The 115343-nt window shown below is 62.7% G+C and carries 100 protein-coding genes (1 of these 100 only partly in view); 70 read left to right on the top strand and 30 right to left on the bottom strand.

Translation table 11 applies throughout. The annotated features are described in order from the left end of the window. Both JQ573_RS12735 and JQ573_RS12730 read right to left on the bottom strand, forming a co-directional pair. Window positions 1-1576 carry the 5' portion of an FAD-binding and (Fe-S)-binding domain-containing protein gene (locus JQ573_RS12735; protein ID WP_212310211.1) on the bottom strand. Its footprint begins 1403 nt before the window's first position, so the window shows 1576 of its 2979 coding nt (coding positions 1-1576); the start codon lies at window positions 1574-1576; its stop codon lies beyond the left edge, outside the window. Between the two features lie 95 nt (window positions 1577-1671). After that, window positions 1672-2424 carry a GntR family transcriptional regulator gene (locus tag JQ573_RS12730; RefSeq protein ID WP_212310210.1) on the bottom strand — a complete coding sequence of 251 codons (753 nt, stop codon included), beginning with the start codon at window positions 2422-2424 and terminating at the stop codon, window positions 1672-1674. Window positions 2425-2556: 132 nt separating this feature from the next. Here JQ573_RS12730 and JQ573_RS12725 point away from each other — a divergent pair, with 132 nt between their 5' ends. From JQ573_RS12725 to JQ573_RS12680, 10 genes are all read left to right on the top strand, one after another. Beyond that, window positions 2557-3756, top strand: a complete 1200-nt coding sequence (locus JQ573_RS12725) for an alanine--glyoxylate aminotransferase family protein (RefSeq protein WP_212310209.1) — start codon at window positions 2557-2559, stop codon at window positions 3754-3756. 67 nt (window positions 3757-3823) lie between these two features. Further along, entirely contained in the window at window positions 3824-5107 is a 1284-nt protein-coding gene (locus JQ573_RS12720; RefSeq protein WP_212310208.1) for an MFS transporter, read from the top strand. Window positions 5108-5235: 128 nt separating this feature from the next. Continuing rightward, window positions 5236-5631, top strand: coding sequence for a GFA family protein (locus JQ573_RS12715; protein WP_212310207.1), 396 nt, complete (start codon window positions 5236-5238; stop codon window positions 5629-5631). A 173-nt stretch (window positions 5632-5804) separates the two neighbouring features. Continuing rightward, window positions 5805-7001, top strand: a complete 1197-nt coding sequence (locus tag JQ573_RS12710) for an alanine--glyoxylate aminotransferase family protein (protein WP_212310206.1) — start codon at window positions 5805-5807, stop codon at window positions 6999-7001. Between the two features lie 46 nt (window positions 7002-7047). Next, a complete protein-coding gene (locus tag JQ573_RS12705) occupies window positions 7048-7845 on the top strand; it encodes an enoyl-CoA hydratase/isomerase family protein (protein WP_212310205.1) in 798 nt (265 codons plus the stop codon). 330 nt (window positions 7846-8175) lie between these two features. Continuing rightward, the gene (locus tag JQ573_RS12700) at window positions 8176-9153 is read left to right on the top strand and encodes a Bug family tripartite tricarboxylate transporter substrate binding protein (protein WP_409334671.1); all 978 of its coding nucleotides are present in this window, start codon (window positions 8176-8178) and stop codon (window positions 9151-9153) included. A 250-nt stretch (window positions 9154-9403) separates the two neighbouring features. Then, on the top strand, window positions 9404-10279 hold the full coding sequence (locus JQ573_RS12695) for an S-methyl-5'-thioadenosine phosphorylase (RefSeq protein ID WP_212310204.1): 876 nt from the start codon (window positions 9404-9406) through the stop codon (window positions 10277-10279). Then, window positions 10276-11379: an S-methyl-5-thioribose-1-phosphate isomerase gene (gene mtnA / locus JQ573_RS12690; protein WP_212310203.1), complete on the top strand. Its 1104-nt coding sequence runs from the start codon at window positions 10276-10278 to the stop codon at window positions 11377-11379. Before JQ573_RS12695 ends, mtnA begins: the two co-directional genes overlap by 4 nt. A 72-nt stretch (window positions 11380-11451) precedes the next feature. Next, entirely contained in the window at window positions 11452-11994 is a 543-nt protein-coding gene (locus tag JQ573_RS12685; RefSeq protein ID WP_212310202.1) for a tripartite tricarboxylate transporter TctB family protein, read from the top strand. A gap of 23 nt (window positions 11995-12017) precedes the next feature. Then, window positions 12018-13529 carry a tripartite tricarboxylate transporter permease gene (locus JQ573_RS12680; protein ID WP_212310201.1) on the top strand — a complete coding sequence of 504 codons (1512 nt, stop codon included), beginning with the start codon at window positions 12018-12020 and terminating at the stop codon, window positions 13527-13529. 69 nt (window positions 13530-13598) lie between these two features. Here JQ573_RS12680 and JQ573_RS12675 read toward each other — a convergent pair whose 3' ends face one another. Beyond that, window positions 13599-14792, bottom strand: coding sequence for a CaiB/BaiF CoA-transferase family protein (locus JQ573_RS12675; RefSeq protein ID WP_212310200.1), 1194 nt, complete (start codon window positions 14790-14792; stop codon window positions 13599-13601). Window positions 14793-15098: 306 nt separating this feature from the next. On the opposite strand from JQ573_RS12675, the gene JQ573_RS12670 reads away from it, so the two are divergent. The 7 genes from JQ573_RS12670 to JQ573_RS12640 all read left to right on the top strand — a co-directional run bounded on the left by JQ573_RS12670 (window position 15099) and on the right by JQ573_RS12640 (window position 22928). Then, a complete protein-coding gene (locus JQ573_RS12670) occupies window positions 15099-16652 on the top strand; it encodes a lipopolysaccharide biosynthesis protein (protein ID WP_212310199.1) in 1554 nt (517 codons plus the stop codon). Window positions 16653-16654: 2 nt separating this feature from the next. Continuing rightward, window positions 16655-18493, top strand: coding sequence for an asparagine synthase (glutamine-hydrolyzing) (gene asnB, locus JQ573_RS12665; protein WP_212310198.1), 1839 nt, complete (start codon window positions 16655-16657; stop codon window positions 18491-18493). A gap of 3 nt (window positions 18494-18496) precedes the next feature. Next, window positions 18497-19594 carry a glycosyltransferase gene (locus JQ573_RS12660; RefSeq protein ID WP_212310197.1) on the top strand — a complete coding sequence of 366 codons (1098 nt, stop codon included), beginning with the start codon at window positions 18497-18499 and terminating at the stop codon, window positions 19592-19594. A 145-nt stretch (window positions 19595-19739) separates the two neighbouring features. Next, window positions 19740-20582 (top strand): methyltransferase domain-containing protein, encoded by an 843-nt coding sequence (locus JQ573_RS12655; protein ID WP_212408709.1) that lies wholly within the window; start codon window positions 19740-19742, stop codon window positions 20580-20582. Continuing rightward, window positions 20579-21148, top strand: a complete 570-nt coding sequence (locus JQ573_RS12650) for a DapH/DapD/GlmU-related protein (RefSeq protein WP_212310195.1) — start codon at window positions 20579-20581, stop codon at window positions 21146-21148. The genes JQ573_RS12655 and JQ573_RS12650 overlap by 4 nt, the downstream gene beginning before the upstream one ends. After that, window positions 21138-21989: a class I SAM-dependent methyltransferase gene (locus JQ573_RS12645; RefSeq protein WP_212310194.1), complete on the top strand. Its 852-nt coding sequence runs from the start codon at window positions 21138-21140 to the stop codon at window positions 21987-21989. The genes JQ573_RS12650 and JQ573_RS12645 overlap by 11 nt, the downstream gene beginning before the upstream one ends. A gap of 3 nt (window positions 21990-21992) precedes the next feature. Next, entirely contained in the window at window positions 21993-22928 is a 936-nt protein-coding gene (locus JQ573_RS12640; RefSeq protein WP_212310193.1) for an NAD(P)-dependent oxidoreductase, read from the top strand. Here the strand turns inward: JQ573_RS12640 and JQ573_RS40150 are convergent. Continuing rightward, window positions 22895-23305 (bottom strand): hypothetical protein, encoded by a 411-nt coding sequence (locus tag JQ573_RS40150; protein ID WP_249131646.1) that lies wholly within the window; start codon window positions 23303-23305, stop codon window positions 22895-22897. The genes JQ573_RS12640 and JQ573_RS40150 overlap by 34 nt on opposite strands. Before the next feature lie 84 nt (window positions 23306-23389). On the opposite strand from JQ573_RS40150, the gene JQ573_RS40145 reads away from it, so the two are divergent. Beyond that, complete coding sequence (locus tag JQ573_RS40145; RefSeq protein ID WP_249131645.1) at window positions 23390-24121, top strand: glycosyltransferase; 732 nt, start codon at window positions 23390-23392, stop codon at window positions 24119-24121. A gap of 186 nt (window positions 24122-24307) precedes the next feature. On the opposite strand, the gene JQ573_RS12630 is transcribed toward JQ573_RS40145, so the two are convergent. From JQ573_RS12630 to JQ573_RS12610, 5 genes are all read right to left on the bottom strand, one after another. Beyond that, window positions 24308-26242, bottom strand: coding sequence for a hypothetical protein (locus JQ573_RS12630; protein ID WP_212310191.1), 1935 nt, complete (start codon window positions 26240-26242; stop codon window positions 24308-24310). Between the two features lie 368 nt (window positions 26243-26610). Next, window positions 26611-27546, bottom strand: a complete 936-nt coding sequence (locus JQ573_RS12625; RefSeq protein WP_212310190.1) for a lysylphosphatidylglycerol synthase transmembrane domain-containing protein — start codon at window positions 27544-27546, stop codon at window positions 26611-26613. Between the two features lie 103 nt (window positions 27547-27649). Then, complete coding sequence (locus JQ573_RS12620; RefSeq protein WP_212310189.1) at window positions 27650-28849, bottom strand: hypothetical protein; 1200 nt, start codon at window positions 28847-28849, stop codon at window positions 27650-27652. A 69-nt stretch (window positions 28850-28918) separates the two neighbouring features. Continuing rightward, entirely contained in the window at window positions 28919-29896 is a 978-nt protein-coding gene (locus JQ573_RS12615) for a polysaccharide deacetylase family protein (protein ID WP_212310188.1), read from the bottom strand. A gap of 29 nt (window positions 29897-29925) precedes the next feature. Further along, window positions 29926-30723: a class I SAM-dependent methyltransferase gene (locus tag JQ573_RS12610; protein ID WP_212310187.1), complete on the bottom strand. Its 798-nt coding sequence runs from the start codon at window positions 30721-30723 to the stop codon at window positions 29926-29928. A 335-nt stretch (window positions 30724-31058) separates the two neighbouring features. On the opposite strand from JQ573_RS12610, the gene JQ573_RS12605 reads away from it, so the two are divergent. The 27 genes from JQ573_RS12605 to wecB all read left to right on the top strand — a co-directional run bounded on the left by JQ573_RS12605 (window position 31059) and on the right by wecB (window position 65062). Then, on the top strand, window positions 31059-32009 hold the full coding sequence (locus JQ573_RS12605; RefSeq protein ID WP_212310186.1) for a glycosyltransferase family 2 protein: 951 nt from the start codon (window positions 31059-31061) through the stop codon (window positions 32007-32009). Between the two features lie 21 nt (window positions 32010-32030). Then, window positions 32031-34061, top strand: coding sequence for a hypothetical protein (locus JQ573_RS12600; protein ID WP_212310185.1), 2031 nt, complete (start codon window positions 32031-32033; stop codon window positions 34059-34061). Further along, window positions 34045-35085 carry a DUF354 domain-containing protein gene (locus tag JQ573_RS12595; RefSeq protein ID WP_212310184.1) on the top strand — a complete coding sequence of 347 codons (1041 nt, stop codon included), beginning with the start codon at window positions 34045-34047 and terminating at the stop codon, window positions 35083-35085. Before JQ573_RS12600 ends, JQ573_RS12595 begins: the two co-directional genes overlap by 17 nt. A gap of 233 nt (window positions 35086-35318) precedes the next feature. Further along, the gene (asnB, locus tag JQ573_RS12590) at window positions 35319-37130 is read left to right on the top strand and encodes an asparagine synthase (glutamine-hydrolyzing) (RefSeq protein ID WP_212310183.1); all 1812 of its coding nucleotides are present in this window, start codon (window positions 35319-35321) and stop codon (window positions 37128-37130) included. Between the two features lie 8 nt (window positions 37131-37138). Further along, the gene (locus JQ573_RS12585) at window positions 37139-38230 is read left to right on the top strand and encodes a glycosyltransferase family 4 protein (RefSeq protein ID WP_212310182.1); all 1092 of its coding nucleotides are present in this window, start codon (window positions 37139-37141) and stop codon (window positions 38228-38230) included. Beyond that, window positions 38227-39444: a glycosyltransferase family 4 protein gene (locus tag JQ573_RS12580; RefSeq protein ID WP_212310181.1), complete on the top strand. Its 1218-nt coding sequence runs from the start codon at window positions 38227-38229 to the stop codon at window positions 39442-39444. Before JQ573_RS12585 ends, JQ573_RS12580 begins: the two co-directional genes overlap by 4 nt. Window positions 39445-39583: 139 nt before the next feature. Beyond that, window positions 39584-40225: a winged helix-turn-helix transcriptional regulator gene (locus tag JQ573_RS12575; RefSeq protein WP_212310180.1), complete on the top strand. Its 642-nt coding sequence runs from the start codon at window positions 39584-39586 to the stop codon at window positions 40223-40225. Continuing rightward, on the top strand, window positions 40222-40746 hold the full coding sequence (locus tag JQ573_RS12570; RefSeq protein WP_249131644.1) for a transcription termination/antitermination protein NusG: 525 nt from the start codon (window positions 40222-40224) through the stop codon (window positions 40744-40746). Before JQ573_RS12575 ends, JQ573_RS12570 begins: the two co-directional genes overlap by 4 nt. Before the next feature lie 118 nt (window positions 40747-40864). Beyond that, complete coding sequence (locus JQ573_RS12565; protein ID WP_212310179.1) at window positions 40865-41809, top strand: Gfo/Idh/MocA family protein; 945 nt, start codon at window positions 40865-40867, stop codon at window positions 41807-41809. Further along, a complete protein-coding gene (locus tag JQ573_RS12560) occupies window positions 41802-42398 on the top strand; it encodes an acyltransferase (protein ID WP_212310178.1) in 597 nt (198 codons plus the stop codon). Before JQ573_RS12565 ends, JQ573_RS12560 begins: the two co-directional genes overlap by 8 nt. A 167-nt stretch (window positions 42399-42565) precedes the next feature. Then, complete coding sequence (locus JQ573_RS12555) at window positions 42566-43291, top strand: ABC transporter permease (protein ID WP_212310177.1); 726 nt, start codon at window positions 42566-42568, stop codon at window positions 43289-43291. After that, entirely contained in the window at window positions 43278-44795 is a 1518-nt protein-coding gene (locus tag JQ573_RS12550) for an ABC transporter ATP-binding protein (protein ID WP_212310176.1), read from the top strand. Before JQ573_RS12555 ends, JQ573_RS12550 begins: the two co-directional genes overlap by 14 nt. Further along, a complete protein-coding gene (locus tag JQ573_RS12545; protein WP_212310175.1) occupies window positions 44792-46246 on the top strand; it encodes a hypothetical protein in 1455 nt (484 codons plus the stop codon). Before JQ573_RS12550 ends, JQ573_RS12545 begins: the two co-directional genes overlap by 4 nt. Before the next feature lie 251 nt (window positions 46247-46497). Further along, window positions 46498-47379 (top strand): class I SAM-dependent methyltransferase, encoded by an 882-nt coding sequence (locus tag JQ573_RS12540; RefSeq protein ID WP_212310174.1) that lies wholly within the window; start codon window positions 46498-46500, stop codon window positions 47377-47379. Window positions 47380-47469: 90 nt separating this feature from the next. Next, window positions 47470-49413, top strand: coding sequence for an asparagine synthase (glutamine-hydrolyzing) (asnB, locus tag JQ573_RS12535; RefSeq protein WP_212310173.1), 1944 nt, complete (start codon window positions 47470-47472; stop codon window positions 49411-49413). A gap of 70 nt (window positions 49414-49483) precedes the next feature. Next, window positions 49484-51091, top strand: coding sequence for a glycosyltransferase (locus tag JQ573_RS12530; RefSeq protein WP_212310172.1), 1608 nt, complete (start codon window positions 49484-49486; stop codon window positions 51089-51091). Window positions 51092-51121: 30 nt separating this feature from the next. Next, the gene (locus tag JQ573_RS12525; protein ID WP_212310171.1) at window positions 51122-52309 is read left to right on the top strand and encodes a glycosyltransferase; all 1188 of its coding nucleotides are present in this window, start codon (window positions 51122-51124) and stop codon (window positions 52307-52309) included. A 21-nt stretch (window positions 52310-52330) separates the two neighbouring features. Further along, window positions 52331-54241: an asparagine synthase (glutamine-hydrolyzing) gene (gene asnB, locus JQ573_RS12520; RefSeq protein WP_212310170.1), complete on the top strand. Its 1911-nt coding sequence runs from the start codon at window positions 52331-52333 to the stop codon at window positions 54239-54241. A gap of 13 nt (window positions 54242-54254) precedes the next feature. Continuing rightward, a complete protein-coding gene (locus tag JQ573_RS12515; RefSeq protein ID WP_212310169.1) occupies window positions 54255-55490 on the top strand; it encodes a glycosyltransferase family 4 protein in 1236 nt (411 codons plus the stop codon). Between the two features lie 63 nt (window positions 55491-55553). Continuing rightward, complete coding sequence (locus tag JQ573_RS12510; RefSeq protein WP_212310168.1) at window positions 55554-56549, top strand: bifunctional 2-polyprenyl-6-hydroxyphenol methylase/3-demethylubiquinol 3-O-methyltransferase UbiG; 996 nt, start codon at window positions 55554-55556, stop codon at window positions 56547-56549. Window positions 56550-56669: 120 nt separating this feature from the next. Next, a complete protein-coding gene (gene asnB / locus JQ573_RS12505; RefSeq protein ID WP_212310167.1) occupies window positions 56670-58583 on the top strand; it encodes an asparagine synthase (glutamine-hydrolyzing) in 1914 nt (637 codons plus the stop codon). 123 nt (window positions 58584-58706) lie between these two features. Continuing rightward, a complete protein-coding gene (locus JQ573_RS12500) occupies window positions 58707-59990 on the top strand; it encodes a nucleotide sugar dehydrogenase (RefSeq protein WP_212310166.1) in 1284 nt (427 codons plus the stop codon). An 8-nt stretch (window positions 59991-59998) separates the two neighbouring features. After that, complete coding sequence (locus JQ573_RS12495; protein WP_212310165.1) at window positions 59999-61015, top strand: NAD-dependent epimerase; 1017 nt, start codon at window positions 59999-60001, stop codon at window positions 61013-61015. Between the two features lie 41 nt (window positions 61016-61056). Continuing rightward, entirely contained in the window at window positions 61057-62004 is a 948-nt protein-coding gene (locus tag JQ573_RS12490; protein WP_212310164.1) for an NAD-dependent epimerase/dehydratase family protein, read from the top strand. 14 nt (window positions 62005-62018) lie between these two features. After that, window positions 62019-62951, top strand: a complete 933-nt coding sequence (locus tag JQ573_RS12485) for an NAD-dependent epimerase/dehydratase family protein (RefSeq protein ID WP_212310163.1) — start codon at window positions 62019-62021, stop codon at window positions 62949-62951. 2 nt (window positions 62952-62953) lie between these two features. Further along, complete coding sequence (locus tag JQ573_RS12480) at window positions 62954-64012, top strand: NAD-dependent epimerase/dehydratase family protein (RefSeq protein WP_212310162.1); 1059 nt, start codon at window positions 62954-62956, stop codon at window positions 64010-64012. Then, window positions 64013-65062 carry a non-hydrolyzing UDP-N-acetylglucosamine 2-epimerase gene (gene wecB / locus JQ573_RS12475; RefSeq protein ID WP_212310161.1) on the top strand — a complete coding sequence of 350 codons (1050 nt, stop codon included), beginning with the start codon at window positions 64013-64015 and terminating at the stop codon, window positions 65060-65062. An 81-nt stretch (window positions 65063-65143) separates the two neighbouring features. Here the strand turns inward: wecB and JQ573_RS12470 are convergent, their stop codons facing one another. Further along, window positions 65144-66505, bottom strand: a complete 1362-nt coding sequence (locus tag JQ573_RS12470; protein WP_212310160.1) for a hypothetical protein — start codon at window positions 66503-66505, stop codon at window positions 65144-65146. Between the two features lie 336 nt (window positions 66506-66841). Between JQ573_RS12470 and JQ573_RS12465 the strand changes: the two genes are divergently transcribed. The 3 genes from JQ573_RS12465 to JQ573_RS12455 are packed head-to-tail and all read left to right on the top strand — an operon-like array spanning window position 66842 to window position 69475. Further along, entirely contained in the window at window positions 66842-67903 is a 1062-nt protein-coding gene (locus JQ573_RS12465) for a Gfo/Idh/MocA family protein (RefSeq protein WP_173637672.1), read from the top strand. Then, window positions 67900-68367, top strand: coding sequence for an acyltransferase (locus JQ573_RS12460; RefSeq protein ID WP_212310159.1), 468 nt, complete (start codon window positions 67900-67902; stop codon window positions 68365-68367). The genes JQ573_RS12465 and JQ573_RS12460 overlap by 4 nt, the downstream gene beginning before the upstream one ends. Window positions 68368-68377: 10 nt before the next feature. After that, window positions 68378-69475 (top strand): DegT/DnrJ/EryC1/StrS aminotransferase family protein, encoded by a 1098-nt coding sequence (locus tag JQ573_RS12455; protein WP_212310158.1) that lies wholly within the window; start codon window positions 68378-68380, stop codon window positions 69473-69475. Between the two features lie 32 nt (window positions 69476-69507). On the opposite strand, the gene JQ573_RS12450 is transcribed toward JQ573_RS12455, so the two are convergent. Then, window positions 69508-70038 carry an HAD family hydrolase gene (locus tag JQ573_RS12450; protein WP_212310157.1) on the bottom strand — a complete coding sequence of 177 codons (531 nt, stop codon included), beginning with the start codon at window positions 70036-70038 and terminating at the stop codon, window positions 69508-69510. Between the two features lie 99 nt (window positions 70039-70137). Next, window positions 70138-71361: a phenylacetate--CoA ligase family protein gene (locus tag JQ573_RS12445; protein WP_212310156.1), complete on the bottom strand. Its 1224-nt coding sequence runs from the start codon at window positions 71359-71361 to the stop codon at window positions 70138-70140. Window positions 71362-71456: 95 nt separating this feature from the next. On the opposite strand from JQ573_RS12445, the gene JQ573_RS12440 reads away from it, so the two are divergent. Then, window positions 71457-72605 (top strand): AGE family epimerase/isomerase, encoded by a 1149-nt coding sequence (locus JQ573_RS12440; protein ID WP_212310155.1) that lies wholly within the window; start codon window positions 71457-71459, stop codon window positions 72603-72605. A 64-nt stretch (window positions 72606-72669) separates the two neighbouring features. Here the strand turns inward: JQ573_RS12440 and JQ573_RS12435 are convergent, their stop codons facing one another. The 6 genes from JQ573_RS12435 to JQ573_RS12410 all read right to left on the bottom strand — a co-directional run bounded on the left by JQ573_RS12435 (window position 72670) and on the right by JQ573_RS12410 (window position 79855). Further along, a complete protein-coding gene (locus tag JQ573_RS12435; protein WP_212310154.1) occupies window positions 72670-73509 on the bottom strand; it encodes an ABC transporter ATP-binding protein in 840 nt (279 codons plus the stop codon). 158 nt (window positions 73510-73667) lie between these two features. Next, window positions 73668-74951: an ABC transporter substrate-binding protein gene (locus JQ573_RS12430; RefSeq protein WP_212310153.1), complete on the bottom strand. Its 1284-nt coding sequence runs from the start codon at window positions 74949-74951 to the stop codon at window positions 73668-73670. A 50-nt stretch (window positions 74952-75001) separates the two neighbouring features. Next, entirely contained in the window at window positions 75002-76075 is a 1074-nt protein-coding gene (locus JQ573_RS12425; RefSeq protein WP_212310152.1) for a branched-chain amino acid ABC transporter permease, read from the bottom strand. 3 nt (window positions 76076-76078) lie between these two features. Continuing rightward, entirely contained in the window at window positions 76079-76972 is an 894-nt protein-coding gene (locus tag JQ573_RS12420; protein ID WP_092115511.1) for a branched-chain amino acid ABC transporter permease, read from the bottom strand. A gap of 136 nt (window positions 76973-77108) precedes the next feature. Then, window positions 77109-79037 carry a long-chain fatty acid--CoA ligase gene (locus tag JQ573_RS12415; RefSeq protein ID WP_212310151.1) on the bottom strand — a complete coding sequence of 643 codons (1929 nt, stop codon included), beginning with the start codon at window positions 79035-79037 and terminating at the stop codon, window positions 77109-77111. After that, a complete protein-coding gene (locus tag JQ573_RS12410; protein ID WP_106328397.1) occupies window positions 79034-79855 on the bottom strand; it encodes an ABC transporter ATP-binding protein in 822 nt (273 codons plus the stop codon). Before JQ573_RS12410 ends, JQ573_RS12415 begins: the two co-directional genes overlap by 4 nt. 414 nt (window positions 79856-80269) lie before the next feature. On the opposite strand from JQ573_RS12410, the gene JQ573_RS12405 reads away from it, so the two are divergent. From JQ573_RS12405 to JQ573_RS12395, 3 genes are all read left to right on the top strand, one after another. Further along, window positions 80270-80944: a Crp/Fnr family transcriptional regulator gene (locus JQ573_RS12405; RefSeq protein WP_092115508.1), complete on the top strand. Its 675-nt coding sequence runs from the start codon at window positions 80270-80272 to the stop codon at window positions 80942-80944. 142 nt (window positions 80945-81086) lie between these two features. Further along, complete coding sequence (gene gmd / locus JQ573_RS12400) at window positions 81087-82187, top strand: GDP-mannose 4,6-dehydratase (protein WP_212310150.1); 1101 nt, start codon at window positions 81087-81089, stop codon at window positions 82185-82187. Continuing rightward, the gene (locus JQ573_RS12395; protein ID WP_283815074.1) at window positions 82168-83124 is read left to right on the top strand and encodes a GDP-L-fucose synthase; all 957 of its coding nucleotides are present in this window, start codon (window positions 82168-82170) and stop codon (window positions 83122-83124) included. The genes gmd and JQ573_RS12395 overlap by 20 nt, the downstream gene beginning before the upstream one ends. 112 nt (window positions 83125-83236) lie before the next feature. On the opposite strand, the gene JQ573_RS12390 is transcribed toward JQ573_RS12395, so the two are convergent. Beyond that, on the bottom strand, window positions 83237-84079 hold the full coding sequence (locus JQ573_RS12390) for a uroporphyrinogen-III synthase (protein ID WP_212310149.1): 843 nt from the start codon (window positions 84077-84079) through the stop codon (window positions 83237-83239). A gap of 135 nt (window positions 84080-84214) precedes the next feature. On the opposite strand from JQ573_RS12390, the gene purU reads away from it, so the two are divergent. Then, window positions 84215-85078, top strand: coding sequence for a formyltetrahydrofolate deformylase (gene purU / locus JQ573_RS12385; RefSeq protein WP_212310148.1), 864 nt, complete (start codon window positions 84215-84217; stop codon window positions 85076-85078). A gap of 61 nt (window positions 85079-85139) precedes the next feature. Beyond that, window positions 85140-85940, top strand: coding sequence for a phosphodiesterase (locus tag JQ573_RS12380; protein ID WP_212310147.1), 801 nt, complete (start codon window positions 85140-85142; stop codon window positions 85938-85940). Here JQ573_RS12380 and JQ573_RS12375 read toward each other — a convergent pair. Next, entirely contained in the window at window positions 85930-86130 is a 201-nt protein-coding gene (locus JQ573_RS12375; RefSeq protein ID WP_371821781.1) for a hypothetical protein, read from the bottom strand. The two genes, JQ573_RS12380 and JQ573_RS12375, sit on opposite strands and share 11 nt — an antisense overlap. A 454-nt stretch (window positions 86131-86584) precedes the next feature. On the opposite strand from JQ573_RS12375, the gene JQ573_RS12370 reads away from it, so the two are divergent. From JQ573_RS12370 to JQ573_RS12345, 6 genes are all read left to right on the top strand, one after another. After that, the gene (locus JQ573_RS12370) at window positions 86585-87766 is read left to right on the top strand and encodes an ABC transporter substrate-binding protein (RefSeq protein ID WP_212310145.1); all 1182 of its coding nucleotides are present in this window, start codon (window positions 86585-86587) and stop codon (window positions 87764-87766) included. Between the two features lie 103 nt (window positions 87767-87869). Continuing rightward, window positions 87870-88739: a branched-chain amino acid ABC transporter permease gene (locus JQ573_RS12365; protein ID WP_212310144.1), complete on the top strand. Its 870-nt coding sequence runs from the start codon at window positions 87870-87872 to the stop codon at window positions 88737-88739. Window positions 88740-88746: 7 nt separating this feature from the next. Then, on the top strand, window positions 88747-89778 hold the full coding sequence (locus JQ573_RS12360) for a branched-chain amino acid ABC transporter permease (RefSeq protein WP_212310143.1): 1032 nt from the start codon (window positions 88747-88749) through the stop codon (window positions 89776-89778). Beyond that, complete coding sequence (locus JQ573_RS12355) at window positions 89775-90527, top strand: ABC transporter ATP-binding protein (RefSeq protein ID WP_212310142.1); 753 nt, start codon at window positions 89775-89777, stop codon at window positions 90525-90527. Before JQ573_RS12360 ends, JQ573_RS12355 begins: the two co-directional genes overlap by 4 nt. Beyond that, window positions 90520-91236, top strand: coding sequence for an ABC transporter ATP-binding protein (locus JQ573_RS12350; protein WP_212310141.1), 717 nt, complete (start codon window positions 90520-90522; stop codon window positions 91234-91236). Before JQ573_RS12355 ends, JQ573_RS12350 begins: the two co-directional genes overlap by 8 nt. A 19-nt stretch (window positions 91237-91255) precedes the next feature. Then, window positions 91256-92374 (top strand): cobalamin-independent methionine synthase II family protein, encoded by a 1119-nt coding sequence (locus JQ573_RS12345; protein ID WP_212310140.1) that lies wholly within the window; start codon window positions 91256-91258, stop codon window positions 92372-92374. A gap of 118 nt (window positions 92375-92492) precedes the next feature. Here JQ573_RS12345 and JQ573_RS12340 read toward each other — a convergent pair whose 3' ends face one another. After that, complete coding sequence (locus tag JQ573_RS12340) at window positions 92493-94223, bottom strand: caspase family protein (RefSeq protein ID WP_212310139.1); 1731 nt, start codon at window positions 94221-94223, stop codon at window positions 92493-92495. Between the two features lie 185 nt (window positions 94224-94408). On the opposite strand from JQ573_RS12340, the gene JQ573_RS12335 reads away from it, so the two are divergent. The 3 genes from JQ573_RS12335 (at window position 94409) to ahcY (ending at window position 98576) form a co-directional block, all read left to right on the top strand. Beyond that, window positions 94409-95764: a hypothetical protein gene (locus tag JQ573_RS12335; protein ID WP_092115496.1), complete on the top strand. Its 1356-nt coding sequence runs from the start codon at window positions 94409-94411 to the stop codon at window positions 95762-95764. Between the two features lie 60 nt (window positions 95765-95824). Further along, entirely contained in the window at window positions 95825-97021 is a 1197-nt protein-coding gene (gene metK, locus JQ573_RS12330) for a methionine adenosyltransferase (protein ID WP_212310138.1), read from the top strand. Between the two features lie 127 nt (window positions 97022-97148). Then, window positions 97149-98576: an adenosylhomocysteinase gene (gene ahcY / locus JQ573_RS12325; RefSeq protein WP_092115494.1), complete on the top strand. Its 1428-nt coding sequence runs from the start codon at window positions 97149-97151 to the stop codon at window positions 98574-98576. A gap of 354 nt (window positions 98577-98930) precedes the next feature. Here the strand turns inward: ahcY and JQ573_RS12320 are convergent, their stop codons facing one another. From JQ573_RS12320 to JQ573_RS12305, 4 genes are read right to left on the bottom strand one after another with little or no spacing between them, the layout of a single operon-like run. Beyond that, window positions 98931-99725 carry an IclR family transcriptional regulator gene (locus JQ573_RS12320; protein WP_212310137.1) on the bottom strand — a complete coding sequence of 265 codons (795 nt, stop codon included), beginning with the start codon at window positions 99723-99725 and terminating at the stop codon, window positions 98931-98933. 29 nt (window positions 99726-99754) lie between these two features. After that, on the bottom strand, window positions 99755-100519 hold the full coding sequence (locus tag JQ573_RS12315) for an SDR family NAD(P)-dependent oxidoreductase (protein WP_249131643.1): 765 nt from the start codon (window positions 100517-100519) through the stop codon (window positions 99755-99757). Further along, entirely contained in the window at window positions 100516-102234 is a 1719-nt protein-coding gene (locus JQ573_RS12310) for an FAD-dependent oxidoreductase (protein WP_212310136.1), read from the bottom strand. Before JQ573_RS12310 ends, JQ573_RS12315 begins: the two co-directional genes overlap by 4 nt. Window positions 102235-102244: 10 nt before the next feature. Continuing rightward, window positions 102245-103447 (bottom strand): ABC transporter substrate-binding protein, encoded by a 1203-nt coding sequence (locus tag JQ573_RS12305; RefSeq protein WP_409334659.1) that lies wholly within the window; start codon window positions 103445-103447, stop codon window positions 102245-102247. A 358-nt stretch (window positions 103448-103805) separates the two neighbouring features. Here JQ573_RS12305 and JQ573_RS12300 point away from each other — a divergent pair, with 358 nt between their 5' ends. Then, window positions 103806-104735, top strand: a complete 930-nt coding sequence (locus tag JQ573_RS12300; protein WP_212310134.1) for an aspartyl/asparaginyl beta-hydroxylase domain-containing protein — start codon at window positions 103806-103808, stop codon at window positions 104733-104735. Between the two features lie 88 nt (window positions 104736-104823). Here JQ573_RS12300 and JQ573_RS12295 read toward each other — a convergent pair whose 3' ends face one another. Next, the gene (locus tag JQ573_RS12295) at window positions 104824-104979 is read right to left on the bottom strand and encodes a hypothetical protein (RefSeq protein WP_198964751.1); all 156 of its coding nucleotides are present in this window, start codon (window positions 104977-104979) and stop codon (window positions 104824-104826) included. Window positions 104980-105444: 465 nt separating this feature from the next. On the opposite strand from JQ573_RS12295, the gene JQ573_RS12290 reads away from it, so the two are divergent. The 3 genes from JQ573_RS12290 (at window position 105445) to JQ573_RS12280 (ending at window position 109086) form a co-directional block, all read left to right on the top strand. Further along, a complete protein-coding gene (locus JQ573_RS12290) occupies window positions 105445-107142 on the top strand; it encodes an NAD-dependent malic enzyme (protein ID WP_212310133.1) in 1698 nt (565 codons plus the stop codon). A 200-nt stretch (window positions 107143-107342) separates the two neighbouring features. Further along, the gene (locus JQ573_RS12285) at window positions 107343-108701 is read left to right on the top strand and encodes an MFS transporter (RefSeq protein WP_249131642.1); all 1359 of its coding nucleotides are present in this window, start codon (window positions 107343-107345) and stop codon (window positions 108699-108701) included. Between the two features lie 25 nt (window positions 108702-108726). After that, window positions 108727-109086: an SPW repeat protein gene (locus JQ573_RS12280; protein ID WP_249131641.1), complete on the top strand. Its 360-nt coding sequence runs from the start codon at window positions 108727-108729 to the stop codon at window positions 109084-109086. Between the two features lie 16 nt (window positions 109087-109102). On the opposite strand, the gene JQ573_RS12275 is transcribed toward JQ573_RS12280, so the two are convergent. Further along, a complete protein-coding gene (locus JQ573_RS12275) occupies window positions 109103-109387 on the bottom strand; it encodes a hypothetical protein (RefSeq protein ID WP_249131640.1) in 285 nt (94 codons plus the stop codon). Window positions 109388-109594: 207 nt separating this feature from the next. Here JQ573_RS12275 and JQ573_RS12270 point away from each other — a divergent pair, with 207 nt between their 5' ends. Both JQ573_RS12270 and JQ573_RS12265 read left to right on the top strand, forming a co-directional pair. Beyond that, window positions 109595-109828: a hypothetical protein gene (locus JQ573_RS12270; RefSeq protein ID WP_176530157.1), complete on the top strand. Its 234-nt coding sequence runs from the start codon at window positions 109595-109597 to the stop codon at window positions 109826-109828. A 180-nt stretch (window positions 109829-110008) separates the two neighbouring features. Further along, a complete protein-coding gene (locus JQ573_RS12265) occupies window positions 110009-110275 on the top strand; it encodes a hypothetical protein (RefSeq protein ID WP_176530158.1) in 267 nt (88 codons plus the stop codon). Window positions 110276-110336: 61 nt separating this feature from the next. On the opposite strand, the gene JQ573_RS12260 is transcribed toward JQ573_RS12265, so the two are convergent. Beyond that, window positions 110337-111038 (bottom strand): fumarylacetoacetate hydrolase family protein, encoded by a 702-nt coding sequence (locus tag JQ573_RS12260; RefSeq protein ID WP_212310131.1) that lies wholly within the window; start codon window positions 111036-111038, stop codon window positions 110337-110339. Between the two features lie 147 nt (window positions 111039-111185). On the opposite strand from JQ573_RS12260, the gene JQ573_RS12255 reads away from it, so the two are divergent. Continuing rightward, window positions 111186-112367 carry a dipeptidase gene (locus tag JQ573_RS12255; RefSeq protein WP_249131639.1) on the top strand — a complete coding sequence of 394 codons (1182 nt, stop codon included), beginning with the start codon at window positions 111186-111188 and terminating at the stop codon, window positions 112365-112367. A 9-nt stretch (window positions 112368-112376) separates the two neighbouring features. Here the strand turns inward: JQ573_RS12255 and JQ573_RS12250 are convergent, their stop codons facing one another. Beyond that, a complete protein-coding gene (locus tag JQ573_RS12250) occupies window positions 112377-114188 on the bottom strand; it encodes an ABC transporter ATP-binding protein (protein WP_212310130.1) in 1812 nt (603 codons plus the stop codon). A 108-nt stretch (window positions 114189-114296) separates the two neighbouring features. Continuing rightward, complete coding sequence (galE, locus tag JQ573_RS12245) at window positions 114297-115310, bottom strand: UDP-glucose 4-epimerase GalE (RefSeq protein WP_212310129.1); 1014 nt, start codon at window positions 115308-115310, stop codon at window positions 114297-114299. Window positions 115311-115343 lie beyond the last annotated feature (33 nt).

Here is a 115343-nt window from a genome sequence, read left to right as displayed (position 1 = left end):
GCGGATCGACGATCTTGCCCGGATTGAGCGTATTGTCCGGATCGAAGCGCTGCTTGATCTCGCGGAAATCTGCCACGATGCGCGCGCCGAACATGGTCTCGTGGAATTCCGAGCGCACCAGGCCGTCGCCGTGCTCGCCGGAATGCGAGCCCTTGTATTCGCGCACCATCGCGAAGGCCTCCTCGGCAATGGCGCGCATTGCCTTGACGTCCTTCTCAAGCTTGAGGTTGAGCACCGGGCGCACATGCAGGCAACCTTCGGAGGCGTGCGCATACATCGTACCGCGGGTGCCGTGCTTGGCGAACACGGCATTGAGCCGTTCGGTATAATCGGCGAGATGCGGCAGCGGCACCGCGCAATCCTCGACGAACGAGACCGGCTTGCCCTCCTGCTTCATCGACATCATGACGTTGAGTCCGGCCGCGCGGAAATCGGCGATGCCGGATTGCAGCGCGGGCTCGACGATCTCGACCACGCCGCCCCATTTGCGCTGCGGCTTGTCCCAGCCGAAGCCGAGGTCGGCCATCAGCTCGCCGAGCTGCTTCAGGCGGGCGAGGTTGTCGGCCCGATCTTCCTCGGCGAACTCGACCACCAGGATCGCGTCCGGGTCGCCGCGCACGGCGGCGGAAATGATCGGCTGGAACATCGCGATCTCGCGGCCGAGCGCGATCATGGTGCGATCGACCAGCTCGACAGCGATCGGCCGCAGCTTCACCAGATGCTGGGCCGCATCCATCGCCTCGTAGAAGCTGCCGAAATGGCAGACGCCGAGTGCCTTGTTGCGGATGACAGGCCACAGCTTCAGCTCGACCTGCGTCGTGAAGGCGAGGGTGCCTTCCGAGCCGACCAGAAGATGCGCCATGTTGTTCGGCGCGTTGCGCGGCACCAGCGCGTCGAGATTATAGCCGCCGACCCGGCGCTGCACCTTGGGGAATTTGTCTGCGATCTCGGCCGCCTCGCGCTCGCCGAGGTCGAGCATGTCGCGGAACAGCCTCTCACCGCTGTCGGGAGTATTGATCCGCGTCAGGTCGCGCGGCACCTCGCCGAAATGCAGCAGCGTGCCGTCGGCGAGTGCCGCATCCATCGACAGCGTATTGTCGCGCATGGTGCCGTAGCGCAACGAGCGGCCGCCGCAGGAATTGTTGCCGGCCATGCCGCCGATCGTGGCGCGCGACGCAGTCGAGACGTCGACCGGAAACCACAGCCCATGCTTCTTCAGCTGACGGTTGAGATCGTCGAGCACGATGCCGGGCTCGACCACGCAGATGCGGTTCTCGACGTCGAGCGAGAGGATCCGGTTCAGGTGCTTGGAGAGGTCGACCACGATGCCGTCATTGACGGTTTGGCCGCATTGCGAGGTGCCGCCGCCGCGCGGGGTGACGATCCGCCCGGCGTCGCGGACGATCGCCAGCGTCCGCAGCGCCTCGTCGACGGTGCGCGGCACCACCACGCCGGCCGGCATGATCTGGTAGAACGAGGCATCGGTCGCGTAGCGGCCGCGGTTGAAGGCATCGAAAAAGACGTCGCCGGTCAGTTCGGACCGCAGGCGCTGTTCGAGCGAGGAGGCGTTCTTCATCCCAGATCCGATGTGATCCGCGGCGCAATCCATATTGCCCGGGAATTATTCATTCGATTGAGCCGAGAATTACATTATGAATTCAAAATGAGCAACTAGCTGCCCTGAGGCGTCGTCTCTGGGGCGGCGTCCGGCGCCTCGGCGAGGTGCTCGAGGGCGGCGCCCCGCTTGTTGCGCAGATGGGCGAACAGGATGTCGCTGAGTTCGCTTCCGGCGCGGCGGCGCAGCGCATCGAGGATCGCCTCGTGCTCGCGCATCGCCTCGGCCCAGCGCTGCCGCTTGCGGGCGAAATTGGCGGAGTAGCGCACACGCCGGATCCGGCCGGCGAAGTTGGCGTAGGTCGTCTTCAGCGTCTCGTTGCGCGCGGCCGCGACGATGCGCTCGTGGATCTGCTGGTTGGTCTGGAAATAGCCGTGCATGTCGCGGTGCAGATAGTGACCGTACATCTCGTAGTGCAGCCGCTCGATCGCGGCGATTTCCTCGTCCGTGATGCTCTCGCAGGCCAGCCGTCCGGCCAGGCTCTCCAGCCCGGCCATGACGTCGAACAGCTCCTCGAGGTCGCGCTGGCTGAGCTGGCGCACCCGCGCGCCGCGGTTGGGCAACAGCTCGATCAGGCCCTCGGCGGCCAGCACCTTGAGCGCTTCGCGCAGCGGCGTCCTGGAGATCCCCAGCATTTCGCACAGCTGGCGTTCCGGAACGCGAGCACCTTCGGGAATGTTGCCTTCCACCACGTAGTCGCGCAGCCGCAGCAGGATCTCGCCGTGAAGCGAGACTTCATGGCGGTCGCTGCCGTTGCCGGCGGCGGGTTGGGTGATTGGAACCCCGGTCTCGGGAATCGCAGATTTCATATTCTGAACAATAATTTGCCGGCGCGGTCGCGTCGATCTCCACAATCGAATACCAAAATTCGATTGATAATACAAAAAATGAATGCAAAATGGCTACCCAAGGAGCCGAAATCCGGCGATTGGGAGGTTCTCATGCATCAAGGACGCCATTTTCTGCAGATTCCGGGGCCGAGCCCCGTTCCGGATCGCATTCTTCGCGCGATGGACATGCCGGTCATCGACCATCGCAGCGCCGAGTTCGCCGAGCTTGGCCGCATTGTGCTCGAGGGAAGCGGCAAGATCTTCCAGACCGCAGGCCCGGTGGTGATCTTCCCGTCGTCGGGTACCGGCGCCTGGGAAGCCGCGATCGTCAACACGCTTTCGCCCGGCGACAAGGTCCTGATGGTCGAGACCGGGCACTTCGCCACGCTGTGGCGGCAGCTCGCCGGCCGTTTCGGCATCGAGGTCGACTTCATTGCCGGCGATTGGCGGCGCGGCGCCGATCCGGCGTTGATCGAAGCAAGGCTCGCCGCCGACACCGCGCACAGCATCAAGGCGGTGATGGTCGTCCACAACGAGACCTCGACCGGCGCGACCAGCCGGATCGCCGACATCCGTGCCGCCATCGACCGCACCGCGCATCCGGCGCTGTTGATGGTCGACACCATCTCTTCGCTCGGCTCGGTCGACTACCGGCACGACGAGTGGAAGGTCGATGTCAGCGTCAGCTGCTCGCAGAAGGGTTTTATGCTGCCGCCCGGCCTCGGCTTCAACGCCATTTCGGAGAAGGCCCGCGCCGCGTCGCGCACCAACAAGATGCCGCGCTCCTATTTCGATTGGGAGGAAATGCTGAAGCCGAACGCCAAGGGCTTCTTCCCCTATACGCCCGCGACGAACCTGCTCTACGGGCTGCGCGAGGCGATCGCGATGCTGCTGGAGGAGGGGCTCGACAATGTGTTCGCGCGCCATCGGCGGCTGGCCGCCGCGACGCGGGCGGCCGTCAATCAATGGGGGCTCGAGAATCTCTGCCAGGAGCCGTCGGAGTTTTCGCCGGTGCTGACCGCAGTGATGATGCCGCCCGGCCATGATGCCGATGCGTTCCGCACGGCCGTGCTCGACAATTTCAACATGTCGCTCGGGGCCGGCCTGTCGAAGGTCGCCGGCAAGGTGTTCCGCATCGGTCATCTCGGCGAGTGCAATGAACTGACCTTGCTTGGCGCGCTCACCGGCGTCGAGATGGGGCTGTCGGTTGCCGGCGTGCCGCACCGTTCGGGCGGCGTCGAGGCGGCGATGCGGCTGCTCGAGCAGCGCGATCAACGCAACGCGTCGCATCTGAAGGTGGTCAGCACCTAAGCGCCGACCAACGGCATCCCGCACGCCAACGGCTCAGAAAAACCGCGGATCAGGGAAGGGGAGGGATATGAGGCTTCGGTTCAAGGCCACCCATGTCGTGTTAACCATGCTCTGCGTGATGTATTTCATCACCTATGTCGACCGCGTCAACATCGGCACCGCGGCCAGCGAGATCCAGAAGGAGCTCGGTCTATCGAACACCGAGCTCGGCCTGGTGTTCTCGGCCTTCGCCTATCCGTATCTGCTGTTCCAGGTGATCGGCGGCTGGGTCGGCGATCGTTTCGGGCCGCGCCAGACCTTGTTCTGGTGCGGCATGATCTGGGCTGCGGCGACCATCATGACCGGCTTTGTCCATGGTCTCGCCGCGCTGTTCATCGCGCGCTTCGCGCTGGGGTTCGGCGAAGGGGCGACGTTCCCGACCGCGACGCGCGCGATGCAGTACTGGACGCCTGCGAACCGCCGCGGCTTCGCGCAAGGTCTGACACACGCGTTCGCACGGCTCGGCAACGCGGTGACCCCGCCGGTGGTTGCGCTGCTGATCCTCTGGCTGACATGGCGCGGTGCCTTCGTCGCGCTCGGCATCGTCAGTCTGATCTGGGGCGTTGCGTGGATCTGGTACTTCCGCAACGAACCGGGCGACCATGGCTCCATCACCGCGGCCGAGCTTGCGACGTTGCCGCCGCGGCCGAAAGGCGAGCGGCCGAAGGTGCCGTGGGGACCGCTGTTGCAACGGATGTGGCCGGTGACGCTGACGTACTTCTGCTACGGCTGGTGCCTGTGGCTCTACCTCAACTGGCTGCCGCTGTTCTTCAAGAACAACTACAGCCTCGATCTGAAGAACTCGGCGCTGTTCGCATCCGGCGTGTTCTTTGCCGGCGTCGTCGGCGACAGCATCGGCGGCGTCATCTCCGACCGCATCCTCGAGCGCACAGGCAATGTGCGGCTGGCGCGGCTCGGCGTGACGATCGTGGGATTCGCCGGCGCGCTGCTGTCGCTGATGCCGATCCTGTTCGTTCACGACATCACGGTGGTCGCGCTCTGCCTGTCGGCCGGCTTCTTCTGCGCCGAGCTCGTGATCGGCCCGATGTGGTCGATCCCGATGGACATCGCGGCGAAATATTCCGGCACCGCCGCGGGGATCATGAACAGCGGCTCGGCATTTGCGGCAATCGTCTCGCCGCTGGTTGCCGGCTTCGTCATCGACGCCACCGGGAACTGGTACCTGCCGTTCCTGATGTCGATGGGGCTGCTGCTGCTTGGTGGTTTCTCGGCGTTCCTGATGCACCCCGAGCGCCCGTTCGAGGAGGCGAGCGAACTGGCGGTGCAGGGGAAGGTGATGGCCGCCGAATGAGCGGCTGCAGGTGCCTCCCGGCGCCGCCGGATATGCATGTCTGCCCCCCGCCGGGAGGAGAACAAACCCGGCGAAAATGGTGACATGGATGCGATCTTGAAGAGAGGTCAGGAGTATTGAGCTTGGGTATGCTTCGCGGCGGCTGCCATTGCGGTGAGATCAGGTTCGAGATCCCCCATCAGGCGGCTTTCAGTACCGTCTGCCATTGCCACGATTGTCGTAAGCAATCTGGCGCGCCGATGCTGGCATGGGCAATGGTACCGCGGGCCGCGGTCTCGATCCAGGGGAAGCCGAAGCTTTATTCGTCTTCAGAGAGCGGCCAGCGCTCGTTCTGCCCGGCATGCGGCGCGGGGCTGTTCTTCAGCAACGGAATTCTCGACCAGATGGGCATGATGCAGGTCAGGATCGCCGCGCTCGACGATCCGAATGCGATCGCGCCCAAGGTTCAGGTGCAGACAGCCGAGCGCGTTGGATGGGTGGGCTTGCTTCACGATCTTCCGGCCTTCGAGCGCTTCCCGGGCTGAGCGCGCGTAATCGCTGGCGGGGCATGGCAACGGATGCCAGGTCAACTCACTGAGCTGTCTGAAGAAAAGTTAAGCCATGTGGGCCGTTACGGGCTGATATGGTTGGCTTCGATTTCCGGATAGTGATATGCGAGCGGCTCACCACGACCAAGGCAAGACCGGGAAAGACGCTCATGACCGTGCATACTGGAAGGCATTTTCTGCAGATTCCGGGACCGACCAACGTGCCGGACCGGGTGCTGCGGGCGATGGACATGCCGACCATGGACCATCGCGGTGCCGAATTCGCCGAGATCGGCTTTGCCGTGCTTTCTGCGATGCAGCGTGTGTTCCGCACCAAGCAGCCCGTGATCATCTACCCCTCGTCGGGGACCGGCGCCTGGGAAGCCGCGATCGTCAACACGCTGCAGCCGGGCGACAAGGTTCTGATGTGCGAGACCGGCCAGTTCGCGATGCTGTGGCACGGCATCGCCGACAAGTTCAAGCTCGACGTTGATTTCATTCCGGGCGACTGGCGCCATGGCGCCGACCTCGAGCAGATCGAAGCCAGGCTTGCCGCCGACAAGGCGCACAAGATCAAGGCCGTCTGCGTGGTCCATAACGAGACCTCGACCGCCTGCGTCACCTATCCGCGCGACGTCCGCAAGATCCTCGATACGCTGAAGCATCCGGCACTGCTGATGGTCGACACCATCTCGGGCCTCGGCTCGCTGGAATATGAGCATGACGCCTGGGGCATCGATGTCTCGATCGCCGGCTCCCAGAAGGGGCTGATGCTGCCGCCCGGCCTAGGCTTCAACGCCGTGTCGGAGAAGGCGCTTGCCGTGGCCAAGGCCAATCCGGGGATGCGCTCCTATTGGGATTGGCAGGAGGTCATCAACATCAACAAGGCCGGCACCTGGCCGTATACGCCCGCGACCAATCTGCTGTTCGGCCTGCGCGAGGCCGTGAAGATGCTGGAGGAGGAGGGGCTGGAGAACGTCTTCGCCCGCCACAAGCGCCACAGCGAAGCGACGCGTGCCGCCATCAAGGTCTGGGGGCTGGAGACGCAGTGTCAGGAACAGGGCGCGCATTCGCCGGCGCTGACCGCGGTGCGCGTGCCTGACGGCCACGACGCCGACCACTTCCGCAAGGTCGTGCTCGAGAATTTCGACATGTCGCTCGGCAGCGGCCTCAACAAGGTCAAGGGCAAGGTGTTCCGGATCGGGCATATCGGCCACTTCAACGATTTGATGTTGATGGGCACGCTGTCCGGCGTCGAGATGGGTCTTGATCTGGCCAAGGTGCCGCATCGCAGCGGCGGCGTGCTGGCGGCGATGGAGGTCCTCAAGGGACGCGACCCGTCGCAGGCCTCGAAAGCCGTTGCTTGAGTAGGCTGGCCTGAAATCTTATCGCAAAGAACAGAAAGAGCGAGACATGAACGCGCCCGTCGCACCGACCGAAGACCTGATCTACTCCGTCGCGGACGGGATCGCGCGCATCACGTTCAACAGGCCGCAGGCCCGCAACGCGCTAACCTTTGCGATGTACGAGCAGATGGCCACCATCTGCGAGAACATCAATCAGGATCACGCGATCAAGGCGCTGATCCTGACCGGTGCCGGCGACAAGGCATTCGCCTCGGGCACCGACATCTCGCAGTTCCGCGCGTTCAAGACCGCGCAGGATGCGCTGGACTACGAGGCGCGGATCGATCGTGTGCTGGGAACGCTCGAACAGTGCCGCGTGCCTGTGATCGCGGCGATCGCCGGCGCGTGCACCGGCGGCGGCGCCGGCATTGCCGCATGCTGCGATATCCGCATCGGCACCGAGGCAACGCGGATCGGCTTCCCGATCGCGCGCACGCTCGGCAACTGCCTCTCGATGTCCAACATCTCGCGGCTGGTCTCGCTGATCGGTCCGGCACGGACCAAGGATCTGATCTTCAAGGCGCGCCTGGTCGAGGCACCCGAAGCGCTGGCGCTCGGGCTGTTGAACGAAGTCGTCCCCGACGTGGAAACATTGCAGCGCCGCGCCACCGAGACCGCGCAGCTCGTCGCTGGCCATGCGCCGATCACGTTAGAGGTGACCAAGGAAGCGGTGCGCCGTATCCGCCGCACGCTGTCGCGCGACGAAGGCGAGGATCTGATCCTGCGCGCCTATATGAGCGAGGATTTCCGCGAAGGCATGGACGCTTTCCTCAACAAGCGTGCGCCCAGCTTCAAGGGCAAGTAACGGCTGCGAGGACGCAACGGCGTCCCCATCCTCATCTGTCATCGCCCGGCTTGACCGGGCGATCCAGTACGCCGTGGCCCATCGGTTCAATAACGACTGCCTTTCAACAACGACTGCCTCTGGAATACTGGATCGCCCGGTCAAGCCGGGCGATGACACCGTTTGTCGATGCGAGCGAAGCAACGACACCCACCTCATTCCAAAGTCATAGGTCATGCGGCAGTTCGGCGGCTTGAACTCACCTGCATTCTCGGCACAATGACACGAACCCGCCACCTCGACGGTTTTGCGAAGCCGAACAAATAGATAGGGAAGAAACACGTGGGACAGATTGTGAAAACCACGGCAGCCATCGCGGCCTTGCTGCTGAGCACGCCGGCCTTCGCCGGCTGGGAGCCGAGCAAGCCGGTCGAGATCGTGGTTGCGGCAGGCGCCGGTGGTGCCTCCGACCAGATGGCGCGGATGATGCAGGCGGCGATCCAGAAGAACAATCTGATGAAGCAGCCGATGGTGGTGTCGCTGAAGGGCGGCGCGTCGGGTGCGGAAGCGCTGATGTACATGAAGTCCAGCGAGGGCGATCCCAACAAGGTGCTGATCGCCTATTCGCTGATCTACATGCTGCCGCTGTCGGCCAAGATTCCGTTCAACTGGCGCGACCTCACGCCGGTGTCGGTGATCGCGCTCGACCAGTTTGTGTTGTGGGACAATGCCTCCGGCCCCAAGACGGTGAAGGATTTCATCGCGGCCGCGAAGGCTGCGAGCGCGCCGTTCAAGATGGGCGGCACCGGCTCCAAGCGCGAGGATCACGTGCTGACCGTGTTCATGGAGCAGAAGACCGGCGCGAAATTCTCCTATCTGCCGTACAAGTCCGGCGGCGAGGCCGCGACCCAGCTGGTCGGCGGCCACACCGAATCCAACGTCAATAATCCGAGCGAGAACCTCGAAGTCTGGCGCGCCGGACAGGTTCGCGCGCTCTGCGTGTTCGACAAGGAGCGCATCTCCTACAAGACCAAGGTCACCGACACGCAATCCTGGAACGATATCCCGACCTGCAAGGAAGAGGGGCTGGACGTGCAGTATCTGATGCTGCGCGCGATGTTCCTGCCGGGCAAGGTCACGCAGGAGCAGCAGGCATTCTATGCCGACCTGTTCCAGAAGGTGACGCAGACGGCGGAATACAAAGACTACATGGAGAAGCAGGCCTTGAAGCCGATCTTCCTCACCGGCAAGGATATGGTCGAGTTCCTCGAGGATGACGACAAGCTCAATGCCTCGCTCATGAACGCGGCGGGCTTTGTCGCGAAATAGCGGTCGCGGTTGTGACGTCTTCCGTCATTCCGGGGCGATGCGAAGCATCGAACCCGGAATCTCGAGATTCCGGGTTCGCCCTTTGGGCGCCCCGGAATGACCGCCGTGATTGCTTTACCTTCCGTTCGAAATCGCCTTGCATCGCATCGCCGCCCCATCGATATTGCGCCGCAGTATGGCCGAACGTCCGGCGAGCCCGATCGGGCTGGGTCACCCCTCCGTCGCCGTTGCGGGACCGTGAGGAGCGATCATGACCAAAGCCGTTCTCGGCATCATCGGCGGATCCGGCATCTACGATCTGCCGGGCCTGGAAAACGTCCGCGAGGAAGCCATCGCAAGCCCGTGGGGCGAACCGTCGGCGCCACTGCGCCGTGGCGAGATGGCGGGATTGCCGATCGTGTTCTTGCCGCGGCACGGCCCGGGACATGCGCTGTCGCCGTCCGACATCAACTATCGCGCCAATATCGACGCGCTGAAGCGGGCAGGGGTCACCGATCTGGTCGCGCTGTCCGCATGCGGCTCGTTCAAGGAAGAGCTGCCGCCGGGCACCTTTGTGCTGGTCGACCAGTTCGTCGATCGCACCCACAAGCGCGAGAGCTCGTTCTTCGGCAGAGGCTGCGTCGCGCATGTCTCGATGGCGCATCCGGTATCGCCGTTGCTCGTCAAGCATCTCGCCGCCGCTGCCGAGGCCGAGCGCATGGCGTTCGCGCGCGGCGGCACTTATCTCTGCATGGAGGGGCCGCAATTCTCCTCGCTCGCCGAAAGCCTGACCTACAAGGCGCAGGGCTATTCCGTGATCGGCATGACCAACATGCCGGAAGCCAAGCTCGCCCGCGAGGCCGAGATCTGCTACGCCAGCGTGGCGATGGTCACCGATTTCGATTGCTGGCATCCGGCGCATGATGCAGTGACGGTGCAGGATATCATCCGCGTGCTGAATTCGAACGCCGAGAAGGCCAAGGCGCTGGTCGCGCGCCTGGCGCGGGATTTCCCGCGCGAGCACGAGCCGTGTCCGATCGGTTCGGACCGGGCGCTGGACACCGCTCTGATCACGGCGCCCACGGCCCGCGATCCGCAGCTGCTTGCGAAGCTCGATGCCGTCGCCGGAAGGGTCTTGCGCGCATGAAAGTCGACGGACGCCATTTTCGTAGCATCTGGCTGGAGCCCGACGGCTGGTCCGTCGGTGCGATCGATCAGCGACGATTGCCGCATGAATTCATCGTTGCGAAGATCAAGACGGCGGACGAGGCCGGCGAGGCCATCAGCTCGATGCTGGTGCGCGGCGCGCCGCTGATCGGCGCCACCGCAGCCTATGGCATGGCGCTCGCGATGCGCGCCGATTCCTCCGATGCGGCGCTCGACCGGGCCGGCAAGATGCTGGCCGCGACCCGGCCGACCGCGATCAATCTGAAGTGGGCGATCGATGAGATGCAGCGCGCGCTCGCACCGCTCGCCGCGTCCGCCCGGGCGGAAGCGGCGTATGCGCGCGCCCGCGAGATCGCAGATGAAGACGTCGAGATCAACCGCGAGATCGGCCGCCACGGCCTCGGCCTGATCGAAAAAATCGCCGCGACCAAGCAGCCGGGCGAGCCGGTGAACGTCCTGACGCATTGCAATGCCGGCTGGCTTGCAACCGTCGATTGGGGAACGGCGACGTCACCGATCTACCAGGCGCATGATCGCGGCATTGCGGTCCATGTCTGGGTCGACGAGACGCGGCCGCGCAATCAGGGCGCTTCGCTCACCGCCTGGGAACTCGGTCATCACGGTGTGCCGCACACCGTGATCCCCGACAACACCGGCGGCCATCTGATGCAGCATCGCATGGTTGACCTTGCGATCGTCGGGACCGACCGCGTCGCCGCCAATGGCGACGTCTGCAACAAGATCGGGACTTATCTGAAAGCGCTCGCCGCGCATGACAACGACGTGCCGTTCTACGTTGCGCTGCCGTCGCCGACCATCGATTTTGGTATCGATGATGGCGTCAGGCAGATTCCGATCGAGCAGCGTGCGGCCGCCGAGGTGACGCACCTCACCGGGCGGACGGCGGACGGACGGATCGAGACCGTGCGCGTGGTTCCGGACGGCTCTTCGGTGGCCAATTTCGGCTTCGACGTCACGCCGGCGAGGTTGGTGACGGGATTGATCACCGAGCGCGGCGTCCTCGGTGCGAATCGTGCTGCGCTTGCGAGCGCATTTCCCGAACGTTCCGGCGTTAGCTGAAGGCTGCATTGACGGTGATTGGTTCAGCACGCTATCCCAATCGTTGCCCTCGCAACCCAGACCGTCCAGTCCATGTCCAATACCGAACTTGAGATCGTCGTCGACGATCCGACCGCGCCTGAAGAGAATTCGCCCGCCGTCGTCTCTACCGGCGCGGTCGATGTCATCGTCTCGCTGCTGCTGCTCGCGCTCGCACTTGTGGTCGGCTGGGACAATTGGCGCACCGGCGCGTCGTGGGATTCGACCGGGCCGCAGCCGGGTTATTTTCCGTTCTATCTCTCGGTGATTCTCGGCGCCGCCAGCCTCTATGGTCTGGGCGCTGCCTTCGTCTCGCGCCGGGAAGCTGCCGAGACCTTCGTCACCCGCGCCCAGCTTCGCCGGGTGATGGCGGTGTTCGTGCCCACATTCCTGTTCTGCCTCGCCACCCAATATCTCGGCCTCTATGTCGCGAGCTTTCTCCTGATCGCGGGCTTCATGCGACTGGTCGGTAAGATCGCGCTGTGGAAGTCGCTCTTGACCGCCTTCATCTTCACCGCCGCGATGTTCGTGACCTTCGACATCGCATTCGACGTCATCATGCCGAAGGGGCCGCTCGAAGCGGCCTTCGGCTACTGAGCTAACCGACAGGATTTCGAGACATGGAAGCCTTCGGTCTCCTGCTGCACGGCTTTGCCGTCCTGCTGACCTGGAAGACGCTGCTGTTGATGATGGTCGGGCTCGTGCTCGGCATCTTCGTCGGTGTGCTGCCCGGACTGGGCGGCCCCAACGGCGTCGCGATCCTGCTGCCGCTGACCTTCACGATGGATCCGACATCCGCCATCGTGATGCTGTCGTGCATCTATTGGGGCGCGCTGTTCGGCGGCGCCATCACCTCGATCCTGTTCAACATCCCCGGCGAAGCCTGGTCGGTCGCGACCACGTTCGACGGCTATCCGATGGCGCAGCAGGGCAGGGCGGCCGAAGCGCTGACCGCGGCGTTCACATCGTCCTTCATCGGCTCGCTGGTCGCGGTGCTGCTGATCACCTTCCTGGCGCCGATGATCTCGTCGTTCGCGCTGAAATTTGGTCCGCCGGAATTCTTCGCCGTCTATTTGCTGACGTTCTGCTCTTTCGTCGGCCTCGGCCGCGAGGCCAAGCACAAGACGGTGATCTCGATGTCGCTCGGGCTGCTGCTTGCCGGCGTCGGCATGGATACGGTGTCCGGGCAGCTGCGCATGACGTTTGGTTCCGCCGAGCTGCTGCGCGGCATCAACTTCCTCGTTGCTGTCATCGGCCTGTTCGGCATCAGCGAGATCCTGCTCACGATGGAGGAGCGCCTGGCGCTGCGCGGGCACGCCGCCAGTATCAGCCTGCGCGTCGTGCTCTCGGTGTGGAAGGACCTGCCGAAATACTGGGTGACGCTGCTGCGCTCGTCGGTGATCGGCTGCTGGCTCGGGATCACGCCGGGCGGTGCGATCGCGGCGTCCTTCATGGGCTACAACCTCGCCAAGCGCTTCGCCAAGGATCCGGAAAGTTTCGGCAAGGGCCGTATCGAGGGCGTGTTCGCGCCGGAGACCGCGGCCCACGCCTCGGGTACCGCGGCCTTGTTGCCGATGCTCGCACTCGGCATTCCCGGTTCGGGGACCGCGGCGATCCTGCTTGGCGGCCTGATGGTGTGGGGCCTCAACCCCGGGCCGCTGCTGTTCGTCGAGCACAAGGATTTCGTCTGGGGCCTGATCGCCTCGATGTATCTCGGCAACGTCGTCGGCCTCGTGCTGGTGCTGACCACCGTGCCGATCTTCGCCTCGATCCTGCGGGTGCCGTTCGCGGCCGTAGCCCCGATGATCGTGGTGTCCTGCGCGATCGGCGCCTACGCGATCCAGAATGCGATGTTCGATATCTGGCTGATGCTGGGCTTCGGCGTCGTCGGCTACATCTTCAAGAAGATCGGCATCCCGCTTGCGCCATTCACGCTCGCATTGGTGCTCGGCAGCCGCGCCGAGGACGCGTTCCGGCTCTCGATGATCGGCTCCGGCGGCGACATGAAGGTGTTCTGGTCGAACGGCCTGGTCGGCACCATCACGACATTGGCGATCGTGCTGCTGTTCTGGCCGGTGATCGATCGGGCCTTTGCCGGCGTCGCACGTCTGGTGCGGCCGGCAAAGGCGTGAGGCCTTATAGCGTTTTCAAGCGAAGTGGATACCGGTTCGCGTGAAGAAAACGCGTCAAGACTGGAATCTCTAGACGACCTTGCGCTGGCGCAGCTCGGCGATCTCGTCCTGGCCGAAGCCGAACTCGCCCAGCACTTCCTCGGTCTGCTCGCCGAATTCCGGCGGCCGCGCTGCCATCTTGCTCGGCGTCCGCGACAGCGTCACGGGCTGGCTGACCAGCTGGATGTGCCGGTTCTCGTCATTGGGGACGTGCTGGGCCATGCCGAGATGCTTGACTTGGGCATCCTCGAACATCTGGTCGATCGAGTAGATCGGCCCGCACGGCACGCCGGCGGCGTTCAGCTCCTGCACCCAGGTCTCGGTGGATTTCTTTTCCGTCAGCGCGTTGATTCGTGCATTCAGCGCGTCGCGGTTCTTCGAGCGCGCCGGTGCGGTCGCGTAGTCGGGGTCGGTGACCAGCTCGGGCGCGCCGATCGCCTGGGCGCAGCGCTCCCAGATCCGCCCGCCCGTGGTGGCGATGTTGATGTAGCCGTCGGTGGTCTTGAACACGCCGGTCGGGATCGAGGTCGGATGGTTGTTGCCGGCCTGCTTGGCGACCTCCTTTTCCATCAGCCAGCGCGCCGCCTGGAAATCCAGCATGAAGATCTGCGCCTGCAGCAGCGAGGTCTGCACCCATTGGCCTTCGCCGGACACGTCGCGCTCGAGGAGGGCGGTGAGGATGCCGATCGCGCAGAACAGCCCTGCGGTGAGGTCGGCCACGGGAATGCCGACCCGCATCGGGCCGCCGCCGGGCGCGCCGGTCACCGACATCAGGCCGCCCATGCCCTGCGCGATCTGATCGAAGCCCGGCCGCTTGTGATAGGGGCCGTCCTGGCCGAACCCGGAGATGCTGCCATAGACGATCCGCGGATTGATCTTGCGCACGCTCTCATAGTCGATGCCGAGCTTGGCCTTCACGTCCGGCCGAAAGTTCTCGACGATGACGTCGGCCTGCTCGGCCAGCCGCTTGAACACTTCGAGCCCCTTGGAGTCTTTCAGGTTCAGCGTCATGGCGCGCTTGTTGCGATGCAGGTTTTGGAAGTCCGACCCGCCGCGGGGGCCGCCCGGCTGCTCGCCGCCGCCGTCCTCCAGCAGCGCATCGATCTTGATGACGTTGGCACCCCAGTCGGCGAGCTGGCGCACGCAGGTCGGCCCCGACCGGACCCGGGTCAAATCCAGCACGGTGAACCGGGACAGGGCTTGGGATGCGCGGGGAAAGGGCATTGAGACACCTCTTGTTTGGCGGGCCGCTCTGGGGGCTACTGCCTATCTGCCATAGACAATTTGGCTGACCTTTCCAACTGTTACCCGGGCAACAAACTGGGCTGGAAACAAACAGGCATGGTTCCGTGCAGATCGGCCTCCGCCACGGCTGTCTTTCAGGTTTCCCCACACCTGCTTACAGGCCCCGCCATCCGCCAACCCTCGACAATCACTGCGCCGGCTGCTAGCCCGTCGCCATCCGAGTGAGTTTTTGCCCTTATGGAAGAGGCACTTGAGGCGCATCAAGGCGATGGACCGAAAGCGGGCATGGCGGTGAAAAAGGGTCCATCCCATCTGCTCGGCAATTCGGCGTGGAACGCGACGGCGTTCGCGGTCGCGGTGCTGCTCAATCTCGCGATTCTGCCATTCGTGATCTTCCGGCTCGGCCTAGCCGCCTTCGGTGTTGCGGGCCTGGTGACTGCCTGCGTCGCGCCTGCCCTGATGTTCAGCAATGCGCTTGGCCTCTCGACGGCGCGCGAACTCGCGCAACGGTTGGAGCCGTCCGATCGCGGCGAGGCACGGCGTTTCTTCTCGACCGCCCTTGCGCTCGCCATCGCCGTGGGGTGCCTGATCGCAGCATTGCTCATCCTTGCCGGACCGCCGCTCGCGCGATTGGGATTTCACCTGGGTGGTCCGGCGTCCGACGACCTCGGGCTTGCCTTTGCATTGGCCGGTACCGGTTGGCTGTTCCAGTGCCTGTTTGCGGTCTTCCTCTCGCTGTTCACGGCGCGCCAGGATTACCGGCGGATCGCGTCGATCAGCATCGCCGGCACGGTGGTGACGACGATGTCGATGCTGCTGCTGATCCCACACGCGCCGCGCGCCTCGACCTTCCTCGGCTGTCAGGCCCTGGGCTTCGCGACGAATCTCCTAATGGCCTTCGCCTGGTCGCGGCATGCCATCAGCGACTGGCTGGCACGGCCCGCACTCGATCGCAGCGCGCTGCGTGCACTCGTGAAACTTGGCGGCTGGCAGGTCGCGGCGCAAAGCGGCGCGCTGTTTGCCGGCCAGGCGGACCGCTACCTGCTCGGCGCGCTGCTGCAGCCGCAATTCGTCGGCTTCTACAGCGTCGCGCAGCGGTTGGAGGAGGCGGTCTATATCGGTGTGTTGAAGATCGGCGAGATCTTGTTCCCATTCTTCAGCACGCTGCAGAAAGAAGATGACGATCGCAAGGTCGACCTGCTGCTTCGCTCGTCCTGGATTCTCAACGTCCTTGCCGCGAGCGCGCTTGGTGGCCTGATCCCGGTTGCCGGGGCGCTGCTGTATCGATGGACCGGCGCCGAGGTCGCCGCCGAGGCGCAGCTGGTGCTGGTGGTGCTTGCGATCAGCGGGATCTTGGGGTCGAGCGCCAACGTGTTCGCGTTCTATCTGTTGTCGCAGGGACGCTCCAGCTTCAACGCGTTGATCTCGCTTGTCACCGGCTTCTTCACACTGGCGACCAGCGCCATTGCGTTGCCGTATTTCGGCTGGCAGGCGGCCGGCTGGAGCTCCTGCGTCGGGATGGTTGCCCAGATGGTCGTCACGGTGCTGCTGCTGCGGCGAACCTTCAGGCTCTCGGCCATGTGGTCACGGATGCTGCATTTCGTCCTGATCCCGCTCGGCACCGGCATTGCGGTTGCGCTGGTGCTGCGCGCGCAGCTCGGCCATGTGTCGTTCGACCACGCGCCGTCATGGTGGTATGTGGTGTCGCTCTACGGCGTGTCGGCGGCGGCGATCTTTGTCGCCGCCGTTGCCGTGTCGCAGCTCGGTCCCTATCGCGCCGTCTGCTGGCGGGACCTCCGCGTCATCATCACTCGCTTCTTGCCCCTCAAGGCCGCCTAGACATGTGTGGTATCGCAGGCATCGTCAATCTGCGCGGCGGCCCCGTGGACCCAGCCGACATCTCGCGGCTCACGAGCCTGATCGCGCATCGTGGTCCGTTCGGCGAGGGCACCTGGTTCAACGCGAAGCGAAACGTCGCCTTCGGCCATCGCCGGCTCGCCATCATCGATCCCGGCGAGGGCGGCTATCAGCCGATGGCATCAGGCGATGGCCGCCATGTGATCGTCTACAACGGCGAGATCTACAACTTCCTCGAATTGCGCCGCGAGCTCGAGGCGAAGGGCGCGGTCTTCCGCAGCCAGTCCGACACCGAGGTGATCCTTGCCGCATGGCAGGCGTGGGGCGAGGACATGCTGCTGCGCTTCAACGGCATGTGGGCGCTGGCGATCTACGACACCGTCACGGATGATCTGTTCCTCGCGCGAGATCGGTTCGGCATCAAGCCGATGCTGTACGCGTTGTCATCCGAACGGTTCGTGTTCGCGTCCGAGCAGCGGGCGCTCGCGCGGAGCGGGCTGGTCGAGACGTCGCTCGATGTCGACGTGGCGCGGCGGCTGTTGCTTGACCCGTTCGGGATCGAAGGCAGCGAGCGCACCCTGTTCGCGCAACTGCGTCGTCTGCAGGGCGGGCACTGCATGTGGTTGCGCCAGGGGCGCGTGCATGTGCGCCGCTGGTGGCGGACCGTGGATCATCTGCCCGCGATCCCTGATACTGAATCCGAACGCGTCGCGCGCTTTCGCGACCTGTTTCAGGATTCCGTCGCCCTGCGCATGCGCAGCGACGTTCCGATCGGCACCTGCCTGTCCGGCGGCTTCGACTCGTCCGCGGTGATCTGCGCGATGGCGACCCATGAAAAGGCCGGCATGGGACCGCGCGACTCGACCGCCTGGCGGCACGCCTTTGTCGCGACCTTTCCCGGCGCCAGCAACGACGAGCGGCCGATGGCGGAGGAAGCGGCCGCGTGGGCCGATGTGGCGCCGAGCTTTCTCGAGATCGGGCGCGCCGATGCGCTCACTGACCTTGATCGGATCCTTGACGACAACGACGACGTCTATATCGGGCTGCCGAGCGCGCCGTGGCTGATCTATCGCGAACTCCGGCGCCAGAACGTCACCGTGTCGCTTGACGGCCACGGAGCGGACGAATTGATGGGCGCCTACCTGCAGGAGGGGCAGTCGACCGCATTTCGGATCCGCAATGCCGCCGCCGCGCTCGCGTCACGATCGCAGCTGGCGCAGCGCGGCATCGACTTGCTGCGGGCGCAGATGATCAGGCGCCAGGGGCACTATTTCCTGCGGGGAGGCCTGACGGCGATGCCGGCAGCGCTGCCGCTGGTCGCCGAGGATGACGAGTTGCCGAACGCGTGGGGCGCGCTGAACCGGCGTCTCTATCGCATGTTCCACTCGACCACGCTGCCGACCATTCTGCGCAATTTCGACCGGCTCTCGATGGCGCACGGGATCGAGGTGCGCATGCCGTTCATGGACTGGCGGCTGGTGACCTACACGATGGCGCTGCCGGAAACCAGCAAATCGGCCGACGGCATGACCAAGGTGGTCGCGCGTCAGGCGATGGCGAACCTGATGCCCGAAAGCATCCGCACCGCGCGCCGCAAGGTCGGCTTCAACTCGCCGATGCCGGAATGGCTGAACGGGCCATTGGCGGGCTGGACCAATGAGCTGCTCAATCGCAATGTGCCGGCGTTTGCCGAGTTCGTCGACGAAGCACCGCTTCGAAAGACGGTCGACCACTTGACGGCATCGCAGAGCTGGGATTGGGAATCCGTCGGCCGGATCTGGCCATACCTGAACATGAAATGGATGTTGGCAAGGTCCGTATAACCAATGCGCCTGTTCCAGAATAGCGGTCTCTATCCGTCTTATCTGCCGCGGCTGAACCAGCTTGCGGCAAAAGCGTCAACCTTTGCGGCGCGTCGCGACGTGTTCCTGCACGATCGCTTCGGGGCGGCACATTTTCTCGAGCCCGTGCTCGACGGTGCGCCTGAAGCCTTCTTCACCAATGGCGACGACGAAGTGCTGCAGCGCCAGTGGGCGCGTGAGCAGGGCATGAAGGGGACGCCGACGCTCGACGCCATTCTGCTCGCGCAGATCGAGCATCACAGGACCGACGTGTTCTACAATCTCGATCCGGTACGCTATCCGAGTGCGTTCATCGCCAGGCTTCCGGGCTGTGTGAAGAAGACATTGTGCTGGCGCGCGGCGCCCTCCGGCAATGCCGACCTGACCGCCTACGGCGCGGTGCTTGGAAACTTCCCGTCGATCCTGGAGGCGTGGCGTAGCAAAGGCTGCCGGGCGGAGCTGTTCTTCCCCGCGATCGATCCTGTCATGGAGCAGTACGGCCACGGCGAACGGCCGATCGATGTGGCGTTTGTCGGTGGATATTCGCGGCATCACAGCGCGCGCGGCAGGACGCTCGAACAGGTCGCGGCTCTGGCCGCTGAACGCAAGGTCGTGTTCTGCCTCGATGCGTCGCGGCTGACGCGGCTTGCCGAAAGCGCGGTCGGTCGGTTGCTGCCGCTGCAAAAGCACCGCAGACCCGACGTCATCGCGCGAATAGCGCGGCTGCCGTTGTTCGGCAGGGACCTCTACGAGTTGTTCGGATCTGCCAAGATCGTGCTCAACGGCGCAATCGACATGGCCGGCAACGACCGCGGCAACATGCGCTGCTTCGAGGCGATGGGCTGCGGGTCGCTGCTCGTGTCGGATTCCGGCAACTATCCGGAGGCGATGGAGGAGGGTCTGACCATGCGCACCTATGACGCTCCGGAACGGGCAGCCGAGGCGATTTCAAGCAGCCTGCAGGATTGGCCGCAATGGGCGGCGGTCGCCGCATCCGGCCGAAGCCGCGTGCAGCAGACCTACAGCAAGGCCTCGCAATGGGCCCAGTTTACCGATCTCGTGGCGCGGATTGAGCCGTGCTAGAGGGCTTTTCGAGCGAAGTGGATGCCGTTTCGCGCAAAGAAAATGCGCCGAAACGAGAATCTGGAGCCCCGTTCCGATTCCATCGGAACGAAAAAGGCTCTAGACGGTGCACAATGCCGGCCAGTGGGCGGGCGATCGGGCCGAGATGATGTCTGCAAGTGACTTGATCCATCAACTGAAATGGGTGGCCGACGGGCTTGCCGTGCCGCTGTTCAGGTTGCGGCCGCGGCCGTTCGGGCCGGGCTATCAGACGGTCAAGCGCGACACGATTACTGCGGCCATCGACGCCGGCTTGCTTCAGGCAGGAAAGGAGCTTCCACCGGGTTACGGCGTCGCCATGGACGAGCGCGTGGTGGAATATCCTTGGGTCTATGGCCGATTGAACAATGTCGGCAAGATGCTGGACGCTGGATCGACCTTCAACCACGACTTCTTGCTGCAGCGTCCGCCGTTGCGCGGCGCGGACCTCACCATCATGACGCTGGCACCGGAGCGGCGGTGCTATTGGCACGACGGTTACTCCTATGTGTTCGGCGATCTCCGGAAGACGATGTTCGGCGATCAGGTCTTCGACACCGTTGCCAGCATTTCGACGATCGAGCACATCGGCCTCGATAATCAGATGCTGTACACGGGCGATCCGCGCGACGCGGAGACCGATCGGGACGGCTTCGTTCCGGCGGTGCAGGAGTTCAAGCGCATTCTCAAGCCCGGCGGCACCTGCCTGATCTCGGTGCCGTTCGGCAAACGCGAGAATCTCGGTTGGTATCAGGTGTTCGATCTTGCCATGATCGAGCGGATCATCGAGGCATTCGGCGCGGTGTCTCACCATGTCGACTATTTCGGCTATTCGCGACAAGGCTGGTCGCGCCAGAGCGCCGAGGCGCTCGCCGACGCCACCGTTTTCGACATCCACACCGGCAAGGGGCAGGGCAACGACCTTGCGGCGTCGTCGCGCGCCGTCGCGTGCCTGCAGTTGACGGCATGAATCTCGATTATCTGATCCAGCGTCTGATGGGTCGCGCGACGTGCCGCTTGCAGGCGGACGCGGCGCTCGGCCGCCATGCCAGGATCAGAAACATCCGTGGCGATTCCGACAAGATCGTCGTCGGCCGCAATAGCCGCATCCTGGGTGAGCTCCTGACCTTTGCGCATGGTGGGGAGATCAAGATCGGCGAGTGGTGCTACGTCGGCGAAGGAACCCGGATCTGGTCGGCCGCCTCGATCGAGATCGGCAACCGCGTTCTGATCTCGCATTCGGCGAATGTTTTCGACAATCTCACGCATCCGCTCCGGGCGACGGAGCGGCACCGGCAGGTCCAGCAGATTTTCACGCGCGGACATCCGAACGAAATCTCGCTTGACGAGAGCCCGGTGAAGATCTGCGATGACGCCTGGGTCGGCGCGGGCGCAATGGTCTTGCGCGGTGTGACGGTTGGCCAGGGCGCCATCGTCGCGGCCGGAGCAGTCGTGACCCGGGATGTCGCGCCGTTTTCGATCGTGGCGGGCAATCCGGCCGTGCTGGTAAGGGAACTTGGCCCCGATGAACGGTGAGCGCAAGTTTACCACCTGGGAGGACGCGGTGGTCTGGCTGCGCAATCAGCCGGAGCAGCGCCAGCTTGTGCTCGACGCGTTCTATGACGATCCGCTGGTTGGTGCTGCTGAACGCTATTTCCGGAGCTCCGAGTGGCAAGCGGTCGCGACGCTGCTCGCCGGCCGGTCAGGTACCGCGCTCGACGTTGGAGCCGGTCGCGGCATTGCGAGCTACGCGCTCGCCCGAACCGGCTTTGCCGTGACGGCGCTCGAACCGGACCCGAGCGCGATCGTGGGAGGGGCGGCGATCCGCGGCCTGGCGCAACAGACGCAATTGCCGATCCAGGTGGTCGAAGAGTTTTCCGAGCGGCTGCCGTTCGCCGATGCGACGTTCGATCTCGTCTTCGCCCGCGCTGTGCTGCACCACACGCGCGATCTCGAGGGGGCGTGCCGGGAGATGTTTCGCGTGCTGCGGCCCGGTGGCATGCTGATCGCGGCGCGCGAGCATGTCATCAGCAAGGAGGCGGACCTTCCGCAGTTCCTTGCGCAGCATCCGTTGCATCACCTCTACGGCGGCGAGCATGCCTTCCTGCTCGATCGCTACACCGGCGCGCTGACCAAGGCAGGGTTCTCCGCGGTCGACACGCTGGCGCCGCTGCAAAGCCCGATCAACCTGTTTCCCTATACGTCGGAGACCCTGAAAGCCGCGATCGTGACCAAGTTGTCGCAAAAGATTCCGGTTGCTCCGCTATGGCGAACTGCGCTTGCCCCAAGTTGGCTGTTCGGCTCGCTGCTGTCGATGGCCGAACGTTTCGATCACCGACCGGGCCGGCTCTATTCCTTTGTCTGTCACAAGGCTTGAGCGATGATCGTCTGGGTTACAGGCGCGAACGGGTTCATCGGCCGCCATCTCGCACATGCGTTGGCGGGAGCGGATCACGCGGTGCATGGCATTGGACACGGCGCGCTTGACGCAACGGAAGCCCGGCGGCTCGGCTTGCAGAGCTGGATCAACGGTGAGATCGATGCAGCCAATCTCAACGCGCTCGCGACGGCGCACGGGGTGCCGACGCGTGTCTTTCATCTGGCCGGCGGATCGTCCGTCGGCGTCTCGATCGAACGGCCGTTCGAGGATTTTTCGCGCACTGTCGCGAGCACGGCGCGGCTGCTCGAATGGCTGCGCGGATCCGCGCCAGACTGCGCGGTGATCGCGGCGTCGAGTGCGGCCGTCTATGGCGCCGATCATTTCGGCCCGATCGCTGAAAGCGCGATCGTAACTCCGATGTCGCCCTATGGGCAGCATAAGCTGATGATGGAGCAATTGTGCGCGAGTTACGCGCGGTCGTTCGCCTTGCGTTGCACGGTCGTGCGGCTGTTCTCTGTGTATGGGCCCAACCTGCGCAAACAATTGCTTTGGGACATCTGCTCGCGGCTCAACGCCAAGGAGCAGGTGCTCACGCTCGGGGGGACCGGCAACGAGATACGTGACTGGACCGACGTTCGCGACGTCGCGAGGCTGCTTGCAAGCGTCGCGGAAACGTCGTCGTCACAGGAGACCGCCTTCCGGGTCATCAATGGCGGTTCGGGCCGGGGGACGAGCGTTGCCGACATCGCCGCCGGTCTCATCGGACAGTGGGGCAGCAAGACGGTCGTGCGGCACTCGGGTGTCAGCCGCCCCGGTGATCCCATGAGCCTGTTGGCCGATGCTGCGATGCTGCGCCAGATCGGCTTCGATTGGCGCATTCCGCTCGATCAGGGCCTCGCCGATTACGTGGCCTGGTTCAAGGGGCAGGCTTCGTGACGCCCCGCCCATTGCGGTTCGCGTTCAATCACATCTCGCGACGGATTTGGGCCGGCGGCTACAATTATCAGCGCAATCTGTTCGCGGCGCTCGATCGGTTTTTGCCCGGCGAGTTCGCCCCGGTCGCCTTTGCCGGGACGCGGGCCGACGAGAGTGAACTCGCGGAACTTGATGCGATACCGGGCGTCGAGATCGTCCGATCGGAGGTGTTCGACGGGCAGCCGGGTCTCGCTGCGGCACTCGCGCTTGGTCTGGACCGCGGCGCCGCGGCGGCGTTTCGCTCCGCGCATGTAGATGTTGTGGTTGAATCCGCGCGCTTCTTCGGTTGGCGGCTGGCGATCCCTGCAGTGGCGTGGATTCCGGATCTGCAGCACCATTCTCTGCCTCAGCTGTTTCCGCGGACGGCACGCTGGCGCCGCGAGATTGGCTTTCGCGTTCAGATCGCGTCAGGGCGGACCATCATGCTGAGCAGCGAGAGCGCCTTCCGCGATTTCAGGGCCTACTACCCAAACGCCAGCAACCGGGTCAGCGTCGTTCGCTTCGCGACCCAGCCGCCGGCCGCATTCCTGGACATCAGCCCATCAGAGGTCATCGCAGCGTACAATCTGCCGACGAACTACTTCTATCTGCCCAATCAGTTCTATCGCCACAAGAACCATCGGCTTGTCGTCGACGCCCTGGCGATCCTGAAGCGTCGTGGGATCGAGGTCGTTGTCTGTGCATCAGGCAGCACGGAAGATCGGCGTGAGCCGGGCTACTATGATCTGGTCAACTCCGAGATCCGGAGGCGCGGCCTCGATACGCATTTTCGTCACCTCGGCGTGATCCCGTTGCCGCATGTCTACGCGCTGTTGCGGGCTTCCACCGCCCTGCTCAACCCGTCGCGCTTCGAGGGCTGGAGCACGACGGTCGAGGAGGCGAAGTCGTTCGGCGTTCCGATGATCCTGTCCGACATCGACGTGCACCGGGAGCAGACCGCCGGCGCTGCGCGCTATTTCGGCGTCGATGATCCGGTCGCACTGGCGGATCATCTGATGCAGCTCTCGGAGACCAATAGCGCACCGGTCATACGAGGTCTCGTCTCGCATCAGGACGACAATGTCCGCGCCTTCGCGATGAGCTTCTCTGCAACCGTGCGGGCGGCGGCGGGTGAGCATGTCGGTGAATCGTCGAAAGATGGAAGTGAAAGTTGAACTGCAACAGGACGAGCCTGTTTCCCGAAGTGAGGCGGCCGTTGCATCCATCTTGCAGGCGCGGGCAGGGTCCTTCAGTTGTGGTGTTGCCGTCCATCACGCCGGCCTGCCGCGACATGATTAGGCCGATTCGGGCGCGTGCTGCCCCTCCATGTCCGCGCGCTCGTGATGCAATGATCGCTGCAGTTACGGCGTCGTTCGCACGTAGATGCGCCAGGCCCCGACACCATACATCTTGAAGTTCGGCGGGGCCAGGAGTTCAAGAAGCGGCGCCGTGGGCCCGGCCATATCGACGTACAGCCCACTATACAGGACGACAGCACAGATATCGCGTCTATCCAGTTTATGCTGGAGCTCTTCCTTGTCGCGTTCGACTAGAAGGTCGCGCATATATTTGCTGTAGAGTTGCAGAACCGGCCGCTGAGCCAAGAAATTGATGCCGGTATCCTCGGCCAATATGCGACACGTTGGTGGCAAGCTCGCCGTCAAGGCGTTCAACTGCTTGGCAACGGCCTGATAGCCGCTCGTCGAATAGTACGCCCATCGTTTGGCGAGGATGCTGGTTGTGACGATCGCTACACCGATGATCGCCAACGACAAAGCGATTCCGGTCCAAGTGTCGCGGCGCACCTTGCTTGTCGATGTGGAGGTCAGTGCAGCCGGGACCGTCGCTATTCCCCAAGCGACGAGCAGAGCAGCGAACATGTAAGACTGCATCGCATAGCGTGCATTCAATACTGTCCAACTGGATAGCTTGTAGTGTTCGGTGTCGAAGGCGCCCAACAGCAGCAGCGTTTGGCTCAAAAACCAGGCCGCGAACATTGCTCCGATGCGCCAGTCGATGGTGACGGATCGGACGTCGGAGCCATCGCGAGCCGAAACCCGCCGAACGAAGTACAAGGGGAACATTGCGAACAGTGTAACAAGCGCGGCGATGCTTGGCCAGCCACAGTCTCTGGCAAAGCTGGTGGATAGTCGGCTCGCTAAATTTGCGCCTTCTCCGATACGTGCGGCATCGCGCAATTCAACGCCGTGTGCGTAGACCGTGCCCGCGGTAACCTGGGCCGCGTCGACATTGTCGCCCGTGAGCGAGCCCGTCATGTAATAGGCGACCGCGACATGAAGACCACCAAGGCAAAAGCCCAACGCCACCGCCACGGTGATCAGGGCGATACGCGTCGGCGGCAGTCTGAACGAAGCGCTTAGAAGCGTCCAGGGCGCGACAATGAGTGGCACGAGCACAATGGACAGGGCGTGGCCTTGCATTGCCCAGCTGCCGAGCGCGACGCCCAATGTCGCGGCTGCTCCGCCTGAGTGACGCATGCCGTCTTGCCACTGCGCGACGAGAAACGTGCAAAGCAGCAAGAGAGCTGTCAGTCGGAACGCGTCACGACTGCCGTCGATCGCCCCCCCCTCTATGAGAGGAACCACCAAAATCAGCAATGGTACAAGGATCGCGAGGCCGCGCAGCCGCGCGGCGCTGCCAAGGGCAACGCCTGCCGCGATATAGCTTATGATCGTCAACTGGAACGCAACGCGCGGCACCATTTCATCGCTCAAGCCAGCCCCACCGAGGCCGGACCAAACCAGAGCCGAGGCATTGTACGCAGGCCAGAGCAGTCCATGGGGATCACCGCGCAGGCTTCCGTCGGCAAGGCCTCCAACTCCGGAAGCATCGAAGAAGCTACGGTGCGAAAGAAGTTGCCGCGCTTCCGCAAGGTACTGCATTGCGTCGGAATTGCCGGTCAATTGGCCGCCATAGAACCAGATGCGCGGCACGATGATGCAGGCCACCATCAATATGGCCGCTGCCGAAGCCAGAACGACCGGATCGCGCAAGGCGTGCGGGTTTTTCGGACCACGGGGCGCCGGTCGTTTCCAGAGCGCGACAAGCACCCCCAATCCGACGATGAAAGGCGCGCTGGCGTGCCCGCCAAGAGCCAGCCCGGGTGCAACAAGCGTGAGCAGCAACAGCAGACTTGCCGTGAAAAAGCCGGTCGTCGCCACTCCGAAGGCGATACGTCCAAGGGGAGGAATTGGAAGCACGAAGTCAAAAAGGTAGAAAAACCTCGCCAAGCCGAACGCTAGAACGAACTGGCCGATCAGAAACGGAATGCTCAAGCCATTGTCCCTTTGTCGTTTGGCCCATCGCGCAAATACGGCGCCGGCATTCCGTTCGTGGGGTAAGGTATACCCCTATCGCGAAGCCGGAACTCGAGGAGGTTGTAGTCGCCCCGTGCAGGAGCCGCCACTTATTCTTCAAGCGTTCCATCGAGATATTGGTGCGCCACGACCATGCTGCGGGCCTTCTCCATCTTGTGTTTTCAGGCAAGCCGCGGCGGGTGGACGCCATGCGGTCGCCACTTGCGTCCCGAGGCCAGAGCCTTGGCTTGATCGCACCAAATCAGCAAGGTGCTTCGCGCCGGGCCGTTATCTGGCGTTGTTTCCGACGGCGCCGCGCTCCGAGGCGGGGATGGCAAACAGTCGATCTAGGGCCGAGAACGCGTTGCAATCAGCCCGGAGACGGCGAAACCAATCAGCAGCGGAAGGGCCGTGCGCACGGTACGATGAATCAGGGCAAGTGCTGCAGCCGTCTCCGCGGGAGCTCCCGCCTGCTGCAACAGCAGCACGAATGTGACGTCGCGCACCCCAAGTCCTAACGGTAGCAGTGAAATTGCTCCGGCCAGATAAGAAATGACGATCGCGTGGCCGATGGCCACCGGGGGAAGATCAGCACCCAAGGCGCGGCTGAGATACCAGATTGAAGCCACGTCGACCACATAGGTCGTCGCAAGCCAAAACGTCGCGAGTGCCAGCGCAAGCGGCTTGATCCCGAACATCGCGCTTCGCAGATCGAAGACGAACTGACGGATCGGCCCAGAGGCCCGAAACAACCGGCCGAGCACCCACATCCGGTCCAACACCGTAGGACCAAGTCCCACGGCCGCGATGCCGGCGATCAGCAATCCCGCGGCCGCCAGCGATAGCGAAACCGTGCGATCACCTGCCAACCCGCCTGGAATAACAAGGACCGCCCCCATCAAGAACAGCCAAAGCAGGCTTTCGATCGTCGTTTGAGCCGCGCCGACGCTGACTGGAATATCCGCCAGCATCTTGTAGAACGCCAGCCGCGCCGGCACGCCGAGCTTCGGATCTCCGGCGAGGCTCACCGTGCCAGCGGCCAGCATGGCCATCATGACGTCCATCAGACTGGCTGGATGACGCATTCCCGCCAACAGCGTCGCCGCGCCTGCTGCATGCAGCACGATCATGACGATCGACGAAAAGCAGAGTACGAGCAGCGCCTGGATCGAAATCGACCGTAGCGTGTGCCAATCAATGCGGCCGACCAAATAGAACAGCGCCGCAGCGCCGATCATGAAGGCCGCGCCCCAGAGCAACCGCTTGCGAGTAAGCAAACGCATCAGGTTCCGTGCCTCTCAAGTGGATTCGAGGCGCAACAGGGGCTCTCGACCAGCGAGGCGCGACATCGCAGTCCGGCTCGCAACGAGCAGCGTGTGAGGTCTTTCATCCACGCTCCATGACCGGAAAGCTCGTCAGATATTTGCTGGTCGCCTTGTACATCGGCGCTTGCGTCCAGCGAATGAAGACGGCGTCGTTGTTGTTGCCGTTCTCGAATGCCTTGTAACGAAACCTGCCTTCGCCGGCATAAAAGCGATCCATGGCAAACTTCATATGGCGCTTTGCCAGATTTTTGTCCTCGCAGGCGAGCGCAGTCAGGATGCTCTGTGCGACATCGTGGGAATCGATCGGCCAGGTCTGCTCGGGGCTCCAGCGCGGCTTGTCGTCGTCGATCAATTGGGCCTGCATGTAACCCCAACCACGCTCGATCGCATCCGCGACACGTTGATCTCGCATCGTCGCGTTGACTTCGACAAGCCCTTCGATGATGTAGCCAGTGTGCCGGCTATCGATGATCGTGTCGACGGCGTGATCGCGAAACGCCGGCGCGTAGAACCAGGAGCCATCCTGATTCTGATGATGCGCGGCGAACAAGGCCGCCCGCGCGGCGAGCGCGACAAGATCGTCGCGATCGAGCACCCGTCCGGCTCTGGCCAGCAGACCTGCGGCTGCAACGCTGGCGTTGATGATCAGACGCGTGTCGCCCGGACCAAAATGGATGCAAGCGCCTTCCGGCAATTCGGTCATGCCTGCCTCTTCCAGCATGAAACGTATGCCGGATTCGAGCAGCGCCAGCACCCGGTCGCGGTCGAGCAGATGGATGGCATCGAGAAGACCGGTCAGCACGATGGTGGACGTGATCGTGGTCGGCCAATGCTTCGAATGCTTTCCCATCCCTCCCCAGGTGAATGGCAAACCCCAGGCCGCATTGCGGGCCAGCGGGCTGCGCGTGTCCTCCAGCAGGGTTAGCAACCTCGTCGTTCGGCGACGCGATACCTTGCTGTCGGGTTGTTGAGCTTCACCGGCGAGGCTGTCTCCGAGCGCTTGCGGCATGACAATGGCTGGGACTGCCTGGAAGAGGCGCTTCGGGATCAGCGCGTGGTAGGGCTTCAGCGTCCGCCGGGCAAAGTGCATCAGCGGCCCGAGGATAGGCCGGCCACCAACCTGAGAAATGATGTTGTCCAGCTGGTAAGGATCGTTGCCAGCATAGTCGTTTTGCTCCAGCCAGTTGCCGAGGGCATCGGACGCTGCACGAACACGGTCGAGCAAATCTTGATCCGAAGTCGGACCCTGACCGGTCATCATGCGTGAAGGCCTTCCACAAAAACGCGCGCTGTAGCCATTTACTCTTCGTGTATGCAAAAGGCTAGGCCGCTAGCGTTGCCCGACCAGAATCTTCAAGTGTCGCAGTCGTACTTTTCGCATCAGCCAACTGGTCAGCTCAATGTTGCGAAACAGCAGGTCAGAACGAACGACTGGTGGCGATTGGGCCAGCGCTTGCTGGCTCGAGGCTGGATCGACGGTGCGAACGGCACGCTCCAGCGTTGCAATCTCTCCGTCGAAGCGACCGACGCAGTCGGCCAGCAATTCGTCGAGCACCGCGCAAGCGCGCTCGTCCGGCCGAAATCCGCGTTCGATGTCTATCAACGAATAGGAATGCAGGAACAGCACGATGATGTCCTGACCGGACGCCAGGACCGCATCGATCTGGCGGCGCAATTCGCCGGGACTGCACCAGTCCGGATCGAGTTTCTTCGTCAGCGACAGCAGGCGAGCGGGGCCGAGCGCAAGATCGCAGTTCGTCACGGTCACGGGAACTTCGAGCACATCGCCATGCCGAACGACCGCGTTCACGGTGAGCGGGGGATGATTGAGTCCGCAGTACGGATAACCGTAAAAAACACTCGAATCGATTTCGATGCCGTTTTGCTCCAGGGCAGCGAGCGTATCGTAGTTGGCGCCATAGCCACCGGCACGATGGCTGACAGGACGTCGGCCGGTCCAGGCTTCAATCAGCGCCGCGCCTTCGGAGATGAACAGGCGCTGCTCTTCGAGCGACAGCGTCTTCATCGTCTGCGCCATTCCGTATCCACGCTTCCCCTCGGGGAAGGCCGGATGCGTGTGCAGGCCAACTTCATGGCCACGCTCGGCGATCTCGCGCGTCAGACCGGCAACGAGCTCCTCGCTTACGGTCCGGCGATTTTGGACGTCGACAAAGAAGGTGCCGCGGCCGCCATGTCGTTCGAGAATATCCATGATGCGCGGGGTTGCGTGATCGCGTCCGGCGCTGCGGCCCCGATACGTGTCGATCGGAGGCCGCGGTTCGAAGAAGTCCTCGACGTCTACGGTCACGACGAATTTCGGACGCTGTCGTCCCGGCTTCATTTCACGGCCTGTGCAATCACGAGGTGGAAGCGGGCACGGCGTCCGAACGTCGGGTGCTTTGCAAGCCGATGATCAAGGCTCTGCGTGGCGTCGATCAAGCCCGACATCACCGGAAACAAGGGCGGCCAGATATTCAGCGGAAACTCCGGCACGAAATCAGGAATGAGTCTCATTCCGGATATCTCAATCACCTTGAAGCGGCCCTGCAGCAGGGCTTCGATCTCTTGGCGAGAGAACAGGACGCGGTGATATCTCGATGCGCCCTTCACGATGCGCTGCACAAGCTTCGCGAGATAATATGGGGAATAGTAGAGATAGCGCGCAAAGCGTGCCGTCTCCTCGCTGTTTATGATCGTCGCGCAGAATGCGCCGCCCGGTCGCAGCACTCGACGAATTTCATCGAGGGCAATGTTCAGGTCGGGAAAATTGTTGGGCGCCGTGCAGGATACGATCAGATCAAAACTGTTATCCGGAAACGGCAACGCCATTGCATCGCCAACGCCGTAGGTTGCCGGGAGATCGCCATTCAGCGCCCGTGCATGGGCGATCATTTCGGGGCTGAAATCCGCTCCGTGCACGGTGAAATCTCCGCTCTGATCTCGCTTGCTCTTTGCGAGCCACCGCGTCAAACGTCCCTCGCCGCAGCCAAGATCGAGGATATTTGTCGCCGCCGCTACGAGGGGCGCCATGGCCTCTCGCTCAAGCCTGTCGGTGTAAACCTGAATGGGGCGGGCTCTGATCGCGGCGTAGTTTTTCGCCTGCAGGTTGTAGAATCGGAGCGTTTCCTCATTCATGGAGTGCAATCCGCGCCTGCTCGTCCAAGTTGTTTCTCTCGCATCTTATTGATTCTACTGGACAATATGATGCATTCGCGCGGAGGCGCGAATCTGCGGGGCTGGCCTGCCATCCCTTTCGTCGACGCCAAAGTCGAAAACTCAACAAATTCAGACACGAAAGCCAGAAAAATTGGGGCCGACCGCGATCTCTGGACCGACGCGTCGGCGGACAGCCTATTGACGAAACTGCAGATACCGCATTCAAGCAGGGTGGTTCAACCTGGAACAGAGGCTTAAGCAGGTTCCCCAACCGGCCTACGACTCACGAAGCCGCGCCGCGGCGGGAAATGCGCATGTATAAATCGAAGAGTGTCGCGGTTGTGGTGCCTTGCTACAACGAGGAGAAACTGATCGGCCGGGTCATCGAGACCATGCCGGAGTTTGTCGACCATATCGTTTGCGTGGACGACCAGAGTCGCGACCGTACCGCTGAGATCGTCGAGCGCTATTCAGCCGCGCGGCCCGAACGCGTTATTCTGATCCGACTCCCCAAGAACGAAGGTGTTGGTGGGGCGATCGCCGCCGGCTACCGCTGGGCACGCGACCGCGACATCGATGCGACGGCCGTCATGGCCGGCGATGCCCAAATGGATCCGGGCGATTTGCACGCACTGCTCGAACCCGTCATTGCCGATGAGACCGACTACGCCAAGGGCAACCGGCTGTTCACCGGCGAGGCTTGGAACCTGATTCCGCGCGTTCGCTACATCGGTAACGGATTGCTTTCGATGCTGACCAAGATCGCCTCGGGCTACTGGCACGTGGCGGACTCGCAGACCGGTTACACGGTGACCAACCGGAAGGTGCTCAAGACGCTGAACTTGGACGACATCTACAAGCGTTACGGGATGCCGAACGACATGCTCGTTAAGCTGAATATCTTCGATTTCAGAGTGCGCGACATCCCGATCAAGCCGATCTACGGTATCGGCGAGCAATCAGGCATCAAGCCAATTCGCCTCGTGCCGAGGTTGTCGCTGTTGCTGGTGCGATTGTTTGTGTATCGCATGCTGCAGAAATATATCATCCGCGACTTTCACCCGTTGGTGCTGTTCTACTTTACGGGCGCCGTTTTGTTGTCGCTCGGAATGCTCGTCGGGCTCTACGTTGTGATGCATCGGCTTTTCATCGGGTTCGTGGCAGACAACACGCCGCTTTTCACGACATTCCTCGTCTTGATGGGCTGGCAATCCGTCATGTTTGCCATGTGGCTTGACATGGAAATGAACAAGCACCTGAAATAGGTCGGGCGACGGGCGGTTGAAATGTGCGGCATCTTCGGAGTGATTGCGAGCCCCGGCGCGCTTGATCGCCAGATAGTGGAGCGCGCAGTCTCGCGGCTGTTCCTCCTGTCGGAAACGCGCGGCAAGGAATCGTCCGGGCTCGCCATCGTTGGGCCGACCGCCATCACCTTTCGCAAGAGCGCACAGCGTCCGCGCGACTTTCTCGCCTCGACGGACTTTGCTCCCTTCTTCGCAGGGACTCTGGACCCGGTCTACCGGTCTCGCGAGCCTTTCGCGATCTTTGGACATTCGAGACTTGTCACAAACGGCACTCAAAACCTGCACGCGAACAACCAGCCGGTTCTCGCCGGCGGCATCCTGGGTGTTCACAACGGCATCATCGTCAATGACGAAGATCTGTGGCGGACCATGAATGCGGCCGAGCGGAAGGCCGAGGTCGATACCGAAGTGATGCTCCAACTGCTTCGCCAGCATCTCGACAGGGGCGAATCCCTCGCCGACGCGATGCGCTCGACGTTCCGCAGGTTGCTTGGGACGGTCTCGACCGCGCTCGTGTTCGACGACCTCGATTGCATGGTGCTCGCAACGAACAACGGCTCTCTCTATGTGGCGCCGAGCGTGGCCGACGGCACAATCGTCTTCGCTTCCGAGCGTTACATTCTTGAGGAATTCCTGACCACGCCAGGCCAGGCTTGGCCCGCGCGTCGGGACGCGATCCGACAGATCGAGGCTGGTAGCGCGCTGCTGATCAAACTCGATACGCTGGCCAGCCAGGAGATCGACCTCGGGGCTGACCCCGAGGGGGCTCCGGCAATCGCCCCGCGGCGGCGCGAGATCACGGACGACACGCCCGCCAAGGTCCGCAATGCCGCGACGTTCAATTCGGTGCCCGCAGTCAGGCTTGGCAATTTCTCGCGCTTCGAGATCGATCCGCAACCCATCAAGGCATTGCGTCGCTGCACCCGCTGTATTTTGCCGGAAACTGTCCCATTCATCGCTTTCGATGCAAGCGGGGTCTGCAACTTCTGCCAAAGCCACGAACCGAAGACCTATCTGGGGCGTCCGGCCCTGGAGGCCGAGGCCAACAAGCTGAAGGCGCGCCGCAACGGCGCCTCCGCCGACTGCCTGATCACGCTGAGCGGAGGACGCGACAGCAGCTTCGGTCTTCACTACGCGGTGCGCGAGCTCGGCCTTAAGCCGATCGCCTACACCTACGATTGGGGAATGATCACGGACCTGGCGCGCCGCAATCAGGCGCGGATGTGTGGAGCGCTCAAGGTTGAGCACATTCTCGTCTCGGCCGACATTGCCGAAAAGCGAGAAAACATCCGTCGCAACGTTTCCGCTTGGCTCAAGCGGCCGTCACTTGGAATGGTTCCGCTCTTCATGGCCGGCGACAAGCAGTATTTTTACTACGCCAACGATCTCGCAGAAAAGCTTCACCTTGAAGCGACGGTGCTTGCCTCCAACCCGCTCGAGAAAACACACTTCAAGGCCGGCTTTTGCGGTGTGCCGCCCACGCTTGGACACCGGCCGTCACAATTCGCGCAGCTTCAGATGGCGAGCTACTACGGCAAGGAATTCGTGCTCAACCCACGTTACATCAACAAGTCGCTGCTCGATACCGCCGGCGCCTTTCTCAGCTACTATTCGATCAAGCACGAATATCTCCGACTGTTCGACTACATTCCCTGGGTCGAGAGCGAAGTAAACGACACGCTGATCGATCAATACGACTGGGAGACCGCCAACGATACGCGATCGACCTGGCGCATCGGGGATGGGACGGCTGCCTTCTACAACTACATTTATACGAAGGTCGCAGGCTTCAGCGAGAACGACACCTTCCGCTCGAACCAGATTCGGGAGGGTGTGCTCGACCGAGCGAGCGCGCTTCGTCTCGTCGAAACGGAGAACGTCCCGCGCTTCGAATCGATCGCGTGGTATTGTGGCGTGATCGGTCTTGATACCACCGAGGTGCTGGAGCGCATCGCTCAGATTCCAACGCTCTATCCCAGCAAAGTTCACCAGAGCGATGCACGTTCTCTTTGATATCGGCCATCCTGCGCACGTTCACCTTTTCCGGAACGTGGCGCAGCGCATGCGCGCGCGTGGCGACAGGATCACGGTCACGATCCGTGATCGCGGCATTATCGGTGGATTACTCGATCATTACGGCTTGCCCTATACCGTCGCCTCGAACCCGCGGCAGGGCCTGGTCGGCAGTGCCATCGAACTGACGATCCACAATTGGCAGGTTCTGAAAGCCGCGCTTCCGGACAGACCGGATTTCCTTGTCGGCACGTCCGTGTCGGTTGCTCATGTCGGCCGCATCATTGGCAGGCCCTCGATCGTCCTGAACGAAGACGACGCCGATTACGTGCCGCTGTTTGCGAGGATTACCTATCCTTTCGCAAATCGCGTCGTCATACCGGCGGTCTTGCGGGACAAGAAGACGGCGAAGGTGCGGACCCATGACAGCTATCATGAGCTCGCCTACCTCCACCCGAACCATTTCAAGCCAAACCCAGAGGTGGTCCGCCTGTTGGGAATAGAGCCTCGCGAACCATACTTCATCATTCGATTGGTTTCGCTGACGGCCCATCATGACGCGGGCGAGAGCGGGCTTTCCGAGGCTCAGGTCCTTCGATTGATTGCGTTGCTCGAGCCGCATGGTCGCGTCTTCATCAACGCGGAAAGCTCGATTGCGCCGGGCCTCCAGCCATATGCTCTGAAGGCTCCGCCCGAGAGCATGCATGATCTTCTGGCTCACGCGAAGATGTTGATCAGCGACAGCCAGACGATGACAATGGAGGCGGCTTTGCTGGGGCGGCCGGCGATCCGCTGCAATAGCTTTGTCGGCCGCTGCTCGGTGATAGCAGAATTGGAACAGCGGTATCAGTTGGCTTGGGGTTTTCAGCCCCGGGAGTTTGAGAGGCTGATGACGTTGGTGTCGGGCATGCTTGCTGATCCTGGTTTGGAACCAACCTTGACGCAGCGGCGCGCCAGAGTTCTGGCCGAGAAATGCGATCTTACCGAATGGCTGCTGGAGCAGTTTGATAGAGGCTTCGCCTGATGGCCGATTGCCGTGTTGGACAGCGATAACTTTGCAATGGAGAGCCGGCTCAAAGGCCGAAGCGTGATGATCCAGCGGGCGATCATCTTAGGTCGTGTCGGAGAGGTATGGCGCGGCAAGATTGACGTTGAATGCATGGACGGGCTAGAAGGGGCTTATTGTTTCCGTATGCGTCTATGGTCTGACGCTACCGTCACGGTGAGTCCCGCGGCACAAATCCGGATAAGCATCTCGTGTGCGGCATATTTGGCCTTGTAGATAAGACCGGGCCCGTCGATGTCCGTCAGGTGGATGAGTTAACCGATATCGTTGCTCACCGCGGACCGGATGGTCGCGGAGTGAGGGTCAATGGCAAGGTCGGGCTAGGGCACCGCAGGCTGGCCATCATCGATCTGACCGACGACGGCGCGCAGCCGATGCGCGACAGGTTGCTCCCGATCTGGATCACGTATAACGGTGAGATATACAACTATCTTGAACTTCGTGCGGAGCTGGAAGCGCTCGGCCATGTCTTTCACACCGCTTCCGACACCGAGGTGCTGCTGGCGGCCTACGTCCGCTGGGGCGAAGAATGCCTCGACCGTTTCAACGGCATGTGGTCGTTTGCGATTCACGACGAGCGCGACAACACGCTGTTCTGTGCTCGCGATCGATTTGGCGTAAAGCCGTTCTACTTCGCAAACACCGCTGCGGTGTTCGCCTTCGGTTCTGAGATACGCCAGTTGCTTCCGCTGGTCGGCCGTTCGATCGCGGACGACGATCTTGTCAGGGACTTTCTCGTTTGCGGTTTGAGTGATCACACCAACCGGACCTTCTTCAAGGGTATCGAGAAGCTGCCGCCCGGACACAAGATGCGCGTCGACGTGTCGACAGGTCGACTCGAGATTGAGCGCTATTATTCGCTGGCGCCTCGTACGGCCGTCGGGGACGAACGGGATGCGGTCAGGCTACTGGCGGAACTGCTGGACGATGCGACGCGCCTGCGCCTGCGCTCGGATGTTCGGGTCGGAACCTGCCTGTCGGGCGGATTGGACAGTTCGAGCGTCGCGACGCTGGCTGCAAGGCGCTACGCGTCCTCCAACGATCGCTTCTTTGCCATCACGGCAGTGAGCGAGGAGGCGGCGAACAACGAGGAAGCCTACGCGGCCGATGTCGTGGCAAAGGCCGAGCTGAACTGGTTGCGCACCAAGCCGAGTTACGAGGATTTCGCATCGACCGCGGAAGCCTTGCTTGAGGTGCAGGAAGAGCCATTCGCTGGCCCATCGATCATGATGCAATACGAGGTGATGAGAACGGCGCGCAAGAACGGCGTGATTGTGCTGCTCGATGGTCAAGGCGGCGATGAGACGTTGCTGGGCTATCATCGCTATTATGCGGCGTGGCTCCGTGATCACCTGAGCCGCTCAGGTATAAGGGGATTTTTCGCCGCTTTCCGGGCGGCCACGCAGGCCGGCGTTTCGGCCCAGCGCTTGCTGATGTACCTGTTTGGCGCCAGTTCGGCGGTGCTGAGGGCCGGATTCTACCGCTGGCGGTACACCTTCCTCAAGAATCCGGACCTGCCGGAATGTCTTCGTCGTTTTGCGCGAGAGACGAGGGATGCGCAGGAAATGCAGGTGCTGGAAATCACCGAAACCAATCTGCCGATGCTGTTGCGCTTCGAGGACAAGAACTCGATGCGGTTCGGGATTGAGACGCGATTGCCGTTCCTGGATTATCGATTTGTCGAGTTTGCGTTGAGCTTGCCGACGCGTATCAAGCTGAACAATGGGTGGACGAAGTGGCCGCTCCGTGCAGCGATGCAAGACGCTCTTCCGGCCAGTATCTCATGGCGCAAGGACAAGATCGGGTTTGCTGCGCCCGATCAGCTATGGCTCAACCGACACTCGGCCGCAATGCACGAAAAGGTGGCCGACAGCGCACTGCTTGCTCGGTACGTGGACATGGCAGCGGTGAAGAGGAAATTCCACCGGCTCGATCTCGGAATGCGCTGGCGGCTCTATTGTGTGGCGCTTTGGGCTGAACGCTTCGGGGTCGAAGCTCCATGAAGATTTGCATGTTGTCGAGTGTCCATTCGGCCAATGACATTCGAATTGTTGAGAAGGAGGCACGGAGCCTCTCCGAGGCTGGTCACGACGTCACTGTGGTGGCGAGGTCACCTCGCCCGAGCGATCCAGGTCGTATCGCATTCAAGTTGATCGAGGTGCCGCCGGTTGCCCGATGGAAGCGTCCGTGGGTCGTTGGGCGAGCAGCGCTTGCGCTTGCTCGCGCGACCGGCGCGGACGTCGTGCAATTCCACGATCCCGAACTGATACCCTTCGCGCTGATGCTCAAGCGTCGCGGCTGCAAGGTGATCTACGACGTTCATGAAGACGTGCCAGCTGATATTTATTCCAAGCGGTGGATTCCGCGGTGGATGCAGCCGGTCGTGGCGTTTGGCATGGATCTGGTGGAGCGGCGCGCCGCGACGCGTTTCGATGCGATCGTGGCCGCAACGCCAGCCATTGCGAAACGCTTCAACGATTTCGGTGCAGCCGTGACGCTTGTTCGAAACAGCGTCCGACTGGAAGAGTTCATCGAGCCGACCAGTCAAACTCCAAGGAAGAAACAAGCCGTCTATGTCGGGCACGCGAGTTTCAACCGCGGACTCGTCGAAATGGTGGAAGCTTGCCAGGCTGCGCGGCTCCTGCTGGTACTTGCCGGCAGCATCGGTGCCGCGGAAGCTGACTGGCTGGCAAGGTCGTCAGCAGAGATCATCCATCGCGGAAAACTGGGCCGATCCGAGATCGCTGCGTTGCTCAATGAGAGCTTGATCGGCCTCTGTCTTTTCCAGCACGAGCCAAATCATCTCTTTGCCATGCCAACCAAGATCTTCGAGTATATGGCCGCGGGAGTCTCGGTCATTACCAGTGACTTGCCGAAATCGAAAGAGATCGTGGAAGCTGCCGGTTGCGGCTATTCGGTTTCATTGGACGACAAGAAGGGGTTGGTGCAACGGCTGTCGATGCTTGCGGACGAGCCACGACGGGCGATCGAACTTGGGTTGGCGGGCCGCGCCGCCGTTGCCAGAGACTACAATTGGCAACACGACGCGGCCGAGCTCGCGATGCTCTACCGAGAATTTTCTTCGCGCCGGGTCGCGGTATGAACATCTGGCTGCTGCATCCGTTTGCCGGAGGGCCCGGTCTGGGACGTCACTGGCGGCCGTTCTGGCTCGCAGATGCCTGGAAGCACATGGGGCACAAGCCGCTGATCGTGAGCGCCGGGTTCCATCACCTTCACAGAGAACCCCAAGCCTTGGGGCTTCAGCGGATTCACGACGTCGATTTCTGGTTTCTCGATACGCCGCGCTACGGTAAGGGCAGCGTGGGTCGCCTTCGAAACAATTTGAGTTTCGGACCGCTGTTCCGAGCGGCTTCGCCCGCGATCTCCAAGCAGTTTGGCTCTCCGGATCTCGTGATCGCTTCAACCCCACATCTGTTCTTCATCTCCGCCGCGCATCGTGTTGCTCGGCAATTCGGCGCCAGGTTCTGGGTCGAGGTGCGCGATCTCTGGCCTGAGAGCATCGTAGCTCTCGGAATGACCCCGCAGTGGCATCCGCTGATCAGGGTGCTCGGTTGGAAGGAGCGATCCGCTTATCGCTCGGCGGACCATGTTGTTTGCTTGCTAGCGGGCGCGGAAGCTCACATGCGGGCGCGAGGGTTGCCACCGGGCAGGTACACATGGATTCCGAATGGGGTGTCTGAGCATGAAATCCGAAGCGCGCCGACGATCGAAGGATTTGAGCACCCGCTCGTTGATCGGATCAAGGAAATGAAGCGGCAGGGCAAGCGGGTCATACTCTACGCTGGCGGCATGGGCCCACCCAACGCGATGGAGGTCATTCTCGACGCGGCGGCCGCGCTCGGTAGGACCAACCCGGAGATTCATTTCGTGCTGATCGGCTCGGGCACTTCGTTGACCGAACTCAAGCTGAGATCGGAAGGGCTTGCGAATGTGGAATTTCAGGACGAAGTCGATCGATCGATCGTGCATGGAATGCTCCATGCATCCGACTGTGCGGTCGTCTCGTTCCATAACAGTGCGCTCTATCATCACGGTATCAGCCCGAACAAACTGTTCGACTACTGCCTCTTTGCTCCGCGAAGCGTCATCGCGTGCGAGGGCAGGGCGCTTGCGGGGCTAGAAGAGCTGGTGACGTCTCAATGCGCAGCGGATGATCCGGCGGCACTCGCCAAGTCCCTGGTTGCGGCGCTCAATGGCCCTGAACGCTCGCGGTGTGATCGGATGGCCGTAGCCCAGCGGTACAGTTACTCGGTACTGGCAGCGCGATATCTTGTGTCATGGGACGACCGCGTCTGAAGTCTGGCGGTGGCGAAGCGTGCGTTGCTCAGGTAAAATCGTTTAGAAACAATGCCTTGCGCCATTCATGGCTTGAACGATTTGGCTTGACGTTCATCGTATGAACGCGGTAATGCACGCATTGCAGGAAATGGGGCGCATGGCAAACACACTCCCGACGGGCGACGGAGACAGCGATCGACTTGTGCTCGGTCTGCTAACCTCTGTGGAAATCGACGGGGCGCGTTCGCAGCGGCGGATCGCGGCGGAACTTGGAATCGCGCTTGGCTTGGTCAATGCCTATCTGAGGCGCGCCATCAAGAAGGGGTTCGTCAAGGTCGGCCAGGCGCCGGCCCGGCGCTATGCCTATTATCTCACGCCCCAGGGCTTTTCCGAGAAATCGAGGCTTACTGTAGAGTTCCTCTCCTCCTCGTTTTCGCTTTTTCGGAGAGCCAAGGAGGAATATTCGTGCGTATTCGATCGCGCGGAGGTGCTCGGGTTCAAGCGAATCGTTTTTGCCGGGAAATCTGATCTCTGCGAGATAGCTATTCTCTGCGCCGTAGATAGCCCGGTAACCATCGTTGCTGTCGTTGATGCCGATGGAGTTGCCTCGCGCTTCTTTGGGATCGAAGTGGTGCAGTCCTATGCTGACGTCGCCGAGCCGTTCGATGCGGTCGTCGTTACGCATCTCAACAAGGCCAAGGATGTGTTCGATCAAGCTGTCGGCATGTTTGGGCCGGAGAGAGTGTTGACGCCGGACCTGCTGGGGTTGCGTCCACCGACTATGCAGAGGGTGGAATGATGGCAACGGAAGCGCAACTCGGCCTCAGCTGGCATGTCGTGCAGACGCACGTCAATGCCGAAGTGAAGGCCGCAGCCAACCTGGTCCGGCAGGGGTTTGGTGTCTATCTTCCGCGGTACCAAAAGCGCCGCAGTCACGCGCGCCGGGTCGATCTCGTCGCGCGGCCGCTGTTTCCGCGCTACCTGTTTGTTGCCATCGATCTCGCGACGCAAAGGTGGCGCGCCATTCAATCGACGCTCGGTGTCTCCCATCTGGTCTGCCTGCATGGCCGGCCAGCGTCGGTGGAGAGCGCCGTGGTCGGCGCGTTGAAGGCGCGTGAGGACGAGGCCGGTTTCATCACGCTCTCGCGCCGGTTGCCTTTTTCGCCCGGAGACAAAGTGCGGATTACCGAGGGGGCGTTCGCTGACAGTCTCGCGCTGGTGGAGGGCGTCAGCGATCATGAACGTGTGGCAGTCTTGCTCGACCTGTTGGGACGGAAGGTGCGTGTAATGGTCGGCGCCAATCTGATTGCCGCGGCCTGATCGCGCCTGCTGCTGGCAGGCGCGGTGATAGAGAAATTCGGCTCGGGGTGGTGCTCGATTCACCCCGAGTGCGGTAGCTTGGAAAAATCGAACTTCGTTGGGAGGCGCGAGAAGCCAGATGCATTCTTTTGCGTTGATAGGAGCGGCCGGTTATGTGGCGCCGCGTCACATGCGGGCGATACACGCGGTAGGTGGAGATCTGAAGATCGCCTACGATCCGAATGACTCGGTCGGCATTCTGGATAGCTATTTTCCCAATGCCCACTTTTTTACCGAGTTCGAGCGATTTGACCGCCACGTCGATAAGCTCCGACGGCGCGGCGAGAAGATCGACTACGCGTCGATCTGCTCGCCCAATCACCTGCACGATGCGCATTGCCGCTTCGCGCTGCGATCGGGAGCCGACGCAATTTGCGAGAAGCCGCTGGTTCTGAATCCGTGGAACATCGACGGTCTCGCCGAGATAGAGCAGGACACCGGCCGGCGCATCTCGACAATCCTGCAATTGAGGCTTCATCCCGCCATCATCAGCTTGCGGGAGAAGTTCGGGACGAGCAACAAGCGCCACAAGGTTGAGCTCACCTATATCACCTCACGAGGCCGTTGGTACTACACGTCGTGGAAGGGCGAGGATGCCAAGTCGGGAGGGGTTGCCACCAATATCGGCGTGCACTTCTTCGACATGCTGAGCTTCGTGTTCGGTTCGGTCAAACGCAATGAAGCGCATCTGCGCCAGCGCGAGCGGGCCGCCGGCTTCCTCGAATGCGAACGGGCCGACATCAGCTGGTTTCTGTCGGTAGACAGCAATGATCTGCCGGCCGACGTGCAGGGCAAGAAGACGACGTTCCGCTCGATCACCGTGGATGGCGAAGAGGTCGAATTCTCGGAAGGCTTTACCGATCTCCATACGCGGAGCTACGAGGATATTTTGGCTGGACGCGGCTTCGGCCTTGACGATGTGCGGGCTTCGATCGACATCGTGTCTACCTTCCGCCAGGCGCCATTGACCACCGGGCATGAATGGCAGCATCCGTCCGCGCGTGGGCGTCATCCAAATGAGTGAGATGAAGGATGATCCGCGATTTCCAGGCGTACTGATCCACGCATCCAGTTACGTGGACGATGGCGTGATCATCGGCCGAGGTACCAAGATCTGGCACTTCTGCCACGTGCTTCCCGGCACGGTCATCGGTCAGAATTGTTCGATTGGACAGAATGTCATGATCGGGCCGCGCGTAAAGATCGGCGCCGGATGCAAGATACAGAACAACGTGTCGCTCTATGATGGTGTCGAACTCGCAGACGACGTGTTTTGCGGCCCGAGTTGCGTGTTCACCAACGTCAATAATCCCCGTGCCGACGTGTCGCGCAAGGACGAGTTTCGAACCACTCCGGTCGGGCGTGGCGCCAGCATCGGTGCCAACGCCACGATCGTGTGCGGCCATTCGCTCGGCGAATACTGCTTCATCGGCGCCGGCGCCGTCGTGACCAAGAATGTGCCGGCATTCGCCTTGATGATGGGTAATCCGGCGCGACGAGCGGGCTGGATGAGCCGAAGCGGAGAGCGGCTGGGCGAGGACCTGGTCTGTCCGCGAACTGGCGAGCGATACAAGCTCGACTCGTCAGGAGCACTCGGCGCCGGCGGCGGCTAGGGTCGCAATTCGAGGAAGTTGATCGACGGGGCAGGTCTTGGCCTACGGAGCCTCTTCTCCACCGCATCGATGAAGCTGATTGGAAGATGAAGTACTCATCAAACCTGAATGTTTTTCGGCTCCTTTCGATATACGGAGGGCGCGTCATTGAGGGAGTGGCTCATGACGTGCGCCAACGTTATCTTGGGTCAGTGGTCGGCATCGGCTGGGCGGTTCTTCTGCCGGCGATGCAGCTAAGCATCTACGCCGGATTGTATGCCTTTGTGTTCAAGGTCCGCCCCGCCGGTCTTAACGAGTGGGGCTACATCTTGCTGGTCTTCTCCGGACTCGTTCCGATCATGGCCTTCAACGAAGCGCTCACGAGCTCAATTTCCTCGGTCTCGGCAAACAAGAATCTGCTGCTCAACACCGTGTTCCCCGCGGAGTTGATCCCGCTCCGATCCGTGGTAGCTGCCCACTTTCCTCACGTGTTCGGTCTGGCAATCACGCTCGCGCTGGGCTTCTTTCTGGGGCGGACCGATTGGAAGGCCATCGTGCTCGTTCCGGTTTGCTGGGTCCTCCTGCTGATGTTTGCGACGGGAGTTGGATGGATACTTTCGCTGGTCTCGTTGATTGCGAAAGACATTCAGCAGGTGATCGGACTGGTTCTTATGGTGATGATGATCATCAGTCCGTTCGCCTATACGCCGGAGATGGTTCCGGCCGCCATGAAGCCGTTCCTTCTCCTCAATCCGCTGTCCTACTTCGTGCTGACGTTTCAGCAGTTGATCTGCTACGGCAACTGGCCCGATCCCCGCATTTTCGGCGGCGCGGCACTGATTGCGGTCACGAGCTTTATGGTGGGATATTCGTTCTTTCAGCGCGCAAAGGGTGTGTTCTTTGACTACGCTTGAAGAATTCGCGATCAAGTTCGAGGCGGTTTCCAAGATCTACAAGCTCTATGGGAGTCAAGGCGACCAGCTCGTCGACGTTCTCGGCTTGCAACGCTTCGGATTTCGAACCCGGCAACAGCCGAAGATATTTCCTGCGCTCAGCGATATCTCGCTCGCGGTCCCGCGCGGCCACAGGATCGGGATCATTGGGCGAAACGGGGCTGGGAAGACCACGCTGTTGAAGCTGGTCTGCGGGAACTTCGCGCCGACCTATGGATCGGTGTCGGTGAACGGGCAGGTTCAGGCGCTGATGGCCGCGGGCCTCGGGTTTCATCCGGAACATACCGGGCGAGAAAACGTCGAAGCGTCATTGCAGTACAACGGCCTTCGCAAGGACGAGTATCGCGAGGCGGTCGAGGGAATTATCGACTTTTGCGAGCTCGGCGACTTCTTCGATCAGCCGATCAAGACCTACTCGTTGGGCATGCTGGCGCGCCTGATGTTTGCTGCCGCAACCGCGATCCGGCCAGAGATATTGATCGTCGATGAAGTCCTCGGTGCTGGAGATGCCTACTTCGTCGCCAAATCGAAGGCGAGGGTGGAAGCCCTGGTGCGAAGTGGCTGCACGATGCTTCTGGTTTCCCACTCAATGTCGCAGGTACTTGAGCTGTGCAGCGAAGTGATCTGGCTTCACGAGGGAAAAATTCACATGCAGGGGGATGCCTTCGCGGTGGTGAAGGCCTATGAGGAGTTCGTGCACGGAGGCGGCGATCAGCGTGTCATGGCTCCCGTGATTTCGTCTGGGGCCGATGAGAATGGCGGGCCGGCAGAGGCTGCTGGTTCAGGGGAGCTCCCTGCGCGGCCGGAACTGACTGCGGACGGCAAGACAATATTCGATCGGGAGACCTTGTTGCAGGAGCCGCGTTTCGCTCCACACGCGACAGCAGCTGTTTTTCCGGCGATCGAGCCGCCCCGGGACTTCAAGTTCGTGGCGCGCGGTGGGCTATCGAGATGGGCATCGAGCGGCGATCTGATGCTGTCCGGATTTACGATGGTCACGGAGCGCGGAGAGACCAACAAATTCATGGCGCTGGCGCCGGCAAAGCTGGTCCTGAACGTGGTGGCCTGCGTGGACGGCGACTTTGAATGCCGATACGGCATCGTCGTGCTCGACTATCTGGGAGCATGCCGCGCAAAGCTCATAAGTCCACCCGACAAGTTTTCCGCGACGAAGGGGCAAGAGCGTTGTGTGGAAATGCTACTTAATCCGGTGCAGCTCGGTCCAGGTGAGTACGTTGTCAGTCTCAGCATTCATGGAGCCGATCATCTGACAAAGTTCAACGGCACCGTGCGTCATGACTTGTTGTCGCGAAGCTTCGATCTGACTGTCGAAGTTCAGGAATCCCTGGCTGACGTCTCCGCGGATTTCTTCCATTCGGCGGAGTGGCAGTTCGCCCCCGATCAGGACGCAGGCTCGAGCTTGAATCCGCAGGCTCGACATTTGCTGAATACCGAGATTCGATGACGGATCGTGTGAAGCGGGTTCTGGTAGCTTATTCGGCTGCCGCGAATGCCGTCCCAACGACATTCGAATATCTAACCGCGCTGAAGGACCTTCCCGGCTGCGAGGTCCAGTTCGTGCATTGCACGGACGATGCCAGGCTGAATTTTGACATCAACGAATTCGATGTTCTGATCAACAGCTACAGTGCGCGCCTATGCTTTGATTGGTACTTGAACCCCGATTACGTGCGGGCCGTCCTGTCGTTCCGTGGCTTGAAGATCGCAATAGCGCAGGACGAGTACGATCGCACGGGTGTGCTGCGGAGTGCGATCAGGCGCCTCGGCTTTCACGTTCTGCTCACAAGCGTTCAGCCGGAATTCTGGCCGCTTGTTTACCCCAAGACGCAGCTGCCGGGGGTTGCCTTGAGGCAGGTGCTGACGGGATACGCGTCGGCGCCACATCCGGAACGGCGGATCAAGCCGCTCGCTGATCGAGCTTTTCCGATCGGTTATCGCGGCCGCCAAATCGGCGCCAGATACGGACGGCTTGGCTTTGAGAAATTCGAGATCGGCCGCTATATGGCCGAGCTTTGCGATGAGGTGGGCCAGCCGCACAGCATCAGGACTGATGAAGCCAGTCGCATCTACGGCGAGGACTGGTTCAACTTCGTTGGTGACTGCCGGACCATGCTCGGTAGCGAAAGCGGTAGCAACGCCTTCGACTTCGACCAGGAGCTTGAGCGGGAGATCGAGCGGTTCCAGACCCTGCACGGTCGTGCGCCTGAATATCCGGAATTGGCGGACTTCCTGGCGCCTTTCGAGCAGCCATTCGATACCGGCCAGGTTTCGCCACGCGTGTTCGAGTGTGCCGCGATGCGGACGCCAATGGTTCTGTTCCGGGGACGCTACTCCGGCGCGATTGAGCCGGATGTTCACTACATCCCGTTGGAGAAGGATTTCTCCAACGCCCGCGAAGTTCTCGCGAGGCTCGACGACTTTGAGTACTTGCAAGGCTTTGCGGAGCGGGCCCATAAGCATCTGATTGCGTCTGACAATTACAGCTACCGTTCGCTCATTTCGGTGATCAGTTCGGCGATCGACGATGTCCATCCAGGGGTGATGGAGGATCCCGAAAGCCAACATCGGCAATCCGTTGCCCAGCCATGGCGATCCCCGCATGATCCGCAGGATCCCCGCACGGTCGCGCTGTCGGAAGCGCCGACCGATGCGCCGCAGCTGCCGCCCTATCTCTTCGCCAAGCAGGAGCATCTGCGGCAGCTACTCGAACCACCACGCGAGCCGGAGATGGAGGACGATGTCCTTCAAGTCGCGAATGCTGATAACGCAGCGCAGGCGGTGGCGGCGATCGAGTCTGATATGAGCTCGATCGGTCCAATCACCAGAATATGGAGAGCCGTGCCTGTGAGGGTCAGAAGCCAAGTTAGCCCGTTGCTGGCCTGGCTGGCCAGGTAGCTTGTCTCATCGCAACCGGAAGAATGCCGGAGTTTCGATCTCCGGCGTAGACGCGTCATATTGGGAACTTGATACCGGAATTTCAACGACGATAAGCCCGATCGCAGAGACCAAGCGCGCGCTTGACGCTCTCTGCAAAGACTCGCGCACTCTACATCATGGACAGGTCCTCCACGTCGTTTCGATAGGAGCTTGTATCAATGTTGAGGCGAATGCGGACTGCGTTGATGGACAGAGTAAGGGGCGTATGGATGACACTTGGAACATCGCACAATAAGGACGGCACATCCTCCGAGACCTATTGGACCGATTTCAACGTCACGCTCCATAAGAAGTTCTCATCGCCGGCGGAGTCTCTCGACTACTTGCACTGGCGAAATGATCAATATGTCGACTACATCAAGTTTCTCCCGGTCGCATCGCACGATGGAGAGGTGATCGTCGACTACGGTTGTGGGCCCGGTCACGACCTGGTTGGATTTCGTACGTATTCCAGTCCGGCCGCACTGTATGGCATCGACATTTCGCGGGCGTCGTTGGCGGAGTCGGCGGATCGTCTGCGCGTTCACGGATATGACTGCGCGCTTGTTCACGTCTCTGAGTCCGACGAGCGCATCCCTCTTGACGACGGTACGATCGACTATGTGCACTGCTCCGGAGTGCTCAACCACGTTCCAAACCCGGAGAAGATTCTGAAGGAGTTTCGGCGTATCCTGAAGCCGTCGGGTTACGCTCGGCTGATGGTCTACAATCGCGACAGCATCTGGGTTCACTTGTTCGTTTCTCATGTCCTGCCGGCGAGAGATGCAGAGTTTCTCGGCCTCTCGCGTGAAGAGGCGTTCAGGCGGTCGACCGATACGTTCGACTGTCCAATCAGTCGAAATTGGACGGCGCAGGAGATGGATGAGCTCGCGCGGAGCTCGGGCTTCAGTGCCAAGCACCTCGGGAATGCGGTTTCGATCTTCGAGATGTCGTTGTTGCCTCAGCGCTTCACGGCCATGATGGATCGATCATTTGATGCCGAAAGTCGTCAGTTTCTTTCGAAGCTTGTTTTTGATGCCAGAGGTGTCCCCTATGTCGACGGACAAGCCGCCGGAATTGACGGCTGCTACGAACTTCGGAAGGCGGAATAGCATGTTCTTCATCTTCGAAGTGCCTTGCGTTCCTCGACGCGGTAGCCGGGCGAACCGGCTGCGCATCCTGATCAAGATGTCATATCGCTGATGTGCGGCATCTTTGGTGTCTTTGATCGCGGTGGCTTCCGTATGCCACCCACGGATCTCCTCAAGGGGCTGTCGGTTGCCGCGCATCGCGGTCCTGACGGAGAGGGCGTTGCCTGGTTCGATACGCGACAGGGGCAAGGTAAATTCATTCCCACGGAGCGTCTGTCCGGAGCTGGAGACAATGCCAGTCTCGTTCTTGCGCACCGGCGTCTTGCGATTATCGATCTGTCGGATTCCGGTCATCAGCCGATGCCATCCGATGATGGGCAGCTCTGGATCACCTACAACGGCGAGATCTACAACTATCTCGAATTGCGGGCCGAGCTGGAGGGCTGCGGCGCCGTTTTTCGCTCTCATTCCGACACAGAAGTCATTCTTCGCGCTTACGAGATGTGGGGAACGGACGCCTTCACCCGCTTCGTCGGGATGTGGGCGGTTGCAATTCTCGACCTTCGGCAGCAGCGTCTGGTGCTTTCGCGGGATCGTTTCGGAATCAAGCCGTTGCACTATGCCGCTTCGGGCGATCGCTTTGCGTTCAGCTCGGAGATCAAGCAACTGCTCGAAATTCCGTGGGTTCCGCGATCGCTGAATGGTCGGGCGGTCTATGATTATCTTCGCTACGAAGTGTCGGATATTGGAATCGAGACGTTCTTCTCCGGAATCTACAAGGTCCATCCTGGCAGCACGCTGGTTCTGCCGCTGGACACGGGCGGCCACACGGAGCGGCCATATTGTACTTCGCCTGCCAGGCCCGCGTTAGAAGACATTTCCCCTGAAGATGCAGCTGGACGGTTTCGGGACCTGCTTCGGGAAAGTGTACGGATCCATCTGCGCGCCGATGTGCCAGTCGGGACCTGTCTTTCCGGAGGCCTGGATAGCGGCGCCATCGCTGTCCTCATGCGGGATATCTCGCAACGCGAGCAGCTTACGATCGAAAGACACGCCTTCAGCTGTCACTTCGACATACCGGAGGCGGACGAGCTTGAGTTCACGAAGCAGAATATGGCTGCCGCAGCCATGCGGCCCCATTTCGTCGAGCCTCAGGACAAGGATGTCGAGGCCGACTTGAAGGCCTTGGTCTGGCACCAGGACGAGCCATTCGCTTCAACCTCCATTTTTGCGCAATGGTCGGTATTTCGATTGGTGCAGGATGCAGGGATCAAGGTGGTCCTGGACGGTCAAGGTTCGGACGAGATGCTCGGTGGCTATGCGAGCAGCGTGCCGCACGTCTTTCTCGAATTGGCTGCGCAAGGGCGCGTAATGAAAGCCCTTGCCGAGAGCTGGCAATGGTCGAGCTTGCAGGGAGTTCCGTGGCGCACCGTCGTGCCTTCGCCCGCGCTGAGGCGCATGTTCGGTGCGCTGACTGGTACAAAGGTTGCCGTAACGGCCCCGCGTCGATCCTGGATGCAGGGTGATTTTGAACGTACTTGGGCGGCCAGCTCCGTGTTCGGCACAGGGGCCTACGAAACGCCGTGGGACAACAAAGCTCCCTTGGACTCGATGCTGCGACGGTTCTTCTTTGAGAGCAACCTGCCGGCGCTGCTTCGGTACGAGGATCGGAACTCGATGGCATTTTCGGTCGAGTCGCGGGTGCCGTTCCTGGATCATCGCCTCGTCGAGTTCGCGTTTTCGCTGCCGGCCCACGTCAAGTTTCGAGGCGGATACACCAAGCGGGTTTTGCGTGACGCCATGCAGGGGCTGCTGCCGGAGCCCGTCCGGATGCGGGCCCGCAAGATGGGCTTCGCGACTCCGGAAATGCGCTGGCAAACGGGTGTGCTCAAGCCGCTGATCCTCGATGCCATCAATTCGGATAGCATGACTGACTTTATCGACAGGGATGCAGCGCGTGAGACGCGTGATTGGATAGAGGAAACGCAGCGGCTCGACTTCCTCCCTTGGCGGTGGCTCAATCTGTATCTGTGGCGCAATCAGTTTCGGGTTTGAGCTCTCCTGTCAGGTCCAACGTCCATACTTCACTCATCCTGCAAATGCTGCATTTGGAAAGATCGTTCTTATGACGACTGGCGCTAACCGCAGGCCCGTCATTGTATCTCTGACGCCGCTGCCACTTTCGGCTGATAGCCGAACCCTGAAGCAGGCGATGTCCGTGCAGCGATTCGGCTTCCAATCCATTGTTATCGAAGGCGCGAGAAGCAAATTCGCGGGCGCGGAAATGCCGATCGATATCATATCGAGCCTTGGCGGTGTGAGTCCGGGGGCCGCCGCTGTTGCGGTTGCGCCCGTCGAGCCCATCGAGCCAGTCGCGTCCATCGAGCCAGCCGCGGCGGAAGCCATCGCGTTGCCGTTGCCAAGCGCGCCGGCGCCTGCCTCGGCAGCCACTACCCCTGTTTCGATTTTTTCCAGATTGCGGGTATCTCGTCTGGGCCAACTTGTTCGACGGCTGCCGGGTACGCGGGGCATCGCGCGCGTCCTTATCCCCGGCTTGGATCACTTGGATATCGCGGTAAAGTCCCGCCGCGGTCCGGGCTCGACCTCCGAGCGCCCCTCGATCGCAGAGATCGCTATCGCCATTCCTACGGCGATCCTTGCCATCTTGGGAAGCGTTGTCAGGACGGCGGCGAGCAAGCTTCCCAATTGGGCATTCTACTACCCGTCGGTCTTCGCGCAGCACCTTGCGACCTATTTCAATAAGTATTTCTTCTCAGTCCTGGCCGTCGCTCCGCGTGCTGATATTTATTACCTGCATGCATTTTACCAGTTTCCGGCCGTGTTGGTCCTTGCTCTGAGGTATCGTGCCAAGGTGATCTACGATGCCCACGACTTTTATTCGCAGCTGGAAGATGATGGCACCCTTTCGCCGTTCTGGAAAAACTGGGTGATGCCTTTCGAAGGCCTCGTCGAGCGGCTTTGCGTCAAGTTTGCCAATGATGTGGTGACGGTTAATGACGGTATCGCTGCCCTGATGCACAAGCGGTTCGGTTGCGACCCCGTCATCCTGCGCAATGTGCATGATCTTCGGCTTGATTGCGAACCCGCCAAGACCATCAGGGAAGCAGTCGGTCTGCCCGTCGGAGCATTCCTGGTTGTTTCGATCGGCAACTGGAAGCCGGGGATGGCCATGGAGCAGATGTTCGATGCCTTGGCACGGTTGCCGGCACATGTTCATCTGGCTTTTCTTGGAGCGGGCTATCCACCGCTCGATGAGGCAATCAACCTGCGTGGCATGGCTGGACGGGTTCATGTGGTTGCGCCGGTGCTCCCGCAGGAGGTCGTGCCCTTCATCGCGTCGGCAGACGCCTCCGTTGTGCTGTATTATGGTAAGTCGCCCAACTACCAGAACGCACTACCGAACCGCTTTTTCCAGTCGATCGCAGCACGGCTGCCGCTCGTCTATCCCGATCTTACGGAGATTCGCCGCTTGGCGGATCGTTACAGGGTCGGGCTCATGGCCGACCCGCAGGAGCCGAGCCAGATCGAGGCGGCGCTGCGGGCATTTGTCGAGAACCATGATCAGCGCGCCGCGATCAGAAGGGATCTCGACCTGGCCTGTCGCGAACTTTGTTGGGAGCGCGAGGAGCGGGTCCTCAAGGAACTTTTCGATCGCCATCTCAGCATGACTGAAACCTCACGCTCGGCGATCGAAGGTAAAGCCGTTGGCTGATCAGCCGAGGCGCAAGGTATCAAAGTGGAAATGAAGAACACTCTCTTTCTCGATCTGAACGGGATCGGGCCTACGGTCATGGCTTCGGCGACGTTGTTGCGCGGCCTCTTTGGGATCAAGGACGGTACGCAACCTCCGTCTTTGTTGCGTCGTAGCGCCGGCATCCGTAATCTCTACGCTCATTTGCAGGATTTCAATCAGCGGCTCTCCTACGTGCGCGATTGGCGGGATGCCTTTTGTCGATCACCAGCGCTCAACGTGACGGTCTGCGACATGAACAATCTCGTTCATCTCGCAGGTTGCATGCTGCGCATCAGGACCTATGACCTCATCGTGGTGTCGCATGTGGCAGCCGGTGACGACATGTCGTTGATCAGCCGGATTGCCCCCTTTTTGGCCAAGCGCGCTTGTCCGATCGTTGTTTTTCTCGGTAACGAGTACGATCTCCTCGATCAGAAGCTTGAGTTCTGCAGGGCCGTAAGCGCCGACTTTCTCTGCAGCCAGCTTCCCATCGCGGCCGCCAAATATCTCTATGGAGAGCTTGAGAGAACGCAACTCCTTGCGGCACCGCATGCACTCAATCCTTCCGTATATTCGCCGCAACCCGACGCGCAGCGCGATATCGACGTGGGATTTGTCGGTGACATCTATTGGCCCTTTGTTGGAGATCGAGAGCGGACCGATCTGATTGCGTATTTCGAGAAGCGCGGCGAGGAGCTGGGCATTCGATGTGACATTAGAGGTGGGCGGTCGTCACGGATGCCGCGCGACGATTGGGCTGCATTCCTCAATCGTTGCCGTACTCTGATCGGCGCGGAATCCGGGACCTACTATCTCAACGAAAAAGGTGCGCTTCTCGATCGCGCCAGAACCTACAACCTGAAGCAGAATCAGGATGCGAGCTTCGAGGAAGTGTTCGACAAGTTCTTTGTCGGCGTCCCCCGAGGCGTGTCGGGTAAGAGCATCTCGTCAAGGCACTTCGAAGCGATCGGTACCAAGACCTGCCAGGTCCTGATCGAAGGAGGCTATAACGGAATCCTCAGGGCCAATGAGCACTACATCCCGGTACGCTGGGACCTTTCGAACGTCGACGAGGCTATCCGCGCGCTCCGGGACGAGGCGCATTGCCGCGAGATTGCGCAGCGAGCCTATGATTTGGCGATGTCCGGACACACCTACGATCATCGCGTGGCCGACATCGTGGCGCGCGTTCTCTAGCCAGCGGGCAGATAGTTCAAGATGTGCGGAATCGCGGGAGTCCTGAATTTCGACCGGCAACGACCGGTTGATCGCCAATTGGTCGTGGCGATGACGCGGGCAGTCGCCCATCGGGGTCCGGACGCCGAGGGCATCTGGGTGAATGGCCCGGTGGGGCTGGGGCACCGACGTCTCTCGATCATCGACCTCTCGGTGGCCGCCGAGCAGCCGATGGCATCCGACGACGGGCAGGTCCGCATTGTTTACAACGGTGAGGTCTACAATTTCCTCGAACTAAGGCGCGAGTTGCAAGGGAGGGGCTATGCCTTCCGGACGTCGTCGGACACCGAAGTCATTTTGCAGGCCTATCGATGCTACGGTGTCGACTTCCTGGCGCGGTTGCGAGGCATGTTCGCACTCGCAATTTGGGACGCCGGACAAGGAACGCTGCTGCTCGCGCGCGACCGGATCGGGATCAAGCCGCTCTACTATTATATTGGTAAGGACCACGTCTCGTTCGCATCGGAATTGAAGTCACTTCTGGCGGACCCGCGCACGCCGCGTGAGGTCGAACAGGGGGCGCTGACGAACTTCCTTCATCTACTCAGCATTCCGGATCCGCAGTCAATTCTGAGGGGAGTGCGGCGGCTTGAAGCCGGTCACGTGCTGATCGTTCGTGGACGCGACGTGCAGGACCGTGAGTACTGGAGCGTTCCCTTGCCGGCCGCTCCGCGTGCTCTTTCACTCGCTGACGCGTGTGCCGAATTCGACGAGCGCTTCGGAGACGCCGTTCGAAGTCACCTTGTTGCGGATGTACCGGTGGGCGCCTTCCTGAGCGGTGGAGTCGATTCGAGTTCGGTGGTCGCCTTGGTTGGGCCACAGGCCAGCGCCGGCATGCGAACCTTCTCTGTCGTATTTCGGGGGGACGAGGTTTTCGACGAGGGCCCTTATGCCAGGGCCGTGGCGGAGCGCTATGGTACTGCGCACCGGGAGATCGACCTCGGCGCCGAAGCCGGTGATTTTCTTCCCGCGATGGCCTGGCACTGCGATGAGCCGTTTGCCGTATCATCCGCGCTCGGAATCTATTTTCTGGCGAAGGCGGCAAGAGACGATGGAATCAAGGTCGTTCTGACCGGCGACGGCGGCGACGAGGTATTTGCTGGATACGCCTGGAGGCACCAGGACTTCGCTCCGCTGCTTGCACAGAAATACAGTCCCTTGCAGCGGCTGCTCGCCCGGACCGGAGCGGTAGGCAATCGCATTGCTCCAGGGCTTCGGTTGTGGCGTGGAATGACGAGGGATCCGCGAGACTCCGGGCGCTATATCGACAGTTTTGCCTGCTTCCGGGACATGGACCTCGTGGATTTCGTGCAGCCCGATCTCTGGCCTCACCTCAAGGAGGCGTGGTCCAACAATGTCACGGCTCGGCATTATGATGCCGCGATCGGTCAGCCGGAGCTGACGCGCAAGCTCTACACCGATATGAGGTCGACGCTGATCAGCGAGATGCTGACCAAGCTCGACAGGCTGACAATGGCGGCGGGCGTCGAGGCGCGCGTTCCATTCCTGGATCACGAACTGGTCGAATGGGCATTCTCGCTGCCAAGCGATCTCAAGATTAAGGGAAACGAAGGCAAATTGATCGTGAAGAAAGCCATGGAGCCGCGTCTGCCGGCCGATATTCTCTATCGCCCCAAGGCCGGCTTCAATCTGCCGCTCGGCAAGTGGCTACGGACTGGGTTGAAGGACATGGTGTATGATCTCCTCTCGCCAGCAAGCGTGGCGCGCAGGGGGTATTTCAGACCGGATGTCGTCGCGAACATGGTCGATCGTCACATGAAGGGCGGGGACGATATCGGCAATCGGCTCTTCGTCCTGCTGATGCTCGAGCTTTGGCATCGGCAGATTCTCGATCCGGGCCCTTCTTCAATGACCGTCGGCTCGGCGGCCTAGCGCGACGACTTCGATGACCCGTCCGTTGAAGATCCTGGCGATTGGTTATGCCACGAGCACCCACGTTGTGAACCGGGTGCGCTGCTTCTGCGCCTTGGGGCATGAGGTCTATCTGTTGAGTACGCCCGCCGCTGGACTCACTGAAATCATCGAGCTCACGCCATCGGTTCACCCTGGCCGGGATGAATGGATCACGCGCCTCGCACGTTGGGGTAGCAAGCTGGTCCGCCGGGATCTGAGCGGACTATCCGATATGGCGCGGCTGTTCTTCGATTTCCGACGTCTCATCAGGACGACAAATCCGGACATCATCCATGTGCACTACGCATACAGCACTTGGGCGTGGCTGGCAGGTGCTCTGGGATTTCGGCCGCTGGTGGTCAGCGTCATGGGCGGTGACGTGCTGTTTGAGGAGCAGGGGGCGCCGACGCCACGCGGGATTGCGTTGACCAAAAGGCTCTTTGCGGTGGCCGACCGCATCACGGCAAAATCCGATTTCCTGATCACGAAACTCAACGAGTTGGGCGGCTACGGCGACAAGGCGACGCGCGTTGTGTGGGGGGTGGATCCCGAGCAGTTCCGCCCGCTGGATGCATCGGCGCTTCGGGCTGAATGCGGAATACCGAACGGCGCACGGGTCGTGCTCAGCCCGAAGATCCTGCAGCCATTCTATAATATCGACGTGCTCGTCGAAGCCATGGCATCGGTGGTCAAACGAGTCCCGTCCGCGCATCTCGTTGTCACGGAATATGGAGCGGACCCGCAATATCGTGCGGAGCTCACGGCTCAGATTGAGGCGCTCGGCCTCACGCTCCATGTCAGCTTTGTTGGTCGCATCTCCTACGACCAGATGCCGTTGTTCTATTCCATGGCGGAAGTTGCTGTCGGAATCCCGCACTCGGATGGCCTGCCGCAGACCCTTCTTGAAGCGATGGCCTGCGGGGTCCCCAGCGTCGTCGGTCGGCTGGACCGCTATGGGGAGATCGTCAAGGACGGCGAGAACGTCCTGTTCGCTGACATCGATCCAACGGACGTCGCCAACACGATCCTCCGCCTGCTCGAGGACGAGGCCTTGCGTGAGCGTATCGCTGCAACGGGGCGCGACATCGTGGTCAAGGTGGCGAATTTTCCGATCGACGTACAGCGCGTCGAAGCGATCTACCGGGAGCTTGCGTCGAAGCCGCGAAGGCGCGCCTTGTATCGTCCGCTCATGCTGATCGATGTGGCCCGCTATTGGCTGCGGGTTTGACATGAGCTTGCGAAACCCCGCTCTTGGACTCTTGACCTTATTTCCATTGGATGACTCACCAGCATGAAGCCGATCGTTCCACTCATCTGCCCTGACACGGGTGAATTACTGCAGCCGTTGCCGATGTCCGATGACATTTCCAACGGAACAACGGCGCTAAAAGCACCCGGTGGTCATACGTACCCCGTCGTCGGAGGTGTACCGCGCTTTGTTGCGCCGGAGAACTACGCTGCTGCTTTTGGACTGCAATGGAAGACCTTCCGCAAGACTCAGTTGGATTCCTTTACGGGAACGTCGATTAGCCGGAATCGGCTAAAGCGGTGTCTTGGCGGCTTCGATGCTGTTCGTGGCAAGCGAGTTCTGGAAGCTGGGTGCGGCGCCGGGCGATTCACGGAAGTCCTGTTGACCGAAGGAGCGCAGGTTTTTGCTTGCGACCTTTCCACGGCTGTGGAAGCCAACCTGGAGAATTGCCGCGATCGTGCCGGGTATTTCGTCTGTCAGGCTGATATCCGCGCACTTCCGGTTGCGCCTCGGTCCTTTGATGTCGTGATCTGCCTTGGCGTGATCCAGCATACGCCCAATCCTGAAGAAACTATCGAGGCGCTTGTCCGTCACGTTGCTCCGGGAGGACTCCTGGTGATTGACCACTACCGCTATGGTCATGAAGACATGACAGCGATACGGCAGCGAATCCGGACTTTTCTCATCAAACAAAAGACTGGCGTTGCCATGGCATTGGTCAGAGCGATGGTCGCCATTCTCTGGCCCCTGCATCGGCTCGCATGGGCTTGTCGTAACCTGCCGTTCGGTGGCAGCTTTCGGCGTGCTTTGCTTCGTGCTTCGCCGGTGTTGGACTATCACGATCAGTATGGCGAACTGGGTCCTCGTTTGCTCTATGCGTGGGCAGTCCTTGATACGCATGATGCGCTCACTGACCGCTACAAGCACAAGAGGTCTACCGATCAGATCGCGCAAGGTCTCAAGGCTCTCGGCCTTGTTCAGATCGGAGCGGAATATGGCGGCAACGGGGTTGAAGCCCGAGCTCGTGCTCCGGGATAACCGTTCTCGCTGGCATCGTTTCGTGCCTTGGCTGGAGTTTCTCCGGTTCGGGCGTCGTACGGAGCTGGCCGACCTCGTTCAGCGGGTTATTTCGAAAATTGAAAGGCACGTGACAACCGCATGTGTGGAATCGCTGGCTTCCTGTCGCTAAGCTCCGATCCCTTCCCCAAGGGAGAGGCAGCGCTGCGCGCAATGTCCTCGCTGATCAGTCATCGCGGTCCCGATGGAGCCGGCGAATGGACATCGACGGACAAGCGCGTGGGCTTCGTCCACCGGCGGCTCGCCATCATCGACCTGTCCACGAGCGGCGCGCAGCCCATGATTGCGCCGAACGGCACGGTCATCACGTATAATGGTGAGGTCTATAACTACATCGAATTGCGCAATGAACTGTCGTCCGGATGGGCGTTTCGCTCGACGTCAGATACCGAAGTGATCCTTGCCGCCTATGACAGATGGGGGGACGATTGTGTTTCGCATCTGAGGGGAATGTTCGCATTTGCGATCTGGGACGAGAGAAAGCAGAAGCTGTTTGCTGCACGAGATCGTTTCGGGATCAAGCCCTTCTACTATACGGAGCAGGACGGCACGCTGTTCTTTGCGTCGGAGGCCAAGGCGTTGTTGCCCTTGCTGCCGGAAATTCGCACTGACTCGACGGCGCTCGCGGAATATCTGACGTTCCAATATACGATTGGTGGGAAAACGCTGTTTGCGCATGTCAACGCTCTGCTGCCAGGGCATGTGCTCACAGTCGACAACGGAAATATTCGCGTTCAGCGCTACTGGGATGTCCAGTATGTCGTCGATTTCGACCACAGTCCGAGGTATTTCGAGGAACGCTTCAGGGAGTTGGTCGCCGACTCCATGAATGTCCATTTGCGGGCGGATGTCCCAATTGGTGGCTACGTCTCGGGAGGACTCGATTCGAGCCTGGTCGCCTTGCTGGCCTCGCGCCACGATCACCGCAATCGTCTCGCTTTCCACGGCCGCTTCACGGAATACCCGGGGTACGACGAGAGCCGCTATGCGCAGGAGGTGGCCGGTCGGGCCGACATGGCAGTGCATATCGCGGATATCACCGCGGAGGATTTCAGAAGCTCGCTGCGCGACGTCATCTACCACCTTGATTTCCCGGTTGCCGGCCCGGGCTCCTTTCCGCAATTCATGGTCTCCGCGCTCGCTGCGAAGCATGTGAAGGTCGTGCTCGGAGGGCAGGGTGGGGATGAGCTTCTTGGCGGTTATGCGAGATATCTCGTCGCCTACTTCGAGCAGTGCATCAAGGCCGCCATGGACGGTACGTACCGGGAAGGAAACTACGTCGTTACGATCGAGTCCATCGTTCCGAATCTTGGTCTGCTGCGCGAGTACAAGCCGATGATCAAGGAGTTTTGGCGCGAGGGGCTGTTCGACGACCTGGACAGGCGGTATTTCAGGCTCGTTGACCGCTCCACCGACATGGTTGGTGAAGTCGATTGGAGGTCGCTCGACAAGCCGCGTGTCTTTGAGGCGTTCCGCGAAATCTTCAACAACCAGGACAATGTGAGGAAGGAAGCCTATTTCGACAAGATGACTCATTTTGACTTCAAGTGTCTCTTGCCGGCATTGCTGCAGGTCGAAGATCGAATGAGCATGGCACATGGGCTCGAGAGCCGAGTGCCTCTACTCGATCATCCTCTGGTCGAGTTTCTGGCGACCGTGCCCGCCGACGTGAAGTTCAAGGGCGGGCAGATGAAGCAGCTGATGAAGACCGTCTATCGAGATATCTTGCCCGAAGGCATCTTGAAGCGGCGTGACAAGATGGGCTTCCCGGTTCCGTTGAAGGAGTGGTTCGAAGGGACGCTTCAGGAATTCGTCACCGATATTTTCGATCAGCAGCGGGCGCGCCATCGTGACCATTTCAACAGCGACGTGGTGCTCGCCAGCTTTCAGAGTGCGTCCCGCTTTTCGCGCAAGACCTGGGGCCTGTTGTCGCTCGAATTGTGGCATCAGCGCTTCCATGATCGGGCCGCCGAATTCAAGGCCATGGTTCGATAGTAGCCGGACCCGAACGGCCTAAACCTCGGGTGGCGTTTGACAATGGCGGCTGCCATGTTATCGCATCTCGCCAAATGCTTTCCATAGGCTTGGGTCCGCGCCGAGCTTAGACCAGGATCGAAAATGAAACACGGACGCAACATCGCTGTAATTGGGTTAGGCTATGTCGGTTTGCCCGTAGCCGTGTCGTTTGCACGATCGGGCGTGCCGGTGGTCGGGTTCGATATTGACCAAAGGCGCGTTGCTGAGCTGACGGCTGGTAACGACAGAACGCGAGAGGTCGAAGCGCACGATTTGCGTCAGGCGTCGCTTGTCTTTTCATCCGATCTCGAGGCAATCGCGGGCTCCGATTTCTACATCGTGACGGTGCCCACCCCGATCGACGAGGCGAGGCGGCCAGATCTGGGCGCGATGATCTCTGCATCGCGATCCATCGGCCGTGTGCTGAAGAAAGGCGATATCGTCGTCTATGAGTCTACGGTCTATCCGGGCGCCGTGGAGGAGGAGTGCATTCCGGTCCTGCAGTCGGTATCAGGGTTCAAGGCGGGAGAGGATTTCACTGTCGGCTATTCGCCGGAGCGGATAAATCCGGGTGACAAGCAGCACCGGTTTGAAACCATCGCCAAGGTGGTTTCGGCACAAGATCAGCGAACGCTTGATGTCGTCGCCGAAGTTTACGGATCGGTCGTAACCGCCGGGATTCATCGCGCGCCGACGATCAAGGTGGCAGAGGCGGCGAAGGTCATCGAGAACACCCAGCGCGACCTGAACATCGCCTTCATGAACGAGCTGTCGCTGATCTTCCAGGCTCTCAATATCGACACTGCGGACGTATTGTCTGCCGCGCGGACCAAATGGAATTTTCTGCCGTTCCAGCCGGGGCTCGTCGGTGGTCATTGCATCGGTGTGGACCCATACTACCTGACCTATCGCGCAGAGAAGGCCGGCTATCATCCGGAGGTCATTCTCGCGGGCCGGCGGATCAATGACGGCATGGGGCAGCGGGTGGCGCGAGAGTGCGTCAGAGGGCTGCTGCGGCGCAAGACGCAAAGCGGGATAGTCACGGTCCTTGGACTTACATTCAAGGAGGACGTTCCCGATACGCGCAACTCGCGGGTCGTCGATATCGTGCGCGAACTGCAGTCGTTCGGCTTGGTGGTGCAGTTGCACGATCCTCTCGCGGACGCGGGCGATGCTGCGGAAGAATATGGGGTCAGGCTCCTGCCGCTGGGCGAGTTGCGACCGGCTGACGCGGTCGTTCTGGCGGTGGCCCACAACGAATACGCGGCCGGCGGGTGGCCGCTGATCCAGCGGTTGCTGACCAGTGGCAATGGCTTGGTCTACGACGTGAAGTCGACGCTTGATCGTGGCTCGAAGCCGGCCGGCATTGAGCTGTTGCGACTTTGAGAGTGACCATGGCCAGCAAGCCAGTTCTTGTCACCGGGGCAGCCGGCTTCATCGGATTTCACGTCAGTCAGCGCCTTCTGTCGGAAGGCCATGACGTCGTTGGCGTTGACAACATCAACGACTACTATGATCCCAGCCTCAAGCTCGCGCGCCTGGATCTGCTCAAGGCCAGTTCCGGTTTTGGCTTTGAGAAGCTCGATCTTGCTCATCGCGCGGAAACCAAAGCGCTGTTTGAGCGGTATGGCTTTGCCAAGGTAATTCATCTGGCTGCGCAAGCCGGCGTCCGGTACTCGATCCAAGATCCGTACGCGTATGTCGATGCGAACATGCAGGGCTTCATTAACGTCCTGGAGGGATGCAGACACAACGGATGTCAAAACCTGGTCTACGCGTCGTCGTCGTCAGTCTACGGGGCGAATACCAAGCTCCCGTTCTCGACAGACGATGGCGTCGATCATCCGATCAGTCTCTACGCGGCGTCCAAGCGAGCAAACGAGCTGATGGCGCACTCGTACAGTCATTTGTACGGCCTTCCCACGACAGGGCTGCGCTTCTTCACGGTCTATGGTCCATGGGGCCGGCCCGATATGGCGATGTTCATCTTTGCCAGATCCATTCTGGCCGGAGAGCCAATCAAGCTCTTCAATCATGGTCGAATGCGTCGGGACTTCACGTATGTCGACGACGTCAGCCAGGGCGTTGTTCGTCTCATTGATCGCGTGCCGCAGGGCCGCCAGGATTGGAACAGCGACAAGCCGGACCGAGCGGCCAGCCGCGCCCCGTGGAAGATCTACAATATCGGGAACAACAAGCCCGAGGAACTGACATATGTCATCTCGCTCCTCGAGAAGGAGTTGGGTAAGGTGGCGGTGAGGGAGATGCTGCCGATGCAGCCTGGCGATGTCGAGGCCACATACGCGGATGTCGAGGACCTCGAGAAGGACGTCGGCTTCCGGCCTGCGACACCAATCGAGGAAGGTGTCGCGCGCTTCGCCAAATGGTACCGGGACTACTACCGGATTTAGCAACAGAACTTGATCGCAGTTTCTCAAATCTGGGTAATCGGATGAAAATCTTTGTCACCGGCGGCGCCGGACAGGTCGGATCAACCGTCATCGATATGTTCTTGTCGCGTGGCGACGAGGTAGTTGCGATCGACAACTATACGACTGGCCGGGCCGATAACCTGACCAAACATGAAAACCTGACCCTGGTTGAAGACACGATCGCCAATGCCGACGTGATCAATCGACTGTTCTCGGATTTTCGGCCCGAGATCGTCGTCCATACCGCGGCGTCGTACAAGGACCCGGAGGATTGGGGCACCGACGCATTGGTTAATGCTGTCGGCACTGCAAACATCGCGAAGGCCTGCAAGGCCTTCGGCGTGTCTCGCCTCATCTACTTCCAGACGGCGCTCTGCTATGGCACCAAACCGCTGCAGTCTCCCATTCCGCTCGATCATCCGATCAACCCCGTCAATTCGAGCTATGCAATCTCGAAGACGGCCGGCGAGAACTACGTGCAATTTTCCGGCGTCGATTGGGTCACATTCAGGCTCGCCAATGTGATCGGACCGCGAAACGTATCCGGCCCGCTGCCGATCTTCTATGGTCGCTTGGCGAAGGGGCAGAAGTGCTTCGTTACACCGGCCCGCCGGGACTTTTGTTACGCGGGCGACCTGGCGAAGGTCGTCGTCAGGGCCGCCGATGGCGCCGGTCGCGGCACCTATCATTTTTCTTCGGGCAAGGACGTCGCGATCAAGGAACTCTACGACGCGGTCGTGCGGGCAATGAAGATCAACGACTATCCGGAGCCGGAGGTCAAACCGCTTGGCCCGGATGATGCCGCCTCCATCCTTCTCGACCCCGAACGCACGTTCAAGGACTTCGGCGCTGTCGAATTCACTTCGCTCGACGAGATCGCTCGTCTGTCGGTGGAACGCTGGCAGCGGGAGGGTGTGGTCGGGGGCTACACCCATCTGAAGGAAGCGCGTGCGGAAATCCGCACCTGATCGGACCCGGCTCGATGCGCATCATTATCACTGGCGGGGCAGGGTGCCTCGGCTCGAATCTGATCGAGCACTGGCTGCCGCAGGGGCACGAGATTCTCGTCATCGACAATTTCGCGACCGGCAAGCGCGAGGTTGTGCCCGCACTTCCCGGCCTAAGTCTGGTCGAAGGTTCGATTGCCGATCGTGATCTGGTGGCGAAGGCTTTTGCTGAATTTGCTCCAACTCACCTGGTGCATTCGGCGGCCTCCTACAAGGATCCGGCGAACTACCGCGAAGATATTGCAACGAATGTCGACGGTACCGCGAACATCATTGAATTCGCGCGGGCAGCGGGCATTCGCCGGGTCATCAATTTCCAGACCGTCCTGTGCTATGGGCGCCCCGAGAGCACGCCTATTCCCGTCGAGCATCCGCTGCGTCCGTTCACGAGCTATGGGATTTCAAAGGTCGCCGGCGAGCAATATCTGGCTGCGAGCGGCCTGCCTTTTGTTTCCCTGCGCCTTGCGAACGTCGCCGGTCCTCGGCTTGCAATCGGTCCGATCCCGACTTTCTACAAGCGATTGAAGGCGGGACAGGCATGCTTCTGCACGGCGGCATACCGGGATTTCCTCGACATGTCCGATTTCGCCGCCGCGGTGGATATCGCGATGGATGAGGGTGCGCCGACCGGCATCTTCAACGTATCGAGCGGGACCGGACATTCCATCAAGGAAATATACGATCTGGTCCGAGCGCATCTTCGGTTGCCGGCCGATCCGGATGTCAAGGTGGTGCCTGTCGGGGACGACGACGTCCCGTCCGTCGTGCCGGATCCTGCCAGGACGCATGAAATCCTCGGCTGGAAAGCGCGGGTTTCGTTTCAAGAGACGATTCAGCGGCAGCTCTCGTGGTACGACGCCCACGGAGTGACGGACGTCTATAGTCATCTGGCTGCACCTAAGGGGTGAAGATGAATTCTTTCAGTGGGGCCACCGTCCTTGTCGTGGGCGGGGCTGGGTTCGTTGGATCGAACCTCGTCAAGCAACTGCTGGAGCAGGCGCCGGCGCGCGTCGTCATAGTCGACAACCTGCTGTCGGCTGACATTTCAAACGTACCGGACGATCCACGGGTCGAGTTCATTCGGAACTCGATCACCGATGACGCTGTTCTTGCGGCGCTGCCTGGAAATCTGGACTACGTCTTTCATCTGGCCTGCTATCACGGCAATCAGTCGTCGATCGCCGATCCGCTGGCGGATCACGAGAACAATACGCTCACGACGCTGAAGCTCTTTGAAAGACTAAAGGGCGTTAGCTCGTTGCGGAAGGTCGTGTACGCCGCTGCAGGCTGCGCTGTGGCCGAAAAGACCTTCGAAGGGGCTGAGGCTACCAGGGAGGACGCGCCGGTTTCCCTGTTTCACGACAGTCCGTACTCGATTTCGAAGCTGATCGGCGAAATGTACGGCAACTATTACTTTGCGAGATACAAGCTGCCGTTCGTGAAGGCGCGCTTTCAGAACGTTTACGGTCCCGGCGAGATTCTCGGTGCTGGCCGCTGGCGTGGAACGGTGCATACCGTGTGGAGAAACGTGACGCCGACTTTCATATGGCGAGCGCTGCACGGAGAGGCCTTGCCGGTTGAGAACGGCGGGGTCGCATCTCGTGATTTCATCTATGTGGAAGACATGGCGCGAGGACTGATGGCGTGCGCGCTTTCGGGAGAGCCCGGTGAAATCTACAACCTCGCCTCGGGCGTCGAAACCAGCATTCTTGAACTGGCAACTCGCGTGAACTCTATCGTTGGCAATGCGACGCCAATCGCGCTGACGCCGGCGCGGGATTGGGATAGGTCCGGCCAGCGCTTCGGCGATCCGGCCAAAGCCCGCGAGAAACTCGGCTTCGTCGCGACCGTGACCCACGAGGACGGTCTTCGAAAGACCATCGATTGGACGCGCGCAAATCGCGAGCGCATCATCGGCTGTATGCGACATCATCTTACGCAGGTGCCTGATGTCGCGAGGTATTCCTGAATGCTGAAGATTCTCACGATTGTGGGCGCTCGTCCGCAATTCATCAAGGCGGCGGCTGTCAGTCGTGCGATCCGTGAAACCGGAGGGCTCACGGAAGTAATGGTGCATACCGGTCAGCATTTCGATCCGAACATGTCGGACGTGTTCTTCGAAGAGCTGGATATTTCAAAACCGCAGCATCATCTCGATATACATGGCGGCGGCCACGCCGACATGACAGGACGTATGCTGATGGCGATCGAGCCTATCCTGGTCGCGGAGAAGCCCGATTGGGTTGTCGTCTACGGCGATACCAACTCGACATTGGCCGGCTCGCTCGCTGCATCGAAGTTGCATATTCCGGTCGCGCACGTTGAAGCGGGACTACGTTCATTTAATCGCCGCATGCCCGAGGAAATCAATCGGGTTGTCACTGATCATCTCGCCGAATTGAATTTTTGTCCGACGACGGTGGCCGTTGCCAATCTCGCCGCCGAAGGAGTGACCAAAGGCGTGCATCATGTCGGCGACGTGATGTATGATGCCACCTTGTTCGTGACGGACAAGGCAGAGCAAAGCTCGACCATACTGACCGACCTCGGGCTTCTCCCGAAGCGATACGCGCTTGCCACGATCCATCGGGCTGAAAATACCGACGAACGGGAGCAGCTTCTGGCCGTCGTGCGGTTTCTGCAAGATCAGTCGCAAAAGTATCCCGTTGTCCTGCCGCTGCACCCGCGCACCCGGCAAGCTGCCTCGCGCATGAGAGTTGCTCTCGACGGCTTGAGGATCATCGATCCGGTCGGCTACTTCGAAATGGCCAAGCTGCTGCGTAACGCGGTCGAAGTCTACACGGACTCAGGAGGCCTGCAGAAGGAGGCGTATTTCCATCGTGTGCCGTGTACCACTCTGCGAGACGAGACCGAGTGGACGGAGACGATAACGCACGGCTGGAATCGCCTCTGGATGCAGCCGACCTGGGCGGATCGGCGCGAAATAGAGGAATATGGGACCGGTAACGCGGCTCACAACGTCACGCGCTTGTTGAGTTCCGTTCGTCCGGCGGATTGACCCGGTGTTGCGGAAACGCTGAGGTCTGGGCGCCCGGATTTGCGATCAAGCTGGGATGCGCACTGCAGCGTGATGACGGCTTCACCCGATCGCGCTTTGGCCGAGGCTGTCAACGTCGGCTGGTGCGGCCTTCGGAGCTTGCTCGAAGGCGCACCGCGGCGAGACATACCAGAGCAGGAACAGCAGCCCGACGCCATTCGTCAGCAAGGCCGTCGAGAGCGGTACGTTGAGCAGAACCTGGGGCAGGATCCCAGTCGACAGCAGTACGAAGCGCGGTGGCAGTCCGGAGGACAGGCGATTGCCAAGCGCGATGATCAGGCCGCAAATCAATGCAGACACCGGTGCGAGCACGAGGCCGACCGACGCGATCCCTTCGGTCGCGAACAATGAAGCATTGAAGGCGCCGAGTTCATAGACCTTCGCCATGATGGCCCAAATAGGCTCGTCATAGGGGCATGCAGCCACCAGCTTCACGATGTTGATCTGACAGAAATGGGTCAACGGATGCGCCGAGAAGTAGTTGTTGTAAATCTCCAGGGCAAGGGACGGGATTGCAATCATCCTGTTGTTGACGATGCCGAAATACACCATTGCGGGCCTGAGCGGGATCAAACCGGCGTTGTACAGCAGCGCGCAGACGACACCAATGAGCACAGGCAGGAAGAACGAGAGGATCGTTGCTTTCCGGGCCTCGACCAGCTTGCTGATGACCGCGAGAAACAGCAGCCAGGCCGGAGCGAACAGCGCCATCTTGGTCAGAATGATTGGATAGAAAAGCAGCATCAGCAGTAGTGCGACCCCTGCCTGCAAAAGTCGTTTGCTGACGACGAAACATGCAAAGGCGAACGGCAGCAAAGCGCTCGAGAAGATCCAGACCGCGTATCGCAGGTAGGCGGGCAACGCCACCTCAGCGCGATATTTGTACATTTCGGTGAGGTCGACCAGCTTGAGGTTGTAGAGGGAGCCGATGCCGATGATTGCGGCCGAGGCAATCAGGATGATGGAAGGCATCATGTGGAAGGTGCGTGCCGGTATCACGACGGCCTGTCGCACCGGCGCGGTGATGAACAGCGCGGGTGCGAGAAAGGCCAATGCCGAAAGCACGATCGAGGTCAGCGCCAGGCGATGATCGTATTCGAGTAGCGAAAACTCGATCAGCCAGAGATATCCCAGGACCATGATGTAGAAGTAAAAACCGACCAGGTAGCCAAAGCTGAAGCGTCCGATCGCGAACAAAAGCACGGCCGGGCTGAACGCCACGACGTTCAGGATCGCGGCTGTCAGATGCGACTGGTCGAAACTGATGACGGCTGGGAACGAATTGACGAGCGTGACGAAATACAACGAAGCGGCGCAAACCACGACGTGCGCATAGGCGAGCATGGCAAGTTTGGTCTGGGGCCACCCGAAACCGGGCATCAGCTGAACAGCGCGATCGTTCATTTGCATTTACCGCCGGGTCGGGCTGTTTGTCTGGAGTGCTTCATTGATGGTCATCGTATTCGGCAGCGACATGGCACGGCCCGGGCGGAACGACAAGATGATGCCGAGAAATCCTCGGGCCTCATTCTAAGAGTCCTGCCGCATGACGCAAATGCCGCCTACAGTTCGGCCGGGGTGGGACGTGGCAGGCCTTGCTACCCCTTCGGCGCATGGCCTTGCCTTATCCCGGGTTTTCTGGGTAATGGAACGCTACCGTGCGGCTCGCAAGGCCGCTTGTTCCCTCGGCTCTTCGGCTGGCTGCAATGGCTGGTCACGAGACAAGACAGGGCCTGTTGCATGATCAGATTTGGCCTGCTCGGGTGCGGGCGTATCGCCAAGCGCCATTCCGATCTCCTGGGTGGCAATCACATCGCGGGAGCGAGCCTGGTTGCTGTTTGCGATCCGCTTCGTGCGCGTGCCGATGCGATTGCCGGGAAGTTCGCCGTTCCCGCCCATTACGACATGGACGAGTTCCTGGCGCGCAAGGATATCGACGCCGTTGCCGTGCTGACGCCGAGCGGGCTGCATCCCGCGCATGTGATCGCCTGCGCCAGGGCGGGCAAGCACGTCGTGGTCGAGAAGCCGATGGCGCTGCGCTTGCAGGACGCCGACGACATGATCCGGGCCTGTGACGAGGCCGGCATCAAGATGTTCATCGTCAAGCAGAACCGCTTCAACGTGCCGGTGGTCAAGGCGCGCGAGGCGCTCGATGCCGGCCGCTTCGGCAAGCTCATCCTGGGAACGGTCCGGGTGCGCTGGTGCCGCGACCAAGCCTACTACGACCAGGACGATTGGCGCGGCACCTGGGCCTATGACGGTGGCGTGCTGACCAATCAGGCGAGCCACCATGTCGATATGCTGGAGTGGTTCTTCGGCGACGTGGTGAGCGTGCATGCGCGCGCGACGACGGCGCTGGCCAACATCGAAACCGAGGACACCGCCGTCGCGACGCTGAAGTTCCGCAACGGCGCGCTCGGGATCATCGAAGCGACCACCGCGGCGCGCCCGACCGATCTCGAAGGCTCGCTGTCGATCCTGGGCGAAAAGGGCACGGTCGAGATCTCCGGTTTCGCGGTCAACCAGATCCGGCACTGGCGCTTTGTCAACGAGCTGCCGTCGGACAAGGACGTCGTGGAGAAGTTCTCGGTCAACCCGCCCAACGTCTACGGCTTCGGCCATCAGGCCTACTATCATCACGTGGTCGATTGTCTGGAGAACCAGCGTGCGGCGCTGGTCGACGGGCTCGAGGGCCGCAAGAGCCTCGAGCTGATCTCGGCCCTCTATGAGTCGATCGAGACCGGAGAGGAGGTTGCGCTGCGCTTCACGCCGCGGTTGAGCCGGCTGGGTGTCGTTTCGTGAACCGGCCGGAAGTGCATCAGGCCAGCGTGCGCGACGTCGCGTTCGGCGAACGCGTCAAGATCGTCGAGCCCTGCAATCTCTACGGCTGCACGCTCGGCGACGACTGCTTCATCGGGCCCTTCACCGAAATCCAGAAGGGCGTGGTCGTCGGAGCGCGCACCCGCGTGCAATCACATGCCTTCGTCTGCGAGCTCGTCACCATCGGCGAGGACTGTTTCGTCGGGCACGGCGTGATGTTCGTCAACGACACGTTCTCCACCGGCGGTCCGGCGCGCGGACGCAAGGAGTTGTGGCGCGAGACTGTCATCGGCAACCGGGTGTCGATCGGCTCCAACGCCACGATCATGCCGGTCAGGATCGCCGACGACGTCGTCATCGGCGCAGGGGCTGTCGTGACCAAGGACATCACGATATCAGGCACCTATGCCGGCAATCCGGCACGCCGGCTGCTGGCGAGCCAATAGGGGAATATCGATGCCGGTGCCGTTTGCCGACCTGCAACTGCAATACCAGTCCATCAAGGGCGAGATCGATGTCGCGATCGCCGGCGTGATCCGCGACAACGCCTTCATCCGCGGCAGCTATGTCGACGCCTTCGAGCGCGAATTCGCCGCGGCCGCGGAGGTCGCTCATTGCGTATCCTGTGCCAACGGCACCGATGCGCTTTACCTCGCCATGCGCGCGCTGAAGGTGAAGCCGGGCGACGAGGTGATCACGACGGCGCATTCCTGGATCTCGACTGCGGCGATGATCACCCATTCCGGTGCCACCGTCGTGTTCTGCGACACCGACGACGCAACGTTCACGATCGATCCGGCCGCGATCGAGGCCGCGATCACGCCGCGCACCGTCGGCATCATCCCGGTGCATCTGTACGGCCAGCCAGCGGACATGGACGCCATCATGGCGATCGCGCAGAAGCACAAGCTCTGGGTGATCGAGGATTGCGCCCAGGCCCATCTCGCGCGCTACAAGGGCCGCATGGTCGGCACGTTCGGCGAGGCCGCGACCTATTCATTCTACCCCGGCAAGAATCTCGGCGCGATGGGCGATGCCGGCGCTGTCGTCACCAATGACGCGGCGCTCGCCGAGCAGATGGCGATGCTGGCGCGCCACGGTGGGCTGGTGAAGCACCAACACCATATCGAGGGCGTCAACAGCCGGCTCGACGGCATGCAGGCTGCGATCCTCTCGGCCAAGCTGCCGCATCTCACCGCATGGACCGAAGCCCGGCAGGCAGCGGCCGAGGTCTACGACGCCGGCCTCAACCAGATCGAGGACGTCGTGGTGCCCGAAGTGGCGCCCGCGCGCAGCCACGTCTACCACCTCTACACGATCAGGCATCCGCGCCGCGACGCGCTCGCCGCGCATCTCAACGCCAATGGTGTGCAGACCGCGATCAACTACCCCACCGCGCTGCCATTCCTGCCGGCCTATGCACGGTTTGGCCACCGGCCGGAGCAATTTCCCAACGCCCATCGCGATCAGGGCCAGATTCTCTCGCTGCCGATCTTCGCCGAGATCACGCGCCAGCAGCAGGATGAGGTGATCGACCTGGTTCGCAAGTTCTGATCGCGCAGACGTCCTCGCACCGGGCGGAGGGCTCAGCTTCGCTGCAGCAGCGGCTTCAGGAATGCTTCCAGATTGGGGCCTGAGAACAGGTAGCCCCTCAGGCCCGCTGCGCGTGCAGCCTCGAGATCGGTCGGCTGATCACCGATCAGAAAGCTCCGTTCGACATCGACCGGAAAGCGCTCCAGCAGATCGGTGATCATGCCCGGCGACGGCTTGCGCCGGTGGCTGACCTGCCGATAGTGCTCAACGGTCCCTTCCGGATGGAACGGGCAATACTCGAAGGCGTCGATATGCGCGCCGATCTTGCCGAACTCGGCAGCCATCCAGTCGTGTAGCTCTTGGACGTGCGCCTCCTCATAGAGGCCTCTTGCCACGCCTGACTGGTTGGTCACGACGAATGCGAAATAACCAATGTCGTTGACGGCCTTCACCGCCTCGCGGGCGCCGTCGATCCAGATCAGCCTGTGGCTCTCGAACAGGTAACCTATATCCCGGTTCAGGACGCCGTCCCGATCGAAGAAAACCGCCGGCCGTCGCGGCTCACTTTCGGAAGCACTGCTCATGAGGTGATGATCCCGTCTCCACGAGGCATGAGCCAGCTCAATAGTTCACAATGCCGCGTGCGACAATGCGGACCGAGCATGCCCCGGGTGGCCTCAAGGCTATCGCTCGTCCGCAATCACCTTGCCATCGTTCGGCAGCGAGCCTGCGCCGACCAGCTCGACGGCGCCGCCAAGCTTTGTGACGGCACGCAGCGTGGCCGCAACTTCGTTCAGCAGGGCATCCGGCGCCGAAGCACATTCGGCTTTCAGCGTCATCGCGTCAGCCTCGCCGGCACGCGTGACCACGAGGCGCAGCCGTCCGAGCTCGGGATGGCGCTTGGCGATCTCCGCGATCTGCTCGGGGCGCACGAACATGCCCTTGACCTTGGTGGTCTGGTCGGCGCGGCCCATCCAGCCCTTGATGCGCATGTTGGTGCGTCCGCACGGGCTCGCGCCGGGCAGGGCGGCGGTCAGATCGCCGAGCGCGAGGCGGATCCACGGATGATGTGGATCGAGCGAGGTCACCACGATCTCGCCGACGTCACCGGGCGTAACGGGGTCGCCGGTGCCGGGCTTGACGATCTCCAGGATCAAATCCTCGTTGACCGTCATTCCCTCGCGCGCCGGCGTCTCGAACGCGATCAGGCCGAGATCGGCCGTGCCGAACGCCTGGTAGGCCTCGACGCCACGCGACTTCATCTCCTCCTGCAGCGATTTCGGAAAGGCGGCGCCGGAGACCAGAGCGCGCTTGATCGAGGACACGTCGCGGCCATCAGCTGCGGCAGCGTCGAGCAGGATCTTCAGGAAATCAGGTGTGCCGCTATAGCCGACCGGGCGATAGGCCTCGATAAGCTCGAATTGCTGCTCGGTATTCCCTGGGCCAGCCGGGATCACCGCGCAGCCGAGCGCCCGCGCGGAGGCGTCGAAGATGAAGCCGCCCGGGGTGAGGTGATAGCTGAAGGTGTTGAGAACCACGTCCCCTTCGCGAAAGCCGGCCGCAAACAGCGCCCGCGCCCCGCGCCAGGGGTCCGCCTGGCGGCCTTCGGGCTCGAAGATCGGTCCGGGCGAGGTGAACAGCCGGGCGAACGAGCCGGGCTTGTCGGCCACGAAGCCGCCGAAGGGCGGGGCGGCCTTGTGCAGGGCCGGCAGTTCCGATTTGCGCAGCACCGGCAGCCCCGCCAGCGCCTGCCGGCTGGTGATGGAGGCGGGATCGGTGCCCCGCAGCAGGTTGGCATAGGCGGGCGCTGCCATCGCCTTGCGCAGTACGTCCGGCAGCCGGGCGAACAGGGCGGCCTCGCGCTCGGCCGGATCGCGCGTTTCAAGGGCGTCGTAATGGTCGGTCATGGCGGGTCCTTGAGAGGATTTGCGCAGGTGGCGTGCCGGTCAGCCCGTGCTATCAGACGGGGACCGCTGACATTGGGACGGTTCCAGGGAGCACGATGGCTGAGGCAGAGAGCGTTGCGGCGGACGGGGCCGCCGACGTCGTCGCGAGGTTGAAGCGCCGCATCATCGACCAAGCCTTGCCGCTGTGGTCGACGGTCGGCTGGGACGGCAAGGCCGGTGGCTTTGTCGACCGGCTGCATCAGGATGGGACAGCCGACAACGCTGCGCCGCGCCGGCTGCTTGTGCAGGCGCGCCAGATCTATTGCTACGCCAAGGCGGCCCAGATGGGCTGGTATCCCGAGGGCCGCGCGATCGCGCTGAAAGGGCTGGACTACCTGCTGGCCAAGGCCAAGGCGCCGGATGGCCGGCCTGGCTTCGTCTTCAGCCTGACGCCGGACGGTGGCGTGCATGACCCGCTGCGCGACACTTACGGCCATGCCTTCGTCCTGCTCGCGCTGGCGACCGCCTATGGCCTCGATCAGGACGCCCAGATTCGCGCCGAGATCGACGCGCTGCTGTCGTTCCTCGACACCCAGCTGCGCTCGCCCCATGGCGGCTTCCAGGAGGGCCTGCCGCCGTCGATGCCGCGCCGGCAGAACCCGCAGATGCATCTGTTCGAGGCGATGATCGCCTGCTTCGACGCGACCCACGATTTGTCGTTCCAGAACCGCGCCGGCGACTTCTTCGCGCTGTTCCTGGCCAATCTCTACGACAAGCAGACGCACACCCTCGGCGAATATTTCGAGGAGGACTGGTCGAAGATCCCGCCGGTCAGCGTCGAGCCCGGGCACCTCGCGGAATGGGTCTGGCTGCTGAAGGGATTTGAACGGATCACCGGCTGCCCCACCGGGCGTCCGCGCGGCGAGCTCCTGGCCTCTGCGCTGCGCTATCGCGACGCCACCGGCTGCCTGATCGACGAGGGCGATGCCGAGGGCAACATCCGCCGCCACAGCAGGCGGCTGTGGCCGCAGAGCGAGCTGGCGAAGGCCTGGATCGCGCAGGCGGAGTCGGGCGAAGCTGGAGCGGCGGACGAGGCTCGCGCGGCGCTGGTGCTGCTGGAGCGGCACTATCTCAGCCATCCCGTGGCCGGCGGCTGGTACGACCAGTTCGACCGCGAAGGCGCTTCGCTGGTCGCCACGATCCCGGCGTCCTCGTTCTACCATGTGCTCTGCGCGGTCACTGAGGCCGAGCAGGTGCTCGGATAGAACCGCCTTCCTGGTCTGACGCGTTTTCTGCACACGCAACTCCGCCCGAAAACGCTCGATATCCTCACAGCCAGCGCTTGCGCCGCTTGAAGCTCTTCAGGTTCTTGAAGCTCTTGCGCTGGTCGCCGGCGCCACCGAGGTAGAATTCCTTGACGTCCTCATTGTCGCGCAGCTCGTCGGCGGAGCCGTCGAGCACCACCTTGCCCTGTTCCATGATGTAGCCATGACTCGCGACCGACAGCGCGGCGCGGGCGTTCTGCTCGACCAGCAGGATCGTGACGCCGAGATCGCGGTTGATCTCCTTGATGATCGCGAACACTTCCTTGACGAGCAGGGGTGACAATCCCATCGACGGCTCGTCCATCAGGATCATCTTCGGGCGCGCCATCAGCGCGCGGCCGATCGCGAGCATCTGCTGCTCGCCGCCGGAGAGGTAGCCGGCGAGGCCGGTGCGCTCCTTCAGGCGCGGGAAATATTTGAACACCATGTCGATATCGGCCGAGACCTCGCGGTCGCGCCGGGTGAAGGCGCCGAGCCGCAGATTCTCCAGCGACGTCATGTCGGCGACGATGCGGCGGCCTTCCATCACCTGGAAGATGCCGCGGCGGACAATCTTGTCCGGATCGATGCCGTTGATGCGCTGGCCCTCGAACAGGATCTCGCCGCGGGTGACTTCTCCGTCCTCGGTCTTGAGCAGGCCGGAGATCGCCTTCAGCGTGGTCGACTTGCCGGCGCCGTTGGCGCCGAGCAGCGCCACGATCGCGCCCTTCGGCACCTCGAGGCTGAGCCCGCGCAGCACCAGGATGACGTCGTCATAGACGACCTCGATATTGTTGACGCTGAGCAGTGGCGGCGGCGGGACGGCCGTCGGCACCGGGCGGGTGGCTGTTGCGGTTTCGCTCATGCTTCGATCACCTTCGACTGTCGCCACCCGCGAAGGCGGGTGGCCCAGTATCCCAGAGGCATCAGCGACCTCTCGAGAGGCCGCGGCGTACTGGATCCCCCGCTTTCGCGGGGGATGACGATTGTTGTCGAGGCTGCGCTGGTGGCAGCCTCACGGCCTCACCAGCCAAACCATTCCGGCTTGCGCGGCAGTTCGACGGTCTTCACCTTCTCGAGCTTGATCGTGCCCTTGCCCATCAGGTCGTTGATGTCGCCATCGGTCGCGCCGGAAACCTTGGCGCGATAGAGGTCGACCTTCGTCGTCGGGCGATGATCCTTCTCGGTCCAGTTCGATGGATTGCAGACGCCGTCCATGCCGGCCGGCACCCAGTCCTTCTTCTGGTAGAATCCCTTGGCGACGTTCTCGCCGGTGGCGCCGCCGTTCTTGGCGGCCCAATCCAGCGCTTCCTTCATGTAGAGCGCGCTGCAGACCGCGGCGATGTAGTGCACCGGGCGATAGACCTTGCCCGACGGATCGGACATCTTGGAAATCTCCATCACCGTCTTCATGCCGGGCGCATTGCCGCCCCAGCCGACCGCCGTGCGCAGCGGGAAGATCACGCCGTCGGCGGCATCGCCTGCGGTCTTGGCGGCATTCTCGTCCATGCCCCACACGTTGCTGAGGAACTGGACGTCGACGCCGGCGGTCTTGCAGGCCTTCATGACCGAGATGTTGGAAGCCGCGGTATTGCCGAGATAGGCGTAATTGGCGCCCGAGCTCTTCAGGCTCAGGCACTGCGCCGAGTAATCGCCGGGCGACAGCGCGAACACCAGCGGCGGCAGCACCTCGAAGCCGAGCTCGGTGGCGAGCGCCTCACCGGCGGCCTTCGGCGCGTTCGGATAGGGATGGTTGGCGCCCATGTGGACGAATTTGGGCTTGCCGGGCTTGCCCTTCGCCTTCCAGTCCTCGGCCGCCCAGGTCAGCTCGGCGCGCAACGCATCCGAGTAGCTCGGGCCGTAGAAGAAATTGTAAGGTGCGGGCTTGGCCTTGCCGCTGGTGCCTTCGGGATCGGTCAGCGCGGCGGCGTAGGAGCCCGACATGTCGGGGATCTTGTCCTGGGCGAGGAAGCCGGTCAGCGCCTCGGTGTCCGCCGTGCCCCAGCCCATGATCGCCGCGACCTTGGCGTCGGATGCCGACCACTTCTTGTACAGCGCGATCGCGCGCGGCACCTGGTAGCCATAGTCGTTGCTGTCGACGCTGAGCTGCTTGCCGCCGACGCCGCCGTTCTTGTTGACCCAGGCGAAGGTGTCGGCGACGCCCTGGCCATAGGGCGTGCCGACGTCGGAGGTGCCGCCCGAGAGGTCCTGCAGATGGCCGATGGCGATCTGCGCCTGCGCGGCGACTGCCGCGCTGCTGACCAGCAGCGCAAGCGAGACCGAGCTCAAAAGGGATCTAATCGTCATTGTTGTTTCCTCCTTTTATTCGTTGAACCGAATTTGAGTTGCTTCAAGTGTCAGTGCGAGAACGGGTAAAGCTTCCAGTAGGCCTTGATCTGCCGCCAGCGATGCGCGAGGCCATCCGGCTCGAACATCAAAAAGCCGATGATGATCAGGCCGATCGCGATCTCGCGCAGGAAGGTGATGTTGTTGTTGAGCTGCAGCGCCTTGTCGATCGCGCTGCCCTTCAGCCAGGCGCTCAGCCATTCCATCGATTCCGGCAGCAACACCACGAATGCCGTGCCCATCAGCGTGCCCATCACCGACCCGGTGCCGCCGATGATGACCATCGCCAGGAACAGCACCGAGCGTTCGATGCCAAAGCCTTCCTGGGAGACCACCAGCTGATAGTGCGCGTAGAGCGCGCCGGCGATGCCGGCAAAGAAGGCGGCCAGTCCGAACGACAGCGTCCGGCATTTGGTCAGGTTGATGCCCATGATCTCGGCGGAGAGATAGTGATCGCGGATCGCGACCAGCGCGCGGCCGTCGCGGGTGCGCATCAAATTGGTGACCAGCAGATAGCTGATCACCATGTAGGCGAGCACGACGTAGAAATACTGCCGGTCGCCGCGCAGCGTGTAGCCGAAGATCGAGAACGGGTTGGCGCTGGCCGGCACCGAGCCGCCCGAGAACCAGTCGGCGCGCGAGAAGAAGTCGAGCAGGATGTACTGCGCGGCGAGCGTTGCGATGACGAGGTAGAGCCCTTTCAGCCGTGCCGCCGGCACGCCGAACACCAGGCCGACCAGCGCCGTGATCACGCCGGCGAGGGGGATCGCGAAGAACACCGGGATCGGCGCATTGTTGGAGATGTAGGCCGAGGTGAAGGCGCCGAACAGGAAGAACGCGGCGTGGCCGATCGAGATCTGGCCGGTGAAGCCGACCAGCACGTTGAGGCCGAGCGCTGCGATCGCGAAGATGCCGATCTGGATTGCGATCGAGAGCAGGTAGTTCGACAGCAGCATCGGCGCGAAGCAGGCGAGCGCGATGCCCAGAATCGCGAAGTTACGGCTGGTCGCGGTCGGGAAGATCGTGGTGTCGGCCGCGTAGCTGGTGCGGAAATCGCCCGACGGGATGAGGGTGCTCGTTGCCATTGATCAGACCCGCTCGATGTCCTTGGTGCCGAACAGCCCGTACGGCTTGATCATCAGGATGATGATCAGGACGTAGAACGGCGCGATCTCGTACAGATTGCCCCAGTGCAGATATTCGCTGTCGACATACTGGGCGACGTTTTCCAGCAGCCCGATGATGATGCCGCCGAGCACCGCGCCGCCGACCGAGTCGAGGCCGCCGAGGATCGCGGCCGGAAACACCTTGATGCCGTAGGCGGAGAGGCCGGACGACACGCCGTTGACCACGGCGACCACGACGCCGGCGACCGCCGAGACCGTGGCCGAGATCGCCCATGCCATCGCGAACACGCTCTTCACGGAAATGCCGAGCGACTGCGCGACCTGCTGGTTGAAAGCGGTGGCGCGCATCGCCAGGCCGTACTTGGAGGCACGGAAGAACCAGGCCATGCCGACCATCATGGCGAGCGAGACCACGAGGCTCATGACATAGACGGTCTGGATCTGCAGCCCGAACAGGCTGACCGACTGGCTCTGGAATATCTGCGGGAACGGCTGCGGGTTGACGCCGAAGATCCATTTCAGCGCCGCCTGGAACACGGTCGAGAGGCCGATCGTCACCATGATCACGGAGATGATCGGTTCGCCGATCATCGGCCGCAGGATCACGACCTGGATCGCGATGCCGAAGATGAACATGAACACCAGCGTGATCGGCATGCCGACCCAGAATGGCACCTGATACTTCGTCAGCAGCGCCCAGCACACCCAGGCGCCGACCAGCAGCAATTCGCCCTGCGCGAAGTTGACGACCTGCGTCGCCTTGTAGATCAGCACGAACGACATCGCGACCACGCCGTAGAGCGTGCCGACCACGAGGCCATTGACGATCAGCTGGATCAGGAACTGGATGTTCATGGGGTGTTGCCAACCTTGCAGATCGTCATCGCCGGGCTTGACCCGGCGATCCATCGCGAATGAAGACCCTTGCGAAGGGGATGGATGCGCGGGTCAAGCCCGCGCATGACGACCGAATTCCCTGTGACCAGTTGTCTCATTCCGCAGCCTCCGCGATCGCGGCGCGGCCGAGATCGACGACCTCGAGCGTGGTGCGGACGCGCTGCGTGGTGCCGTCCTGGAAGCGGATCACGGTGTCGACGGGGATGTTGGCCTTGCCGCGGTAGATCGCCTCGATGATGTCGGCGTATTTCTCGTTGATCACGCCGCGGCGGACCTTTCGGGTTCGCGTCAGCTCGCCGTCGTCGGCATCGAGCTCCTTGTAGAGCAGCAGGAAGCGTGAGATGCGTTGCGCGGGCGGCAAGGTGGCGTTGACCGTCTCGACCTCTTTCTTCAACAGCGCGTAAACCTCGGGCCGCGAGGACAGGTCGGTATAGGTCGTGAACGAGATCCGGTTCTTCTCCGCCCATTTCGAGATGATCGAGTAGCGGATGCAGATCATTGCGGCGAGCGCGTCGCGGCCGGCGCCGAGCACGACGGCCTCGGCGACATAGGGCGAGAATTTCAGCTTGTTCTCGATAAATTGCGGCGAGAACCGCTCGCCGCGCGAGGTCTCGGCGAGATCCTTGATGCGGTCGATCACGACAAGCTGCCGGTCGTCGTTGTAGTAGCCGGCATCGCCCGAGTGCATCCAGCCGTCCTTGATGTCAGCGACCGATGCTTCGGGGTTCTTGTAGTAGCCGTGGAACATGTTGGGGTGCCGCACCACGATCTCGCCGACGCCGTTGATGTCGGCATTGTCGATGCGGATCTCGATGTTGTCGGCCATCGGCACGCCGGTGGTATCGGGATCGACCTTGCCTTCGGGATGCAGCGTGTAGGCGCCGAGCAGCTCGGTCTGGCCGTACAGCGTGCGCAGCGGCACGCCCATCGCCTGGAAGAACTTGAAGGTATCCGGCCCGAGCGCCGCGCCGCCAGTTGCAGCCGAACGCAGCCGCGTGAAGCCGAGCCGGTCGCGCAGTGCACGGAACAGGACCTGGTCGGCGAAGACAGAGCGCTTGCCTTCGGCGAGCGCCGCAAGCCCGGTCTTCATGCCGAGGTCGTAGAGCCGCTGCTTGAACGGCGAGGCATCCATCACGCCGGCGCGGACGTCGGCCGCGATCGATTCCCAGACCCGCGGCGCGAACAGCACGAAGGTCGGCGCGATCTCCCGGAAGTCGTTCATCATCGTGTCGGGCTCTTCGACGAAGTTGACCTTCATCCGGGAGAGCAGCGCTTTGCCCAGCGCGTAGATCTGCTCCATGATCCAGGGCAGTGGCAGCACCGAGACATATTCATCGTCCGGCCCCTTCGGATCGAAGGCGAGATAGGTCGCGCAGTGCCGCAGCACGCGCCCGGCCGAGAGCATCGCAAGCTTCGGATTGGCTGTTGTGCCCGAGGTGGTGCAGAGGATCGCGACGTCCTCACCACGTGTGGCATCGACCAGCCGCTCATACAGCCCGGGCTCGCGCGCGGCGCGATCGCGGCCCAGTGCGACGAGCTTGCCGGCCTCCATTAGCCGCGGATCGTCGTATTTGCGCATGCCGCGCGGGTCGGAATAGACGATGTGCTTGAGATTTGGCACGCGATCGGCAAGGCCGAGCAGCTTGTCGACCTGCTCCTCGTCCTCGGCGAACACGAGCTTGGCCTCGCCATAGGTCAGGAGGTAGGAAGCTTCCTCATCCAGCACGTCGCGGTAGAGGCCGAGGCTCATCGCGCCGATCGCGTGGCTGGCGATCTCGGCCGCGACCCAGTCCGGCCGGTTGTCGCCGATGATGCCGATCACGTCGCCGCGTCCAAGGCCGAGCTCGACCATGCCGAGCGCGAAATCATGAGTGCGGGTCTGGTAGTCGTTCCAGGTGAATTCGCGCCACAGCCCGAGATCCTTCTCGCGGAGCGCGATCTCGCCTCCGTGCTCCCTGGCGTTGAGACGCAGCATCTTGGGAAAGGTGTCGGCCTGCACGGCGCGACCGGCATAGTCCATCATGCCGCGCTCTCCCGCACCGCCGGCTTGTCGTCGGGATCGACCAGCACCTCGTCCTCTTCGCCGAGATAGGCGCGCTTGACGTGGGGGTCGGCGAGCACGGCGGCCGGATCGCCCTCGGCGATCTTGCGGCCGAAATCCAGTACCATGACGCGGTGGGAGATGTCCATCACGACACCCATGTCGTGCTCGATCATCATCACCGTCATGCCGAACTCTTCGTTGAGATCGACGATGTAGCGCGCCATGTCTTCTTTCTCTTCGAAGTTCATGCCGGCCATCGGTTCGTCGAGCAGGATCAGTTGCGGTTCAAGCGCCATCGCGCGGGCGAGCTCGACGCGCTTGCGCAAGCCGTAGGGCAGGGTGCCGGCGGTCGCCTTGCGCACCGACTGCAGATCGAGGAAGTCGATGATCTCCTCGACCTTGCGGCGGTGCTCCAGCTCCTCGCGGCGCGCGCCGGTCAGCCAGTACAGCGATCCCGTGATGAAGTTGTTCTTCAAGAGGTGATGGCGGCCGACCATGATGTTGTCGAGCACGCTCATATGGTGGAACAGCGCGAGATTCTGGAAGGTCCGGCCGATGCCGAGACGAGGCCGAGCGTTCGGGGTGAGGCCGGTAATGTCCTGGCCGCGATAGAACAACTGGCCCTCGGTCGGCCGGTAGCGGCCGGAGATGCAGTTGACGATCGAGGTCTTGCCGGCGCCGTTCGGGCCGATGATGGAGAACAGCTCGCCCTCGTTGACGCCGAAGCTGACCTCGGTCAGCGCGCGGACGCCGCCAAAGCGCAATGAGACTCCGCGCACCTCGAGACTGTTGGCCACCCTGTTCCCTCCAGATACGGGCGCTTTGGCGCGCTCTTTATCTTCGCTTCGATCTGACTTCGATCTTACATGGGCCGCCGGAGTGAGACCATCCGACTAATGAAGCCGGCGTTCGGGAGCATCGCTCGCCCCGATCGCCTGCGTCATGCGCGGTAACGCCGCACCCCGCCTGCAAGCCCGTCTCTCGCGTCGTCCGCGGTCAGCGATCCATCAAGGCGCTGCACGCGGCGTTAGGCGAGGTGGCTCTGAATACGAGAAAGCGATAGGTTGAATTGTCATGTGCCCGACATTTGGTCAGGAATTTTCGCTGGCATTCCAGGCCTCGGGCTACTGGCTTCGCGCACGGCGTTGCTGCGGTGCAATATCGTGTCAGTATCTTGGTCAGTGTCTTTGGGGTGGGATGCCGTCGCCAGAATGATTGCTGCTGATTACCTCAAGCGCATCGCGGCCTGGTCGCGCGAACTGAGCGAGCAAGAGATCGAAATCGCGCGCGCCGGCATTTCCGAGAAGTCTTACCGCGCCAACGAATTCATCTTCATGCGCGGCGACAATTTCCAGTACTGGACCGGCATTGTCACCGGGCTGGCGCGGATGGGCATCGTCTCGCGCGGCGGCAAGGCCGCGAGCTTCGCGGGCCTCACCGCCGGCGCCTGGTTCGGCGAGGGCACCGTGCTCAAGAACGAGCTGCGGCGCTACGACGTGGTCGCGCTGCGCGACACGCGCCTCGCGATGATGGATCGCCGGACCTTCGTCTGGCTGTTCGAGAACAGCGTCGGCTTCAACCGCTTCCTGGTGGGACAGCTCAACGAGCGGCTCGGCCAGTTCATCGCGCTGCTCGAATATGGCCGCACGCTGGACGCCACCGCGCGGCTGGCGCGCTCGATCGCCTCGCTGTTCAATCCGATTCTCTACCCCGAGCTCACCTTGCACCTGGAGATCACCCAGGAGGAGATCGGGGCGCTGTCGGGTATCTCCCGGCAGAACGCCAACCAGTGCCTGAAGCGGCTCGAGCGCGAGGGCCTGTTGCGGCTCGAATATGGCGGGGTGACGATCATCGAGCTCGACCGGCTGCGCCACTACGGGGAGTGACCGGCTCCGCGCCGAACGACGCCACTTTTCGAGGCTCTAAAGTCCTGATTTCAAACGATTAAGCCATTAGACTTGAAGCAGGCCGGATGCTACAGACCGGCCTCGTCGGGACCGCGCGGTTTTCGCGCTCTCTGGAGATGACATGGCGGTTAAGAATTCGGCGGCTCAGGACTCAAAGCGGCGCGTTGCGCTGATCACCGGCATCACCGGGCAGGACGGCGCGTATCTCGCCGAATATCTGCTTGGTCTCGGCTATACCGTGCACGGCATCAAGCGCCGGTCGTCCTCGTTCAACACCGCGCGGGTCGACCATCTCTACCAGGATCCGCACGCCGGCAACGTGCCGTTCCTGATGCACTACGGCGACATGACCGATTCGACCAATCTGATCCGGCTGGTGCAGCAGATCCGGCCGACCGAGATCTACAACCTCGCCGCCCAGAGCCACGTCCAGGTCAGTTTCGAGAGCCCGGAATACACCGCCAACGCCGACGCCATCGGCGTGCTGCGCCTTCTGGAGGCGATCCGCATCCTCGGCATGGAAAAGGAGACCCGGTTCTACCAGGCCTCGACCTCGGAGCTGTACGGCCTCGTGCAGGAGGTGCCGCAGAAGGAGACCACGCCGTTCTATCCGCGTTCGCCCTACGGTGTCGCCAAGCTCTACGGCTACTGGATCACGGTGAACTACCGTGAGGCCTACGGCATGTTCGCCAGCAACGGCATCCTGTTCAACCATGAGAGCCCGATCCGCGGCGAGACCTTCGTGACGCGCAAGATCACCCGTGCCGTCGCCCGCATCGAGGTCGGGCTGGAGAGGAAGCTCTATCTCGGCAATCTCGATGCCAAGCGCGACTGGGGTCACGCCCGCGACTATGTCGAGGGCATGCACAAGATCCTGCTGGCGGACGAGCCCGGCGACTTCGTGCTCGCCACCGGCGAGACGCGCTCGGTCCGCGAGTTCGTCGAGCTGGCATTTGCCGAGGTCGGCCGCAGCATCGAATGGCGCGGCAAGGGCGTCGAGGAGATCGGCGTCGACAAGGCGACCGGCAACACCCTGGTGCAGATCGACCCGGTCTATTTCCGTCCGACCGAGGTCGATCTTCTGATCGGCGACGCCAGCAAGGCGCGCGCCAAGCTCGGCTGGAGGCCGAAGACGCCGTTCGCGCAACTGGTGAAGGAAATGGTCGCCAGCGATCTCCTCGAGGCCAGGCAGGATGCGGCCAATGGCAAGCACGGCGTTTGAACTGAAGGGCAAGTCGGTTTTCGTTGCCGGCCATCGCGGTATGGTCGGCTCGGCGCTGATGCGCCGGCTGGCGCGCGAACAGGCCGATCTGCTGACCGTGGCGCGCGGCGAGGTCGATTTGCGCGACCAGGCCGCGGTCAATGCCTGGTTTGCCGCGAAGCGGCCGCAGGCCGTGTTCCTCGCCGCCGCCAAGGTCGGCGGCATCGTCGCCAACAACACGCTGCGGGCGGAATTCCTCTACGACAATCTGGCGATCTCGAGCAACGTGATCCAGGCGGCCCACGCCAACGGGTGCGAGAAGCTGTTGTTCTTCGGCTCGTCCTGCATCTATCCGCGCCTCGCGCCGCAGCCGCTGCGCGAGGATTCGATGCTGACCGGCGCGCTGGAGCCGACCAACGAGCCCTATGCCATCGCCAAGATCGCCGGCATCAAGATGGCCGAGGCCTATCGCAGCCAGTATGGCGCCGATTTCATCAGCGTGATGCCGACCAATCTGTACGGTCCCGGCGACAATTATCATCCCGAATACAGCCACGTCGTCGCCGCGCTGATCCGCCGCTTCCACGAGGCCAAGGTCTCCGGCGCCGGCAGCGTCGTCGTGTGGGGCACCGGCACGCCGCGCCGCGAATTCCTCTATGTCGACGATCTCGCCGACGCCTGCATCCACCTGATGAAGACCTATTCCTCGCCGGAGCTGGTCAATATCGGCACCGGCGAGGACATCACCATCGCCGAATTCGCCCGCGTGGTCGCCGCTACCGTCGGCTATCGCGGTGAGATCAGCTTCGACACCTCGCGTCCCGACGGTACGCCGCGCAAGCTGCTCGACGTCAGCCGGCTCGCCAGGCTCGGCTGGCGCGCCGCGACCTCACTCGAGGATGGCATCAAGCTCGCCTATCAGGCCTATCTGAACGAGACCAAGCAGGCGGCGGAGTAGAATTCGACTACTTCCACGCCGTCATTGCGAGCGCAGCGAAGCAATCCATCACGCCGCTCCGGAGAAATGGATTGCTTCGTCGCTTCGCTCCTCGCAATGACGCTTATGGCAACTACTTCGCCGTCGCGCGCGGCGGCGTCTTCGACAGCGCCGTCGCCATCGCCGAGATCAGCGGCTTCATGAAGAACGCATCGTTCGCCGGGTAGATGTCGGTGGATAGGCCGTAGGCCTTTAGCTCGTCCGACACCACCGGCCCGACGGAGGCGATCGGGGTCTGCTGCAAGCCCTCGCGCAATTGCGCCTCGCAGCGATGCGCCTGGGCCACCTCGATTAGGCGACGAACCTGACCCGAACTGGTCAGTGCGATGGCATCGATGCGGCCTTGCGCCATCTCCTCGATCGCGGTCACGATGTTGGCGTCGGCGGCTTGCGCGTCATAGACATAGGGCAGCACCGTATCGACCTCGGCGCCCTGCGCCTTGATCGCGCCAATCAGCGTGGCGTGATCCTTGTCCGGATAGAGCTGCAGGCCGAGCCGATGACCGCTCAGGTCGAGCTTCGACAGCATCTCGGCGACGCCTTCCGAGGTCGGCTTCTCCGTCGTCATTTGTGGCTCCAGGGCGATCTCGCGCAGCGCGCGGCCGGGCTTGGGGCCGCGGGCGAATTTGCGCGCCTTGCCGAGGCCCGTGACAAACTCCGCCTCGACCCCGATCCGGCGCACCACCTTCATCAGCCGGCGCAGGCCTTCGCCGGTCATCAGCACGAGGTCGTCGAGCGGCCGCTCGATCGCACGGCGAATCCAGGCCTCGATCGGCGCGGGATCCGGCGCGTCGTGGATGGTGAACATCGGGCACTGCAGCACGTCGGCGCCCTGCTCGGCGAGCAGGCGGGAAAACTGCGCCTCCTCGCGCGTTTCGAGGATCAGGATGCGGTAGCCGTTCAGCCGGTCAGCCATGATGGTCCCTAACAAACATTGTCGTCATTTGTTCGATTTGACCCCCGCGCCGGGATTGGCGCAAGGCCGCCTGCGGTGTAGACGGAGGCCGAAAATGAACGTTCCACGCATCTGCTCAAGCTTTGGTCAATTGGCATGCCCGACCATCAATTCGTTCTGACCCTGTCCTGTCCGGATCGACCGGGGATCGTCTCTGCGGTCTCGACGTTCCTGGCGCATAACGGCCAGAACATTCTGGACGCCCAGCAATTCGACGACATTGAGACCGGCAAGTTCTTCATGCGCGTGGTGTTCACCGCGGCCGATCTTGCGGTGGAGCTGGCTGCGCTGCAAACCGGCTTTACTGCGATTGCCGAACGCTTCGGCATGGAATGGCAGATGCGTGATCGCGCCAGCCGCCGCCGGGTGATGCTGCTGGTGTCCAAGTCCGATCACTGCCTGGTCGACATCCTCTATCGCTGGCGCACCGGCGAGCTCGAGATGATCCCGACCGCCATCGTCTCCAACCATCCGCGCGAGAGCTACGGTTCGCTCGATTTCGGCGATATTCCGTTCCACCATCTGCCGGTGACCAAAGAGACCAAGCGGCAGCAGGAAGACGCGGTGTGGAAGCTCGCCCAGGACACCAACACCGATCTCGTGGTGCTGGCCCGCTACATGCAGATCCTGTCGGACGAGATGTCGGCGCGGCTGTCCGGCCGCTGCATCAACATCCATCATTCCTTCCTGCCGGGCTTCAAGGGCGCCAAGCCCTACCACCAGGCGCATGAGCGCGGCGTCAAGCTGATCGGCGCCACCGCGCATTACGTCACCAGCGATCTCGACGAGGGGCCGATCATCGACCAGGACGTCGAGCGGATCAGCCATCGCGACACGCCCGAGGATCTCGTGCGCAAGGGCCGCGACATCGAGCGTCGCGTGCTGGCGCGGGCGATCCGCTACCATCTCGCCGACCGCGTCATCCTCAACGGGCGCAAGACCGTGGTGTTCGTGGACTGATCCGCCGTTCACCCGGTTGTCGTGCTGACGGCCATGGTGTCGCCCTGCATCGAGGTGCTGCATGAAACTCATCCACATGAGCGACATCCATCTGACGGCGCCGGGGCGGACGATCTTCGGCCGTGATCCTCTGCTGAACCTCGAGCGTGCGCTCGACCATGTGCTTGCCGATCATCGCGATGCCGAGCTCATGGTGATCTCGGGTGATCTTTCCGATCTCGGTGACCTCGCCGACTATCAATTGCTGCGCGAACGCCTGAGCCGGTTTCCGATGCCTGTGCGGCTTTGTATCGGCAACCACGACCATCGCGAGACGTTTCTCGGCGCGTTTCCCGAATGCGCCGACGCGGACGGTTTCGCGCAGGGCGTTCACGACGCTTCGTTCGGCCGTTGCCTGCTCCTCGATACCTACGAGCCGGAGACGGCCGCCGGCAGTTTCTGCGAGAGGCGGCAGGCCTGGCTGGAGCGGCAGCTATCGGAGCATGACGGTCCGTTCTTCCTGTTCATGCATCACAATCCAATCCCGACGCATATCGCCCCGGTGGACCGGATCGGCCTGCTCGACGATGCTGCGTTCCGGTCGATCGTCGCGAAGCACCGGAGCAAGATCCGGCACATCTTCTTCGGTCACTGCCACATGGTGCTGAGCGGTTCGGTTGCCGGTGTCCCCACGACCTCGCTGCGCGGAACGAACCATGCCAGCTATCCCGTGTTCGCGGAGGTCTTGACCGTCGCCGATCTGCCGGAGTCCTATGGCGTCGCGTTCATCGGCGCGGACTACGTCACCGTGCATATGGTGGAGTTCGGCTATCGCGGCGACATCCTCAGCGAGGATTCGCCCAGCCAGGCAGTCATTGGGTAGCGTTCTGCGCCGGCGCCGCCGGCTTGGCGTCGTCGCCGCGCTCGGCCGCCGGCATCAGGCGCTTGCGTTCCCGCTCCTGCATGAACTTGTCGTATTCGGGGGTGCCCGCCCGCGGCGGCGCGTCTGCGGGCAGGCCGCCGGCCCAGGCCGGAATGGTGTCGGCCATGCCGGCCGAAACCTTTTGGTTCACGGTGCTGCACCCCCCGAGCGCGCAGGCCGCGAGCGCGAGGGCAGTCAGGACAGGGATGTGGCGTGTGAGGATCGGCATTGGCGGCAGCATACAGCCCTGGTCTTTATGGATGATGATCTCAGGCGCGACCGTTCGGCTGCAATTGTGCTTGTTTGTTGACATTGCAGATTGATTTGTACGATCGTACAAATCAATCGAGCCAACGGAGGCCTGAGCGCGCGAGTTCGGTTCTTGTGGGGCGTTGAGTTTCGGGGAATGATTCTGGTATCCTGATACTTGTTTCCGCGGCGGGCCAAATCGCAGCGCGCGCGACCCACGCCCATCGTCCGATTGACAGAGGGCGCGGGGAAACGCCTTGTCGCGTTACGGCTCGGCCGTGACTTGGTTGGGCTAGGGTAACGCAAGGGCCGGGGACTCGGCTCGACGCAGAACACTGGAAGGGGGAGGGATGTCGATGTTCAATCGTCGCAAAATGTTGCTGTGGGGCGCCGCTTCGGCCGTGCTTCCGGGTTTGTGCGCCAGCGTGCCGGCGCGGGCGGACGACGCCGTCAAGATCGGCCTGATCCTGCCGATGACCGGCGGCCAGGCCTCGACCGGCAAGCAGATCGATAACGCGATCAAGCTCTACATGCAGCAGAAGGGCGACACCGTCGCCGGCAAGAAGATCGAGATCATCCTGAAGGACGATGCCGCGGTGCCCGACAACACCAAGCGGCTCGCGCAGGAACTGATCGTCAACGACAAGGTCAGTTTCATTGCCGGCTTCGGCGTGACGCCCGCGGCGCTCGCCGCGGCGCCGCTGGCGACGCAGGCCAAGATTCCGGAAGTCGTGATGGCTGCCGGCACCTCGATCATCACCGAGCGCTCGCCCTATATCGTGCGCACCAGCTTCACGCTGGCGCAGTCCTCCACCATCATCGGCGACTGGGCGGTCAAGAACGGCATCAAGAAGGTCGCGACGCTGACCTCCGACTACGCGCCGGGCAATGACGCGCTGACCTTCTTCAAGCAGCACTTCACCGCCGGCGGCGGCGAGATCGTGGAAGAGGTCAAGGTGCCGCTCGCCAATCCGGATTTCGCGCCGTTCCTGCAGCGCATGAAGGATGCCAAGCCCGACGCGATGTTCGTGTTCGTGCCGGCCGGGCAGGGCGGCAACTTCATGAAGCAATATGCCGAGCGCGGGCTCGACAAGAGCGGCATCAAGGTGATCGGTCCCGGCGACGTCATGGACGACGACCTGCTCAACAACATGGGCGATGCCGCGCTCGGCGCGGTGACCGCGCATCTCTATTCGGCGGCGCATCCGTCCGCGATGAACAAGGATTTCGTCGCCGCCTACAAAAAGGCATACGGCAACCGCCCGGGCTTCATGGCGGTCAGCGGCTATGACGGCATCCATCTGATCTACGAGGCGCTGAAGAAGACGGGCGGCGCGACCGACGGCGACAGACTGATCGAGGCGATGAAGGGCATGAAGTGGGAGAGCCCGCGCGGTCCGATCTCGATCGATCCTGAAACCCGCGACATCGTGCAGAACATCTATATCCGCAAGGTCGAGAAGGTCGATGGCGAGCTCTACAACGTCGAGTTCGCGACCTTCGAGGCCGTCAAGGATTCCGGCAAGACCAAGAAGTGACGCGCGAAAGCGCCGCCTTCCTCCACGTCATGGCCGGGACCAGCCGGCCATGACGATCCAGTTGACGTGGTGTCCTTTGCGTCCTCTCGGTTAAGCTGACTTCATGGCCTCTATCCTCACCAACTTGTTCGACGGCGTCGCCTACGGCATGCTGCTGTTCGTGCTGGCCTGCGGGCTTGCGGTGACGCTCGGGCTGATGAACTTCGTCAACCTCGCGCACGGCGCCTTTGCGATGGCCGGCGGCTATATCTGCGCCGTGCTGGTCAACAATTCCGGCTGGCCGTTCTTCGCAGGCCTGCCGCTCGCCTTTGTCGGAAGCGCTGTGATCGGCGTCGCGCTGGAGCGCACGCTGTACCGCCATCTCTATAGGCGCAGCCATCTCGATCAGGTGCTGTTCTCGATCGGTTTGGTGTTCATGTCGGTCGCGGCGGTCGACTACATCATGGGATCGTCGCGGGTCTTCATCAAATTGCCGGCGGCGCTGGAAGGCCAGATCGACCTGTTCGGCGTCGGCATCGGGCGTTACCGGCTGATGATCGTCGTGATCTGCGGCCTGCTGACGCTGGCGCTGCAGCTGATCCTCGCCAAGACACGGTTCGGCAGCCGCCTGCGCGCCGCGGTCGACGATCCGCGCGCCGCGATCGGGCTCGGCATCAACGTGCCGCAGGTGTTCGCCTTCACCTTTGCCTTCGGCTGCGGCCTCGCCGGGCTCGGCGGCGCGCTGAGCGCGGAGATCCTCGGGCTCGATCCGTACTTCCCGCTCAAATTCATGATCTACTTCCTGATCGTCGTCACCGTCGGCGGCTCTTCCTCGATCACCGGACCGTTCCTGGCATCGCTGCTGCTCGGCATCGCCGACGTCGCCGGCAAATATTACGTGCCCAAGGTCGGCCCCTTCGTGATCTACACCGTGATGATCGTGATCCTGCTCTGGCGCCCGAACGGCCTGTTCGGCCGCACCGCGGCGCGGTGAGGCGGGTATGACCGCGCTGTCCGACGTCTCCACCCACGCGATGGCCAGCGCGCGCTGGCGGATCAGCGAGGTCGCGTTCTGGGTGCTGGCGCTCGCCTGCGCGTTCCTGTTCCCGTCGCGCTATCTGATCATGACCGACATTGTGCGGCTCGGCCTGTTCGCGCTCTCGCTCGACCTGATCCTCGGCTATGCCGGCATCGTCTCGCTCGGCCATGCAGCGTTCTTCGGCGTCGGCGCCTATTCGGCCGGGCTGCTGGCGCTGCACGGCATCATCAACGAGCCCGTCATCGCGCTGGTCGCCGCCGGCCTCGTTGCGGCGGTGCTCGGCTTCCTGACCAGCTTCCTCGTCATCCGCGGCGTCGACCTGACCCGGCTGATGGTAACGCTCGGCATCGCGCTGCTGCTGGAAGCGCTCGCCGAACGCTTCTCGGACATCACCGGCGGCACCGACGGCCTGCAGGGCATCGAGATGCAGCCGATCCTCGGACTGTTTGCCTTCGACATGTTCGGCAAGACCGGATTGTTCTACTCGCTGATCGTGCTGTTCGTCCTGTTCCTGTTTGCCCGTCGCGTGGTGCATTCGCCGTTCGGCCTTTCGCTGCGCGCGATCAGGAACAATCCGCTGCGCGCGGCCGCAATCGGCATACCCGTCAACCGCCGCCTGATCGCGATCTATACGCTTGCTGCCTTCTATGCCGGGATCGCCGGCGCGCTGTTCACCCAGACCACGGCGCTGGCCTCGCTCGACGTGTTTTCCTTCGAGCGCTCCGCCGATTTGATGCTGGTGCTCGTGATCGGCGGCACCGGCTATCTCTATGGCGGCCTGATCGGCGCCGTCGTGTTCAAGATGCTGCAGGAGCTGTTTCAGAGCATCACCCCGCAATACTGGCTGTTCTGGATCGGCCTCGTGCTGGTTGTGATCGTGATGGTCGGCCGCGCGCGTATCCATCGCTGGGTGCTGTTCGTGCCGAACCTGATCATCCGCCAATTCGCCGGCCGCAAGGCCGCCGTTGCCATGCCCGAGGGCGACGCGCCATGACGATCGCGCTCGAAACCCGCGGCCTCGAGAAATCCTTCGGCGGGCTTCGCGTCACCCGCGACCTCTCGCTGAAGGTGATGCAGGGCGCCCGCCACGCGCTGATCGGACCGAACGGCGCCGGCAAGACCACCGTCATCAATCAGCTCACCGGCGTGCTGACGCCGAACCGCGGACAAATCCTGCTCGAAGGCAGCGACATCACCGGCCTCTCCGTGCACAAGCGGGTGCTGCGTGGGCTATCGCGCACCTTCCAGATCAACCAGCTCTATGCCGATTTGACCCCGCTCGAAACCATCGGGCTTGCGGTCTCCGAACGGATGGGCCGCGGCGGCGACTGGTGGCGGCGGATGGGAACGCGTAGCGACGTCAATGCCGAGATCGCCGAGATCCTGTCGCGCTTCCATCTGCTCGACGTGATGACCGAGCTCACCTCGACATTGCCCTACGGCAAGCAGCGCCTGCTCGAGATCGCGGTCGCAATCGCCGCCAGGCCGCGGGTGCTGCTGCTCGATGAGCCCGCCGCCGGCGTACCCGAAAGCGAGCGCCATGATATCCTGGCGGCGGTCGCGGCATTGCCGCGCGACGTCACCGTGCTGCTGATCGAGCACGACATGGATCTGGTGTTCTCCTTCGCCGACCGCATCTCGGTGCTGGTCAATGGCGGCCTGCTCACCGAGGGCGCGCCCGACGAGGTCGCGCGCGATCCGCAGGTGAGGGCGGTCTATCTCGGCGAGGCGGCCGATGCCTGACCTGCTCTCCATCAAGGGCTTGCGCGCCGGATATGGCGAGGCGGTGGTGCTGCCCGACATGTCGCTGGCGCTCGCCGAGGGCCAGGTGCTCGCGCTGCTCGGCCGCAACGGCACCGGCAAGACCACGCTGATCAATTCGATCGTCGGCATCGTCAGGCGCCTCAGTGGCAGCGTCGCGCTTGCGGGCGAGGACATCACGGCACTGCGGCCCGACCAGCGCGCCCGCGCCGGGATCGGCTGGGTGCCGCAGGAGCGCAACATCTTCCGCTCGCTGACGGTGGAGGAGAACATGACCGCGGTGGCGCAGCCCGGTCCGTGGACGGTCGAGCGGGTGTACGAGATGTTTCCGCGGCTGAAGGAGCGGCGCGGCAATTTCGGCAACCAGCTGTCGGGTGGCGAGCAGCAGATGCTGGCGATCGGTCGCGCGCTGACCTTGAACCCGAAAGTGCTGCTGCTCGACGAGCCGACCGAAGGCCTCGCGCCGATCATCGTTGAGGAATTGTTAAAGGCGATCGGAACCATCACGCGCTCGGGTGGCATCTGTTCGATCATCGTCGAGCAGAATGCACAAAAGATTCTCGGGCTCGCCGACCGCGTTGTGATATTGGAACGCGGAACGATCGTGCACGATGCCGCAAGCAGCGCGCTGAAGGCCGATCCCTCCGTCCTCGAGCGCCATCTCGGCGTCGCTGGGACCAAAAAACACTGACGCCCTCAGGGAGTTCACCATGCAGCGAACCAAGCCACCGTTCCGCGCCGACGAGGTCGGCAGCCTGTTGCGTCCGCCGAAGATCAAGGAAGCTCGCGCCAGGCTGGAGAAGGGCGAGATCTCGGCCGACGAGCTGTGCAAGATCGAGGACATGGAGATCGAGAAGGTCGTGCACAAGCAGGCCTCGGTCGGCCTGAAGCTTGCGACCGACGGCGAGTTCCGCCGCTCCTGGTGGCACTTCGATTTCCTCAGCCATCTGACCGGCTGCGAGCTGTTCCACCCCGACATGGGCATCCAGTTCGCGGGCGTGCAGACCCGGCACGACGCCATCCGGGTGATCGGCAAGCTCGACTTCTCCGATCATCACCCGATGCTCGATCACTTCAGGTTCCTGAAGAAGTACGCCGACCAGGCGCATGTCACCCCGAAGATGACGATCCCGTCGCCGGCGGTGCTGCACTTCCGCGGCGGCCGCAAGCTGATCTCGAAGGAGGTCTATCCCGATCTCGAGGAGTTCTACCAGGACCTCGGCAAGACCTATCGCAAGGCGGTGAAGGCGTTCTACGACGCCGGTTGCCGTTACCTGCAATTCGACGACACGGTGTGGGCCTATCTGTGCTCGCAGGAGGAATTGCAGAAGTCGCGCGACCGCGGCGACAATCCCGATGGCCTGCAGGAGATCTATGCCCGCGTCATCAACTACGCGATCGCCGATCGTCCGTCCGACATGGTGATCACGACGCATGTCTGCCGCGGCAATTTCCGTTCGACCTGGATTTCCTCCGGTGGCTACGAGCCGGTCGCCGAGACCATGCTGGCCGGTACCAATTACGACGGCTACTTCCTCGAATATGATTCCGATCGTGCCGGCGGCTTCGAGCCGCTGCGCTTCCTCCCCAAGGGCAACAAGGTCGTTGTGGTCGGCGTCATCACCTCGAAGTTCGGCGAGCTCGAGAAGAAGGACGACATCAAGCGGCGGCTGGAGGAGGCATCGAAGTTCGCCCCGATCGAGCAGCTTGCTCTGTCGCCGCAATGCGGCTTCGCCTCGACCGAGGAGGGCAACATCCTCTCCGAGGAAGAGCAGTGGGCCAAGCTGCGGCTCGCGGTCGAGGTCGCGAACGAGGTGTGGGGGAAGTAACTCCCGTCGTATCCTCGCGTCATTGCGAGGAGCGCTAGCGACGAAGCAATCCATCTTTCCAGTTGTGGAGGTATGGATTGCTTCGCTTCGCTCGCAATGACGGGGAGAGAGCTCTGTTTCACTGCTCCGCTAGATAGACCTCGCCGAGCAGCGAGGAGTTCGACCACGGCACCTGCTTGCCCTTGGTCGCGGCGACGACTTCGGCGCGGACCCGCGTCAGCATCTGCTGCACCTCGAGGCCGGGCGTACCGACATGGCGCGACAGCGCCGCCGAGAACGGGCTGTTGGCGCCTTCGCCGTCGAGCGCGACCTGGCCCGGCGCGGTCGCGAACGCGATCAGCGTGCCGGCGCCAAGCGTCGAGCCTGATCCGAGCGAGGCGGGCGCGGCAAGGCCGGAGCCGGCTTCGATGCCGCGGCTCGGGCCTGTTGATGCCACCTGTGGCGCCATCGGATTGTTGCGGCAGGCATCGAGGATCAAAATGTTGGTGCGGATCTGATCGTCGAGGCCGGCCATGATGGTGTCCATGTCGACCATCGCGTCGGTCATGCGGCCGCCGGCCTTGAACTCGATATCGACCGGCACGAGGTAGTTGCGGCCGTCGACCTGCACGCCGTGACCGGCGTAGTAGACCACGGCGATCTGCGACCGCGCCGCCTCGCGCAGGAAGTCATGGATCGTCGTTTGCATCGCGTCGCGATCGAGATCGAGACCTTCCGAGACGGTGAAGCCGATGTCGCGCAGGCTCTTGGCGATGGCGCGGGCATCGTTCGGTGGATTGGGCAGCGCCTTCACATGCGCATAGGCGCCGTTGCCGATCACCAGCGCGACGCGCCGGCCGGTTGCTGCGGCCTGCACGCGTGCCGCGGGTGCGGCCGGAGCTGCTGCCGCGGGCGCCGGCGGTGCGGGCGCAGGGCTGCTTTCGGCGGCAGGCGCCGCCGCGGTCTTGCGCGGGGCTGCATCGGCTTCCTTGAGCAGTGCGAGCCGCACCTTGGCGGTGGCCTGGTTGGCCTTGCTGCCGGCATCGGAGGCCTGGCCCTCGAGCACCGAGGCGTAGTCTTCTTTGGCGTGCGCAGCATCGCCCTTGGCCTCATAGGCGAGGCCGCGCTGGGTGTAGGCCGAGATCAAGACGCTGCCGGGCGGCGTCATGATGTTGGCGGGCGCCTTCGCCTTCGCGAGCCGGATCGCTTCCGAGGTATCCGCAATCGCGCGCGCGATGTCGCCCTTGGCGCGCCAGATCACGGCGCGGCTGATCAGCGGCTGCGGCAGCGACGGGTCGATCCTGACGGCCTCGTTGATGTCGGCGAGCGCGCCGTCGAGATCGCCGAGCGCCTGCTTCGAGGCGCCGCGGTTCTGATAGGAGAACGCCGACTTCGGACCGGCCTTGATCGCGGCGTCGTAGTCGGCGATCGCCTTGGCGTAATCGCCCTTGCCGCGATAGGCATTGCCGCGGTTGTGAAAGATGATGCCGCTCGGCGGCCCTATGCGCAGCGCGTCGTTGAAGTCGGCGATCGCGATGTCGTACTCGCCCTTGTCGTAATAGGCCGAGCCACGCAAATTGTAGACCGCAGTGCTTGGCTTCAGGCGCAGCGCCTCGGTGGCGTCAGCGATCACCTGGGCGTAGTTGCCTTTCTTGTTCCAGCCCACCGCGCGCCAGAAGTAGATGGTCGCGAGCTTCTCGCCGGAAAACACCTTCAACGCGATGATCTTGGTGCAGGCGTCGATCATCTGGTCGGCCGGCGTGGTGTCGGTCGTGCAGAGTGGGCCGAGCTGGGAGCGCGCCTGGGCGAAGCAGGGCGCCGACCACAGGATGGCCGCGAGCAGGCAGGGGATCAGGAGCAGGCGGCGCATCGATCATCCAGGGGTAGGGCCGTCACGGTGGTCGGCGGCGGCGAGGCGGTCCAAGAGGCTATCCATGACTGTTTGGTGATCGGCCGTGGAGGGGGGTTCAACTGGTGGGAAAATGGTGGTAAGACCTCGCCGCTCGCTAACTCTGCCCACTTTTGTCCCACTGGCCGCTGCCCACCCCAGGCACCATGAAGAACGACGAAATCCTCAGTCAGATCACGGATTTCTGCCGTCACTCCGACATGGCGGAGACGACGTTCGGCCGCCGTGCCGTCAACGACGGCAAGCTGGTGCACCGGCTGCGCGAGGGCAAGCGCATCACCATCGATACGCTCGACCGCATCAATGCGTTCATTGCGACCTCGACGCCGGGCGGCGTGGCGCCGCCGCGCGGCCTCGTGGTTCCGCCGGAAAAGCGCGATCCGAGGGGCAATTTCCGCTTCTTCGAGAACCGCCAGCGTTATCTGCTGTTCGTGCACACCTGCAGCGAGAAGCGGGTGATCGCCGACCGGGTCGCGCTCGAACTGGCCGCAATCCACCCGCGGCCGCCGGCTTTGCGGGTGTTCGATGCCGGGATGGGCGACGGTACCGTGCTGGCGCGGGTCCTGCGTGCCATGCATGGCCGCTTCCCACATATGCCGTTCTACGTCGCCGGCAAGGAACTGAGCCTGGAGGACGTCCGCCTCACTCTGGACAAGGTCCCGGACCGCCTGTTCGAGCACCCGGCCAGCGTCTTCGTTTTCACCAACATGTATTACGCCGAGGCGCCCTGGCTGACGCCCAAGAACTCGGCGGCGGCGGCCAGCATGATCTGGCACGAGGTGGCCTTGCGGGGCGCTTCCTCCGGCGAATTCGAGACCCAGATCGCGGAACTCGGTCCATTCCTGGAGCAGAACTGGCGGGCCAACCTCAGCCCCGGCAATGCGATGCCGATCTACGAGCGGCCGGTGGCGCTGGTGCTGTACCGGGACGATCACCGGTTCCTGCTCGATTCCATCATTCCCCGCGCCGGCCGGACCGAGGCCAATTTCGACCTCGTGATCGCCTCGCAGCCCTATCGCGCCAAATCCTCGGTGAATTTCCGCGCCAAGCGGATCATCGCGCCGCTGGCCCGCGCGCTGCGCGGCGGCGGGCGGCTGATAGGAATCCACTCCCACGGAAGCGATCCCGGACTTGAAATCATTCAAGCCGTCTGGCCCGGAGAAAATCCTTTCGCCGTCAGCCGTCATGAGATACTGCGCGCGGTGAAATACGAGTTGGGCTCGGCCGGCCGCGAGCTGAATTTCAACGCCTACGCCGATAACCGTTCGATCTTCCGATATGATATGGAAGCGCTGCCTAATGAGGTGACCGGCTCGATCGGAACCTCGACCGCCTTCGCCGCCTGGAACGCAGCAGTGTATGTCGCGCAGATCGAAGATGAGCGGTTGACTGAAACGACCGAAAACGGACGAGCTCTCGAGGCCACACGCGAGGTTCTCCGTAAACACAACGGGCTGTGGTTTTACGACGAATCCTACGTCATCTCGCGGCGACGAGACTGACATTCCGGGGACATATTCACCAACCAACGTCGGACTTCGACGAAACAAGGGGTTTGCTTGATGCGCGCGTCTTATCTCTTCACCAGCGAGTCGGTCTCGGAAGGCCATCCGGACAAGGTCTGCGATCGCATCTCGGATGAGATCGTCGATCTGTTCTATCGCGAGGGGCCGAAGGCGGGCATCGACCCGTGGCAGATCCGCGCGGCGTGCGAAACGCTCGCGACCACCAACAAGGTGGTGATCGCCGGCGAAACCCGCGGGCCGGCTTCGGTCACCAACGAGCAGATCGAGGGCGTGGTTCGCTCTGCGATCAAGGACATCGGCTACGAGCAGGACGGCTTCCACTGGAACACCTGCGACATCGAGATCCTGCTGCATCCGCAGTCGGCCGACATCGCGCAGGGCGTCGACGCGCTGCAGCCGGGCGAGGTCAAGGAAGAGGGTGCCGGCGACCAGGGCATCATGTTCGGTTACGCCACCAACGAGACGCCGGACCTGATGCCGGCGCCGATCTTCTACGCCCACAAGATCCTGCGGCTGATCTCCGAAGCGCGCCACTCCGGCAAGGAGAAGGTGCTCGGTCCGGACTCCAAGAGCCAGGTCACCGTCCAGTACGAGAACGGCAAGCCGGTCGGCGTCCGCGAGATCGTGGTGTCGCACCAGCATCTGGTCGAGGACCTCACGTCCAGCCAGATCCGCGACATCGTCGAGCCCTATGTGCGCGAGGCGCTGCCGAAGGAGTGGATCAACGGCAAGACGATCTGGCACATCAATCCGACCGGCAAGTTCTTCATCGGCGGCCCCGACGGCGACTCCGGCCTGACCGGCCGCAAGATCATCGTCGACACCTATGGCGGCGCGGCTCCGCATGGCGGCGGTGCGTTCTCCGGCAAGGATCCGACCAAGGTCGACCGTTCGGCCGCCTATGCCGCGCGCTACGTCGCCAAGAACATCGTCGCGGCCGGTCTCGCCGACCGCTGCACGTTGCAGCTCGCCTACGCGATCGGCGTGGCGCGTCCGCTGTCGATCTACATCGACACCCACGGCACCGGCAAGGTGTCGGAGGACGAGCTCGAGAAGGCGGCAGCCAAGGCGATGGATCTGACGCCGCGCGGCATCCGCACCCATCTCGACCTCAACCGCCCGATCTACGCGCGCACCTCGGCCTACGGCCATTTCGGCCGCACACCCGACAATGAGGGCGGCTTCTCCTGGGAGAAGACCGATCTCGTCGAGCCGCTGAAGCGCGCGCTCTGACGCTTGCGACATTCCGGGACGCTCGCGACTGCGAGGCGAACCGGAGACCTTCCTTCATCCCATCGAGATTCCGGGTTCGCCGCTGCGCGGCGCCCCGGATTGACCAGTTCAACAACAGGACGCTCAAATGAACGCCCCCACGAAGCCCGGCTTCACCGACTACATCGTCAAGGACATTGCGCTCGCCGATTTCGGCCGCAAGGAAATCTCGCTGGCCGAGACCGAGATGCCCGGCCTGATGGCCACCCGCGAAGAGTTCGGCCCCAAGCAGCCGCTGAAGGGCGCGCGCATCGCGGGCTCGCTGCACATGACGATCCAGACCGCCGTGCTGATCGAGACGCTGGCTGCGCTCGGCGCCGACATCCGCTGGGTCTCCTGCAACATCTATTCGACGCAGGATCACGCCGCTGCCGCGATCGCCGCGGCCGGCATTCCGGTGTTCGCCGTGAAGGGCGAGACCCTGACCGAGTATTGGGACTACACCGCAAAACTGTTCGACTGGCATGGCGGCGGCACGCCGAACATGATCCTCGATGACGGCGGCGACGCCACCATGCTGGTGCATGCCGGCTACCGTGCCGAGCAGGGCGACACCGCCTTCCTCGACAAGCCGACCTCCGAGGAAGAAGAGATCTTCTACGCGCTGGTCAAGCGTCTCCTCAAGGAGAAGCCGAAGGGCTACTTCGCCGAGATCGCCAAGAACATCCAGGGCGTCTCGGAAGAGACCACCACGGGCGTGCATCGCCTGTACGAGATGGCCAACAAGGGCACGCTGCTGTTCCCGGCGATCAACGTCAACGACAGCGTCACCAAGTCGAAGTTCGACAACCTCTATGGCTGCCGCGAGTCGCTGGTCGACGGCATCCGCCGCGGCACCGACGTGATGCTGTCGGGCAAGGTCGCGATGGTCGCGGGCTTCGGCGATGTCGGCAAGGGCTCGGCCGCCTCGCTGCGCCAGGCCGGCTGCCGCGTCATGGTCTCCGAAGTCGATCCGATCTGCGCGCTGCAGGCGGCGATGGAAGGCTATGAGGTCGTGACCATGGAAGACGCGGCGCCGCGCGCCGACATCTTCGTCACCGCCACCGGCAACAAGGACATCATCACCATCGAGCACATGCGCGCGATGAAGGATCGCGCCATCGTCTGCAACATCGGTCACTTCGACAACGAGATCCAGATCGCTTCGCTGCGCAATCTGAAGTGGACCAACATCAAGCCGCAGGTCGACGAGATCGAATTCCCCGACAAGCACCGCATCATCATGCTGTCGGAAGGCCGCCTCGTGAACCTCGGCAATGCGATGGGCCATCCGTCCTTCGTGATGTCGGCCTCGTTCACCAACCAGACGCTGGCGCAGATCGAGCTGTTCGCCAACAACAAGGACGGCAAGTACGCCAAGAAGGTCTACGTGCTGCCGAAGACGCTCGACGAGAAGGTCGCCCGCCTGCATCTCGCCAAGATCGGCGTCAAGCTGACCGAGCTGCGCAAGGACCAGGCCGACTACATCGGCGTCAAGCAGGAAGGTCCGTACAAGTCGGACCACTACCGCTACTGATCTGCGCTCGCAGCAATCGATCACGTGAAGAGCCCCGGCATCGTCCGGGGCTTTTTGCTGAAGTGGTGTGGGTGACAAGTCGGCTGCGGTTCTCTGACGTCGCTCAAATCCACCGCCTTCGCCGGGACGACGATGAGGATGGTTCTCGCGCGATGCGATGCACGGTCATTGCGTACTTCATCTCGGTGTCATCGCCCGGCTTGACCGGGCGATCCAGTATTCCAGCGACGGCTGTGCTTGAGCCGAGAGGCCGCGGCGTACTGGATCGCCCGGTCAAGACCGGGCGACGACAGATGTAGGCTGGGACGCAGCTTCGCATTCGCACCGGGGAATGACGGCGGGGAGGGCTCACCATCACGCCGATGTCCGCACCGTGCCGTGCCCGAGCTGCCGCGAGATGTCGCTCGCGCAATCACGCAGCGCGGTTGCGATCGCACTGTCCCAGCTGGCGTCGAAGGTGCCCTCCGGGCCCATCGCCGTGATGACCAAAGCGACGTGGCCGGCGTGATCGAACACCGGGGCGGCGAAGGCGTTGACGCCGGGAAGCGGATCGCCGATCGCGCGCGCGAGCCCGCGGCTCTGCACCTCGGCAAGCATCTCCGTGGTCTTCGCGGTGATGGTCTCGCGTTTCGGATTGTAGCCGACGCCGAGGCGGTCGAGGCCGCTCTCGAGCGCCGTCTTGACGGCGTTCGGCGGCATGAAGGCGGCGAAGGCGCGGCCGGTCGCGGTTTCGAGCAGTGCCACCACCGATCCGACGCGCATCGCGATATGCACGGGATGGCTCGGCTCCTCGAGCCGCACCACGGTCGCGCCGTGGGTGCCCCAGACCGACAGCGACACCGCATGATTGATGCTGTCGGCGAGCGCGGCGATCCGCGGCGTCGCGATCCGCACCGCGGAGAGCCGGCGCAGGCTGATCAGGCCGAGCTCGAGCGCCAACGCCCCGATCTCATAGCGGCCGGTGGTCTCGTCCTGCTCGATCAGGCCGATGCGGGAAAAACTCACGAGATAGGGATGCGCCTTGGCCGGCGGCATGCCGGCTTCGCGGGCGAGATCGCGCAGCATCATCGGTTCGCCGCTGCGGGCGAGCGCGCGGAGCAATTCTCCGCCGACCTCGATCGATTGTATGCCGCGGCTTTCTCTCGTCATGTCGCCCTGTCAGTTCTTCGACAATTTGCTTATACGGCGAGAAACCCTCCGTCGACGGGCAGGGTCACGCCGTTCACATAAGATGCCAGCTCCGACGCCAGGAACACCACCGGACCGGCCAGCTCCTCCGGCTGTCCGACGCGGCCGAGCGGCGTGCGGCCCAGAAAGCCGGCGAGCCGGGCAGGGTCGTTGCGGGTCGCCTCGGTCATCGCGGTCTCGATCACGCCGGGCGCGATCGCATTGACTCTGATGCCGTCGGCGGCAAGCTCGCGGGCCAGCGCCTGGGTGAGGAGTTTCACGCCGCCCTTCGACGGCGCGTAGCCCAGCGTATCGGCAACGCCGAGGAAGGAGGCGATCGAGCCGAGGTTGATGATCGTGCCGCGTGTCTCGCGCAGCGCCGGCAGGAAGGCGTGGGTGACGTTGAATGTGCCGGTCAGGTTGACGTCGAGCACCCGCCGCCAATTCTCCTGCGCACGGGGCGAACAGATGCCCTCACGGATGATGATCCCGGCATTGTTGACCAGGATCGCGATCGGACCGACCTCGCGCGCCACACCCTGCGCCAGGGCGGAGCACGCCTCGGCATCGGTCACGTCGAGTTCGAACGACCAGGCCGCGCGGCCGCGCTGGCGAATATCGGCTGCGGTCTGTTCGACGCCGGCGCGATCGATGTCGGCGACCACGACGTCGGCGCCATGCGCCGCGAGGCCAAGCGCGATGGCGCGTCCGTTGCCGTGCGCGGCGCCGGTCACCAATGCGCGCTTGCCCGCGAGCAGGGACGCCATCGTGCTCATGCCGCGCTGCTTTCCGCCGCGGCACCGGCGATGTGCTTGCCTGCGATGTAGCCGAAGGTCAGCGCGGGCCCGAGCGTGATGCCGGCGCCGGGATAGTTGCCGCCCATGATGCTCGCCATGTCGTTTCCGGCTGCATAGAGGCCGGCAATCGGCTGCCCATCGGCGTCGAGCGCGCGGGCGTTGGCGTCGGTGCGGATGCCGGCATAGGTGCCGAGATCGCCGACCACCATCTTGATGGCGTAGAACGGCCCGTGCTGGATCGGCGCGACGCACGGATTGGGGCCGTGCAGCGCATCGCCCTGGTAACGGTTATAGGCGCGCGAGCCCTTGCCGAAGGCGGGGTCGCGGCCCTCCGCCGCGGTTGCGTTGAACGCCGCGATGGTTGCCTCGAGCGCCTTCGCATCGATGCCGGCTTGCGCGGCAAGCTCCGCCAGTGTCGCGCCGCGCTTGAGATAGCCGGTCTTCAGATGATGGCCGAGCGGCATCGGGCGCGGCGGCACGCAGCCGAGGCCGTATTTGCGCAGCGTCTCGTGATCGCAAAGCAAGAAAGCAGCGATCTCCTCGCCGGGCTTCGCCGCCCTGATCATCGCCTGCACGAAGTCGTGGTAGGAATTGCCCTCATTGGCAAAACGCTTGCCGTCGCGCATCACCGCGATCACGCCGGGCTTGGCGCGGTCGATGAAATGCGGCATCACGCCCTTCGAGCCGTCCTTGCGCGTGGTGACCGAGACCGGCACCCAGGCCGCGGCATTCGGCAGCGAGTCCTCGACGCGGCCGCCGGCCGACTCCGCGAGCCGCAGACCGTCGCCGGTGTTGCCGACAGGTCCCGGCGAATAGTGCTCTTTCCCGGTCGGCGCGTGCGGAAAAAGTTTCTGCCGCCGCGCGACGTCATGCGGGAAGCCGCCGCAGGCAAGCACGACGCCGCGCTTGGCGTTGACGCGGATGGTGCGGCCCTCGCGCGCGATCACCGCGCCGCGCACCACGCCGTTCTCGACGATCAATTCGCGCACCGGCGAGTTGAGCCAGAGCGGGATCTTGAGGTCGAAGGCGGATTTCGCCAGCCGGCCGGCCAGCGCATTGCCGTTGGTCAGCGTCATGCCGCGGCCGTTGCGCATCACGTCCATCGCGTGCTTCGACAGCCGCTTGGCGACATAGGCGGCCGAGGTCAGTGACCGCGTCGCGCGCATGAAATGGACGATCTCCTTGCCGGAGCCGAGCATCATGCCGAACACGGTGAGCTCGGGCAGGGGGCTGCCGAGATTTTTGAGGGCGTCGCCGAGTTCGCGGGCGTCGAACGGCCGCGTCACCATCGAGCGGCCGCCCTGCGCGCCGCCGGGCGCTTCGGCATGATAGTCTGGGAAGGTCAGCGGCATGTCGAAGCGCACGGCGGTCTTCGTGGTGAAGAAGTCGACCGCCTTCGGACCTTCGGTCAGGAACGCATCGACGCGCGCGGCATCGAAGCTGTTGCGGGCCTCATGGCGCAGATAGGTCCTGGCCTGATCGGGGCTCTCCTCGATGCCCCAGGCCTTCGCCAGCGAGGTCCCGGGAATCCACAACCAGCCGCCGGAGCGCGCGGTGGTGCCGCCGAAGCGCGGCTCCTTCTCGACGACGAGGACTTTCAGGCCGTGATGGCCGGCGGTGACCGCCGCCGACAGCCCGGCGCAGCCGGAGCCGACGACGAGCGCGTCGCAGTCATACGTTTCTTCGTTGGCCACGCGATCGATCCTATTTCTTGAGCAGCGGGCACTTGGACTCTGACACCGGACGATAGGCGTCTTCGCCCTTCACCGTCTTGATGATGTCGAGATAGTCCCACGGCTCCTTGGATTCCGAGGGCTTCTTCACCTTCGCCAGATACATGTCGCGGATGACGCGGCCGTCTTCGCGCAGCTTGCCGCCATGCACGAAGGTGTCCTCGATCGGCAGCTCGCGCATCTTGGCCATCACCGCTTTCGGATCATCGGTGCCGGCTGCCTGGATCGCCTTGAGATAATGCAGCACCGAGCCGTAGACGCCGGTCTGGATCATGGTCGGCATCACGTTGGTGCGGGCGTAGAATTTCTTCGACCAGGCGCGGGTCTTCTCGTCCATGTTCCAGTAGGACGCCGTCGTCATGTAGGTGCCCTGTGCGGCGTTGAGCCCGATCGCATGCACGTCGGTGTCGAACATCAGAAGGCCGACCAGCTTCTGGCCGCCCTGCACGAGGCCGAACTCGCCGGACTGCTTGATCGAATTGTCGGTGTCCTGGCCGGCATTGGCGAATGCCACCACATCCGCCTTCGAGCTCTGCGCCTGCAGCGCAAACGAGGAGAAGTCGGCCGTGTTGGTCGGGTGCCGCACGCTGCCGAGCACCTTGCCGCCCATCTCGTTGATGAAGCGCGTCGCATCCTTCTCAAGCTGCTGGCCGAAGGCGTAGTCCGCGGTGATGAAGTACCAGGACTTGCCGCCCTCCGCGATCACGGCCGAGGCCGTGACCTTCGACAGCGCATAGGTGTCGTAGGTGAAGTGCACGGTGTTGGGGCTGCACAATTCGTCGGTCAGCGAGCTCGCGCCGGGTCCGGACAGCAGCGCGACCTTGTTGCGCTCGCGCACCATGTTGTGCACGGCGATCGCAATGCCGGAGTTCGGGATGTCGGCGATCGCATCGACCTTGCCGTTGTCGAACCAGCCGCGGGCGATCTGAACGCCGACGTCGGTCTTCATCTGGTGGTCGGCGGAGATGATCTCGATCGGCTTGCCGAGCACGGTGGGGCCGAATTCCTCGACCGCCATCTTGGCCGCCTCGACCGAGCCCGGGCCGGAATTGTCGCGCCCCCAGCTCGACAGGTCGGTCAGCACCCCGATGCGCACGACGTCATCGGAAACCTGGGCGTGAGCGGCCGTCGTCATCGCCGCGAGAATGGCTGCCGCCAAAAATTGTCTCATCATTCCTCCTGCTGGATTTCCTCTTGGATGTCCCCGTTCTTCGGCGGGCCGCAGAATTAGTAATTATCTAATCAGTTTGTCAATGGCGAATAATGTGTCCTTGATGCCACAGGGTTGATCCTGCAACGGCGCGGCGCTTCAAATCGGTGAGCGAACGCTTACATCGTTTTGCCGGGCGACACCGCGGCGGGCTTCCGGCCCACGCCGGATATCGCCGCAGTGCCAAGTCAGGATGAAACAAGGGGAGTTTTCGCGGTCGGCGTTGCGCTTCGCCGCCCCGGGGCTAAGCCGCCCATCGAGGGTCCAGGCTGCTACGGGCGGTGCATGGAGAGCATCGGCGCGCTGCGATCATAGACGGACCATGTTGAGACAACTCTTTGCGCCGCAGCTCGTCATTCTCTACGTGCTGGTGGCCTCCACGCTCTACGTCCACTTCCGCGGCAAGCAACGGCTGCGCTTCGCCCGCCAGCTCGGCGATCACTCGACCTACCTCGCGCCCTACAATGTGCTGATGTATGCGGGCTCGGCCGTGCCCAACACGCCGGTGATCCCCGTCGAGCAGTTTCCAGAGCTCAAGAAGCTCTCCGAAAATTGGGAGGCGATCCGCGACGAGGCGACGCGCCTGTTCGACGAGGGCTTCATCCGCGCCGCGGCCAAGAACAACGACTGGGGCTTCTACTCGTTCTTCAAGAGCGGCTGGAAGCGGTTCTATCTGAAATGGTACGACGACTTCCTGCCGTCGGCGCGCACGCTGTGCCCGAAGACGGTGGAGCTGTTGAACTCGATCCCGAACGTGCACGGCGCGATGTTCGCGATGCTGCCGCCCGGCGGCAAGCTCGGTGCGCATCGCGATCCCTTCGCCGGCTCGCTGCGCTATCACCTCGGCCTGGTAACGCCGAACTCGACCGCGTGCCGCATCCTGGTCGACGGCGTCGAATGCGTCTGGCGCGACGGCGAGGCCTTCATGTTCGACGAGACCTTCATCCACAGCGCCGAGAACAAGACAGACGTCAATCGCATCATCCTGTTCTGCGACGTCGAGCGCCCGATGAAGTACGGCTTCATGACCCGGATCAATCGCTGGGTCAGCCACAACATCGTCAAGGCGTCGGCCACCCAGAACGTCGATGGCGAGCATGTCGGCGCGCTGAACAAGGTGTTCGGCAAGCTCTACGAGATCCACCTCGCCAGCCGCAAGGTCAAGGAGTGGAACCGGAACGTGTATTACACGCTGAAGTATTCCGTGACCGCGCTGATCCTCGGCCTGATCGTGGTGTCGGCGCTGCGGTGAAGGCAGCGGCCGCGCCGCGTTGAACGCAAAAGCCCCGGAGCAAACCGGGGCTTTTTGTCTGGGGTGTGAGCTGTGAAGCGCAACGGCATCAGTCGCGTTCGAAAACCTTGGCGCCGGGGTAGACTCGCCGGGCATAGGCGACAACCCACTCCCGGTTCTGGGTTTCCAGGAACGGAGTGCGGATCGTGCACGACCCGACGATGAGGTGCCACAGGCCATTCAGCTTCTGAATGTTGACGATCATGTGAGTGCTCCTCGATAACCCGCGTTCCAGTCGACACTTACTACTCGTGATAGTCCTGCGCTTCACGCCTCGGTGCAGTGATCCCGATCACAGATTTCGGAACACTTTTTGCGCCCGCAATCGTTGGTCGCCCGTTGGAGTGGCCGCGAGTATAAAAATCGCCCGCCATCGCTCAACTGTACGAGCGTAGGTACAGGGCATCACAAGGAATCAGAGAGGCCATACCAAGGTATGTTGATGTCTGTCCGGAGGCGCAGCGGGAGCGCGTTGCCTCAGTCCGGATGAGCGCTGATGCTCGCCTGGCCGAAACTCCACCGGGCTGATGCAGTCTTCTACGAGGTCCATCTCGCCGGCCGCGACGTCGGCGCCGTTCAACTTTGCGCAGCATGACGTCTTCGCGCTCCGATCCGTTACACGGGCGTGATAGAGTCCGATCAGGCGTTTCGCATTGAAGGGGATCTTGCCATGTCGGAGACTACCGGAGCTTTTGCGACGACTGCGCTGAGCGGTTACGAGCTGTTGGCTGATCCGCAGTTGAACAAGGGCACGGCGTTCTCCGAGGCCGAGCGCGAGGCGTTCGACCTGCATGGCCTGCTGCCGCCCAATATCTTGACGCTGGACGAGCAGGTTTCGCGCCGCCTCGAGGCGTTGCGCGGCTACGAGACTGACATCGAGCGCTATGCCTTCCTGCGCGAACTGCAGGACACCAACGAGACCCTGTTCTACGCGCTCCTGGTCGGCAACCTGGAAGAGCTGTTGCCGATCGTCTACACGCCGACCGTCGGCGAGGGCTGCCAGAAATTCAGTCGGCTGTTTCGCAAGCCGCGCGGGCTGTTCCTCAGCATTCCGCACCAGCACCGGATCGACCGCATTTTCGCCCATCCGCGCTTCGATCATGTCGAGGCGATCGTGGTGACCGACGGTGAGCGCATCCTCGGCCTCGGCGACCAGGGCGCCGGCGGCATGGGCATCCCGATCGGCAAGCTCGCGCTCTACACCGGCTGCGGCGGCCTGCATCCGGCGACGACCCTGCCGATCCTGCTCGACGTCGGCACCGACAATCCCGACTGCCTGGCCGATCCGCTCTATATCGGCTGGCGCAACGAGCGCGTCCGCGGTCAGGCCTATGACGACTTCATCGAGGCGTTCGTCTCGGCGGTGGTGAAGCGCTGGCCGCGCGTCCTGCTGCAATGGGAGGACTTTGCCAAGAACAACGCGACGCGCATGCTGGAGCGCTATCGCGACCGGCTCCTGACCTTCAACGACGACATCCAGGGCACGGCGGCGGTCGCGACCGGCGCCTTGCTCTCGGCCATCAACGTCACCGGAGTGCCGCTGACCGAGCAGCGTGTCGCGGTGTTCGGCGCGGGTTCTGCCGGTTGCGGCATCGCCAGCCTGATCCGAGCGGCGATGATCGACGCCGGCCTGTCCGAGAGCGAGGCGGCGAAGCGCTTCTTCATGGTCGACCGCGACGGGCTATTGCTCGAGGGCATGAGCGGGCTCGCCCCGTTCCAGCTTCCGTTCGTGCAGAGCAAGCAGGCGATCGCAGGCTGGCAGCTCAGCCATCCCGACAAGATCGCGTTGCTCGACGTCGTGCGCAACGCCAGGCCGACCGTGCTTATCGGCGTCTCCGGGCAGGCCGGCGCGTTCTCCGAACCGATCGTCCGCGCGATGGCCGTGTGCAACAAGCGGCCGGTGATCTTCCCGCTGTCGAACCCGACCTCGCGCGAGGAAGCGACGCCTTCCGATATCGAAGCCTGGACTGAGGGACGGGCGTTGATCGGCGTCGGCAGCCCGTTCCCGCCGATCACGCGCGACGGCGCGCGCTTCAAGGTCGACCAGACCAACAACTCCTACATCTTCCCGGGCGTCGGCGTTGGTGCGCTCGCGGTCGGTGCCAGTCGGGTCAGCGACGGGATGTTCATGGCCGCCGCCAAGGCGCTGGCCAGCGTCTCGCCGGCCCGCAACAACCCGAAGCACAATCTGCTGCCGCCGGTCAGCGCGCTGCGTGAGGTGTCGCTGACGGTGGCGCTGGCGGTCGCGCTGCAGGCGCATAAGGAAGGGCTCGCCAAGGATATTCCGATCGACCAGGTCGAGGCGCGCATCCAGGCCAAGGTCTGGACGCCGCGCTACGTGCCGTATCGGCGCAGCGATCGGGCCTAGGGTCCGCGGGGCGTATCAGGTGGCGCGATCCTTCGCGCCACCCGTGGGCAGGCGATGGCTTCGATCGTCGCGACGGCCGACTAAAGTTCTAGCCTCCACGTTCCGTTGCGTTGGAACTTTCCGGGGCGCGATGTCGTTTGTGTTCAAACGACCCAAACGGTCAAAATCCATCCGGGGGCTTGTCCGAGGGAGACGCTCCCATGGTAACGCTCGGCCCGACACTCGGCCTAACCCCTGGCCTCGACGCCAACCAGCTCTCGGCAGCCGAACATCAGCTCCAGATGCGCCGCGCGGTCATCGCCTCCACGGTCGGGACCGCGATCGAATGGTATGACTTCTTCCTCTACAGCACGGTTACCGGCCTGGTGTTCGCAAAGCTGTTCTTTCCGAATTCCGACCCCCGGGTCGGCACGCTGGAGGCTTTCGCCATCTATGCGGTCGGCTTCATCGCGCGGCCGATCGGCGCCGCGATCTTCGGCCACTTTGGCGACCGCATCGGACGCAAGTCGACGCTGATCGCGACGCTGCTGTTGATGGGACTGGCGACGGCGGCGGTCGCGTTGGTGCCAACCTATTCCAGCATCGGTATCTGGGGCGCGGTGATCCTCACTGTGCTGCGCTTCATCCAGGGCGTCGGGGTCGGCGGCGAATGGGGCGGCTCGGTGTTGATGTCGATGGAATGGGCGCGCAACGATCGCTCCCGCGGCCTGATCGCGTCATGGCCGCAATTCGGCGTGCCCTGCGGGCTGTTCCTCGCCAACCTTGCCGTGCTGGCGTTCAGCCAGATGTCGGGCGACCAGTTCCTGGCATGGGGCTGGCGCGTTCCGTTTGCACTCAGCATCATCCTGGTCGGCGTCGGCCTCTACATCCGGCTCGGCATTCTGGAGACGCCGGTCTTCGCCAAGCTGGTGGCCGAGCGTCAGCTCGACCGCACGCCGATGCTGACCGTGATCCGCGACCATCCGAAGGAGATCCTGCTGTCCGCCTTCGCGCGGATGTCCGAGCAGGCGCCGTTCTACATCTTCACCGCCTTCGTGTTCTCCTACGGCGTCGGCACGCTGCACATGTCGCGCGACTTCCTGCTGACCGCGGTGCTTTCGGCCTCGGTGCTGTCGTTCGTCTCGATCCCGGTGTTCGGACATCTGTCCGATCAGATCGGCCGCAAGAACATGTACATGATCGGCGCGTTGGTGACCGGCATCTTCGGCTTCATCTACTTCGCGATGCTCAATACCGGATCGGCGTCGATCATCTTCCTCGCGATCATTCTCTCGCTCATTCCGCACGACATGCAGTACGGGCCGCAGGCCGCCCTGATCGCCGAAAGCTTCACCGGCCGCCTGCGCTACAGCGGTGCCTCGCTCGGCTACCAGCTCGCATCGGTGATCGCCGGCGGTCCCGCGCCGCTGATCGCCGCATGGCTGTTCGGCACCTATCATTCGTCGATTGCAATCGCTGCCTACATCGCGCTCTGCGCCGTCATCACGCTGGTCGCAACCGCGCTGATGACCGACTACACGGGAAAGGACATCAATGCCGCGACCGCGCATCAGCGGTGAGTTCGAGACAGCACGGGAGGAGCAAATGGTGAAATGGCGAAAGGAATCGGCGCTCGATCTCTATAACCTCGTCGCGGCGATCTTCTTGCTCGCAGCGCCGTGGCTGTTTGCGCACGCCAACCCGACGGCGGCGATCGATCTGTGGATCAGCGGTGCCGCGATCGCGATCATGTCGCTGGCGGCGATCTTCGCGTTCTCGATCTGGGAGGAATGGATCAATCTGTTCGTCGGATGCTGGCTGATCGCCTCGCCTTGGCTGCTCGGCTTCACGCACACCCGCGCGATGCATTTTGCCATCGCGGCGGGTGCGGTGGTCGCATTCATGGCACTGCTCGAACTGTGGCTCGAATACGAGAAGACGCATTTCGGCCCAGCCGCGTCGTAGGCCGCAGCAAAGCATTCTAGCAACCGCGGCAAATGCCTTTGATCTTGCGGTCGACGATCGCGTCTTCCTGATCGATGATCTGCTGCGATGCCGACGCCGCTGCCGGAATGTCGGCGGCACGCGGCTGGCGATGACCGACCGGCGCCGACCATGGCCGCGTCGCGGTTTCATTTGAGGCAAATGCACCGGGCTGCTGGGCCATCGCCTGTGCGAAGCAGGAGGTCGTCACTGCCGCGGACAGGATTGCAGCCAGGCCAAGTCCTCTGACAAGTCCTGTGCCGAGTCGTCGAAGATCGATCATGAGAATCTCCATACCGTCATCGCCGCGTTTGTGCGCGGCCTTGATGAAATAGAGCGTCTCTGTCGTCCGGGTATTCGCCGGTCCGTCCGATGTGATCGGGCGCTCGCGGTTCGGTGATCGCGCGTGATGAAATAATTATCCGGCGTCGACAGTCATTGGTCACAGGAGCCGAGCTTGGTCGGCTTCATCCACGTGCGGAGAAACCCGATGACCAAATTGACCTTCGTGACGCTTGCTCTGGTTGCGGCAGCTGCGTTCTCGGCTCAGGCCTCGGCCGCCAGCAACAATGCTGCGGTGCGGCGCGCCCATGCTTCGATGACGACGACAACGACGACACCGGTCAGCAGCAAGACGACCGATTGCGTGCGCGCGCCGAACGTCGGATCGTTCGCAACCGCGCCCTTCACCGAGCCGCCCTGCATGCCCGGCACGATGCGCTGACCGCGCGCAGCGGAAAGCCCCGGACCCCTGGTCCGGGGTTTCCCGGGCGATGCGATGTCGCCGGGAAGTGGCCGCGGAATGGGCGTGACCCACCTCACAGCCAAGCCGGTGCGATCGTGCGAAGCGTGCGGCGTCGGAGCCGGCGCATGGTGTCCCGGCCCGAGTTCAAGGAGACGTCGCATGACACGCAATTCGCTTCTTGCTTTCGCTGCCGTTGTCGCGTTCGGCGTTACCGCGCTGAGCTCTGCGCATGCCGGCGGACTTCACATGGCGCCGCCGAAGAATGTGGGCGCAAAACTGCCCCCGGGCGGTTCGGGCGGCCCGCATCGCCAGCCGGTCGATCCGCCGCCTTATCTCGGAACTGGTTACAGCGGTGACAGTGCCGGTGGCAGCGGAGGCGGCGGATATCTCGGCGACCCCAACCATCCCGGCCACGAGCAATTCTGAAAAAGCAACGGCCCCGAACCAGGTTCGGGGCCGCGGTCTGCTGGTGGATCGGATCCGGAGTCTACTCCGGCTTGCCGATCGATACCTTCAGTGTGCCGACGCCGTCGACGCCGCATTCGAGCTTGTCGCCCACCTGCAGCTGCGAGACACCGGCGGGCGTGCCGGTCATGATGATGTCGCCGGCGGCGAGCTTCACCTGCTGCGAGAGCTGCCAGATGATCTCAGGCACGTTCCAGATCAATTCGGTGAGGTCGCCCTTCTGCGCTTCCTTGCCGTTGACGGTGAGCCAGATCTTGCCGCTGGAGGGGTGGCCGATCTTCGAGGCCGGCTGGATCGCGGAGCAGGGCGCGGAATAATCGAACGACTTGCCGATCTCCCAGGGCCGCTCCTTCTTGCGTGAGGCGATCTGCAGGTCGCGGCGGGTCAGGTCGATGCCGACGGCATAGCCGTAGACATGCTCGAGCGCCTTGTCGGCGGGAATGTTGAGCCCGCCGCTCTTCATCGCCACCACCAGCTCGACCTCGTGATGCAGGTCCTTGGTCAGCGGCGGATAGGGGATCGTCGCACCGTCGGGCACCAGCATGTCGGCATGCTTGCCGAAGAAGAACGGCGGCGCACGCTCGTCATTGCCCATCTCCCTGATATGCTCGAGATAGTTGCGGCCGACGCACCAGATGCGGCGGACCGGATAGACGCCGGATTCGCCGACGACGGGGAGTGAGGGCTGCGGGGGAAGCGGAATGACGGTGGAGGCGGCGTTCATGAACGGGTCCCGGAGGGTTGAAGGAGGGAGCGCGGGCCGTATTTACGCGGTTACGGCGCTGGGGGCTAGGGGCCGCGGCTGCACCAGGCGCAGACGTGAGGCCAGCCTTCCGCCGGGCGCGGCCGCCCTTGGCGGGCGAGAGCGGTGATGCCGATGCGCAGATGGCTTTCGATCGGCCTAGCGCTGGTTGCCGCGGTCCTGTTCGCCTCCGCTGTTCGCTTTTTTGTCGTGACCCCGGAACGGATCGACCGGGGGCAGAACAAGGTCCAGCGCGTGGCCGTGGACATCACGCCCGCCGCGCAGGCGTTGCAGGCGACGCTCGACGTAGAGGACATGCACGCGGACAGCCTGTCGTGGAAGCGCGACCTGATCGCGCGATCCGATCGCGGCCATATCGACTTGCCGCGGCTGATCGAGGGCCGCTACGCGTTGCAGGTGTTTTCGTCGGTCACCAAGTCGCCCGAGGGCCAGAACTATGATGCCAATGCCGGCGACACCGACACGATCACGAACCTCGCCATCATCGATCTGCAGCCGATGCGGACGTGGTTCTCGTTGCTGCAGCGCTCGCTATGGCATGCCGAGAAACTGCACAACTTCGCCGACAAATCCGCCGGACGGCTTCGCCTGATCACGACACCGGCCGAGATCGATCGCCTGCTCGCGGATCGCAAGAACGGCATGACGGTGGTTGGCGGAATGCTGTCGATCGAGGGCCTGCACGATCTCGAGGGCAACATCGACAATCTCGATGTGCTCCACACTGCCGGATTCAGGATGGCTGGTCTCGCACACTTCTTCGACAACGATGTCGCAGGCTCGATGCACGGCGTGGCAAAGGGCGGCCTGACGCCGCTCGGCCGGCAGGTGGTGCAGCGGATGGAGGCGATGGGGATGATCGTCGATCTCGCCCATGCGAGCCACGCGGCGGTCGCCGACGTGCTGGCGATGGCGACGCGTCCGGTGGTCTCGAGCCATGGCGGCGTTCAGGCGACCTGCAAGGTCAACCGCAATCTCACCGATGATGAGGTCAAGGGTGTCGCGCGGACCGGCGGAGTGGTCGGCATCGGTTTCTGGCAGGGTGCCGTCTGTTCGCTCGATCCAAAGAATGTGGCGCGGGCGATTGCCCATGTCCGCGACCTGGTCGGGATCGACCATGTCGGCCTCGGCTCGGATTTCGACGGCTCGACCACCACGGGATTCGATGCGAGCGGGATCGCCGCCGTGACCCAGGCGCTGATGTCGAGCGGGTTCTCCGAGTACGACATCCGCAAGGTCATGGGCGGCAATGTCCTGCGCGTACTGCGCGCAGGCATTGCCGCGAAGTGACGGTAAGCCTCAGCCGGTGGCGCTGATCGGCGCCAAAGCCAGCGGCGACGGGTCGTGGTGATGCTGCAGGCGGAAGAACGAGGCATAGCGGCCGCCGCGGCGCAGCAGATCCTCGTGACGCCCGCGCTCGACGATCTCGCCGCCCTCGACCACCAGGATCGCGTCGGCGTGCATGATGGTGTGCAGGCGGTGCGCGATCACGATCGTGGTGCGGCCCTGGCAGAGATGCTCGATCGCCTCCTGCACCTGCTTCTCGGACTCCGAGTCGAGCGCGGCGGTGGCCTCGTCGAGCAGGATGATCGGCGCGTTCTTGACCAGTGCGCGGGCGACCGCGATGCGCTGGCGCTGGCCGCCGGACAGTTGCGTGCCGTGCTCGCCGACCGGCGTGTCGTAGCCGAGCGGGAAGCTCATGATGAAGTCGTGTGCGCAAGCGGCCTTGGCGGCGTCGATGATCTCGGCCTCGGTGGCGCCCGGCTTGCCGAACGCGATGTTGGCGCGGATGGTGTCGCGGAACAGATAGACGTCCTGGCCGACATAGGCGGTCTGCCGGCGCAGCGACTTGCGCGAGACCGACAGGATCGACTGTCCGTCGATGAGGATGTCGCCCTCGCGCGTCTCGTAGAAGCGCAGCAGCAGGGCGAGCACCGTCGATTTTCCGCCGCCGGAGGGACCGACCAGCGCGGTGACCTTGCCGGGCTCGGCCATGAAGCCCAAGCGGTTCAGCACCGGCTCACCGGGCCGATAGGCGAAGCTGACGTCGCGCAGTTCGATCCGTGCGTCGGAGAGTTTGAGCGCCGGCTTGTCGTCGTCGGCCTGTTCGCTGGCGGGGCTGTCGACGACCTCGAGCAGCATCCGCGCGCCGACCAGCTGGCTGTTGAGATCGATGTTGAGCCGCGCCAGGCGCTTGGCCGGTTCGGTCGCCATCAGAAAGGCGGTCAGGAACGTGAAAAACTGGCCCGGCGTGGAACCGAGCGCCACCACGCTGTAGCCGCCATACATCAGGCAGCCGGCGACCGCGAAGCCGCCGAGCATCTCCATCAGCGGGTTGGAGCGGTTGGCGACATGCGCCATCTTGTTGGCGTTGCGCTCGACGATCGCGATGTTCTCGTCGATCCGCTGCTGCATGGTGTCTTCCAGCGTGAACGCCTTCACGGTGCGGATGCCTTGCAGCGATTCCTGCATCGTCTCCATGATGTCGGCGGTGCCGGTGAACTGGTTGTAGGCGAGGCCCTTGATCCGCTTCACCAGCTTGCGCAGCACCAGCATCGCCGGCGGCACCGCCACCAGCCCGATGAACGACATCAGCGGGTCCTGCCAGACCATGACGGCGACCATGCTGATCAGCATCAGGAAGTCGCGGCCGATCGCATTGACCAGCATGTTGAGCACGTCGGTGATCGACTTGGCGCCGGCGGTGAGCCGCGCCAGGAATTCCGAGGAGTGCCGCTGCGAGAAGAAGCCGATGCTTTCGCTCATCAGCTTGGCGAACAATTGCCGCTGGTTCCGCGCCAGGATGGCGTTGCTGATCTTCGACAGGATCACCATGTGGCCGTAGGTCGCCACGCCCTTGATGAACAGCAGCACCACTGTGACCCCGGCAAACATCGCGATGCCGGGGATATTCTTGTCGACATAGGCCTGGTTGATCACCTGGCCGAGCACGTAAGTGGCGCCGGCTGTCGAGCCGGCCGCAACAGCCATCAGGGCGAACGCCGTCAGATAGCGCCGCCAGTAGGTGATCCCCTGTTCCGTGACCAGGCGGCGAATCAGGATCGCCGCGCCATAGGGATCGTCGGTAATTTTCTTTGGAAACTGAGCCATCCGCGTTCCATTGACGGCGGGCAGCGCCGGCCGTCAGGGTTGCGGACCTCCTTGCCCGCTTGGCGGGGCTTTTTCAAGCACAATAACAGCTTGATAACGGCTTGATTTTTAGGCCGATTCTGCCTGTCGCGCGGCGCCCCCGCGCTCCCGGAACAGCTTCTCCTCCCAGGCCAGCGCGTGGTTCGCGATGGTCTCGAGATCGTCGTAGCGCGGGGTCCAGTCGAGCAGCGAGCGGATCCGGGTGGTGTCGGCCACCATGGTCATGATGTCGCCGGGCCGGCGCGCGGCATAGGCGACCGCGAAATTGCGCATCGAGACCCGGCGCACCGCCTCGATGGTCTCGAGCACGGAATAGCCGCGGCCGTAACCGCAGTTCATCGTGACCGATTGCCCGCCGGCGCGCAGATAGGACAGCGCCGAGCGATGCGCCTCGACGAGGTCGCTGACATGGATGAAGTCGCGCACGCAGCTGCCGTCCTGGGTCGGATAGTCGGTGCCGAACACGTCGATCTTGGCGCGCTGGCCGGTCGCGGCCTCGACCGCGATCTTGAGCAGATGGGTGGCGCCGATGGTGGCGAGACCGACGCGGCCCTTCGGGTCGGCCCCGGCGACATTGAAATAGCGCAGCACGACATAGCTCATGCCATGGGCGGAGGCGACATCGTGCAGCATGATCTCGGTCATCAGCTTCGACGAGCCGTAGGGCGATAGCGGACGCGTCGGCGCGATCTCCGGCACCGGCACCTGGTCCGGATTGCCGTAGACGGCCGCGGTCGAGGAGAAGATGAAGCGATTGACGCCGCCCTTCACCGCCGCGTTGAGCAGGCTGCGCGTCGTCATGGTGTTGTTGCGGTAGTAGCCGAGCGGATCGCGCATCGAGTCCGGCACCACGACAGAACCTGCGAAATGGATGATGCTGTCGATGCCGTGCTGTGCGATCACGCCCTCGACAAGGTTCTCGTCGCCGGCGTCACCGATGAACAGCGGAACACCTTCGGGCAGGAACGCGGAGAAGCCGGTGGAAAGATTGTCGACGACGACGACGCTTTCGCCGGCATCGACCAGCGCATGAACCATGTGACTTCCGATATAGCCGGCACCGCCGGTCACAAGCACGGTCATGGATAGAGCTCTCCCGATATCTTTAACCGGCGA

This window comes from Bradyrhizobium sp. AUGA SZCCT0105 (assembly GCF_018129565.1).
Taxonomy (GTDB): Bacteria; Pseudomonadota; Alphaproteobacteria; order Rhizobiales; family Xanthobacteraceae; genus Bradyrhizobium.
The sequence above is the reverse complement of the archived record's forward strand: the minus strand, read 5'-3'. Positions and strand labels throughout refer to the sequence as shown.

Coding starts and splice junctions, on each gene's coding strand:
- JQ573_RS12530 (WP_212310172.1), top strand. CDS start 49,484: ATGACGACTGGCGCTAACCGCAGGCCCGTCATTGTATCTCTGACGCCG.
- JQ573_RS12440 (WP_212310155.1), top strand. CDS start 71,457: ATGGCTGAGGCAGAGAGCGTTGCGGCGGACGGGGCCGCCGACGTCGTC.
- JQ573_RS12445 (WP_212310156.1), bottom strand. CDS start 71,361: ATGACCGACCATTACGACGCCCTTGAAACGCGCGATCCGGCCGAGCGC.
- JQ573_RS12280 (WP_249131641.1), top strand. CDS start 108,727: ATGGTGAAATGGCGAAAGGAATCGGCGCTCGATCTCTATAACCTCGTC.
- JQ573_RS12395 (WP_283815074.1), top strand. CDS start 82,168: ATGGCAAGCACGGCGTTTGAACTGAAGGGCAAGTCGGTTTTCGTTGCC.
- JQ573_RS12620 (WP_212310189.1), bottom strand. CDS start 28,849: ATGATGACCGGTCAGGGTCCGACTTCGGATCAAGATTTGCTCGACCGT.
- JQ573_RS12455 (WP_212310158.1), top strand. CDS start 68,378: ATGCCGGTGCCGTTTGCCGACCTGCAACTGCAATACCAGTCCATCAAG.
- JQ573_RS12685 (WP_212310202.1), top strand. CDS start 11,452: ATGTCCAATACCGAACTTGAGATCGTCGTCGACGATCCGACCGCGCCT.
- JQ573_RS12360 (WP_212310143.1), top strand. CDS start 88,747: ATGACCGCGCTGTCCGACGTCTCCACCCACGCGATGGCCAGCGCGCGC.
- JQ573_RS12710 (WP_212310206.1), top strand. CDS start 5,805: ATGACCGTGCATACTGGAAGGCATTTTCTGCAGATTCCGGGACCGACC.
- JQ573_RS12585 (WP_212310182.1), top strand. CDS start 37,139: ATGTTGTCGAGTGTCCATTCGGCCAATGACATTCGAATTGTTGAGAAG.
- JQ573_RS12540 (WP_212310174.1), top strand. CDS start 46,498: ATGACACTTGGAACATCGCACAATAAGGACGGCACATCCTCCGAGACC.
- gmd (WP_212310150.1), top strand. CDS start 81,087: ATGGCGGTTAAGAATTCGGCGGCTCAGGACTCAAAGCGGCGCGTTGCG.
- JQ573_RS12610 (WP_212310187.1), bottom strand. CDS start 30,723: ATGAATGAGGAAACGCTCCGATTCTACAACCTGCAGGCGAAAAACTAC.
- JQ573_RS12575 (WP_212310180.1), top strand. CDS start 39,584: ATGGCAAACACACTCCCGACGGGCGACGGAGACAGCGATCGACTTGTG.
- JQ573_RS12435 (WP_212310154.1), bottom strand. CDS start 73,509: ATGAGCGAAACCGCAACAGCCACCCGCCCGGTGCCGACGGCCGTCCCG.
- purU (WP_212310148.1), top strand. CDS start 84,215: ATGCCCGACCATCAATTCGTTCTGACCCTGTCCTGTCCGGATCGACCG.
- JQ573_RS12370 (WP_212310145.1), top strand. CDS start 86,585: ATGTTCAATCGTCGCAAAATGTTGCTGTGGGGCGCCGCTTCGGCCGTG.
- ahcY (WP_092115494.1), top strand. CDS start 97,149: ATGAACGCCCCCACGAAGCCCGGCTTCACCGACTACATCGTCAAGGAC.
- JQ573_RS12465 (WP_173637672.1), top strand. CDS start 66,842: ATGATCAGATTTGGCCTGCTCGGGTGCGGGCGTATCGCCAAGCGCCAT.
- JQ573_RS12345 (WP_212310140.1), top strand. CDS start 91,256: ATGCAGCGAACCAAGCCACCGTTCCGCGCCGACGAGGTCGGCAGCCTG.
- JQ573_RS12705 (WP_212310205.1), top strand. CDS start 7,048: ATGAACGCGCCCGTCGCACCGACCGAAGACCTGATCTACTCCGTCGCG.
- JQ573_RS12655 (WP_212408709.1), top strand. CDS start 19,740: ATGATGTCTGCAAGTGACTTGATCCATCAACTGAAATGGGTGGCCGAC.
- JQ573_RS12485 (WP_212310163.1), top strand. CDS start 62,019: ATGCGCATCATTATCACTGGCGGGGCAGGGTGCCTCGGCTCGAATCTG.
- JQ573_RS12675 (WP_212310200.1), bottom strand. CDS start 14,792: ATGCCCTTTCCCCGCGCATCCCAAGCCCTGTCCCGGTTCACCGTGCTG.
- JQ573_RS12600 (WP_212310185.1), top strand. CDS start 32,031: ATGTGCGGCATCTTCGGAGTGATTGCGAGCCCCGGCGCGCTTGATCGC.
- JQ573_RS12595 (WP_212310184.1), top strand. CDS start 34,045: ATGCACGTTCTCTTTGATATCGGCCATCCTGCGCACGTTCACCTTTTC.
- JQ573_RS12355 (WP_212310142.1), top strand. CDS start 89,775: ATGACGATCGCGCTCGAAACCCGCGGCCTCGAGAAATCCTTCGGCGGG.
- JQ573_RS12270 (WP_176530157.1), top strand. CDS start 109,595: ATGACCAAATTGACCTTCGTGACGCTTGCTCTGGTTGCGGCAGCTGCG.
- JQ573_RS12605 (WP_212310186.1), top strand. CDS start 31,059: ATGTATAAATCGAAGAGTGTCGCGGTTGTGGTGCCTTGCTACAACGAG.
- JQ573_RS12390 (WP_212310149.1), bottom strand. CDS start 84,079: ATGGCTGACCGGCTGAACGGCTACCGCATCCTGATCCTCGAAACGCGC.
- JQ573_RS12415 (WP_212310151.1), bottom strand. CDS start 79,037: ATGATGGACTATGCCGGTCGCGCCGTGCAGGCCGACACCTTTCCCAAG.
- JQ573_RS12420 (WP_092115511.1), bottom strand. CDS start 76,972: ATGAACATCCAGTTCCTGATCCAGCTGATCGTCAATGGCCTCGTGGTC.
- asnB (WP_212310167.1), top strand. CDS start 56,670: ATGTGTGGAATCGCTGGCTTCCTGTCGCTAAGCTCCGATCCCTTCCCC.
- JQ573_RS12650 (WP_212310195.1), top strand. CDS start 20,579: ATGAATCTCGATTATCTGATCCAGCGTCTGATGGGTCGCGCGACGTGC.
- JQ573_RS12640 (WP_212310193.1), top strand. CDS start 21,993: ATGATCGTCTGGGTTACAGGCGCGAACGGGTTCATCGGCCGCCATCTC.
- JQ573_RS12560 (WP_212310178.1), top strand. CDS start 41,802: ATGAGTGAGATGAAGGATGATCCGCGATTTCCAGGCGTACTGATCCAC.
- JQ573_RS12670 (WP_212310199.1), top strand. CDS start 15,099: ATGGCGGTGAAAAAGGGTCCATCCCATCTGCTCGGCAATTCGGCGTGG.
- JQ573_RS40150 (WP_249131646.1), bottom strand. CDS start 23,305: ATGGTGCTGCAGATCCGGAATCCACGCCACTGCAGGGATCGCCAGCCG.
- JQ573_RS12275 (WP_249131640.1), bottom strand. CDS start 109,387: ATGATCGATCTTCGACGACTCGGCACAGGACTTGTCAGAGGACTTGGC.
- JQ573_RS12570 (WP_249131644.1), top strand. CDS start 40,222: ATGATGGCAACGGAAGCGCAACTCGGCCTCAGCTGGCATGTCGTGCAG.
- JQ573_RS40145 (WP_249131645.1), top strand. CDS start 23,390: ATGCTGAGCAGCGAGAGCGCCTTCCGCGATTTCAGGGCCTACTACCCA.
- JQ573_RS12350 (WP_212310141.1), top strand. CDS start 90,520: ATGCCTGACCTGCTCTCCATCAAGGGCTTGCGCGCCGGATATGGCGAG.
- JQ573_RS12525 (WP_212310171.1), top strand. CDS start 51,122: ATGAAGAACACTCTCTTTCTCGATCTGAACGGGATCGGGCCTACGGTC.
- JQ573_RS12515 (WP_212310169.1), top strand. CDS start 54,255: ATGACCCGTCCGTTGAAGATCCTGGCGATTGGTTATGCCACGAGCACC.
- JQ573_RS12335 (WP_092115496.1), top strand. CDS start 94,409: ATGAAGAACGACGAAATCCTCAGTCAGATCACGGATTTCTGCCGTCAC.
- JQ573_RS12480 (WP_212310162.1), top strand. CDS start 62,954: ATGAATTCTTTCAGTGGGGCCACCGTCCTTGTCGTGGGCGGGGCTGGG.
- JQ573_RS12305 (WP_409334659.1), bottom strand. CDS start 103,447: ATGATGAGACAATTTTTGGCGGCAGCCATTCTCGCGGCGATGACGACG.
- JQ573_RS12250 (WP_212310130.1), bottom strand. CDS start 114,188: ATGGCTCAGTTTCCAAAGAAAATTACCGACGATCCCTATGGCGCGGCG.
- JQ573_RS12380 (WP_212310147.1), top strand. CDS start 85,140: ATGAAACTCATCCACATGAGCGACATCCATCTGACGGCGCCGGGGCGG.
- JQ573_RS12545 (WP_212310175.1), top strand. CDS start 44,792: ATGACGGATCGTGTGAAGCGGGTTCTGGTAGCTTATTCGGCTGCCGCG.
- JQ573_RS12450 (WP_212310157.1), bottom strand. CDS start 70,038: ATGAGCAGTGCTTCCGAAAGTGAGCCGCGACGGCCGGCGGTTTTCTTC.
- JQ573_RS12725 (WP_212310209.1), top strand. CDS start 2,557: ATGCATCAAGGACGCCATTTTCTGCAGATTCCGGGGCCGAGCCCCGTT.
- JQ573_RS12430 (WP_212310153.1), bottom strand. CDS start 74,951: ATGACGATTAGATCCCTTTTGAGCTCGGTCTCGCTTGCGCTGCTGGTC.
- asnB (WP_212310173.1), top strand. CDS start 47,470: ATGTGCGGCATCTTTGGTGTCTTTGATCGCGGTGGCTTCCGTATGCCA.
- JQ573_RS12660 (WP_212310197.1), top strand. CDS start 18,497: ATGCGCCTGTTCCAGAATAGCGGTCTCTATCCGTCTTATCTGCCGCGG.
- JQ573_RS12680 (WP_212310201.1), top strand. CDS start 12,018: ATGGAAGCCTTCGGTCTCCTGCTGCACGGCTTTGCCGTCCTGCTGACC.
- JQ573_RS12495 (WP_212310165.1), top strand. CDS start 59,999: ATGGCCAGCAAGCCAGTTCTTGTCACCGGGGCAGCCGGCTTCATCGGA.
- asnB (WP_212310198.1), top strand. CDS start 16,655: ATGTGTGGTATCGCAGGCATCGTCAATCTGCGCGGCGGCCCCGTGGAC.
- JQ573_RS12340 (WP_212310139.1), bottom strand. CDS start 94,223: ATGCGCCGCCTGCTCCTGATCCCCTGCCTGCTCGCGGCCATCCTGTGG.
- JQ573_RS12315 (WP_249131643.1), bottom strand. CDS start 100,519: ATGAGCACGATGGCGTCCCTGCTCGCGGGCAAGCGCGCATTGGTGACC.
- JQ573_RS12295 (WP_198964751.1), bottom strand. CDS start 104,979: ATGATCGTCAACATTCAGAAGCTGAATGGCCTGTGGCACCTCATCGTC.
- JQ573_RS12470 (WP_212310160.1), bottom strand. CDS start 66,505: ATGAACGATCGCGCTGTTCAGCTGATGCCCGGTTTCGGGTGGCCCCAG.
- JQ573_RS12365 (WP_212310144.1), top strand. CDS start 87,870: ATGGCCTCTATCCTCACCAACTTGTTCGACGGCGTCGCCTACGGCATG.
- metK (WP_212310138.1), top strand. CDS start 95,825: ATGCGCGCGTCTTATCTCTTCACCAGCGAGTCGGTCTCGGAAGGCCAT.
- asnB (WP_212310170.1), top strand. CDS start 52,331: ATGTGCGGAATCGCGGGAGTCCTGAATTTCGACCGGCAACGACCGGTT.
- JQ573_RS12730 (WP_212310210.1), bottom strand. CDS start 2,424: ATGAAATCTGCGATTCCCGAGACCGGGGTTCCAATCACCCAACCCGCC.
- JQ573_RS12565 (WP_212310179.1), top strand. CDS start 40,865: ATGCATTCTTTTGCGTTGATAGGAGCGGCCGGTTATGTGGCGCCGCGT.
- JQ573_RS12405 (WP_092115508.1), top strand. CDS start 80,270: ATGATTGCTGCTGATTACCTCAAGCGCATCGCGGCCTGGTCGCGCGAA.
- JQ573_RS12320 (WP_212310137.1), bottom strand. CDS start 99,725: ATGACGAGAGAAAGCCGCGGCATACAATCGATCGAGGTCGGCGGAGAA.
- JQ573_RS12510 (WP_212310168.1), top strand. CDS start 55,554: ATGAAGCCGATCGTTCCACTCATCTGCCCTGACACGGGTGAATTACTG.
- JQ573_RS12695 (WP_212310204.1), top strand. CDS start 9,404: ATGACCAAAGCCGTTCTCGGCATCATCGGCGGATCCGGCATCTACGAT.
- JQ573_RS12260 (WP_212310131.1), bottom strand. CDS start 111,038: ATGAACGCCGCCTCCACCGTCATTCCGCTTCCCCCGCAGCCCTCACTC.
- JQ573_RS12715 (WP_212310207.1), top strand. CDS start 5,236: ATGCTTCGCGGCGGCTGCCATTGCGGTGAGATCAGGTTCGAGATCCCC.
- JQ573_RS12490 (WP_212310164.1), top strand. CDS start 61,057: ATGAAAATCTTTGTCACCGGCGGCGCCGGACAGGTCGGATCAACCGTC.
- JQ573_RS12720 (WP_212310208.1), top strand. CDS start 3,824: ATGAGGCTTCGGTTCAAGGCCACCCATGTCGTGTTAACCATGCTCTGC.
- JQ573_RS12500 (WP_212310166.1), top strand. CDS start 58,707: ATGAAACACGGACGCAACATCGCTGTAATTGGGTTAGGCTATGTCGGT.
- JQ573_RS12255 (WP_249131639.1), top strand. CDS start 111,186: ATGCCGATGCGCAGATGGCTTTCGATCGGCCTAGCGCTGGTTGCCGCG.
- JQ573_RS12580 (WP_212310181.1), top strand. CDS start 38,227: ATGAACATCTGGCTGCTGCATCCGTTTGCCGGAGGGCCCGGTCTGGGA.
- JQ573_RS12300 (WP_212310134.1), top strand. CDS start 103,806: ATGTTGAGACAACTCTTTGCGCCGCAGCTCGTCATTCTCTACGTGCTG.
- galE (WP_212310129.1), bottom strand. CDS start 115,310: ATGACCGTGCTTGTGACCGGCGGTGCCGGCTATATCGGAAGTCACATG.
- JQ573_RS12285 (WP_249131642.1), top strand. CDS start 107,343: ATGGTAACGCTCGGCCCGACACTCGGCCTAACCCCTGGCCTCGACGCC.
- JQ573_RS12290 (WP_212310133.1), top strand. CDS start 105,445: ATGTCGGAGACTACCGGAGCTTTTGCGACGACTGCGCTGAGCGGTTAC.
- JQ573_RS12425 (WP_212310152.1), bottom strand. CDS start 76,075: ATGGCAACGAGCACCCTCATCCCGTCGGGCGATTTCCGCACCAGCTAC.
- JQ573_RS12265 (WP_176530158.1), top strand. CDS start 110,009: ATGACACGCAATTCGCTTCTTGCTTTCGCTGCCGTTGTCGCGTTCGGC.
- mtnA (WP_212310203.1), top strand. CDS start 10,276: ATGAAAGTCGACGGACGCCATTTTCGTAGCATCTGGCTGGAGCCCGAC.
- JQ573_RS12645 (WP_212310194.1), top strand. CDS start 21,138: ATGAACGGTGAGCGCAAGTTTACCACCTGGGAGGACGCGGTGGTCTGG.
- wecB (WP_212310161.1), top strand. CDS start 64,013: ATGCTGAAGATTCTCACGATTGTGGGCGCTCGTCCGCAATTCATCAAG.
- JQ573_RS12625 (WP_212310190.1), bottom strand. CDS start 27,546: ATGCGTTTGCTTACTCGCAAGCGGTTGCTCTGGGGCGCGGCCTTCATG.